This window comes from Gordonia humi, from assembly GCF_014197435.1.
GTDB lineage: Bacteria > Actinomycetota > Actinomycetes > Mycobacteriales > Mycobacteriaceae > Gordonia > Gordonia humi.
The window spans coordinates 1-113,536 of record NZ_JACIFP010000003.1 but is presented as its reverse complement, the minus strand read 5'-3'; the positions used below and the strand labels follow the sequence as shown (position 1 = coordinate 113,536).

The following is a 113,536-nucleotide window of genomic DNA, read 5'->3' as shown; positions in this document are numbered from 1 at the left end:
CCACAGCGGCTCCTGGACGCGGGGCAACCCATGGCTGAGGTCGCCAATACCGAGTCTGCTTCTCAGCAACCGACGGGCCGTCTCCAGCGCAATGCAATCGGCGTCTCTGGGATGGTCTTCATGGTGGTGGCATTCGCCGCGCCACTGACGGCCATGGCGTCGAACCTGTCACTCAGCCTCGGCTTCGGTGTCGGGATCGGGACTTTAGGCTGGTTTCTGGTGGTAGGACTGCTACTCGCGGTTTTCACCGTAGGCTACTCGGTCCTTGCCCGGACCGTCGTCAGTGCGGGTGCTTACTTCGCCTATATCGGCCACGGACTGGGCCTGAAGGCCGGTTCGGCCGCGGCGACCATAGCGTTTATATCCTACAACCTCGCGGCCGCCGCAATGGCGGCAGCGGCGGGCTACTTCGGCGATATTGCTGTGCAGGCCTACACCGGTGTTGAGCTTCCGTGGCCCGTTTACTCCGGTGTTGCATTTGTGGTGATGATGGCGGTCAGCTACATCGGCATCGCGATCGCCAGCAAGCTGACTTTGGTCGTGTCCCTCATTCAGTTTGCCCTCCTCGGAGCGCTCGCAGTCAAAGTTCTACTCGATCGTCCGAGTGCTTTCACGCTCGAAGGATTCGAACCGACTGCGATGTTCGGGCCGGGACTGTCTTTGACCATCGTCTTCATCTTCTTGTCGTTCGGCGGCTACGAAGCGGCCGCCGCGTATGGCGAGGAGTGCAGTGCCCCCGAGCGGAAGATCAAGCGAGCGACCTTCATCGCTCTGGGTGTGCTCCTGGTGGTGTTCTTGATCTCCACCTGGACGCTCGTCGCCGCGTTCGACGATGTCCAGGCCGCCGCCGCCGCAGACCCCGCCGGCCTGCTGATCAGCGCAGCCAATCAGTACCTTGGCGCGGCGGCAGCCAAGGTGATCGGGGCGACAGTAGCAATCAGCTTCTTCGCTGCCGCAGTCGCGATTCACAACATGGCTGCAAGGTACGGGTTTGCGCTCGGCCGTGCGGGAATTCTGCCTGCATCGATGGCCAAGACGCACGAGGGTTTTGGAACGCCAAATGTTGCGAGTGCCGTACAGATCGGCACCTCTGTCTCGATTCTCATCCCGTTCATCGTGCTCGAATCTGACCCTATCAGTAGTCTCTTTCCGATCGTCTCTGGGGTTACAGCGCTGACTATCGTAATATTGATGGGCGCCTGCTCGGTGAGCGTCTTGGTAGCATCATTGAAGGGCTCTGTTACCGGAGGGGTTATTGAAACCCGGATATTTCCAGTGGTATCCGCGGTGGGATTCGCATTCGTCATGGCTCTGCTCATCGTCAAGTATGAGGAGGTGACGGGCAGTGATTCTAAGTTAATCTCGGCGATGCCGTTGATCCTGGTGATCGGTGCGGTTGTCGGGGTTGTACGATCACGATACTCCACTGGGGAAATCTCGGTGAATTAGTTTGATGACCGATCTACTGCCCGAGTCGAATACTGATTCTCGATCTTCGAGTACTATTGGTGTGGTGGGGACAGTCTCGGCCAGCGCGCCCCGGCTTCTCCTAGACATGCTGGGAGAAGCCGGGGTAGACGGCGGTTCTCTGGCGCAGGAACTGGGGCTCGACCTGGCAAAAATACAGGATCCCGGCGAACGGTTACAGTCAGACCCAGTAATACATCTACTGAATCGAACTGCGGTTACATTTGGCGACAGTATTTTTGGGGCCCGAATTGGCCGCGACTACCAGCCTGGGCGACTCGGTATACTTGACTACTTGTTTCTCACATCCGGCAACCTCGATAATGCGCTCGAAACGGTAGCCAAGTACAACATCGTTGCGGCCGATTACGGAGCGTACGAGTACCAGAAGAACAGCTCCGATCGACGTGCAGCGATGATCCGCACCATGCCTGGCGAGGTGGACTACACACACGCGGAACTCTTCGTGGTGAGTTGGCAATTGACAATGGCTCGCCACGCAACCGGTCGCGACCTGCGCTCTGCTCGCATCGAACTGTCGCAGCTGGCATCAGCAACTCATCGTGATCTGCTCGAGGCCCTTGGAGTGAAGTCCATCGAGTACGGCTGTCCGGCGGCAACCTTGTCATTGAGCTGGGATGATCTTCGCCTACCGTTGCTTGGGGCCGACCCCCTGCTGGCGGCGGTGCTGCAGCGCCATGCAGACAGTCGACGACCCGCTTCGCCGGGGTGGCCGGCAAAGGTGCGCGCGTACCTGGCAGCAGGGCTGGCCGATCGCAACATGACACTCGAAGTGGCCGCGCGGGACTTGACTGTGAGCCCTCGCAGCCTGCAGGAGTATCTACACCTAGCGGGGACAAGCTGGCGAGCAGAGCTTGCGTCGGCCCGTGACGGGCTGGCAATTGAGCTCCTGCGCAGTAGCAGCCTTCCTGTATCAGCGATCGCGTACCGGGTGGGCTTTTCAGATGCCCGATCCTTCCGTCGTGCCTTTCGCCGACAGAATGGCTGTAGCCCAGACGAGTATCGTCGCGGGGTCCCTCTGCTTGACTGACACCTTCACCAACGACCAGATCAAAATCGGCTCTTCGTATTTCAGAGTGCGTTGATGCGGTCGGCGAGCTGACCGGAGTGCAGCAGGGACCGAAATATGTAGTGGTCGAGGTTCCGGAAGCCTTGCGCGATCCCGCGCAGGTGTTCCAGGCGCCCGTTGACGGCTTCAACGGGCCCGTTGGAGACGCCGACGTCGAAATAGGCGAGGATCTCGGCGCGGCGTGACCACAAGGTGCGTCCGAGCTGGGCGAGTTCCTCTAATCCGTCGGGCAGACCCTTCTGGATGCGTTTGAGCAACTTGAACATCAACTTCTTGCCCTCCCTCCGTCGCGGATGTTCGTAGGCGGCGATCACCTGCAGATACACCTGATAGGTGACCTCGACGACGGCGTGCTCATCGTGGCTGGTCAACGCCTCGAACAAGGTGATCTTCTGCTTGTCAGTCAACAACGCGGGGCGGGTCCGCAGAATCCGCCGAATCTTGTACAGCGGATCACCGGTGCGGCCGCGATGCCCGCACGTGGCCTGCTGGACCCGGGTGCGGCACCGATCGAGCTTGTCCCCGGCCAACGCCACGACGTGGAACGGGTCCATCACGATCCGCGCCGCCGGCAACTCTTCGGCGGTCGCAGTCTTGTAGCCAGTGAACCCGTCCATCGCCACGACCTTCACCCGATCACGAAACACCTGGTCACGACCGTCGAGCCACGTTTTCAACACTTGTTTGGAGCGGCCGGCGATCATGTCGAGCAGCCGGGCCGGGCCGGTCCCGTCGACCACGGGTGTGAGGTCGATCAGGACGGTGACCCAACTCGACTCGCCGTGCCCACGGACGTGTTTCCACTTGTGCTCATCGACGCCCAGGTGCCGGACGCCGTCGAGGTGGGCGCCGGTGTAGACCAGGGCGCGTGCCGCGGACAGGGCGGCCAGGTTGACGACCTTCCACGCGATCCCGAGGTTGGCGGCGACTGCCGCGACGCTCATCTTGTCGACCACGATGCGTTGCACGATCCAACGGGCACACCTGCTGGTCATCACGGCTCGAGGCTCGACGATGCCGGTGATGTCGGCACGGAAGATCGACCTCGCACAGTCCACGGTCTCGCACACGAATCGGGGGACTGCGATACGCAGCAGGACCGGATGCCCGGCCGCGGGGATGTCGGTGACGACACGTTCGGTGTGATCACGCAGGCGGCCGGCGATTCCGCAGGCCGGACAGTGTTGATCAGGATCGAGAACCCGGCACCAGATGTGGGTGCGGTCGGCCGAGTCGACGGCGGCGTCGGTGATCGTGACGCCGAGCTCGACCGTCCGGCAGATCGTGTCAGCAACATCAGAAGTAGGCTGGTGCATGGGTCCTGTGCGTTCGAGAGGGTTTGTGTGAGAACTTCCATTCTCGCACCACAGGACCCGCCTACATGTTGTGGTCACTGCTCCCGCCGACGATCACCAGCTACGCACTCTCACATCCGAAGAGCCGGAAAAATACTGCCCTCGCGCGAACTGACCCCTTGATTGCGCGTTGCGTCCTCACAGAACTAATAGACTGGATCGTACAATTGATTCATGAGCGTAGAACCTATGCAACGAAGCAGCAGCGATATTGTCTACCGGTTTCAAGATCGAGAAATGGATTTCGCTTTCCAGTACGCGCTTGGTGCCGCGAAGACCGGTGGGCTCGATGCGGGAGAGCTACACTACATCGCTTCGAATATTGAGGATGGAAGCGGCGCTTCTTGGGTGACGGAGTTTGAACGGTACGGCGATGCGCAGTACCGATTGGCTATGGAATGGGCGGCCCGTGGTCGACGTAGAAGCGCCGGGGAACTGCTGATGAAGGCCTATTACTGCTATCGGCAAGCCTGGCAGTTCTCGGGAAATACGGAAGCATTCGACGCTCTGATTGACAAGTATGAGAGTGCGTTTTCCAAATCGACGTCTATCACTGATCCTGCACTCACCTCACTCGACATACCTTTCGGAGAGTCAACCCTGCCCGGATTGTTCCTGGATAGAGGTCCGCAGGCGCCAACCGTGATCTTCATCGGCGGTCTCGACTCGTGTAAAGAAGAGATGTATCACCTGATCGGTCTGAATGCCTGGCGACGTGGTTACACCGCGGTAATCGTCGACTTGCCGGGACAAGGCAGCACACCCAATCGGGGTCTGCATCTGATGAGCGATGCCGCAGTTCCGATCGGGGCGGTCATCGACTATCTGATTGAGACTCGTGGCCAAGATCCGGCGCGGTTGGCGATTATGGGGATGAGCGCCGGCGGCTACCTGGTCAGCCGGGCCGTGATGACAGAACGGCGGTTGGCGGCGTGTATCGCCAGCACACCGATCTATGACGGTGGGGGTATTCTGCCGAGAGAGGCAATCGAGCAGCTCGCGTCAGCCGGAGCGATGCGTGACACCTTCCGCATGTACTTGTGGCGATCGGGTACGTCCACGCCGGGTGAGTTCGCAGATCTGATCGCCACCTTCCAGGCCGATCCGGCTCCGGTTCAGTGTCGTTATCTGTCGATCGCGGGGACCGGTGAGGGTCCGGCGTTCTTGGAGCAGGCCAGAACCTGGCACCAGAGGCTCTCTGTAGAGGAAAAGACACTAATCGAGCTCGATGCGTCGACGGGTGCTGACGCCCATTGCCAGGTGAACAACCCGACACGCTTGGCGCAGGAAGTCTGCGACTGGCTGGACGAGGTCTTCGATCAGCGCGAGGCTCCTGGCGACGCGTCGTCTCGCTGATCGCTTCCGGTCACCGTATTCCGCCACGCGGCGGGCCTCACCTTTCACTTGAAGGAAGCAAATCTATGTCTGACATCGTCAAAGGAATGCCCTCGGGCCATGGCGACTCGTACCAGTTGAACACCACATCGTTGATCCGCCACGCGGCACGCACGTACCCCGAGCAAGAGATCGTCTTCCGTAACCGGGATGGGTCGTGGGGGCGGTACACCTATGCCGATTGCTACACACGCGTGCAGAGGGGTGCGAACCTGCTCCGGTCGCTCGGCGTCGAAGCCGGTGATGTGGTAGGCATCCTTGACTGGAACAGTCGTCGTCACTTCGAGTCGTACTGGTCGATTCCAGGCATCGGTGCGGTGATGCTGCAGATGAACCTCCGTCTGGCCCAGGAGGATCTGAGCTATGTGACTGACCACAGCGGCGCCTCTGTGGTGCTTGTTGACGAGACGCTCCTTCCGGTCGCTGAGGCGTTGGCTACCCAGTCGAGTTCGGTTCGTGAGTGGGTTGTCATGACAGACAAACCGCTCACCGAGATCAAGACGTCGCTGCCACGGGTGCGTCACTTCGAGGATCTGCTGGCTCGCGCGGAGCCGGTCTACGACTGGCCGGTGATCGACGAGACGTCCACCTACAGTGCGTGCTACACCACCGGAACTACCGGTAACCCCAAGGGTGTCTACTACTCGCACCGAGGGATCTACTTGCACACAATGGCGCAGGCGGCGAACTTGCGGATGTGCGGCGATGACGCCGCGATGATCGTCACCCCGATGTTCCACGCTCAGGCGTGGGGGCTGCCTCAATCTGCTGTGTATTCGGCCACGAAGATCGTCTTGCCGGGTCAGTATCGCGCAGAGGATACGTCGACTCTGGTGGATGCAATGATCACTGAGGATGTGACGGTGGTTAACGGCGCCCCGGTCATCTTCCAGCCGATGCTCGACTACATCAAATCGCTTGATTCCCGCCCCGACTTCGGTCGAGCTCGCCTGCTTTCTGGATCTACAGAGCCGGCCCTGTCGCTCATGCGTGACTTCTTTGAACTCACCGGTGCCGACATCATTCATGCGTACGGTGCCACCGAGACAGGTCCGACCGCCGCGGTGAACATTGGGCTGAAGCGGTCGCTGCAGAGGAAGCTCACGCCCGGCGAGAAGTGGGACATGAAGAGAAGCCAGGGTCTTCCGCTCAACGGAATCGACGTTCGCATCGTCGACGCGGAGGGGCGGGACCTACCCCACGACGGCGTCGCGCAGGGCGAGATTCTACTGCGCGGCCCGTGGATCGCCGAGAGCTACCGCGACTTGGACGACGACACCGAGCGGTTCCTCGATGGATACTGGCGCAGCGGAGACGTTGGGACCATCTCTCCGGACGGCTACATCAAACTGACGGACCGCCTGAAGGATGTCATCAAGAGCGGTGGTGAGTGGATCTCCTCGATCGACATGGAGAATGCCATCGTCGGGCATCCTGCAGTCGTCGAGGCGGCGGTGATCGGTGTCCCACATCCGAAGTGGCAGGAGCGTCCTGTCGCGCTCGTCGTGACCGCTGACCGATCGTCTCTGCCTATCAAGGAAGTCCACGGGCTGTTGGCAGACCGGTTCGCGAAATGGCAACTGCCAGAGACAGTGCTGTATGTCGACGCACTGCCGCGTACGAGCGTCGGGAAGATCGACAAGAAGGCGCTGCGCGCGACGTACTCAGAATTTCGCGAATAGTGCTCTCCTTGCGCCGACGAGGATCTCGTCGGCGGACGGTGTCACCGTCGGTGTCGTTCGCGATCGCAGTGTTTGCGCTCACGGTCGTCATGCTCGGGACCACTCTGCCGACACCCTTGTACCCGATCTACGGTGACCATCTCGGATTCGGTGTCCTGACCACGACCGTGGTCTATGCCGTCTACGCCACGGGAGTGGCCGGTGCACTGATCCTCTTCGGTCGCTTCTCCGACATCCTGGGGCGCAAGCCACTGCTCCTGGCCGGAGCTCTGCTGTCAGTGGCAAGCGCACTGGTGTTTGTGACTGCAGGAGAACTCTGGCAGTTGATACTCGGCCGCGTGCTTTCGGGCCTGTCTGCTGGTATCTATGCCGGGGCAGCGACGGCTGCAGTGATCGAGGCCGCGCCCCTCTCGTGGCGAGGGCGGGCGGCCGCGTTAGCGACCGCTGCGAATGTTGGAGGCACCGGGATAGGTCCACTCCTGTCCGGATTTCTTGCCCAGTACGGTCCGGTGCCGTTGCGCGCGGTCTTCGTCGTGAACCTTGTTTTGCTTGCGGTTGTCATGGTGGGGATCTGGTGGATGGCTGAGCCGTTGGCGCATCCCTCAGCTGGGCATCTGGCGATTCAGCGATTGTCGGTACCGCACGAGATTCGGAGTGCTTTTGCGCGGGCATCGATTGTCGCCTTTGCAGGGTTCTCGGTTGCTGGATCGTTTGCCGGAGTCGCCCCGGCTTTCGTCTCTCAGGTGGTCGGCATTCAGAGTCCAGCGCTTGTCGGAATCCTGGTTGCCACACTATTGTTGATGTCCGCAGCTGTGCAGATCGCAGGCCGAGGCCTACCCGCGGATCGGGCCATGGTGGCGGGCTGCATAGCACTCGTGGTTGGTGTGGCCATCCTTATTGGGGGGCTCGCAACACGGTCGCTCATCCTGTTGGTGCTCGGCGCCGTCGTCAGCGGCGCAGGGCAAGGGTTGACGTTCAGCAAGGGGTTGGCGGCACTGGTGGCAGTCAGCCCCCAGCCCCGTCGAGCAGAGGTGATCTCCGCCTATTTCCTCGTGGTCTACGTTGCGATCTCCCTTCCCATTGTCGGCGTCGGGCTCGCCGCTTCACGATGGGGCCTACAGGTCGCTGGTGTCGGGTTGAACGTAGTGGTTGGGGTGCTGGCGCTCGTCGCACTGGCATTGACGGTTGCCAGCAGCTGCAGCGCCGGCCAGCACCGGTCTAACCAGGATTCGGACCCAATGCCTGGGTAAATGATGGCACAATGGTGCGTTCGAGCAGGACATCACCGACCCAAACTTGGGTATCGCATTCGAATTCGCGGACGGAACCAATCCACACCGGCTATCGTCACACTCCACCCGTCAGACACACGTAAGGCGCGACCTGGAGAAAGCACCTGCACGGCTTCGATCTTGCCGACGAGATCCGCGGAGGCGGAGAACTGTGCCCGGCCCCCTGTCGAGGGGTGCCGGGCCCAGTCGTGTTTTGGCCCTTTTCGGCGCATCGTCTGCCGTTCTGTCAGCTACTCGCCCAATATCGCCGAAGTAGGGGCTACGTAGAGATAGCCTGCGGCGTCGCGACGATCTTTCCCGTCGCAAGACGGGCGGTCATGTAGACTCCCGAAGCTTCAACGTTCAATACATCTCGAGTCGACTGAACAAGAAGCTCCGCGAAGCGGTACAGAGCGTACCAGGCTACATTCGCTCCTGGCTGCAGAGTATAAGGAGTCGGTTGGCCGATTAGATCGGCGCCCGGAACGTAGGTCGGAGTCTCTTCCCCTCCACGAGAGCATACGGAAATTTGTCTATGACCACCGGAGCTCGACCGTGGTTGGCAACCTCAATGCCGAGGACATGCTCTCCACCGAATCCTTGTGCCCGAAGATTCTCGACATCAAATCCTCTCCAGTCCTTGCCGACAGGCCCGACCACCGCACGAGAACGGTCGGCCAGTCCGTGCATCAGCGTCGCCTTAGGCCTTCCTGCAGACAACAGCCACTGAACGATTTGCCGCCCCAAGCTCATACCTGAGCGCGCCTCCGGAGTCGCAGCTGACGGCGTGCCGATAATGTACGTTATGTTAAGTAGTGCTTAATCGGAAGATATCCGAGTATCGGGTTTACTTAACGTCATGGTGCTACCCTAGCAGTCATGGGATGGACGCACAGCACCGACACCGAGACTCACGAGATGTCGTCGTGACAGCCGCCGAGCGGGTCGGCCTGTCGAGCATCTACCAGCTCGCCACGCACGCGAACAACGGACACCGGCCCAGCATCGCGGACGTGCTCACGATGGCAGCTCGCCTACGACCAACCCCGAACGAATACACCGGACCCTGACTATGGCCGAATCACTCGATCCGGAGTTCGTCGACCTGATCGACACCATCGGGCACCGACGATCAGCGATACTGGCGACCGCAGCCCAATCGGTCGCCGATGATGTGCGCCGCGACGCCGACTACCTCGACACCGCGGCCGCGCACAGTGACGACACCGGCCTGCAGGTTGTGCACCTCCTGCCGGAGATCACGTGGTCCCAGAGCAAGTTCTGGCGGCATCAACTGGCGGCGGCCGCCGACCGGATCGCGCACGACATCCAACGATGGGGTGCGCCGGTCCCCCGCTGCACCGCCGAGGAGATGACGGTGCACCTGGCATTGCGGCGCGCCGCAGTCCTCGATACCGGGCTCCCTGCGCGATGGGCTATGACCACGAGCGATCGCGGCGGTCTCCCCGACACGTGGGGAGATCTGGGCCAGTACCTGGTCCAGGACGACGACGTGCTGATGCTCTACGACGTGCCACCCGAGGCAGTGGCCGAGCTGGCGGGCGGCGTCAACCTCTCCCCCACCCAGTGGTTCACCGAATTCACCACACCATTCCCGATGCCCGACCGATAGACGCGGTCAGCCCACACCGGCCACAGACACGTAAGGATACCCGCTCGGCAGGCAGCACTCGAATTTCTGTGTCGTCGGTATCCTCACAGGTAGTCACAGCCGCCCCGGAAAACGCGATCTAACCATCGATCACAGGTCCCGCTACCGCCTACGCGACACCTTCGCGGCCGCCCCTGGCACCTCATCAGCCGCCCGCGAAACAGCCACCAACCTGCCGTCACAGCAGTCCCACCGTTGCCTGTCAGCAACCACAGATAGCCCTCAGTGGAGCAGGGAGCACCTCTACTACAGAGGTGTCGCTGTCCGGTCCGGACAAACTCTTTTCGCCCTATGACCAGCCTCTACGGCGGAATTCGCGCCCGAGAGTTTGGTAGGAGTTGACCCTAGGGGTGAAATGACGCGCAGGAGATGTTTGCTCCAAACTTGCCGGGATGTGAGGCCTACTTCAGTCCCGGCCAGGTAGTCATCGCGCAGACCACGGAGTCTGCACCGAACACGGGGGGGAATCGTCGTGCTACGACGTGTCACTACAGGATTACTGCTGCTCGCCGTCGCGGCGTTCGCGCTCGCATCGAGCCTGTTTGCCGGGCCAGCGGACGCCCGCACTCACCACACGCGTGAAGGTGTCGACATCACGCTCACCGCGTCCAAACTCAAGGCCAAGAAGATCCCCGCACTGGACTCCTCACCGCTCTCGGGTGAAGCCCTGCTGTCCTCGGACGTGCACGCCGGGATCAAGGGTATCGACGGCAAGACCGTCCGCGCGACCGTGGAAGTCGGCTACAAAATCGGCTACCCGGTCTCGGTCGCACCCTCGGGTGTGAAAGTCACCGCACACACACCGGAGTTGAAACTGACTGGCGGCCTCAACGCCAAGATCGCACCCGAGGTCACGATCTCCGGCAGCGGAGGAGGCGGCAAGCTCGGCGAGATCGGCGGCGAACTCGGCGCCGAAGCGACCGTGATCCCGGCCGCCGATCTCGAGTTCGAAGTCGGTGCCGGCAAGATCACCACCGTCACCCTCGCTGACATCGCACTCACTCAGCCCGTGGCCGACATCGTCCTGTCCGGCGTCGAACTGAACGTGTCCAACGCGCTCGGCCCGATCTCGGTGCGACCGTTCGCCAAAATCTCCGTCACCACCGACACCGGCGTCTACGTCTACTACGACCACGGCCCCACCAGCCGCATCTAAAGGACGGGGAAACGATGCGCACCACAATCCAGCAGTCGAGCCCAGAACGTAGCGTTTTATGGGGCATTCTCACAGCGATAGCAGCAATGGTCATGGTTCTCGTGCTCGCCGCGTCCCTTGCACCCTCGGCGGCCGCCGAAACGCCCGCTGAACGATGCAAACGCGAAACCAACGCCTATAATAACGCGTGGAAGGCGATCGGCAAGAAGCCGCCGGTCCCCTACAAGTGCGGTGGCAGCAACGAACAACCACCGACGCTATCGCCGACGACACCAGAGAAAGAACCCGACGCGACTACCAAACCATCCAAGACGCCGGAGGCAGACGCTCCCAAAAGTGGACCGAGCATGAACGCGCCGACTGAAAGGCGAGAACTCGAACACCCAGACACTGGCCAGCGGCCGGTGACTCCTGGAGGCCAAGGCCAACGGACGTCACCGGAGACTGTCACGATTCCCACGGCACTTCAGGGCAAAAGCGTGGTGATACACATTCCGCAGTCGTCCCCTATATCGACGAGCCGAGACAATGATCAGCAGGTCATCAAGATCACCCACAGCCCAGTCGATGGCTCTAGCGTAAAGTTCCGGACCGACCTGCCCACCGGAACGAAGTGGGTCCGCGCAGGCAAGGTTGGATTGCAACTCGTGGAGAAACAGAGCGGACGCCCGGTGGCAACGTTAGCGACCGGTTACAACTCTAGTGCCGGTTTCACTCTCAGTAGCGTTGGCCGAAGCATCGTGGCATCTTTCAGGGACCTTAAGTCGACATCGCTAGGCGAAATCGTCTCATCCCTCAAGCACCCGGCCTCAGCCAACGGATGCACAGCAGCACCTGGACCAGTGGGATCATTCGCCCATAACTGCGTCATTGTAAATGGCAACGGCAGCACGATCACCTCAGCCGCGAGCAACTACTACTATTCGCAGCCGATCGCCGCTAATGTCTGTGGCAGGAATCATGATTTCATGTGGACAGACAAGAACACCGGCGAGGTGAAGCGGAAAGTAGTATCACCGCAGCCGTGCCTGTTCGGTAGCACGGTGGCCTTGACCGGCGACTACGTTACTCTCCCTGGCACTCCGATCGAAGCCAAGCCGGGAACCAAGTTCTGCACTCGCGTGAAGAACAATCAGACTGGCGGCTCATGGAGCAACTGGGCCTGCATCGACATCCACTAACGTGCGGAATTGAGCTAAGAGATGACTAATCGAAAGAATCCTGAGCGACTACTGTCAATAGCGCAATGGATACTCTCTTTGGTATTTATCTTCGAAGCACTCTCCGTAATCCTGACCGCGATACAGTTTGGTCAGGTCATCTGGTTACATTTAGGAATCGCCATAATCTCGGGATTGGGCGTCTTCGCAATATGGAGGCACCGAACTCGAACGGCGGATTCCTGAACCAATCTAGAAGAGACCAACAGCACGACCGAGAGGGCCCGCGCAGTACCCCGATAGCCTACTACTATCGGGGTACTCGTCAGCTCGCGGCCAGCACCGAGTCGGGCCGCAGAAACAGGCACTCAGTCCGATTTTATGCCGACAATCTATCGTTATGATAATAGATAGTTAATGTCAGGACTTCCTAGCATCGCTTTTACTTAATATCATGATGCTACCCTAGCAGTCATGGGATGGACGCACAGCACCGACACCGAGACTCACGAGATGTGGATACGGCCCGAGTTCGTCGACGGGATCGGCACCAGCGCCTCGACGGTGCGTGAGGGCGTGACGATGGTCGGTGTCGGCGATCAGTCGTGGCGGCCTGCCGGCGAGGTCGTGGCGTGGCGGGTCGTGTGCGACTGCGAGCACCAGACACAGGTGATGGATCCGACACGGTCGCAGTGGGTCTCGTCCAATCAGTGGGTGCGCGTACCGTCCCCGAGTCTGGAAGATGTCGCTGCCGGGCGGATCTTCGCTGACGATGATGCGACACCAGACATCGGCGACCGCGACGAGGTCGCCGACGCGGCGAAAGCGATCTGGCGGCGCCACCATATCCGGTTGGTCGACGTCGACGAGGAGATCTCCCTCGCGCTGGCCGCTCACCGCGCGGCCGCGGTGGCGATCGATGTCGCGATCACACGCGGGCGGCGCGCAGGGCGCACATGGGAGCAGATCGGCCGGGTCGCAGGGATGAGCGCACCGGGCGCGAACTCCCGGTGGAAAGAACGGATCGAATCACCAGCGGTCGCCGATGTTGTCGACGAACTCGACGCGATGATCACCGACCTCGACGGACAGGTCATCACGGCCGCCGAGCGGGTCGGCCTGTCGAGCATCTACCAGCTCGCCACGCGCGCGAACAACGGTCACCGGCCCAGCATCGCGGACGTGCTCACGATGGCAGCTCGCCTACGACCAGCCCCGAACGAATAGACCGGACCCTGGCTATGGCCGAATCACTTGATCGCGAGTTCGTCGACCTGATCGACACCATCGGGCACCGACGATCAGCGATACTGGCGACCGCGGCCCAGTCGGTAGCCGATGATGTGCGCCGCGATGCCGACTACCTCGACACCGCGGCCGCGCACAGTGACAACACAAGCCTGCAGGTTCTGCATCTCCTGCCGGAGATCACATGGTCGCAGAGCAAGCTCTGGAGGTATCAGTTGGCCGCGGCCGCCGACCGGATCGCAGAAGACATCCGACGATGGGGCGCGCCGGTCCCCCGCTGCACCGCCGAGGAGATGACGGTGCACCTGGCATTGCGGCGCGCCGCAGTCCTCGATACCGGACTCCCTGCGCGCTGGGCTATGACCACGAGCGATCGGGGTCAACTGCCCGACACGTGGGGAGACCTGGGCCAGTATCTACTCCAGGACGACGACGTGCTGATGCTCTACGACGTGCCACCCGAGGCAGTGGCCGAGCTGGCGGGCGGCGTCAACCTCTCCCCCACCCAGTGGTTCACCGAATTCACCACACCATTCCCGATGCCCGACCGATGGATGTACCCGGCCATCAGATTGGTGGCAGACGACTGATCGGAGGCTTGCCGCCGAGCGCCGAGTGACGTCGAGTGTGGTTGTAGTGCTCGATCCACGGGCAGAGGGCCAGTGCCGTGTCACGATGCGCGCAGGCGCAGGCTCGAGGGAGACGATTGGAAGGCGCGAGTGAAAGCGTAGGAGAAGGCTGCCGGAGTGGCATAGCCGAGTCGCGCAGCGACGTTGGTCACGCTCTGGTGGCGCAGCAGCGGGATCGCTGCGAGGAGCCGGGCGCGCGAACGCCACGCGGCCGGGCTCATCCCGACCTCTTCCCGGAACCGGCGCGTGAAGGTCCGTTCGCTCATCCCGGCTTCCCGTGCCCATACGCGGTTGTCGACCGCCAGGTCGGGGTCGGCAAGATAGCGGCGGCAGAGCCCGGCCAGGGGTGCCGCCTCCGGGATCGGAACGTGCAGCGGCACCTCGCTGAGCCGGGACGTCTCCTGCAGGATCAGCTCCAGCAGCACCTCGTCGCGACTATTGAGCCCGCCGCGGGGGTCGATGTCGGACGCGGCCAGCAGCAGCTCTCGCAGGAGCGAGGCGACCTCGACGACCTGGCATGCGGCGGGCCACCAAGGAACCGCTGCGGGGTCGATGTAGAGGCTATTGGTCTCCACGTCGAACATCCGCACCTGATGCCGCGTGTCAGGAGGGACGAGCACGGCCCGCTCCCCCGGGACGGTCCATGCCCCGTGCTCTGTCTCGACGAGCATCGTCCCCGTCGCGGCGTAGAGGAACTGCGCCCTCCGGTGCTCATGCCACCCCAGCAGATAATCGGGCGGATACACGGTGGCGATCGGCAACACCGCAACGGGCAGTGCATCGACCTCGGCCAGCCTCACGTTCCGCACCCGACCAGACTACTGGCTGAAACACGATGGTTCCTGCCTCACACTCGAATGCAAGCATGACGGGAAGCCACTGGAATGGGTCAGTGACCGTTCTCGTCCTTGTTCTCATCGGTGTTCTCACGGGCCTGACCACAGTGCTGTTCGGCTTCGGAGGTGGGTTCGTCACCGTCCCCGTCATCGTCTGGGCCGACGCCGCGCTCGGCCCCGCGGCGGGCACGGTCGCTGTGGCGACATCCGCGATCGTCATGGTCATCAACGCCGCGGTCGCCACCACGGCCACGCCCCAGGTGGTCCTCGCCCGGCTCCGCGGCCGTGGAACGCTCCTCGGCCTCCTCACCGCAGGCGGTCTCCTCGGCGCCCTCGCTGCCCTGGCGGTGCCGGCAGCCGTGCCGTCATGGGGGTTCGTGATCTACGTCGCCGTCACGATCATCGACGTGCTCGCCCGACCCGGATTCCTCCGCTCCGCAGGCCTCGCACACGACGACACCTCGCCCCGGGCAATTCCGACCGCTGCCGGTGCCCCGATCGGTGCGGTCGCGTCGTTCCTCGGCGTCGGCGGCAGCGTCATGACCGTCCCGCTCCTGCGCCGCGGCGGCCTGCCCATGGGGCACGCCACGGCCCTCGCGAACCCGCTCACGCTCGCCATCAGCATCCCCGCCGCACTCGTCTTCCTCTTTGCCCAACACACGACCAACCTGGAGCGTGCCGTGTTCAGCGTGGGGATCGTCGACCTCGGCGCCGCAGCGCTCCTCCTCATCGGGGCAATCCCCGTCATCGTAACCCTGCGCCGCCGCCCGCCCCGCATCCCCGACCACGTACACGCTTGGGCCTACATCATCATGCTTATTGTCGTTCTCCTCGCAATGCTTACCTCGCTGCTTTGAAGAAGTTGAAGGAGCGGTCTCGAGAGCCTGAGCTGCCCGTCCTAGCAACTGATATGTAGATGCTTCTTGTCAAGTGGCATGGTGAGGTGCCCGCCCCGATTCGTCGGGGCGGGCACCTCGTTGCTTCGCCGGGGCCCGGGGTCGGTGAGCGTGTCGTTGGCGACGCGCGGTCTGACTGATATACGCGGGCTGGTTACCGCAGGACGGTGATTTCGGCAGGAGCGGGCCCAGCGTGTCTAGAATCGGGCGTCGCCGTGAATGGGCTGCTCATAGTTGTTTCGCGGGTCGCTCCTCGCGCTGCCACCGGTCCCGGTGAGGGCGAAGCGGTCTCAGGTGTCCTCAGCTGTCGTCAAGGACGGCCAGGGACCAGCACCAGCCAGCCAGTTCGCGGGCGATCGCCACGTTGGCGGTAGTACTGCGTTTGCGGCGGTCGATGAACGTGACCCACCTGTGGTGCAGTCGCTGGTTGCCGGCGTCGCCGCGGGCGCGGGCCGCCGCTGGCGCTCGGTCCCAACGCTCGTGCATCACTTTCCCGATGCGGTATCGCGGTCGGTGATGCCAGGCGGCTTCGACCAGGAGTCGGCGGGCGTGCCCGTTGCCGGTCTTGGTGATCGATCCTTGGCTGCGTGATGCACCGGAGGAGTGCTCGCTGGGTACCAGTCCGACGAAAGCGCCGATCGTGTTGCCGGTGAACCGGTCCCAGTCGCCGATCTCCACGGCCAAAGCGAACCCGGTCAGTGTGCTGATCCCGCGCAAACATCCGAGACGCCGCACGATCTTGGCGGCGCGTTTAGCTGTTGGGCTCAGAATTTTCCCTTCGCGATCTCCCGCAGCGCGTCCTTCTCCAGTTCGGCGTCGGCGAGCAGGCGTTTGAGCCGGCCGTTCTGCTCGCGCAGTTCCTTGAGTTCCTTGGCGGCGTCGCCGTCCATGCCGCCGTACTGGCGGCGCCAGTTGTAGAAAGTGGCCGCCGACACCTCAAGATCGGCGGCGATCTCCTCACCGGTCTTACCCTCGGCGGCCAGATCGTCGGCCCGGCGCAGCTTGCGCACGATGTCCTCAGCCGAGTGACGCTTGCGTCCTGCCATGTTCTTCATCGTCCCTTCTCTGCCCTCATCAGGGCAATCAGGACTCTAAAACAACCTGGACCGGTTCACGGGGGACACGCCAGTGGTGACCGCCTCGGTCAGCCACCGGTAGTACGGCGGACGAGAGAGCTTGAGGACCCGCCCGCGACACCGCGACGGGGATTCCGCCTGCGGCGAGCTCCTTCACGAGCGGGTAGAGCCTTTTCCCTGCAGACTCGCTTGCGACAAATACGCAGCAGCCCGTCGCAGGACTTCATTTTCCTGCTCCAACAACCGGTTCCGCTTCCGCAGCTCACGTAAATCAGCAGATTCAGTGGATGTCGTTCCCGGTGTGCGCCCCTCGTCGATAGCGGCGCGACGCAACCACTTCTGCAAAGTCATCTCATGGATCCCGAAGTCCTTCGCGATCTGCGCGAGCGTCACCCCCGACTCGCGCTCGCGGGCCACTCGGACCACATCATCTCGGAACTCCTGCGGACAGGGCTTGGGCACGATAGCCATCCTTCCAGGCCCGACCTCCCGGGCAAGCCAGATCAGATGTCCTGATCGGTGCAGCAGTCCCGAGGAGTGCCCCTCCTCGATTGCGTCGGCAGTCTTGCGCAACAGGCGCGCGACCTCGGATTCCCCGTCGACGGCGAAGGCATCGTTGTCTGAGTCGAGACGCAATGTCAGCTTCATGGGCACTTACCTACCAGCAAACTGGTTGGCCGTTGTCGAGGATGAGCTGTCGGCGCCGCGGCTGCGCTGCAAGCACCTGTTGGCGTCTTGCCTTAGCTAGTGGCATGCGGATTGCGTCGCCGTCCTTATCGAACGATCAACTCCTGAGGAGAAGATCACGAATAGACTCAGGGTAGTCGAACAGCGAGGAGTTGTCCTATGTCGCATCCCACCCCGTCCCTCTCGCGCGCTCTGGTCCTCGGCGGAGGCGGTGTCACAGGGATCGCATGGGAAGTAGGCGTCCTGGCAGGGCTCAGCTCCCAGGGAATCGACTGGAGCAAAGCCACCTCGGTAATCGGAACCTCGGCGGGATCGTTCGTCGGAACCGCCGTCGCCGGCGGCTACGACCTGGAGCGGCTCTTTGCCTCCCAACTCGAGCCGGATGAGAACGAGGTGGGAGGCAAGGCGTCCGAGACCACCATGAGCGCCTGGTGGGCAGCCCTGTCCGAGGGCGGCGACGACCCGCGCAAAGTCGGCGCGGCGATGGGACGCATCTCAAAAGCAGACCCCGAGCCCGTGCCCTCAGCCATCAGACGGCAAGTTGTCGCCTCCCGTTTGGTCACCACCGACTGGCCCGCCCACTTGAAGGTCACCGCGATCGACGCCGACACGGAGTAGTGCCCCATAGAGTGGTGTAACTCGGTGACCAGGACCGTGGCTGGCCAGCGTGTGGCTGTCGGCATGAGAGCGGTCACCGTGTGATCCTTCGAGTCAACCTTCCACAGAATCCTCGAATGGAGTCATCACGATGACCGCACCCCACATTGTCGATCCTGCCGGCCTGTTAAGCCAAGCCCTCGCCGATGCATCACCTGATCTGATGCGCGAGTTGCTGCAGACGATGATCAACGCTCTGCTATCGGCCGACGCCGACGCCGTCTGCGGCGCAGAATGGAACGCCCGCTCGGCCGAGCGCACCAACTACCGCAACGGCTACCGGCACCGATCCCTCGATACCCGCGTGGGCACCGTCGAGGTCGCCGTGCCGAAACTGCGCTCAGGATCCTACTTCCCCGAATGGCTGCTCGAGCGCCGCAAACGCGCCGAATCCGCGCTGATCACCGTGGTCGCGGACTGTTATCTGGCCGGAGTCTCGACCCGCCGGATGGACAAGTTGGTCAAGACCTTGGGTATCGATTCGTTGTCGAAGTCGCAGGTCTCACGGATGGCCGAAGACCTCGATGAGCAGGTTGCCGCGTTCCGGCATCGCCGTCTCGAGGAGGCCGGCCCGTTCACGTTCGTCACCGCCGACGCGTTGACGATCAAGGTCCGCGAGAACAAGCAGGTCGTCAAAGCCGTCGTCCTGCTCGCTACCGGCGTCAACGGTGACGGCCACCGCGAAGTCCTCGGTATGCAGGTCGCCACCAGCGAGAGCACAGCCTCCTGGAACACGTTCTTCGCCGACCTGGTCGCCCGCGGCCTGGGCGGAGTCCGCCTGGTGACCTCCGACGCCCACGCCGGCCTCATCGAAGCGATCGCAGCGAACCTGCCGGGAGCGGCGTGGCAGCGCTGCCGCACCCACTACGCCGCGAACCTGATGGCCGTGTGCCCCAAGTCCATGTGGCCAGCCGTGAAGGCGATGCTGCACAGCGTGTATGACCAGCCCACCGCCGACTCGGTGAACGCCCAGTTCGACCGGCTCCTGGAGTACACCCAAGGGCGGCTCCCTGATGTGGCCGAGCACCTCGGCGATGCTCGCGAGGACCTGTTGGCGTTCACCGCATTCCCCGACGACGTGTGGCGGCAGATCTGGTCCAACAACCCCACCGAACGCCTCAACCGCGAGATCCGACGGCGTACCGACGTCGTCGGGATCTTCCCCAACAGAGACGCCATCGCCCGCCTCATCGGCGCCGTCCTGGCCGAACAGACCGACGAATGGGCCGAAGGACGCCGATACCTCGGCCTGGAAGTCCTCAGCAGATGCCGACTCACCCTGACCACCGACACCGACACCGACTCGCAGACGGAGGTGAGTACCGACCCGTTGATGGAACTACCCGCCTGATCACCAACGAAGGATCACAAACCAGTTACACCACTACCCGGGACTTGACCCGACACGGGCGCGCTGCATCTGTTCGACGAGCACTCGGGCGTATCGCTGACCGACGCTGTCTCCGCCAGCGGTGCGGTCCCCGGAGTCTGGCCTCTCGAATACTTCCTGGGCCGTTCTTGGGTCGACGGCGGCATGGTCTCCACCACTAATGCACGCCTGGCCGCCGGCCACGACAGGATCGTCATCCTGGCACCGATGCCTGAGGGCTACGGGCAGATACCCGGCGCGGCTGCGGATGCCGAAACCTTGGCCGCGCAAGCCGACGTATGTCTCATCGCACCAGACGAACAAAGCGTCGCCGCCATCGGCCCCAACCCCTACGACCCCACGCGCCGCAAGGCCGCAGCACAAGCCGGCCGCGCCCAGGCCGATGCCGTAGTCGACAAGATCGCTACCTTGTGGGACACGCCACTCCGCCCGTAAAGGAACACCACGACATGGTCAGGCGGTTCAAACGTTCGACGCCGAGCGCTGGCTGGCCGAGCAGGGTGACATCACCGACAGCACCCTGGCCGCGGCGGGCGAGCCCGTCGCCGTCGACGCCTGACCCCCCATCCGACACTTCCGAACCGACCGGACACGATCCCAGGAGGATTCCGTGGCGAACACCATCACCATCAACGACGACTCGTTCAAGCAGGAGGTTCTCGACTACTCGGGCGCGCCTACGCGCACCGTGATCGACGACACTCCCGCGTGGCCTACGCCGAGATTCTTGGGTGACGAAACCGCCGTCACCGCGGCCGCGGTCCTCCAGCGCGCGGCGTCCTGGTTCGTCGACCGGGCGTGATCGTCGAGCGGGTGCTCTCGGACAACGGCGGCTGCTATCGGTCGACTCTGTGGGCGCAGATGTGCAGCGAGCTCGGTTTGGTTCACAGGTGTGTAGCCATCCCGGCAACGCTGCTCGGCGTGCGTGTTCTGACTGTTAGCGCCGCGCGAAGGCCCCAATTGGACCTGTAACGACCGCGCCGATGTGGCCCCGCTTGCGCCAGTGCAGATGTGGCACTGGACACATCGACAGCTGCTGCCTATTGTAAAGATGCGACTAGCGTCGCGTCTTGAGTCCGACTTGGAAGGCAGTTCGCATGCTTCGTTGCTCCCGCGCTGAGCGCGGCGGCACTGACCTACACCGTCGTGACAGCGGCCACTTCGATCCCGTTGCCGGCGGCCTCCCCGGCCAAACGTCGGACTTCTGCTCGTCCTGGTCGCCGTCACGGTCGCCGGTGCCGGCCTCGCGGTGTACTTCCGCATCGAAGGCCCCGATCTACAACCGTCTTGGGCATTCGTAGGGATCGAGACACCAACCTGTGACGCCCCTACCGAAAGGAAACGCAATGACATCCAAGGTCCGCACCGTTCTCGGCGACATGGACCCGTCGAGCATGACCGGCACGCTCCCACACGAACACATCTTCGGCGACTGTGACATGTATTGGTACCCCGGCGAGGACCCGAGAGCAAACCCCGACCGCCAGGCTACGCCGACGGTCGACAACCTGTGGCACTGGATGGAGAACCCCGTCGCAAATCGCGGCAACCTGCATCTCAGCGACGAGCAGGATGCGATCCATGAGCTTTCCGTCCTCCCGGACCTCGGAGTGAACACCGTGGTGAACCTGAGCCCCATCGACATGGGGCGCAACGTCACCGGCCTTCAAGCTGCCTCGCGCGCAACGAACGTGAACATCGTGGCCGGCTCCAGCTACTACGTCGCCGCGAGCCTGTCTGACGAGGTGAAGTCACAGGCCCAGGACGCCATCACCGAGCGCATCGTCGACGACATCACCGTTGGGATGGACGGTACTGACGTCCGGGCCGGGATCGTGGGCGAGGTCGGCCTGTCATGGCCGCTCGAGCCAGAGGAGGAGCGTGTCCTCGCCGCCAGTGTCGCAGCGCACCTCGAGACCGGGGCCGCACTGACGATCCACAACCCCTACTACGTGCCAGGGATCGATGCCCTCCGAGACATCGCCGGGCGCATCGAGAAACTGGGCGCGGACATGACCCGGGTCGTGATGGGACACTGCGACGGGTTCGCCCGGGACCCTCAGTTCTTGGACGTGGTGCCCGACCTGGGCTGCCTCGTGGAACTCGACATGTTCGCCTACCCGAGCGGCTACGAGCCGGAAGCTGACTTCACCTACCCGTCGGACGAGACTCGGGTCAACGCCATCCTCGGCATGGTCGAAGCCGGCCTGGCGCACCGCCTCCTGATCTCACACGACGTGATGTTCAAGACGACACTCCAGAAGTTCGGCGGCCACGGCTACGGATACATCCACCGCATGATCCTCCCTTGGCTGAGCCGCAAGGGAGTAAGCGACGACGCCATCGAGCAGATCACCGTGCGCAACGCGAGAGAGCTGTTGCCGTTGCGACCCGCCCGAGCAACCAACTGACAATCTACCGCGCCACGCGGGGGATAGACCCGCGTGGCAAGCACTTTCGATCCCCGGAGACTCATCACCGGGGCTGATGCACGGTTAGGTGACACGGTTAGTCACGCGGCCTGAGGGGCCTCGTGGTTGATGATTGTCTCGAATTCGATGGGGGTCAATCTGCCGAGGCGGTCTTGTCGTCTGCGGCGGTGGTAGGTGCGTTCGATCCAGTGCACGATGGCGGCCCGGAGCTCGTCTCTGGTGGCCCAGGATCGGCGGTCGAGGACGTTGTTCTGTAGCAGTGAAAAGAAGCTCTCCATGGCCGCGTTGTCCCCGGCAGCGCCGACCCTTCCCATCGACCCGAGCATGCCGTGCCGGGTGATAGCCTTCTGCATCTTCTTCGAGCGAAATTGAGATCCTCTATCGCTGTGTAGGACGCAGCCTGTGACGTCGCCCCGCCTGGCGACGGCGCTGTTCAGTGCGGCCACGGCCAGGCAGGACTTCATCCTGGAGTCGATCGAATACCCGACGATGCGGCCCGAATAGACGTCCTTGATCGCGCACAGGTACAGCTTTCCCGCCGCCGTCCAGTGCTCGGTGATGTCGGTGAGCCACAGCTCGTTCGGGCCCACGGCGGCGAAGTCTCGCTCGACGAGATCGTCGTGCACGGGTGGGCCGGCCTTGCGATGCTTGCCGCGGCCCTTCTTGCTGATGGCACTGGTCCAGCCACCGGTTGAGCAGATTCGCCAGGCGGTGCGCCGGCACATCTTCTCGCCCGCGGTCTCAGCTTCATCGGCCAGGTAGCGGTAGCCGAATTCCGGATCCTCTCGGTGCGCGTCGAACAGGGCGTTGGCCCGGTACGCCTCGGCGAGTTCGGCATCGGTGACCGGGTTCTTGAGCCATCGGTAGTAGGGCTGACGAGCGATCTTGAGTACCCGGCACGCCACCGTGACGGGGATGCCGTCAGCGGCGAGCTCGCTCACGAGCGGGTACCACCTTTTCCCGGCAGATTCGCCTGGGACAGGTAGGCAGCAGCGCGGCGCAGGACCTCGTTCTCCTGCTCCAGCAGTCGCACACGCCGCTTGGCCTCCCGGAGCTCCTGGGATGCCGCGGCGGTCGTGCCGGGCTTGATCCCGGCCTCCACGTCGGCCTTGCGAATCCACTTCTGCAACGTCATGGGATGGATACCGAAGTCGGCGGCGATCTGCTCGAGCGTCACACCGTCTTCACGATTCTGAGCGACGCGAACAACGTCGTCGCGGAACTCCTGGGGATAGGGCTTGGGCACAACAACATCCTTCCAGGCCGCCCCGGCAGGGCAAGCCAGATCAGATGTCACCAACTCGTGCACCAGCCCCACCCATGATCAACCTGGCCTCCCTTCTCGAGGACTCCGCACGAAACCACCCCGAGCGCGACGCTCTGGTTCTCGAATCAAGACACATCACCTACGAGCAGGCCAACGCTGAGGCCAACCGGGTCGCCAACCTGCTCAAGGAACGCGGGGTAGCGCGGGGAGACAAGGTCGCCCTCTGCTGCCCGAACATCCCCGAGTTCGCGATCATCTACTACGGCGCCCTGAAGACCGGTGCTGTCGTCGTCCCGCTCAACGTGATGCTCAAGGAAGACGAGCTCGCCTACCACCTCCGCGACTCCGAAGCGTGCGTGTTCTTCTGCTTCGAGGGAACCGAAGAGTTGCCCACTGGACGGGAGGGCTGGGCCGCGTTCGAAAGGACCTCTAGCACCGAGCACTTCTTCGTTGTCACTGCCCACCCCGATTCGCCGACCCCGCTGAGCGACGCAGAATCGTTCGCCTCAGCGATCGCAGACCAGCCCGGCGAGTTCGACTCGGTTGCAACCGAACCGGATGACACAGCAGTCATCCTCTACACCTCTGGCACAACGGGACGCCCCAAAGGCGCCGAACTCACCCACGCCAACACGATGATGAACGCGATCGCGTCGAACCGCCTCTTTGGGAGCTCGCCCGCGACGGACGTACACGTGGTGGCCCTGCCGCTGTTCCACACGTTCGGCGCCACGGTTCAACTACATGCCGGATTCTCGATGGCGGCGACCCTTCTGCTCGTACGGCGATTCGATCCCCGCGACGTCATCCACCTACTCGAGCACGAAGATGTCACATTCTTCGCCGGCGTGCCCACAATGTGGTGGGGGCTGCTCAACGCTCTCTCCGAAGAGGTTGATGTGGACCGGATCGCCCGAAACCTGCGGATCGGCGTCTCCGGAGGGGCTAGCCTTCCGATGGCAATCCTGGAAGAGGTCGAGCAACGACTCGGAGTGAGGATCTTGGAGGGGTATGGACTCTCCGAGACGTCGCCGGTGGTCACCTTCAGCCAGCCCGGCCAGCGCAATCCCCCGGGCTCCATCGGAAAGCCTATCTGGGGCGTCGAGGTCAAGCTGGTCGACCAAGCCTGGCGGGAGACGTCCGAGAAGGACGCTGTTGGCGAGATCGCGGTGAAGGGGCACAACGTCATGAAGGGCTACCACCGCCGCCCAGAAGCCACTGCGGAGGTGATGCGAGACGGGTGGTTCCGTACCGGCGACCTGGCACGCAGGGACAGTGATGGCTACTACTACATCGTCGACCGTTCCAAGGACCTCATCATCCGCGGCGGATACAACGTCTACCCCCGCGAGCTCGAGGAGGTCATCATCTCCCATCCCGAGGTCTCCCTGGTCGCCGTCGTGGGCGTCCCGCACGAATCCCACGGCGAGGAAGTCAAGGCCTTCGTCGTGCGCCAGCGCGACAGCACCCTGACCGAGCAAGATCTGATCTCCTGGTGCAAGGAGCGCATCGCCAACTACAAGTACCCCCGACTCGTCCAGTTCGTCGACTCACTCCCTATGACGGCGACAGGGAAGATCCTCAAGCGAGAACTGACAGCACAAGCGCCATGACACCCGCGCACGTGAGGTCGAGGAGTTCGACTTGACGTCGCACTCCTCGCGACCCGCGATAGCTGCTGAAGTCATCGGCTCCTTGCTCTTGAAGCGGAAAGAGGGGTTCACGCGGCCGGCGTCGCGGTGCTCGCCTGCTATTCCCCGGCGTTCTTCCCTCTTGCATGGGTCCTGCAATCGGGCGTGCCCGTGGCCGTCGCCTACGCGACGTGGTCCGCAATCGGACTCACCGCAACAGCTGCGCTAAGCGCCAATCTCTTCGACGAGAAGCTATCTGCCCGACAAGTCGTGGCCCTCGCAGTGATCGTAGGCGGCGTGGTGGTTCTGGAAGCGCCAGGTCCACAATAGAGCGGCAGGACTCCCCCCAATCCTGTGCGCCTCAGGCCGACGGTCGACGAGAGAAGTAGGCCGCCAAGAGCTCACGCGCCTCGCCGATCACTTCCTGGTCACCATGCGGATCATTCTCGAACGCGAACTGGCACAACCGCTCCAGTGCTTGGACAGCGACCGCGCACTGGATGTGGTCGACGTCCTGGGGTCCGTCGCTACTCGCAATCAACTCGAGCCTGAGCAGCTCCGCGATGTCCTCGATCGCCGCATCGTCCAGATGACGAACGCGCAAGGTTATGTTCTGACGGACCCACAACTCCCGTATGAGCGGCTGTGTATACACCTCGAGGTAGTAGTCCACCAGGACGTCGATAACGCCGCGCCAGCCGGCGGCCTCGCGCGACCTGAACCTCTTCTCGATGCCTGCGACGAACTGCAGAATCTGCTCGTACGCCAACTGGTCCAAGACGCGTTCAGGTGTCTCGAAGAAGGAATAAAACGAACCTCGACTCACACCTGAACGATCAAGGATGAGCATGGGTGACTCAACAACGGCCTCGAAGCCCACCTCCTCGACGAGCTCGGCGGCAGCGTCGAGAACAGCCTTGACCGTAGCGCGCGACCTCGCTTGGACCGGGACCTTGCGCAGACCTCCTGCCAGTAGATCCTGCCACGCTGCGCCAGTGGGCCGGTCATTTGGCATCGCGGATCAGACTCCTCTCCAAGACCGAGAGCGCTACCGGTGGTCCGAGCGCCGGCGCTCGGTCAGTCGATCTCGCAGCCCACGGGGTGGTTTCTGTGGGTGCATCCGGCAGCGTACTCGGCCGGGGTTCGGTAGCCCAGCGCCGAGTGCCGGTGTCGGTGGTTGTGGTCGTCTTTAAAGTCGCCGATGACCACGCGGGCCTCGAGCAGTGTGGGCCAGGCGTTGCGGTTCAAGCACTCGTCGCGCAGCCGGTTGTTGAACGACTCGATGTACCCGTTGTTCCACGGTGCGCCGGGCGGAATGTAGGAGATCCCCACCGACCCTGCACAGAACTCCCGAAGGGCCTCTGAGATGAACTCAGGGCCGTTGTCCATACGCAGCACTATCGGCGGGCCATCCCAGATCGCGAATGTCTTCTCCAACTCCTCGATCAGGCGCTCGGCGGTGATCGAGCGGTCCACGATGTTCAGCAACGACATCCGGGTGTGCTCATCGACCATCGACGCTATCTTGACCTTCTTGCCGTCCACCGTGGAATCGAACTGAAAATCCAACGCCCACAACACTTTTGGTGCATCAGCGACGGCAATCGGCACCGATGATTGGCCCGCTCGTTTCCGCCGCGGCGCGCGGCGAACCTGCAACCCTTCCTCTTTCCACAGCCGGTGCACCTTCTTCTTGTTGATCTCGATGCCATCGTCGAAGCGCAGGTGCGCCCACGCCCGGCGGAACCCGTGCCGCGGATTCTTGCGGGCATAGGTGCGCAGCTGCTCGCGCAGTGCGGCGTCGGGATCGGCCGGTGTCTGCGCCTGCGGCAGGCGTCGATACGCGGATCGGGAAAGCCCAACAACCCGGCACGCCATGCGCTCTGACATCTTCTTGACGTCTTTGAGCATGTCGATGGCGGCGCGTTTAGCTGTTGGTCTCAGAATTCTCCCTTCGCGATCTCCCGCAGCGCGTCCTTCTCCAGTTCGGCGTCGGCGAGCAGGCGTTTGAGCCGGCCGTTCTGCTCGCGCAGTTCCTTGAGTTCCTTGGCGGCGTCGCCGTCCATGCCGCCGTACTGGCGGCGCCAGTTGTAGAAAGTGGCCGCCGACACCTCAAGATCGGCAGCGATCTCCTCACCGGTCTTACCCTCGGCGGCCAGCTCGTCGGCCCGGCGCAGCTTGCGCACGATGTCCTCAGCCGAGTGACGCTTGCGTCCTGCCATGTTCTTCATCGTCCCTTCTCTGCCCTCATCAGGGCAATCAGGACTCTAAAACAACCTGGACCGGTTCACGGGGGACACGCCACCCTGCGTTCCCCCTCGCGTTACCGGAATCCGGTAACGCCGCCGGGTCAGTCTCGGGGTATGTTCGACCCAGCAGACCAGGTCCCCCACTGGACCGTTTCGACGATGCAGCGGTCGCCGCCGAACCCAAGTTGGCCGGCGCGGCGATCCACTACGCAAACCTCGGGATCCCAGTTTCTCCCTATGCACCGAGCGGAGTTCAGCCCCTCACGCCGAACCGCTTCCCCGATGCGAGTTCGAGTTTCGGGACAGCGCTGCGGCTAGTGCAGTCGGTAGCCGCGCAGGTCCTGCGCCTGCCGGCGGGCACGATCCGTACCCTCGGCTGGGCGGTGAGCGAATTCCGCGTGGTGTCACCGACAGCGATGGGGGTGAGCGCGATCAGCGGGGCGCTGGGCGACGCTCGCCGATCACGGAGGTCGTCGTGGAGGTGCCTGCGGCCTACGCCCACGGGTGCTGAGCGACTCCATCAGATCGACCGCCGCCGGCTGCGATCGGCACCGCACCTTCGGCCGCACGGAGACGACGCGGAAGTCACTCGGAGTGTCACGTCGTCCTCGGGTCGGGACCGGCCTGAGCGCGTGTCAGCGAGCGCCTTGACGTGCCGCGTCCTGAACACAGCCGTCGATCCCCGCGGTGGCCGGTCGTCAGCCCGAACCACTCCGCCAGCTCCAGATCCGACCGGTGCGCTGGGGGTGAACCAGTCCACCGACTAACCTGACGACAGGGCCAGCGCACCCCCGCCGCCTGCTCGCTCCAGGGCCAGCCCCGCGAAGGCCCATCTACGCGCCCCGGTGGATCGACGACGATTTGAAGAGCAACGACCGACCCATGCGGCGGGAGCAGTCCCGCATCCATCCGACACCGAGACGGAGCTCTATCCAGCGCGCGCTCAGGGGAGGGCAATATACTTGGTTTCGAGGTACTCCGCAATCCCCTCGCTTCCACTCTCGCGGCCTAGGCCGGATTCTTTGACGCCACCGAACGGAGCGGCGACGTCGGAAATGATGCCTCGGTTGATACCGACCATGCCCGATTCAATCGCCTTCGACACGCGCAGAGCACGATCCAAATTCTGTGTGTAGATGTAGGCGGCGAGACCGTACTCGGTGTCGTTGGCGGCGGCGACACCCTCAGTCTCCCCGTCGAAGCCGACGATTGCGGCGACGGGACCGAACACCTCTTCCTTGACGATGCGGGCGTCGGCGGTGACATTCGTCAGGACCGTGGGCAGGTAGAAGTATCCGATCTTGCCGAGCTGGGCGCCCCCGGTTTCGATGACGGCGCCCTTTTCGACCGCGTCGGCAACCAGACTGTCGACCTTGCGGAGTTGATTGTCGCTTATCAGTGGACCGACCTGAGTGCCCTCGACGTCGCCAGGACCAATCGACAGTGCCGCCATTCGCTCGGCAAGCTTGCCGCTGAACTCGGTCCGAATTGCGTTGTCGACGTAGATGCGGTTCGCTGCCGTGCAGGCCTCACCGGTATTGCGCATCTTGGCTGCTACCGCCCCATCGACTGCGGCGTCGATGTCAGCGTCGTCGAACACGACGAACGGGGCGTTTCCACCGAGTTCCATCGATGTGCGCAGCACCCGGTCTGCGGCGAGCTTGAGCAGCGTCTTCCCGACCGCCGTCGATCCGGTAAAGGTGAGCTTGCGCAGCCGCGGATCGGCCAGCATGGGTGCGGTCAACTCCGACGCCTGCGTAGTGGGAAGTACCGAGAGCACACCGTCGGGAAGGCCTGCATCGCGGAATACTTCAGCGAGAAGGAGCATAGTCAGCGGCGTCTCGGCGGCAGGCTTGACGATGACCGTGCAGCCGGCGGCGAAGGCGGGAGCGATCTTCCGGGTTCCCATGGCCAGTGGAAAGTTCCACGGGGTGATCGCCAGCGTCGGACCGACCGGCTCTTTGGTAACCAGGATCTTGCCACTTCCCGACGGCGATTCGGTGTAGCGGCCGTTGATGCGTACGGCTTCCTCTGAGAACCACCGCAAGAATTCGGCGCCATAGCTGACCTCCCCATGGCTTTCAATGAGGGGTTTGCCCATCTCCAGCGTCATCAGCAGCGCGAACTCGTCACGCCGCTCGACCACGACTTCCCATGCGCGGCGCAAGATCCGGGAACGTTCCCGGGCCGGAGTGGCGGCCCAGTCTTTCTGAGCGGCCGCTGCTCTATCGAGGGCTGCGGCGCCGTCAGTGGCGGTGGCGTCAGCTACGACGGCTAGCACATTGCCCGTTGCTGGGTTGACCACCTCAAAGGTGGTGCCAGTCGAGCCCGGGAGCTGTTGGTTGCCGATCCATACCGAGGTGGGTACAGATGCGAGCAGAACAGATCCTGTGGTCATGATCCTGTCTTTCCGGAGTAGTCGATCAGTAGTGACTGTTGAACTGGCGGACAGCCCAGAACGATGAAGGGGCCATCACACGTGTTCAGCAGCGAGGTCGATGACTTGACGTAGCGCGTCGCCCGCTTCGAGTGCGTCCATCGCCTCGTTGATTTGGGAAAGCTTGATGTGGGCACTGATTAGTCGATCAATGGGCAGTCGACCGTCCAGGTACATCTGGGCGTATCGCTGAATGTCTTCGGTCGGATCTCCCGAACCCATGTAAGAACCGATGAGTGACCGGGTGTCAACGACTAGTGAGAGCGGCGAAATTTCCATCCGGGTCGTAGGGCTGGGAAGCCCCACGGTGACCGTTCGCCCGCCTGGGCGAGTCAACTTGATGGCAGTCTCGAGAGCACGGGTGCTGCCGACGCATTCGATGACCAGGTCGTACTGGCGTTCATGCTCGGCAATCTCTGCGGGGGTGGCGACCAGCGTCGCCCCGTACGCGGGGGCAAGGTCCAGTTTGGAGGTCAACATATCGACTGCGAGCATTTCCGCGGGGCCGACGGCCTGCGCCACCAACATCGCAGCTAGCCCGACCCCACCGACTCCAACCACTGCAATTCGCTCGTTGATGGCCATGCGACCGGCGTTCAAAACTGCGCCACCACCGGTGAGTACAGCGCAGCCCAGGAGTGCACCCACCGGGGCCGGCACATCCTGAGGTATGACAACGAGCGAAGAGGTGTGAACGACGGCATGGGTTGCAAAGCCTGAGACGCCGTTCTGGTGGTGGACATCGGTGCCAGCACGGTGCAGTCGCCGACCGCCGCCGAGCAGGCTACCCGCAGCGTTTGCAGCCGTGCCGTGTTCGCATGGCTCGAAGTGTGGCGCCTGGCATGCCCTGCAGTCTCCACATCGAGGGAGAAAGATGAGGGCGACGCGATCGCCGATCTGATAGCCGTCGACAGCGGAGCCTAGTTCTTCGATCACGCCGCACGCTTCGTGACCGAGGACCATGGGAACAGAGCATTCTCGCGACCCGTTAACTCGTGACAGATCGGAATGACAGACACCTGCTGCCTCCAGCCGTACCAGCGCCTCGCCGGGCTGTGGAGAGTCGAGGTCGATGTGGTCGACCGATATTGGGCGACTCTTCGTCCAGGGAGATGGATCGCCGATTCTCTCCAAAACGGCGGCACGGGTCTTGATACTCATCAGATTCCTTCGGTGTCTTTCGTAGAGAGGCCGGTGACCGGCCGGGAGCCAGGCCGAGACATACATCTGGAGGGATCGAAGGCGCCGCGGACGAGTACCGGTTGTGGTGCGGTGGGAAGGCGGTGGGACCACGTCCCGGCGTGCTCATTCGGGTGGGCGCGGGGATGAGAACGCCGGGACGACTACGCGACAGGACTCGGCCGGCTTCTCACTGCGGCAGGCGGGTCACGGATCCGTCTTGTGAATGGTCAGTTGGCGGCTTTGATCTCGGGAAGCAGCAGGTACGGAGGGTCGGCGGGATCGAAGTGAAGGTGATTGACGGTGTCGAACACTTCGGCCGGGCGGTCGGCCGGGTCGGTGTGGGTGAAGGGGCCGACACCTTGGGTCGTATACATCGCGTCTGCGATTTCGATCTCGGAGTTCTTGTAGTCGCGTCCGAGTACGACGAGGTCCAGTCGGTATCCGGACGGAATCACGATACTCGTCGGCCAGATCTCGATATCGAGCGTAACTGGCACACCCGGCTCCAGCGGCTGCGGATCCTTATGTGTGTGGTAGGGGCGGTAGGGGGTACTGCGGTCCGGGTCGAGTGCCCGATGAGATGCTCGCAGCCAGCCCAGACCCACCGGAACCTTGGGATCATTCGACCCGATGAACGTCACCTCTTCACCCTGTGGGTCGAACAGCTGCAATACGACGAACACATCTGCGTCCACCGTCGACGATGACAGGCTCAGATGCAGCGCGGCATGACCGGTGAACTCGCGGGCGTGGTCGGCGACGGGCAGTGAGAACCGGACGCCCTCGCCCATGGCGTGGTATGCGACGGGTTCTGCGGACTTCGGTTCGTTCGTCAGGGCATTTTCGTGTGGGTCGAGATAGAACTTCGTCCACACGGTTCCGGGCAGCGGCCAGGCGTCCTCGAACCGGGACGTGAACTTCTCGCCTGGGTGCCGTACGAGCACCTCGACAGCGGGGCGATCGAGCCAGCCGTTGTCCTCCTTCTTGAGGAAGGTGCCGAAGAATTGTTTTTGCAGTGCGATACCACGATCGGTGTAGAAGGGCGAAAAGTGTGTGTCCCCATGCATTTCGAGCCACTTCTGTGTTGAGCCCGCTGCGACGAATCCTTCGACGTTCCCTCGCGTGTGCAGTCCCATTCCACCCCAGTTGCCTGCAGAGAACAGTGGGACTTCGATGCGAGAGAGATCAGGGGTCCGTTCAGCGTAGTACGCGCCATCGAGCTGCCGGGCCTTGACGTTCCCAGCCGGATCACCCCGGTTCTCCCTGAGTTCCTGTTCCGACAGCTGATCGTCGCCCGCAACCGGATAACCCGTATTGGGGTCGATGAAGCCGCGCCCACCAACGCCGTGCTGAACGCGGACCACCTGCTTGTTGAACCATCCGTCGAGGAAGTCGTTCATGATGCCGCCGTGCCGCACCTTGTCGCGATAGTAGTCGGCAAAGCCTTCCCAGACACAGATCGCGGCAAGATGCGGCGGCCGCAGAGCCGCTACATGCCACTGATTCACCGCGTAGTAGGAGATCCCGAGCAGCCCCACCTTCCCATTACTCCACGGCTGGACACCCGCCCACTCGATGCAGTCGTAGAAGTCCCTCGCCTCGATCTGCGACTGGGGGTCAAGGAACCCTGGGGACCGACCCGCTCCTCGTGAATCCACCCGGACGCACACGTAGCCGTCCGGAACCCACTTCTCAGGGTCGACCAACTCCCAGTTCTGGTAGCGGTTGGACGTATTTTCCGCAATCTCGGGGAACGCTTCGACCATGTCACGCCAGTACGAAGGGAAGCCTTCTTCGAAGTGCAAACCCTTCCCGTAGGGCCCCATGGCAAGGATGACCGGGTAGTTGCCGGACTCCTGCGGGCGGAACACATCCGCTCGCAGGACCAAACCGTCGCGCATCGGGACCTCGACGTCCCAGTCGATTGTCATGTCAGTACTCATCGTTGCTGTATCTCTTTCATTTGACGATTGGGCGCAGGCGAATCGCGAAACTCGCCAGCTCGAGCGAAGGCCCGATCAAGAAACCAGGTGCGCACTTCACGCAGCCACCATCGACCAGGCAGGCGCGCTAGCGGACCTGGACACTCTCTGCGTCATCAGCGGTCTCGTTGGCTTGCCCTGAGGAGACGACGTCCTCGAGCTTTCCGCGAGTTTCGCGAAGGAACAGGAAGCCAACGGCACAAAGGAGGCTGAAGATGCCGAGGAAGACGAAGCCCGGCGTCAATGCGTCACGGGTAGCTTCGGGCTTGACCATATTTCCGGTGCCAGCGATGAGGGCCAGGCCCACCGGCCCGATGAGCTTGCCGATCCCGTTGGCGACCTCCCCGAGCCCCATCGCCTGGCTGCGGAGATGAGTCGGGTAAATCTCAGCGGAAGCCGGCGCCAGGTTCGCGAATCCTCCGTCTGCGAACATTGCAGCGACCGCGAGTGCCAACACGAGCGCAATGGCTCCGCCCTGGGCGGACCCGCCGGCGAAGCCCGCGATGATGAGCAGGACACCGCCACCGACACCGGTGAGGATGCCCGTAGCGCGACGCCCAATCCACTGGGGAAGCACCGAAAACAAGACTCGACCGACCAACGCGCCCAGGCTGATGTAGATGAAGAATTCCGCCGCCTTCGCCGGCGAAATGTCGAGGGCATACCGCAGGAAAGTCGGGCCCCACAGATTGACACCGTAGATCGTCGTTGCAGCACACAACCATGCCAGGATCGTGAAGGTCACGTTCCGGCGATCGCGGAACAACGCGCGGTAGCCAGATTCAGCCGGCGTTCGAGCCTGCGGTCCCAGCGAAACATCAGGGGCCTCATCGAGCTGGATGGAATGCACAGGCTGGCCAGTGAACTTGGACACCACTGTTCGCGCCTTCTCGTACTCTCCCCGAGCCACCAACCACCGCGGAGACTCTGGCATTGCGAACAACGCCCAGACAACCAAGATCAGTGCCGCGAATCCCAGTGCCGCCAGTCCCCGCCAGCCCCAGCTCGGGAGAAGAGCCGCGGAGAGCGCCGACGCTGCCATGGTGCCCACCGGTATCAACCCTGTAGTGGTGAGCGGAACCAGGTAGGTCCTGTGCCGCGAAGGCGTGAACTCCACCATGAGCGTCAGGCAGAGAGTCAGCATCATCGCTGAGCCGGCGCCGACCATGAACCGAGTGAGCATGACGAACACGACGGCACCTTCGGGCGCGAACGCTGTCGCACCCGAGAAGAAGCCTGTAATGGCGACACCAGCAATGAACGGGTACTTCCGGCCGTAGCGATGGCCCGACCATCCACCCACGAAACTCCCGGCGATTGCGCCGACACCGGCAGCGAAGTAGATCATCGCCACCTGGCCGAAGTTGAGGCCCCACTCCTCTCCGATCACGGACCCGATGAAGCCGATGACATAGAAGTCGAAGAACTCGACAGCAGAGGTAACTCCGACTAGGGCGGCAAGGTTCCAATACCGCCGCGTCAATGGAGCCCTATCAAGTACATCGAGCGCGCGGTGAGACAGCGTCGACATGGCTACTTCCTCTCGTTTTGAGTGTTGCGCGCGCAAAGGGGGCACGCCACCGTGTTCTGACCGCCCCACGGGATCTCTCACCCGGTAACGGCCTTGATGCCTGACGGTCGCCGCCGCTGTTGCCGCCCCGGACGGGGTAATGCTCGGCAGTCGGCAACCGGCTGCCATCAGCGCCCTGGGGAGCCATCACATGTCGACAACGAAATCGCTGTTAGGGCCACTAATCAGCCTTAGAACGACGCCACCACCATGACGGGTGCCACAACTGATCCCCTGCGTGACCGTGCTCCCTGTCGCGTCAGTCACGATACTGAGACATCGTCTCATTTGCAATACTCTGATGAGACAGTGGCTCACTTCTGCCGGGTGCGGAACGCTCAGATCCGGAAAGCTGGTCTTCTAGCACGACCACTGGCATCAAATGCCAAAAGAGATCTCGCTGCTCCCCCAGCCTCAACACGTGCGGTGCGGCGCCGCGGCGAGGCCCGGTGGCCGGGCAAGGCCGACATCTGCTTGCACCGTCGCGAATGCCGGGTCGCCTGCCCTCAGGGCCGATAGGCGACCGCCGGGGTCTGCGCGGAGAAACTCGGGAGCCAGAAGCCGCAAGTCCGGCGCTTTGGTCACGTGAGCGCGGGATACCCAATGATCAAACGACTGTAGGAGCCATCTCCAACGCGGGCCTGCTGGTGCCCTGACGAGGTGCGCTACCGATCACGTTCGCCCACACCATGAGTGGGAAGTCAGAACGGCCATCGAGGTCCCGACACCCGAGATGGGACCTATGGGGCAAACTCTCGCCCTACGAGACGGGCTATTCGGATTCGAGTGAGCGGCTTCCTGACCGCCTGTGTTGTCCCTCAAGTTCCTGGTCGAGCTGCTCGAGACTCTTACCCCTGGTCTCCAGGCCGAAGAACACGAAGACCAACGCGCAAAGCAGGTACCACGCCGCGAAGTAGATGAACCCGGCGCCGAAACCAGCAACTTCCACCTCCGGCTTGACGAGGTTGCTTGATCCGAGGAGCAGACCCAAGCCCAGGGGGCCGATGACCTTGCCGATTCCGCCGAATCCGTACGCAAACCCCATTCCTGTTGTGCGGAGTGCGCTAGGCCACACCTCCCCAGAGTATGGACCGACTACTGCGAACCCGCCCTCACCGAAGAAGTACGTGATGATCAGCAGGAGGAAGAAGATAGAGACACCGCCCAGGTACGCCTGGTCGTACACCGTGGCCAGGACCAAGAAGGAGGCGGCCGCGAGACCAGCGAGCGCTCCCGCACGTCGGCGACCGATGGCCTCTGCGAGGAATGCGAACCAGAAACGGCCAGCGAGCGCTCCAAGAGTCACAAAGACCATGTACATGCCTGTCTCTGCAGGTGAGATTCCCAGGACCATGACCAGGAGGGTGGGCGTCCACAAGGAGAGTCCGTAGTATCCGGTTTGCATGCCAAGGTTTGTGAGAGACGAGACTGACAGGCTTCGCGGATAAGCGAGAAGACTCTTAAGACCAACCTTCTTCGTCGCGTTGTCCACCGGAACCTCGCCCGGGTCAGCCGACACGGCATCAAGAGGGACTTCGAGTGCCCACGCTATTGACCGGCGCGCTGCCTCGGGCCGTCCCTCGCGGACGAGATAGCGGGGCGATTCAGGAATCGACACACGCATGAAGAAGAGAATTCCGCCAAATGCAGCGGCAATCGCCAGGATGCCGCGCCAGCCGATCGCGTCAGATAGCAACCAGACGAGCAGCGAACCGAGCAGGAATCCCACAGGGATCGCCGACGTGACAAGCCCGGTGACCCGACCGCGCTTCGCCGCAGGCATGAACTCCTGCACTAGAGGAAGATCAACGACGTACAAACCGCCAGCACCGAAACCGACCACCACTCGCAATAACGCGAGATAGATCCACCCGACGGATGCACTGTCTGGGGTCAGCGCCAACGCCCCGGTGGCGATCGAGAACACCGCGATGGTGATCACAAACACCGGCCGGCGGCCTATGCGGTCTGCAAGGCGCCCGAAGTAGAAGGCTCCGACGATTGCGCCGATCCCGGAAGCCAACAGGATCACGGACGACTGGCCGAAGCTGAGCCCCCAGTCGCCCACAAGAAACGTGAGGATTAGCCCTATAAGAAAGTAGTCGAGGAACTCAAGGCAGACCGCCCCGGTCGAGACGAACGCAAGCCTTCGTTGACGTCCGGTCAAGCCCGGCGGACTGTCCAATTGCTGAAACATGTTCATCGAGAGTCCTCCTTGAGGAGTTGTTGAGAAGACGAAGGGCGTCGTGCGCCCTCACTCCTCCCACTTGAATGCGTCGTCCATCAGCTCGACACACGGCCCTAGCGGAAGCCTGACTGCGCAGAAACCTCCATCTTCGATGCCGGCCACCGCGCGATGCGGCAAGCAATTCGCTACAGCGGGGCGCCCAGAGCAGCGAGCCGTTGGTGTGACCACAGTCTCACCGCCGACCCGACAGGAACAATGTCAGCAGCCACACTGTCCAGCGATCTTGATTGTGCTGACAGCCATTCGATTCCATGTTCCGCGGCCAGCTTTGCTACGCCCGAGAGCACGTGGCGCCAAGCCCGATCCACATCGCCGGTGGGCTCGACCGCCGTTGGCGAACCCCGCGCATCGAAAGTGGCGAGTGCTCACGAGCAGGCGCTGTGGCCTGCTCACGCTGCATACCTGCGCACAAGAAGAGGTGGCATCCCAACCACTGCCAGCAGATCAGGCCCTCTCAACATCCGTATGTCCGTCCCCACATTCTCAACAGATCACTTGTGTTCTTGTGGACATGGCTCACACGTCGGTTGTTCGGCACTGTAGAAGGCAGATTTGACTTCATCGGCTATTCACTTTCGCCGTGGTCGCCTTCGGTCCCTGGCGTGCCACACGGGAACTTGCATAAGGCGAGGACACGTCGACCGACGAAGCAAATCTTCAGCGCCACTTAGAAAGGTCGTCAGATGACGGAACTACGGGACGATGCACAGGGGCAGCAACTGCCCACGACAGAGGAGGAGTCCATCGCACTCGTCGACGAATTGTGCCTGCGATATAGGAACTGGGGGCGATGGGGACACGATGACCAACGCGGAACCCTCAATCTCATCACCCCGGAAGCGCTGAGGTTCGCTGCCACCCTGATCCAAACCGGGAGGGTCGTTTCCTGCGGCCTTCCTTTCAACAGTGATGGTCCACAGAGCGGAGGGTTCGGAGGCCGCACCAACCCCGTGCACTCAATGCTCCAAGATGGCGGTGACATCGCACTGGGCGCTCAGGACGACATTGCCCTTCTGCGTTACACGGACGACGCCGTATCCATGCCACTGCAGTGCGGAACGCAGTGGGATGCGCTGGCGCACATCTTCTATCGGGGGAAGATGTACAACGGCCACGGCCTCGACCGTGTGACTAGCACGGGCGCCACGGTCAACAGCATCGATCAGATCGCGGACGGTGTCGTGGGTCGCGGTGTCCTACTGGACATTCCGCGTCATCGTGGCGTCGAGTGGCTCGAGCCGGGCGAGGCGATCGACGACGTCGAACTCTCCGAGTGCGCCTCGGCTCAGGGGGTGGAGATTCGTTCGGGCGACATCGTCCTCGTTCGCACGGGTCAGATCGCGCAAGTGCGATCCACAGGTTCGTGGGGGCAGTACGACTCCGGGCCGGCGCCGGGACTCGGCGTCTCGGCGGCTCACTGGTTCGCATCGAACGAGATTGCAGCCCTCGCTACAGACACCTGGGGTGCGGAGGTTCTACCCAACGACATCCCAGGCGTATTCCAGCCGCTGCACTTGATCTTGCTGGTCAATGCAGGGATGACGATCGGCGAGATCTTCGACCTCGAAGGACTGTCTGCCGCGTGCCGGGAAGAGGGGCGCTATGACTTCTTCTTCTCCGCCCCGCCTCTGCCGATCACAGGAGCGGTAGGCTCACCGATTAACCCGCTGGCGGTCTTCTAATGAGCGCATTTCAAGCTGACAGCGTTGAGATCACTGTTCTCGTCGAAAACTGGGTCGACATGCTTCTTCCCGACCTGGACTTCGGTGACGGCGGGCACTGTGTACGCGCCGGCCTCATCGAACATTTCGATCAGCGACGGATCCCACCACAGGCGGAAAACGGAATCAGTCTCCTGGTCACCGCACGACAGGGGCGCCATGCGTCAACCGCGCTGTTCGATGTCGGCCTCACAGGATCCGTTCTGATGCACAACCTTCGGGTGCTGGGAGTTGACGCCACCAGCATCGAACACGTTGTGATCAGCCACGGCCACCCCGACCACTACGGCGGACTCTACTCCTTCCTCGACGCATTCGATCGAACCATCCCTGTCGCCACTCACACGGATGCGTTCCTTCCGCGTTACGCCGTCATGGGCGACGGCCGCACATCGGCCTACTACAACCAGACCTTCACACTGGACAACGTCGAACGCCACGGCGGACGCCCGGTGTTGAGCGGCGGGGCACTGGATCTGGGCTGCGGAATGTACACAACCGGATACATTCCGCGGACGGTGCCGTTCGAAGGCCCGGTCGAACCCTCGGCGCCGCACACTCCCGGGCTCTACCAGGTCCGCGCTGACGGAAGCTACGGCCTCGACGAGGTCGTGGACGAGCAAGGACTCGTCATCGACGTCAAAGGAAAGGGCCTCGTCGTCCTCACCGGATGCGCGCACGCAGGAGTCCTCAACACGATCGATCGAGCACGCGAGATCTGCGGCCCCAAACCGGTCCATGCAGTGATGGGAGGGTTCCACCTCGGGTTCCCGACCACTCCCCGCGCGAACGTGGATCTCACACTGGACGGGATGAAGGAACGCGAAGTGGCACATATCATTCCGATGCACTGCAGCGGACTGCACACCCACGCAACGTTCCAACGCGATGCACCCGAACGCTATCTCCAGCCTGCGGTCGGCACAGTGCTGAGGTTCGGCAAATGACCCCGGAAGCGGGTCCACTCGCCGGCCTGCGAGTCGTCGCATTAGAGCAGGCCGTCGCGGCACCCCTATGCTCAAGACACCTGGCCGACCTCGGGGCCGACGTGGTCAAAATCGAACGACCAGGACGGGGAGACTTTGCGCGGGACTACGACACCTTCGTAAAAGGCATGGCCTCGCACTTCGTCTGGCTGAACTACGGCAAACGCTCAGTGGTCCTGGATCTAAAGGCCGCAGAGGGGAAGGACAAGCTCCTTCACCTGCTCGAGGATGCCGACGTCTTCTTGTCCAATCTCACTCCCGGCGCTGTCGAACGGATCGTGTCGAGCGACGAACTGGAGCGGCTGAACCCGCGTCTGGTGACGTGCCAAATCAGTGGGTACGGACCTTCCGGCCCATATCGTGACCGCAAAGCCTTCGATCTCCTCGTCCAGGGAGAAGCGGGAGTGACGGCAAACACCGGGTCTCCAGGCGCGGCCGCGAAACCTGGAGTCTCGCTTGCTGATCTGGGTGCCGGGGTCTACGCCGCGACTTCAATCCTCGCGGCGCTACGAGCTCGCGACATCAGCGGGCGAGGTGAACACGTGCATGTAGCGATGTTCGACGTGCTTGCTGAATGGATGAGTCCGTTACTCCTCGCTCATCGTGAGGGTGGTGTCGACATCGCACCGGCCGGAACTAGGCATGCGACCATCACCCCTTACGGCCCGTACGTGACGGCAGATGGTGTCACATTGAATATCGCCGTGCAGAACGACCGCCAGTGGCTGCTCCTGTGTGAGGTCCTGGAGTTGAGGACACTTGCCGAGGACGACCGACTTGCGGCGAATTCTGGCCGTCTCGCGCGCCGTAGTGACGTAGAGAGAGCTGTTGCCGACGCGGTCATAGAATGGCCTTCCTTCACTCTCGAGCAGGCACTGGACCAGGTAGGTGTGCCGTGGGGAAGGATGAACGGGACGCCCGATGTCGCCAACCATCCGCAACTTGAGGCTGGCGAACGATGGCGCCCGGTGTCCTTGCCTGGTGGGGAAACCGTCTCCGTCCTCGAGTCACCATTCCGGGTCGGCCGGTATCGGGATCAGGTGACGCCTCGGGTGCCGGGCCTTGGCGAACACACTGAGGAGGCGCTGCATGACTGGTCAGCAACAAGAAGTGGTGTCAATGGCTGAGTTTCTCGTACACATCCGTGTGCAGCGCCCAGCGGGCGTCGACGACCAAGACTGGCATGCAACCCTCGCCGACGAAGCGCGAGTCGGTGCGGACTACCGCCGCCGCGGCGTGATCACTCGTATCTGGAGACTCCCCGGAACGACATCGAACGTCGGCGTATGGGCAGCCGCGGACGCCACCGAGTTGCACGAGCTGCTGTCGGCGCTTCCCGCCTTCCCGTACATGACGATTCAGGTCGATGCCCTGGCGAGCCACTACCTGGAAGAAGAGGCGGCTTAGCCAGCCTTGGTCGCTCGTCCGGTACGGTGCGCTCACCGTCCACTCGTGAGAGCACCGTACCGGACATAGAAATATCGCTGAATTACCAGTCAGTTGGAGTGTGGATGCGTGACCTACGAACTGCAGAGACCTTCTTGTTCGTTCCAGGAGACCGACCCGATCGATTCGACCGTGCCGCCGAGTCTGGCGCCGACGTAGTCATTCTCGATCTCGAAGATGCGGTGGCGCCAGCAAACCGGTCGGCGGCCCGAGAATGCGTTCGGTCTTGGTTGAAGGCCGGTGGGCGTGCACTCGTACGCCTGAATCCGAGGGGAACAGTCGATCACGAGCCCGATCTCGACGCCCTACGCTCTGTCGTCGACCACGTCATGCTGCCCAAAGTCGAATCAGCGGCACAGGCAGAGGCCACCGCAACTGCACTGGGGGCCCACACCCGTGTGATTGCGCTGATCGAGACCGCCCGAGGGGTACATGCCGCGGACACAATTGCCGCGAGTGAAGTGGTCGTTCGCCTCGCCTTCGGGAACGTGGATCTCGCGATGGATCTCGGTGTCGAACCCGATGACTGCGAGGCCTTACTCACTGCACGGTCTTTGGTCACCCTCGCGTCGGCTTCTGCTGGGCTTTACGGCCCAATCGACGGTGTGACTACCCACTTGGACGCCCCAGGCCTAGTGCGATCCGATGCCCGGTATGCCGCAACACTCGGCTTCCGGGGAAAGCTCTGCATCCACCCACGTCAGTTGTCCTCCGCCCGAATCGGATTGCAGCCTACGGCAGCACAGGTGGAATGGGCGCGAGAAGTCCTCGAAGACGCGCCCGACGGACAGGCACGTGCGGTAGCCGGAGCCATGGTCGACCGTCCCGTCGAAGAACGCGCCCACGACATTCTGCAGCGCGCGATGGCGCACGACTGAAAAGGGAATGTGTTGGGCATTGCGCATTGTCGAATCCCGGTCACATACTCGGACAAGATGTGAATTTCTGTTCAGAGTAATGCAGGTCCACTACGTCGAGCGCCGCCGTCGAGCGCTCGACGTAGTGGTTGGTTCCCACAACTCGCTCCTCTAGGTCAGCCATACTTGCCCCGACTGAAGGCGAAGGCCCTCTATGTAACCGGGGCATCTACCGCCCGCGCCACATCAAGCAGCATCAACGCAGAGCGGACGTCAAGAATAGACTTGGGCGACTTCAAGTCGAGCCCAGCCAGCATCTCGATGCGCCGAAGACGCTGACTCACCGTGTTGGGGTGCACAACCAAACGCGTTGCGGTTGCCTGCCGGTCGAGGTTGAGGTCGAGGTAGATACGTAGAGTACGGACCAGATGGGTTCCGTTTTCGGCATCGTAGTCAATGACTGCACCGAGAAGGCGGTCGGCATACCGCCGTAGAACTACAGGTTCAGCGAACTGCAGCAGAATCCCGACAGCCCCCAAATCTTCCAAGGACAGCAAATCAGGGGCCGATTGATCTGCCGAAGCGAATGACAATGCGCCCCGCGCGACTCGATATGCATCGGGTATCCCGCTGTCTGACAGTTGAATGGCAACTACCCTGGCGATGGCGTGGGAATCCGCCAGTTCAACCGCACGGCGCAATATGCGCTCTCCTGTTGGATCCGTCATATTCTCCGGCCACAGGGCTACGACAGTATCGTGCACTGCTGCGATCAGTGGCCTGGGCCGAAGATGCGACGTCATACGAACGGCCTCAGAGGCTGCTCGTACAGCCGTCTTCTCGACCGAAAGTGAGCCTGGGCGCGGCGCAGTCGCGGAGCTGGGACCGACTCGGGCCTCGGCAACCAACATGCGATGGCGAAGGCCGAGATTATGGCCCATGAGGTTTGCCCGATCACGGATTGACCTAGAGCCAGAATCAGCGCCGGCAAGAAGCTCTGCGAGGAGCTCACCCCGCAAGGCTTGCTCAACCTCGGCCGCCGTCCGCTGTCGTAAGACTTCCAGAGCCAGAACTACCGAGGCGTGCTCGGCTGCCCGCACACCAAGTTGATCCAGTCCCTCTGCCCGGCCCAGCAGCCAGACCGTCGCCACCACATCGCCGTTCAAGAGAACATCGATGACCGCGTGCCGACCACGGGTCCGCACCAGTCGGCTTCCGTCGTTCCTCTCATCGACTCTGTCGGCTCGCACTTCAGTCTGCCAGCCGTCAACTTCAGGCCGATCCTCGCCTGTGGCGCTGAGAACTTCATCATACGGATCGAGGATGACTACATCGCAACCCAAGAGATCATGCAGCGCGATCGCGATACCGGAGACGCCGCCGGATCGGACGGCTACCCGCAGGAGCCGCTCGTGAATCTCCTCGGATCGAGCGATCAAACGATGCTGCTCTCGCAGGTCGTCGACAATGCGCGCAGATGTAAGGGCGATGGTGGCATGTTCCGCGAGGAGGGAAAGCTGTTCGACCTCGTCGGGCTGGAACTCGTGGGCGCTCGCACGATAGCTATTGAGTGTTCCGATCACCTCACCCGCCGCACGCAACGGAACCGACAGAATAGACCGGTATCCCTGTTCTCGGGCAACGTCGGTCCACATCGAATCCGGTTCGGCATCAACATCGACAATCGCGCACGGCTCACCGCTGAAGAACGCTCGACTCGCGGGCGCACCCTTCCAACGATCGACATCAAGACGAATGGTTTGACCGTCGTTCACGTGCTGGACGTATTCGGCTGGGAGTCCGCTCGCGCCCACGATTTTCAGGTACTTGCCAGCCGCGTCCGGAACCATGACTCCACAGAAGTCAAGATCGAGGAGATCGCGCGCTGTCGCGGCGATTTGATCCAGCAACATCTTGAGGTCGTGACCTGCATTGACCGCCGATGTCAAGACACCAATCGCCGAGAGCCACCGACGTAACTCGGAGGTCATGGACCATCACCTCCGAGGTGTTACCGAGTACATGCTGAGACGGGAATGAATGTTAGCAGCGACAGACGCCCTGCCACTAAGTTGCCGCACGATCTGCCATGCGGCACGGCCTAGGTTCCAGCGCGAACCCGAGAACGGGCCGGAAGGTAACCTGGACCAACGAACCTGACAGCGGGGACATGACCGCCGGCAATCGGGATGCAACTGATTTGAAGAAGGGCACCGAGATTGGGCTCCGAAGTCGAACGCCCGGTACCGAACAACGGTACGCACCGGATAACGACGTTGCTGGCGCTCATCGGCCGTACCGAAGGAGGCATCGGCCCGCGAGAGGCTTCACGCATCACAGGGATCGACCGTTCCGCCATCAGCAGGATCTTCAATCAGCTCGAACTGCTCGGATGGGTCCAGGAAGTCGGCGAGCGCGGTACCTACACCGTTGGGCCCGAGATGTTCAGCGTCGCGGCTGCTGTCCGTGAGCGCGATTCACTCGGGCGCGCCGCTCGACCACTGCTAGAGATGCTCACCGACCGCTTCGACGAAACCAGCTATCTCGCAGTCCGCCATGCGGACCACTTGATATTCGAGGACAGAGTCGACTGCACACAGCGACTCCGATACGTCGTCGAGATCAACGAGCCGTTCCCAATCATGACCGGAGCGGCGGGGCGCGCAATCTTGTCCGCTCTGCCCCGCGACGAGGCTACCCAGTTGATCGCATCTGCCCTGCCATCAGCCGTCTCATCGACCACCGCCGACTTCGAGGAGTACCAATCCGAGCTTAATCGGGATCGCAGTCTCGGATACGCATACTCAAGGGGTGGAAAATGGGTAGTCGGAGGGGCAGCGATTGCCTCGCCCGTCTTCAACGCAGCTGGCAGCTGCATCGGGGCACTAGTTATAAGTGCGCCAATCGATAGGCTTCCCCCCGACGTCGCCGTCACGCTTGGACCCTCTGTTCGGAGCGCCGCGAGGGACCTTTCGCACCGACTCGGATATGCAGGTCAGCCGTGGGGAGAACACGACGGATGAGCCCGCACTTACGGGTGGGCCTTGACCCTTGATCGTGGACACAATGTCGGTTCGGTTATGCCGCTTCCGCGAGCGTAGCGGAGAGAGCGGCTTCGTAGGCGTTCGGGCTGATGTTGCCGATCGCGGAGTGGCGCCTTCGGGTGTTGTAGCGGTTCGCCCACCGGAACACCGATCGGTATGTAGTGGCCTGGTCGCCGAACGCCGGACGGCCCTCGAGGAGTTCGCGTTTGAGCGCGGCGTTGAAGCTCTCCGCGAGTGAGTTGTCGGCACTCGACCCGACCGCACCCATGGACTGGATGACCTTCAACCGCTTGCAGAGGTTGACGTAGGCCTTCGAGGTGTAGACGCTGCCGTGGTCCGAGTGGAACACGGCGCCGGCCAGGGAACCCCGCTCACGCACCGCGGCGCGGAGAGTGTCCTCGACGAGTTCGGTGCGCATGTGGGCGGCGATCTGCCAGCCGGTAAGCTTGCGTGAGCCCAGGTCGATGCAGGTGGCGAGGTAGAGGTTCGAGCCGTCCGCGATCGGCAGGTAGGTGATGTCGCCCACGTAGCGGCGGCCGGGCTCGCCGACGGAGAAGTCGCGTTCGATGAGGTCGGGGAACCGGTGCCCGGACTGGTCCGGGATCGTCGTCTTCACACGGCGACGCAACCGGATCCCCGCGAACTGGTGCTCACCCATCACCCGCGCGACCCGCTTGTGGTTCACCCGTTCGGCCGCGGCAACGCCCTCGTTCAGGTCGGCTGTGACACGCGGTGCTCCGTAGGCGCGATCGCCGCCCTGTTCAGGGTCCTGCACTCGGCGGATCCGCGCCGCCAGGGCCTGATCCGCTGCGGCTCTGGCCTCCCGCCCGGGCGCGGCGGCCAGCCACGCGTAGAACGAGGACCTCGCGATCTCGATGACCTCACACAACCGCTTCACGCCGTAGGCGTCCTTGTGGTCCTCGACGAACTGGAAGCGGTTCACCAGTTCGTCTCCCCGGCGAAATACTTCGCCGCCTGACGGAGAATGTCCCGCTCCGTCTCAAGCTTGGTCCGCTCGGCCTTCGACGCTGCAAGCTCGGCCTCCAACCGCACGATCCGCGCGCCCTGCGACTCCGGCCGCGCCCCGGCCACCGGCGGTGTCGGACCGTCGGTCGTGGCCCCGGAGCCCAGCTTGTCGACCCACTCCTTCAACGCGCCCCGGGAGATCCCGAGGTCACCTGCGATCGCCTTGAGCGCCGCACCCGGCGTGGACTCGTACAAGTCCACCGCCCGCTGACGGAACTCGTCCGTGTAGTTCTTCCTAGCCATCCCTTGGATTCTCGCTTCCTCAGCACCGTGCTGGAATCAGCGTGTCCAAGATCAGGGGTCAAGTTCCAAGATCTGGCTCGCCCTCATCCAGCTCGCCGCGGACCTGACCGCGTGGACCCAAATACTCGCCCTGACCAGCAGCGACGCCCGCACTTGGGAACTCAAACGCTTGCGGCTACGACTCTGGGCGATCGCCGCCCGCTCAGCCCGCCACGCCGCACCCAGCACCTGCGCTACGACCGCGCCAGCCGGTGGACCCCCGTCCTGCTCGCCGGACTCCACCGCCTCGACACCTACCGATCCTCCGCCTGACCCCCAGCAACCACGTCCTGACCAGCCGACCTGAGGAACACCCCGCCGGAACCGTGAAAACCGGCCACCACCAGCGACAACGGTCACCTCGTCATACCCCGAACATAGAATCCGGGCCAGCCCAACCAATCCGAACCCTTCAGGCCGGGATCAGCACCTCATGAAATATCGAGGCTAGGCGTGCGTTCCACCGCTTCTCGGGTGCGGGTGTCTTTGCCGTCGCTGCATAGATTCACGATCGCGACGTTCAGCTGTGTTCAACTTCTTCGGGTCCGCGAGGAGGAGATCTCGCACCGGCCCATGTGGGAAGAACTCGGTGGCGGTCTTTGCACTTGGAGGGCAGCGTCAAGCGGCCATCACAGGTCAGGTGCTTCTGGGTCAGGTTGGGTGATGGCAATATCTAGGAGCGGAATGTATTGTTGCGCAGCGTGAATGTCTCTATCGTGGATAGAGCCCTGGGATGTGACCCTCGGGTATGACACTTTGATAGCCCTGATGTCGGGCAGTTCGAAGAGCTTGATGTGCGAGTGGTCTACGCCGTAGAGATCTGCGACCAGTTGCCGCGTGATTGCACCGCTGCGGACTGTCGTTGCGTACGCTTCGTCGGTCGAGAAGAACAGGTCGATGGTGATCCAGAACGGGCCTGCGTTCTTGGATCGGATCTTGGTCGCCACCTGGCGCAACGGAAGTGTGTTGGGCATCATAATTCCTCGGTGTACTTGATTGGGAACAGCTCTGTCGGTGAGCTGACCTCCACAACGTGATTGAGCATGAAACTGTAGAGCGCACCGCGTTCAAGTTCTGCGGGTGAGGACATGAACGACCAGCTCGGTAGGGAGTCAGCCCCAGGGAGGGGGTGGTGAAGCAGGCGGGGATTGGCGAGTTTCGCTACAGCAGTAGCTGTTTCTTGGTCTTGGGCTGTCGCGCAGAAGACGAGGCCGACTTCGCGGGGAGGATCGCCAGAGGGGTCACTCTTACCCAGCACTGCATTCCAGCCGTAGGGTCGCATCTGGATGTCGTACTCCTCTTCCGCGAGACCGAGGACTTCGGGTATGCGGCTGTGGAGATACTTCTCGAGCGAATCGATCCACTCGTCGATCCTGGCGAGCAGATCAGGATCTCGTAACCCGACGATGCTGAGCGTCTGCGCGCCCACGACGCCTGACCCTTCGAGCTTGACAGTGGGACTTTGAAATTCGAACTGGGAACCCTGCACGAAAACCCGACGGTCATCGAGCGCCGAGTACTCTGCTCGAGAAGTGTCGAGCGTGCCGGCGGGCTCACGAAGACGGTGTGGGTCGGTGTTCTCATAGAGCATATGGGCGGCGACAGTCTGGGGAGTGCACATAAGATCGGTGTCGACCGGCTCAACGACGAAACCTTCCTCACCGATATGGACAACAACTCCGCCGATTCCATTGCCCGTTGTGCACAAGCTCCCGCACTCGGCGATCTTGCTGGCATGCCAGGTCGGCCCAAACGGTTTGCCGCGCATCAGCGGTACCGCAGCAATGACCGCACAATCAGTGGCTCGTCCGGCAAGCACGATGTTCGCACCACCGTCGAGAGCTTCAGCGATGGGCTCGTGACCCATCAGCCCGACGATGTGGGCGCACCCGTCGACGGTCTCTTCTGTGATCTCTGCGGCCGGCGCGAGCGGATGAATCTGACCATCATGCAACCGCTGTTTGATCAGATCCTTACCCTGTTCGCTGTAGATACGCGCCACACGCCGCCCGGTAAGCTCTTCCTCCTCAATGACCTGCCGGGTTATGTCATAGAGCCATTCGACTCCGTTGTCGGTACCCGAGGTGCCACACGATCCGACAATGACGGCAATATCCGCTCGTGCAGCGCCTGTGAGGATCTCCCGCAGGTCCCGTAGAACCGCTGCGCGAGTCGTCTTCGGCTTGGACGCGCCGAGGTAGTAGGGCCCGGAGTCGGTGGACCCGCCATCAACGGCAATGACATCAACGCCGAGCGTAATGCCCCGCGAAATCGTGTCAGCGGGGAAACCCGCACCGAGCATTCCGGTAGGGACGAGAACACTCACGGGATCGGTCAGAGGGAGGTTGTGCACGAGAATGAACGCCTCTCGAATAAGGGCCAACTACCACGTTGCCGGCAGCGGCTACCCGAAGAAGATGTCTCCGGGACTCGGAATGAACAGTACAACACTCTGCTATAGCAAAGTCGGGTTAGACTGTCACAGTGGGACGATCCCGAACGCGAAGACGGCGCCGGCCGCGACGACTGAGACCGCGAGGGCCCATTTCAGGTTCTTTCGCACGATCTCCCCGATGTCGAGGCCGGTGAGTCCGGCGATTAGCAAAAGTGCGGGAACAAGCGGGCTCAACGCGTGGATAGGCCCGGCGAGAAGTGCTGCGGAAGCAGACTCGAGAGGGGTGAGGCCGTGCTGCACCCCAACCTCAGAGAGGATGGGCACCACTCCAAAGTAGTAGGCATCGGAGCTCAGGAAGAACTGTCCGGGGAGGGCAAGCAGTGCCATCACCGGGCCGAAGTGTCCATCGAGCGACGAGGGAATGATGTTGATCAGGCTGTTTGCCATCGCGTCGATCATGCCGGTGCCGGTGAGGACGCCGGTCAGTACGCCGGCTGCGAGGATCATGGTGACCACGGTCAACAGAGTCGGCGCGTGTTTCTCAAGACGCTCCTTCTGCTGAGACGGACGCGGGTAGTTGACCAGGATGGCGATCGCGAAGGCGGCCATGAACAGGACCGGCGCCGCGGCCAGTTCGGTCACGAGCGCGACCAGTAGGGCGATGGTCAGTGCGGCGTTGAACCAGATCAGGCGTGGTCGAATGGTCTGCTCGTTGCCGAGTAGTCGCGCAGGGTCCACCTCGCCATGCAGGTCACCAGCAGCAGGGGTGCCAGGCCCACCGGCCGGCACGATGTGGCGGCGATCCGACGCCGACCATTCGAGCCGTCGCCGTTCGCGCATACCGAGCACGAACGCGACCGCAATAGTGCAGGCGGCCATGACCAGCATGGCCGGAATCATCGTGATGAAGAGCTCTTGCGGGTCAAGCTTGAGTGCAACGGCGACTCTGGCGACCGGGCCGCCCCATGGAGTCAGGTTCGTCGACATAATCGCCAGCGCGAGGACGCATACCAGGTGAACGACGCGAATTCCCAGGCGCTTGTATAACGGCAGGAACGCGCCCACCACGATCAGGATCGTCGAAGTGCCTTCGCCGTCCAGCGACACGACAAGCGCCAGAACTGCAGTACCCAGGAGAATCCGTAGGGGATCTTCTCCCGTGACGGACAACACTTTTCGGATCAGCGGGTTGAACAGACCCGCATCGATCATGGTGGAGAAATACAAGATCGCGAAAGTCAATAGCGCTACGACCGGCGCAAGATCTTGGAGGCTCTCGATGACGTATCCACCGACATCCGGGCCAGCCCCCATGGCTACCGCGAAGGTAAGTGGCACAACAATAAAGGCCACCATCGGTACGACTTTCTTACCCATGACCAGGGCCATGAAGATACCGATCATGGCGAAGCCGGCTACGGCCATCGCGCCTCCTCAGGAAGTACGCCGAACCAGGGTCAGACCCGGTACACGGCGCGTAACAGTGAAACGTGAGACGGCGAGGTAACTGACCGCCGTGGTGACAGATAGCACACCACACCCACGGCCAATTATGCAATAGCAAACGCTTCCATAGTTTCATCTGTGCAGCTCAGAGCCGTACTTTCGATTTTCGTTTTGCTATAGTGGGACTTCGCCAATCGGAAGGATGACGTGGCCGGAAAACTTGCTGCTGTTCAGGCGGGATCAACACTGGCCGAACGCACGTACCAAGCTCTACGCGACAGCATCGAACTCGGCCGCCTCCTGCCAGGCGAGCGCATCACCGAGCGCGCGCTCGCCAGCAGCCTGGGCGTGAGCCCAACCCCCGTACGAGAAGCTATACGGCGCCTTGAACAGGAACGCCTCATCGAGCGCACAGGCCCGCGAACCGTGCGGGTCTCACAACCGACGACCGAGACCCTTCATGAACTCGCATACACCGAAGCATGCCTGCGGGCGATCGCCGCCCGATTCGCAACCACGAAGATCTCAGACTCGGAGGTCGACCACCTTCAGCAGGTTGTCGACCGAATGGAGAAGGCCGCAACGGCAGGAGAAACACGGGAGGTATTGCGGCTCGCAAGTGAGTTCGATCAGAAGCTGCAAGATGCAAGCGGCAACGAAATCATCACCGCGCTGGCCGCCAATGTCACCGCGTTCGGACCATCCCGACGATGGCGAGCAGTCAACGAGATCGTTCAGCACGACCAAACCACCATGATGAAGCGCCTGGACGACCACCGCGCAATTCTCGATGCGTTACGCGCCAAGGATGCAGACAGGGTCGAGCACACTGTGCGGCAACACATTATGTCCGCAGCAGACTACTTCATCACGGCAGCGGTGCCCGAATCGTAAGATTCCGGTCGGTGATCAGTCACCCGTTCGCATCCCGCAGCTAGGGCGTGTCTCCCAAATGCTGTAGCCAGTTGAGGATGGCGTTCAAAGTGACGCCGGCGCGGTAGGTGATCGCGAGTTTGTCGTAGCGGGTGGCCAGTCCCCGCCATTGCTTGGACCAGGCGAAGGAGCGCTCGACAACATTTCGGTCCTTGTAGCGTTCGGCGTCGAACGACGGTGGACGGCCACCATTGCGGCCGCGTTTCTTGCGAGAGTTGACCTGGGTGGACTTCTCCGGGATCACCACTGCGATCTGCTTGCCTCGCAGGATGGTCCGGTTGACGCCAGTCGCATAAGCCTTATCAGCCAGGACCGCGTCCGGGCGAGTCCGCGGCCGACCGGCACCGATCCGCGGAACGTAGATATCGGCGAGGACCTCGGCGAGCATCGCCCCGTCGTTACGTTGACCACCGGTCACGATGTTCACCAACGGTCGTCCCCGGCCGTCCACGGCGCGATGAATTTTCGTGGTCAACCCGCCCCGCGACCTACCGATCCCGTGACCTGCGGGTTCACCTCCGTCAAGGGCGAGGTTCTTGTGATTCGATGCTGCCCCCTGTGTCCTGATCCGGGCGCGGGGTGTTTGTCGCATGCTGATGCGCACGCGCGATCGTCGCATCCACTGACAGGTTCCAGTCGATCCGCCCAGCCGCATCAGCCTCGGCGAGCACGTGTGCCAACACACGGTCCCACGTACCGTCCTGGGCGTAGCGGCGATGCCGCTTCCACACCGTCTGCCACGGCCCGAACACCTCACGAGGCAAGTCCCGCCACGGAATACCCGTCCGGTACCGATAGGCAATGCCCTCGACCACTCGCCGATGATCACCAAACGGCCGCGCTGCTCTACCCACATTCGACGGCAACAGTGGTTCGATCCGCGCCCACTGCTCATCGGTGAAGACCTGATACCTCGAAGACGTCATCGCCACCGAAACAGCATGCCCGCCAAGCACCCCCACACTTAGGAGACACGCCCTAGAGGTCGCACAGCAACCAAGCGAGTTAGCGCTCAGCGTGGACTGGGCGCCACTCCCAGGAGGACCGGATCGGCGAGCACTAGTCCATCAAATGTCAGGATTAGCGGACACTCGTTCGATCGGGGCTGGTGCACGAGTTGGTGACATCTGATCTGGCTTGCCCTGCCGGGGCGGCCTGGAAGGATGTTGTTGTGCCCAAGCCCTATCCCCAGGAGTTCCGCGACGACGTTGTTCGCGTCGCTCAGAATCGTGAAGACGGTGTGACGCTCGAGCAGATCGCCGCCGACTTCGGTATCCATCCCATGACGTTGCAGAAGTGGATTCGCAAGGCCGACGTGGAGGCCGGGATCAAGCCCGGCACGACCGCCGCGGCATCCCAGGAGCTCCGGGAGGCCAAGCGGCGTGTGCGACTGCTGGAGCAGGAGAACGAGGTCCTGCGCCGCGCTGCTGCCTACCTGTCCCAGGCGAATCTGCCGGGAAAAGGTGGTACCCGCTCGTGAGCGAGCTCGCCGCTGACGGCATCCCCGTCACGGTGGCGTGCCGGGTACTCAAGATCGCTCGTCAGCCCTACTACCGATGGCTCAAGAACCCGGTCACCGATGCCGAACTCGCCGAGGCGTACCGGGCCAACGCCCTGTTCGACGCGCACCGAGAGGATCCGGAATTCGGCTACCGCTACCTGGCCGATGAAGCTGAGACCGCGGGCGAGAAGATGTGCCGGCGCACCGCCTGGCGAATCTGCTCAACCGGTGGCTGGACCAGTGCCATCAGCAAGAAGGGCCGCGGCAAGCATCGCAAGGCCGGCCCACCCGTGCACGACGATCTCGTCGAGCGAGACTTCGCCGCCGTGGGCCCGAACGAGCTGTGGCTCACCGACATCACCGAGCACTGGACGGCGGCGGGAAAGCTGTACCTGTGCGCGATCAAGGACGTCTATTCGGGCCGCATCGTCGGGTATTCGATCGACTCCAGGATGAAGTCCTGCCTGGCCGTGGCCGCACTGAACAGCGCCGTCGCCAGGCGGGGCGACGTCACAGGCTGCGTCCTACACAGCGATAGAGGATCTCAATTTCGCTCGAAGAAGATGCAGAAGGCTATCACCCGGCACGGCATGCTCGGGTCGATGGGAAGGGTCGGCGCTGCCGGGGACAACGCGGCCATGGAGAGCTTCTTTTCACTGCTACAGAACAACGTCCTCGACCGCCGATCCTGGGCCACCAGAGACGAGCTCCGGGCCGCCATCGTGCACTGGATCGAACGCACCTACCACCGCCGCAGACGACAAGACCGCCTCGGCAGATTGACCCCCATCGAATTCGAGACAATCATCAACCACGAGGCCCCTCAGGCCGCGTGACTAACCGTGTCACCTAACCGTGCATCAGCCCCCTTCGTTCTCTGTGGTCGAGAACTGTGACGTGATCGGGAACCACTGCGCCTGGCCGAGCTCGTCGCTGACGACCACCCTAATCGCGGTCGGGCCGCCGGGCGGTCGCACGATCGCGATGCAGTTCGACACCGGGCGCCGTCGGCGGCCGCGGTTGGACTTGCGGTCGATCACTCCCCCACCTGCTGTCTCTACATCTTCGGTCACAGATCTTCCTTTCTGCGGACAGCTTCTGGCTGTACCCACACCGGGACTTGTATCCCGGTTCGGCCGTTCGCGCTGCGTAGTTCGATGTGCACTATCGCCCTCCACTGGCCGTCTGAAGGTCGCACTGCCGTAAGTAAGTACCCGTCCACGGCCGGTTCGACGCGGATACCGGCGGCACGCACGCGCAGACTCGGATGCGTGGGCGAGGAGCTGTAGCCTGGCTGTCCGATAACAGGGTCGATCGAGCGCATGGAGATCGATACCGGCTCCGGCGGATCGTAGAGATGGATGACCCTGCTTCCGGTCTCCCACTGCAAACGAAGCGGTGGCCCGGTCTGCGACGAGATGCCACGGACCGGGCCACCACCTTGCTTCTCATTCACCTACACACTGTATCGAACACCCATTCGATTAGTCAGGTACGCGAGCGCCGCGTTAGCGCAGTTCTATACCTAAGTGGACTGAACATACCAAGGGTAGCTAGGGAAGCTAGCCACGCTTGAGGTCGTGTTTGTCGATGTATTCGAGGATCGCCGCATCGATCACTGATTGGATGCTGGCTTTCGATCCGCTGCGGTACTCGTGAACGATGATGGCTTCCCCTAGAGCACGCCTGGTACTCGGCCGCATCTTGGTGTTGAGCTGATCGCTGAACCGCTCTACCTCTCCCCCGCCGTCCGACGGGACCTCGGCAGTTGAGTACGGGCGCATCGGCTCTTGATGCCCAGGAGCGCTACGTGCGGGTTCGGCGCCAGGGCGTTCAGGAAGATCCTCTGCTGGATGCTTGGTGATGCGCGAAATTGCAGGCTTGCGTTCGACGGTCATGCTGAGACCTCCTGTCGAAGTTCCTGGAGGAGATCGTCGTACGCGACTTGAAGGCGGAGCGACTTCCCTCCTTTGTGCTTGTGTATCGGCGTTCGGGCGCTATGCGCGTCCTGGCGTGCGGCGAGGTCCGGGATGACCGTCCTGGCGACGAGATCGCCAAACTCGGAGCGAAGCTCGCCCTCACGGAACGAGTGCTCACCTGTCCCCCGCTTTCGGCTGACGACGATCTTGTCGAACGCGAGGCTCGGGTTCGGCCGTCGGCGAACTAACTCGATTGTCTCTGACAGCTTCACAACGCCGTCGACGGCGTCGATGGTCGGCTCTGTCACCGCGACAACGCCGTCGGCAGCACAGAGGACTGAGAATAGAATCTTGCCCAGCGAGGGTGGGCAGTCAAATAGAACGAGTCCGTAGCTGCTCAGGTCCACCCCTTCGAACGCGATGTCAAGGCGGAAAATCAGGTCGTTTGACCCGTCCGACTCGATATTTGCGAGCTGGGAATCAGTCGGGATCAGGTCAACGTGATCCCACTCGGTTGCCACGATAGCCTCGGCAGCTCTTCCCGTTTGGGTTGAGTTCATGAGGTCGAAAGTCGTCAACTGTCCCTCCTCGAGGCTCGCGGACAGTCCGTTGGTGCTGTTTCCCTGGGGGTCGGCATCCACGACCAGCACGTCAATACCTTGGGCTGCAGCAGCGGACGCAAGCCCTAAGGTCGTCGCGGTTTTACCGACGCCTCCCTTTTGGTTTGCAAAAGCAATCTTGCGTGGCTGCATTACCGATGCCTCCTTCTAGTTTGAATCGCTACTCAATCGAGGCTCGCTCGACGGGCTATGGCAGACACTCTAGCGTACCTAGGTACAGATGCAATAATAGGTGTGCTAGCTACGCTAGCTATATTCATTTTCCCAGGCAGCCGAGTGAGTCGGGGCACAATAGCTAGGTTAGCTAGCTAAGATAGTACAGCTAAGTTAGTGACTGCATCGGACGACAGGCTCGGCTTCAAGTCCAGAATCATCGATGATCCAGCCGTACTCGCTGCATCGTCGGCATCCTGCGATCAATGTGCGCCGAGCCTGGGCCTCAGTCTCTTGGGCGAGGATGGCGGCTGCGGGTCGGTCGTCGAGGTTGTCCTTACCGTGCCATTTGAGGATGCCGGCGAGGAGTTTGATGGGGTGGTGTGGGTCGGTGGCGATCCAGTGTCCGGTGATGCCTCGGTAGTCGCGGATGAGTTGGTTGATGTCGGCTGATACCCAGTTGTGGGCTGCTGGTGCGGTCAGCAGTGGTGCCCAGCCTTTGGCCGAGTGTCGGTGTGCCCAGCGCGGTGTTTGTGGGTCTGAGAGCCAGTGAGCGGCGAGTTTGACCGCTTGTGGATCGACTGCACGATGTTTCCGCTTCGACCCAGCCCTTTCGTCGGTGCTGTCGCGCGGAGCGCGGCGCTTTTCTTCACAGGCGGAGCCTGTGTCGTGCTCTAGTGAGTGAAATCTTTCGTGAGATAGGGCCCTAAAGGGACCCCTTCGGGGATGGGGTGTCACCGACTTGTTCGGGCGGGGATCGAGGCGTTCTTTGAGCTGGTTGACCTGTGGATTACGGGGCGGGTGCAGCGCCCACACTGACGCCCATCCGCGACCTTTGTCGCGGACGCGCCAGGAGGCCATGCGTTCGCGGTAGGTGCGTTGGCGGCCGCGCATGATTTCGGTGGCTAGGCCGAGGGCTCGCATGAGGCGGGTAGCGCGTTGGATGACGGCTTTGGATAGTCCGGTGATGGCCTGGAGGGTGGCGACCGCTGGGCGGCTGCCTCGTCCGTTGGTCCAGTCGGCGAAGTGTGCGCGGGCTGCGCAGACGGCGCGGAAGGCTTTGCGGCTGACGCCGCCGCGGCCGTGGACGTCGCAGACCAGGGGACGGACGGTCCGGTAGTGGAGTTGGTAGGCGATGTCGGCTTTCATGAGCCAGTCGATGTCGGTGGTCCAGCACGCGATGCCTTGGTGTGCGTCTGGGGGGAGTGCGAGCGTCGAGGGTCGGTGGATGCCGAGTGAGCGCAGCAGGTACGGCCCGGTGCGTATCTGCCCGCGGCGGCGGAGGAGCGGCGAGGACCCGCGGTAGAGGCGGGTGCCGCACGCACGCGCGTAGAGGGCAGCCGAGCGAGGCCCCGACACCGGCATAGGGCGGGGTAGGGGAGTGGTGGTGTCGACGTCGACCACAAGGGTCGAGCGCGCCGTCGACGACACGCCGCCACGCAAATATGTGGCTACGGTTGAAACAGCATCAGGGTGCGCGCTACCCTGAGACCAGTCCGCCAAGACTGTCCCTTCGGGGTAGCTAGTCTGGGTTGCAGCCCAGACTCGATCTAATTTTCACGAGTTCCTCCGGTTTGCCCGACCGGAGGAACTCGTATTTCTAAGCTGTTAGTTGAAAGTCGAGCTCCTCCTGCTTTTTGAGTCGGTTGGGAATCAGATCAACTTGGTCAGCCCCCTGCGCGATGAGCAGGGTAATCCAGTCTGTGAGGCTCATCCCAGCATCGGCTGCGCCTTGCCGTGCTGCAGACTTGACCGCCTCTGGAACACGGAAACTCATATGTGCTGTATGGGTCTTCACCCTCGGGTCTGCCATTATCTTCCTCCTCCAAGCAGTAGCTTGCACTACAACTTGCCCAGGATTAGTGACCGACACGCCGGTGGCAGTGTGAAGGACTCGAACTTTTGGGGAGACCCCGCGGTGCGACGGTGTTGCGGTGCGCGATGATGGCGGCCGCGATCGACGGCCGGTCGTTGATGGAGGTTCGTCAGTGGATAAGCACGATGGACGTTGCCCAGCCGTATCAGATCCTGGCCGCGCACTATCCCGAATGGGCCAGCGACCTACGCAATCTGATGGACGGGGCTGATGCACGGTTAGGTGACACGGTTAGTCACGCGGCCTGAGGGGCCTCGTGGTTGATGATTGTCTCGAATTCGATGGGGGTCAATCTGCCGAGGCGGTCTTGTCGTCTGCGGCGGTGGTAGGTGCGTTCGATCCAGTGCACGATGGCGGCCCGGAGCTCGTCTCTGGTGGCCCAGGATCGGCGGTCGAGGACGTTGTTCTGTAGCAGTGAAAAGAAGCTCTCCATGGCCGCGTTGTCCCCGGCAGCGCCGACCCTTCCCATCGACCCGAGCATGCCGTGCCGGGTGATAGCCTTCTGCATCTTCTTCGAGCGAAATTGAGATCCTCTATCGCTGTGTAGGACGCAGCCTGTGACGTCGCCCCGCCTGGCGACGGCGCTGTTCAGTGCGGCCACGGCCAGGCAGGACTTCATCCTGGAGTCGATCGAATACCCGACGATGCGGCCCGAATAGACGTCCTTGATCGCGCACAGGTACAGCTTTCCCGCCGCCGTCCAGTGCTCGGTGATGTCGGTGAGCCACAGCTCGTTCGGGCCCACGGCGGCGAAGTCTCGCTCGACGAGATCGTCGTGCACGGGTGGGCCGGCCTTGCGATGCTTGCCGCGGCCCTTCTTGCTGATGGCACTGGTCCAGCCACCGGTTGAGCAGATTCGCCAGGCGGTGCGCCGGCACATCTTCTCGCCCGCGGTCTCAGCTTCATCGGCCAGGTAGCGGTAGCCGAATTCCGGATCCTCTCGGTGCGCGTCGAACAGGGCGTTGGCCCGGTACGCCTCGGCGAGTTCGGCATCGGTGACCGGGTTCTTGAGCCATCGGTAGTAGGGCTGACGAGCGATCTTGAGTACCCGGCACGCCACCGTGACGGGGATGCCGTCAGCGGCGAGCTCGCTCACGAGCGGGTACCACCTTTTCCCGGCAGATTCGCCTGGGACAGGTAGGCAGCAGCGCGGCGCAGGACCTCGTTCTCCTGCTCCAGCAGTCGCACACGCCGCTTGGCCTCCCGGAGCTCCTGGGATGCCGCGGCGGTCGTGCCGGGCTTGATCCCGGCCTCCACGTCGGCCTTGCGAATCCACTTCTGCAACGTCATGGGATGGATACCGAAGTCGGCGGCGATCTGCTCGAGCGTCACACCGTCTTCACGATTCTGAGCGACGCGAACAACGTCGTCGCGGAACTCCTGGGGATAGGGCTTGGGCACAACAACATCCTTCCAGGCCGCCCCGGCAGGGCAAGCCAGATCAGATGTCACCAACTCGTGCACCAGCCCCGACTCGCAGTCCTCATCGGTCTCGGATGTGTTCTCCACCGCGACCACGATGCTCGACCCCCTCGCTGACCCGGCGATCCGCCGCATGGTCGACGTCCCGGCCGACCAATCCATCGACCTGGAAGCGTTCGTGCTCGACGGCGCGAACACCCTGTACCTGGCGTGTCAGTCCACTCAACCCAAGGCTGCACCGATCGTCGCGGCTATGACCAGCGAGGTCTACTCGATTCTGGATCTGGCCTCTCAACGAGAGCCGAGCCTGCGCCTTACGGTTCCCGCCCGACTGGTCCTCGACGAGGTCAACAACATCGCGCCGATACCGGACCTGCCCGGGAAAATGACCGACTCCGGCGGCCGCGGTATCAGTATCTGGGCGTTCGCACACAACCGGATCCAGAACATCAAACGGTGGGGCCAATATGCCGGTGAAGAGTTCACGATCAACGCACCGAACCGGATGATTCTGCCGGGCCTGGGCGACATCGACGAACTCGAATCGGTCTCGCGTCTGTTCGGGACCTGGATGGAGCCGCAATCAGAGCGGCCCGGTGATGTCCGCGAACGACGAGTGCTCAGTCCCCAAGAGATCCGCGAACTCCCGGAAGATCAAGCCTTGATGATCTACCGGAACACCCGTCCGGTCATCGTGCACCTGCCGACCGTGTGGGACCGACCCGAGCACGCTGCGGCGGTCACCGACTCGACCGCTCTGTTCGAGCACATCCGCGCTACCGGCAACACTGACGCTGACCTGGCGGATCTGAGGACGGCAGGACAGCTGCGATGAGCATTGACGACATCGATGTCGACCAGATGCGTGCCGACGTGTTCCGGCCGTCTCGATTCTGTTGGGACAGTCTCGACCGGGTCGCCGCGGCGCGTCTGTGGGACGAGCTCGTACGGTGGGTCGACTGGCTGCGCTACCGCTACGAGATCATCGAGAAGATCCCGCCCTGCTGGTACCGCCACCCGCGCCTGGTCGAGGAGCTGACCGCGCTGATGACCGCGCACCGAGCTGCCTACACACAGATCCACGCCGAGGGGAAGACCGGACGCCCGTACTGGCCCGACATGGCCTCCTGGCACACCCAGTACCTACGGCCGTTCCTGGCGATCGTCCGCGACTTCGGTATAGCAAGCTGCGATATCAACCAGTGCCGCAAACTCGACGCCCCGCCCTACCGCGGCCTCCCACCCGAACTCGGCGACTGGATCGACACCGACCTCGCACAACGACGCGAACCTGCACCAGCTGCGCCTGGGCCGGTCGAGGAGCCCTCGATCGCACCAGGACAGATGAATGAACTCATGATCGCGGGGAAGGCACGCCCTGCCCGAGTCGACGAGGGCGAGCCCCGCTGAATGCTTCCTCGTCGACGAGCGGTGGTGGACCTTCGATCCCGACTCCGACGAGTTCGTTCCCGCCCTACTCGATCCTGACCAGGAGGACCTACCATGACCGGCCAGATGCAGGTCAATCCAAGCATCGGAACCGATTGGACGCCGTTCTTCGACCTAGGGGCGTTGGCGGTGATCGTCGCGCTCTGCGTCATGGTGTTGATGGTGGCGCTCGTGCGGCTGCGATCTGACCGCCGCCGCTGGAACGCACTCCGGCGACGAGCCGACATACGTCGGCTGCCCGGCGGAGACCTGCATTATCTCCCCTCCGCGCAGCGCGAGCAGCGCAGTGACCTGACCTGATCGCGGCGGCGCGGTCAGTCGCGCCATCTCAGACCAGCGGTTTCCCTCTGCCGGACCCGGAAGGGTTCGGGTGCCCCAGAGGGCAGCCGCTCCCCGACGGCAGGAGGAACGGCCCCGGGCCGACGGTCACTGTTGTTCCCCGCCCGGAACAGCGACCGTATGCCCGGCACGCCTTCCTCCTGCCGTCACCACTTGTGCACTGTTGAACAAGTCCCCGAGTGGGCGCTATGATGTTGGTGCCCAGGCAGTAGCCTTCGGGAAGTGACCCGGCAGCCATCCGGACGGTTGGTGAGCCGGGTTTCGCGCATTCTGGACCAGTCGTCTACACCTCACGCACAGCTTTGATCAGTGGCTGAACGCGGCCGCGCCATTGCCGGTCCTTCGTGTAACACCAGGCAACGGCGTCGGAGATCCACAGTCCGGGTTCTTCGTGCGGGCGTCGTAGATCGTAGGACAGATTCGGTACTCCGTGATCATGCACGGCACGGTAGAGCGTTGCCCGGTCGGCGGCGGCGGCGGGATCATCACGTTCGATGATGAGTTGCGTGGCGTTGGCGGCGGCGAGGTCGGCGACGACAGCAGCCAGCGCGGCCGCGCGGGCAACGCGTGGGTCGCGATCGCGCGCCTTGTAGATCGTTACCTCAACGTCGAGTGTGCACAGCATCGAGCAGATCGCACGTCGACGAGAGTCCGACTCCTTGGTGAAGTGGATGCGACGCTGCCCCTTCATGCGCAGGTCGTTGAGCGCGCGGCGGGTCGCGGCAAGGTCTGCCGGGTTGACGACCGTGCACGCCACTAACAGTCCCTTGACTTTCGACTCGTCGACAAACCCAATCACCACGACACCTTCCAGAGCGGTTTCATTCGCACATGAGGTTACGACGCGGGTTTCCGCGCCCCGGTCAGCCGCGGGAGCATGTGAGCCGTTGACGAGCGGTGCGACTGCATGTGGCGGCCCTGGTTGGGGACTGTACGAAAAACGGTGTGTGAGGATCCGGCCTGATCCGAAAGGAGATGGCCGTGTCTGACACGACCGATGTCGTCGTTGACGAGGAGATGATGATTGATCCCGTGACCGGAGAGATCATCGATCAGAAAGAACTCGCAGAACGTCTGCTCGCGCAAGCACGAGAACAGGGCGTAAGCCTGACCGGGCCGGGCGGCCTGCTCAGCCAACTCACGAAGAACGTGCTCGAGACCGCGCTGGAAGCGGAACTGACCGAGCATCTCGGTCACGACCACGGCGGCACCCCGATCGGCGAGAACATGCGCAACGGGACCCAGACGAAGACTGTGCTGACGGAGATCGGCCCGGTCGAGATCGAGGTGCCCAGGGACCGGGACGGGTCGTTCGAGCCGGTCATCGTCCCCAAGCGTAAGTGACGGCTGGACGGTGTCGATCAGATCGTGCTGTCATTGACCGCTCGGGGGTTGACGACCGGGGAGATCGCCGCGCACTTCGACGAGGTCTATGGGCGAAGGTCTCCAAGGACACGATCAGCAGGATCACGGAGAAAGCCACGGGCGAGCTCGCCGAATGGTCTTCCCGCCTGTTGGATCTGATCTATCCGGTGATCTTTGTCGATGCGATCGTGGTGAGGGTTCGTGATGGGCAGGTCCGCAACACGGCGTTCTACGTCGTCATGGGTGTGACCGTGAACGGGGAACGCGAGATCCTGGGGATCTGGGCCGGTGAGGGGGCGGAGGGCGCGAGGTTCTGGTTGCAGGTGTTCACCGAGTTGAAGAACCGCGGTGTCGAGGACGTCCTGATCGCAGTCCGCGACGGGCTGAAGGGACTCTCCGAGGCGATCAACACCACGTGGGAGCAGACGGTTGTGCAGCAGTGCATCGTGCACCTCATTCGTAACAGCTTCCGTTACGCTGGCCGGCAGCATCGGGACGCAATCGTGAAGGCGATCAAGCCGGTTGCACGGCCCCGTCCGAGGCTGCGGCGAAAGACCGGTTCGCCGAGTGGGGCGACCGGTATCCCGCGATCGTGCAGCTCTGGCGCAACAGTTGGGCGGAGTTCGTGCCGTTCCTTGAGTACGACGTCGAGATCGAGATCCGCCGGGTGATCTCCCGCGACCAACGCGATCGAGTCGATCAACGCCCGTTACCGGCGAGCCGTCCGTGCCCGTGGACACTTCCCCAACGAGGCCGCCGCGCTGAAATGCCTGTATCTCGTGACGAGGTCGCTTGCCCCGACCGGCGGGGGGCAGGGCACGCTGGGTGATCAGGTGGAAGCCCGCACTGAACGCGTTCGCGATCACCTTCGCCGGACGGTTCGAAAGAACCACCCACTGATGAAGACTGCCGGACCTCACACACCGTTTATCGGACAGACCCCCGCGCGAGTTCGTGCCTCGGTTGGTCCCCGATGTGATGCCTCTATCGGTTCCGCAGTTCTTTCAGTCCTGAATTGGGTGTGCGGTGTTGGTGGTGGTGATCTCACGGAGCAGAGCCACGATCTGAGTGCATGCGGGGGACTCCGATCGCCCGAGAATCTGCGCGATACCGACGTGGCGCACAACGGCGGGCGTGCCTAGTGGGGTTGAGTGGATGCCCGGAGCCATCATCAGTGGGGTGACAAGTCCGGGGACGGCGGCGACGCCGATGCCGGCGGAGACGAAACCGGCGATGACGGGGATGCTACTCGCTTCAGCAGTTATATCCGCCGATGCGCCGATTTCGGTCAGTGCCGCGTCGGTTAGTGTCCGGATGCTGCTGTTGCCGTCGAACATAACTAGTGATTCGCGAGCGAGCTCGGCCCAGGTCACCTGCTTTTGTGTGGTGAACGGGTGGTCGCTGCAATGTATGACGGCGAATCTGTCTTCGAGTAGCTCGGTGTAGAGCACGGAGTCGGGAAGGTTGCTGGATGTGGTGATGGCGATGTCAACATCGCCATTCAGGAGCCCTGCTAGAGCCACCTGGGCGAGGGAATCCATGATCTCGATTCGGATTCCCGGATACCGTTCATTGGCCTCCCGCACGAGCAGAGGAAGGAGAACGGCCGCGGCGGATGGGATCGCGGCGATCCGCACGGTTCCGCCCATCCCGTCGCGAAACAGCTCGAACTCCCGCATCGCAGACCGGTGACCCTCTAGGACGCGGCGTCCGAGTCTGATTAGTTCCGCACCCGAGGGGGTCGGAGTGACCGACCGTGTTGTGCGTTCGAATAGTCGGACGCCGAGTCGGTGCTCGGTGCGATTGACTGCTCGGCTGAGGCTGCTCTGAGACATGTGACACATGATGGCGGCGTCGGTGAAGCTGCGACACGCAGCCACTGCCGCCACTAACTCCAAGTCTCGCAGGCTGACTCGTGACTCCAAACTATTCATGAGTCACTGATATTAATCGATGCATTTCTTGCGCAGTGGATGCATTTATATCTTCCTAGAATGTTGTCTAGCCCTCGAACCTGAGTGATGCGGTTCACTAATCGTGAGCTGCGCTGGATGACTCACTGGTCTCGGGTCAAGGAGTATGAAGAGAAGGCGAGGAACCTGAGGTGTCAAGATTTGAGCCGCTGAGTGGCGTGCGTGTCATTGATTTCACCAGAGTGTTGTCAGGACCTTACGCGACGATGACTCTCGCTGAACTCGGAGCCGACGTCATCAAGGTGGAGATGCCTGCTGTTGGCGACGAGACCCGAGCCTGGGGGCCGGCGTCGGTGAACGGATCGAGCGCCTACTTCGCCGCGGTGAACCGGGGAAAACGAAGTGTGACGCTGGACTTGGGGTCGAGTGAGGGGCGGCTGGCCGCACGGCAACTGGTATCGACAGCCGACGTTCTGGTCGAGAACTTCCGGCCAGGTGTCGCTGACCGCCTGGGCATCGGTGCCGACGAGATGATGGCCGCGTTCCCTGGTCTGATCTACGGATCTATCACCGGCTTCGGTACATCTGGCCCGCTAGCTGACGCCGCCGGCACCGAAGTCATCGTTGAGGCGGAGTCCGGCTTGATGGACGTCACCGGTATGCCCGGCGCGGCCCCGGTCCGGTTCGGCGTCGCGATGGTCGACATCGCAACCGGTCTGGCCCTGTCGACCGGCGTGTGCGCGGCCCTGGCCGAGCGCGCCCGTACCGGGGTGGGACGCCGGGTGGACACATCACTCTTTGCCACGGCGGTCAGTTCCCTCGGCACTCTCATCGCGGGCTCGGCCGCCGACGGAACGACGCCCGATCGGTGGGGCAGTGGCCATCCGACGATCGTGCCCTACCGGGCCTTCGAAGTAGTGGACGGCTTCGTTGTGCTCGGGGCCACCAATGACGCGATGTTCACCCGGCTCGTCGGAGGTCTCGGCATCGACCCGGCCGAGATCGACGCCGCCTGGTCGACGAATGCCGGCCGAATCAACGCTCGCACCGACGTCGAGACCGTGATTCACCGGTCTATCAGCCATCGCTGCGCCGGCGACGTGGTGACCGTGTTGCGCGATCACGGGGTACTCGTCGCCGAGGTGGCCTCGGCAGCCGACACTGCCAGTGGCGAACAGGCGCTGGCCTTGTCGCTCTTCGAACACCACGACGGCATTCCGTTCAGCCGATCCCCGCTGTCGGGCAGTGACACCCGGCCGCTCTGGCGTGCTCCCCAGCTCGGCGAACATACGGCTGAGGTGTTCGCTGAACTGAACCGAGGGGCCGACTGCGCGAGTGCAGCGGCTCAGAACCGAAAGGGGTGACTCAGATGTCGAGGACTCTGGGACGTGCGGCCGTCATGGTCGAACATGGCGCGGACTTCGTCGTGCGCGAGTTCGACCTACCGTCCGCCGAACCGGGCGGACTGATCGTCGAGATCGAGGCCGCCACTGTGTGCGGCTCGGACGTGCACGCCTGGCAAGGACATCTCGCGCTGCCGGTCGAGCCGCCGATGATTCTAGGCCATGAGATGGCGGGCCGAGTGGTCGAGATCGGCGCGGGTGCCGAGGTGGACAGTGTCGGCCAGTCGGTCGCAGTCGGCGACCGCGTTGTCTGGTCCCATATCTCCTGTGGCCACTGCTATGAATGCACCGTGCTCGGCGACGAGCTCCTCTGCGCCGACCGGTATATCGCCTACCTGACCAGTTGCGCCGCACCTCCGCATTTCACCGGAACGTTTGCCGATCACGCGATAGTACGTCCGGCGGCGGGTCGGATCCGAGTTCCCGACGGCGTGCAGTCGGACTGGGCGGCCGCAGGCAGTTGCGCACTGCGCACCGTGGTCCGCTCGCTCCAGGTAGCCGGACCGATCGGCCACGATGACACCGTGGTCGTGCAAGGAGCTGGACCACTCGGGCTCTTCGCAACCGCGATGCTCTCGCTGCGCGATCCACGGAAGCTGGTCGTCGTCGGCGGTCCCGCCGACCGTCTTGAGCTCGCCCGCGAATGGGGCGCCACCCACACCGTCGTCGTCGATCCGGCCGAACCGCCGAAGGCCCGCGTCGACGCGGTCAGGTCGATCACTGAGCGCGGCGCCTCGATCGCCTTCGAACTGGCCGGAGTCCCAGGAGTGGTTGCCGAAGGCGTCCAGATGATGGCGCGCGGCGGCCGGTATGTGGTGATGGGGACCCTCGGCGGCGCGGCCCAACCGGTGGATGTCGCCACCATCGTTACCCGTGGAGTCACCCTCGTCGGGTCGATGAGCGGCCGTATCGGCGACTATGACACCGCGCTGAGGTTCCTTGACCGCTATCAGAACCGTTTCGATTGGGACCGTCTCCTCGGCCGGAGCTATCGACTCGACCAGGTTGCGGATGCGATGGCGGCGATGCGACGGATGGACGAGATCAAGCCGGTCATCCGGCCGTAGTCGGCACATCCATGACGCCCCACGGCTACCCCAGACGCACAGACAGGAAACTTAAGGAGAACTCATGACTGACCATTCCGTATCGGCCTTCCTCGCCGGCCTTGCAGGAGCATTGGCCGACCACAGTGTGCCGTTGCCCGGCGAGTTCGGATTGGAGATCGGCGGCCGCACCGTCGAACCGAGGGAATGGTCTACCGACCTGGACCCGGCCACCGGGGCTCCGCTCGCTCGAGTCGGCACCGCTGCCACAGAGGAGATCGACCAAGCGGTTCACACCGCGCGCGCGTCGGCTCCCACATGGGCGGCACTCGCCCCGGCGGAACGGGGCCGCCGGTTGCGTAGACTCGCCGACCTCGTCCGCGAACACGCTGATGTCCTCGCTCGGCTCGAGACGCGCGACACCGGCAAACCGATCACCCAGGGGCGATCCGATATCGCCGCAGCGGCACGATATTTCGAGTTCTATGGCGGCGCGGTCGAGGGTTTCCTCGGCGACAGCATCCCCCTCGGCGACGGTTCGCTCGCCGTGGTCGAGCGCGTGCCCCACGGGGTCACCGGGCACATCGTGCCGTGGAACTACCCCGCCCAGATCACGGCAAGGTCGGTGGCCGCGTCGCTCGCTGTCGGAAACGCAGCCGTTGTGAAGCCCGCCGACGAGGCACCGTTGGTTGCTCTGTGTTATGCACGTCTGGCTACCGTCGCGGGGATCCCCGACGGTGTGTTTAACGTCGTTCCCGGCGGCGCGAACGCAGGAGCGGCACTGACCGGGCACACCGAGGTGGACCACGTGTCGTTCACCGGATCGGTCCGCACCGGTCGAGCGGTGGCCCGCGCGTGTGCCGATCGTGGTCGACCGGTACTGCTAGAGCTGGGCGGAAAGTCCGCACACATTGTGTTCGACGACGCCGATCTGGATCGGGCTGTGCCGGTGATCGCACGCGCCCTGCTACTTCACGCCGGCCAGACCTGTACCGCGGGAACCCGGGTCATCGTCGACCAGCGAGCACACGACGACGTGGTCGCCGCCCTTCGCCCGTACTTCGAATCGGCAAGTCTGGGTCTAGGACTGACTGATCCAGAGGTCGGCCCGGTCATCTCGGCGTCTCAGGCAGCGCGCGTTCGCGATCTCGCGGCTATGGCCGAAGCAGAGGGTGCGGTCAGTGCGGCAACAGTCGCAGATGTGCCCGCCGCAGGCTCTTTCGTCGCCCCGATGCTCTTCGATAACGTCTCGCGGACGTCGACGCTGTTTCACGAGGAGGTGTTCGGACCTGTTCTCGCGATCACCTCTGTCGATGGCGAACAGGAGGCCGTCGAAGCCGCTCTCGACTCCCGTTACGGGCTCACCGCAGCGGTGTGGAGCCGTGACGTGGACCGTGCGCTACGAGTGGCGAGGAGCCTCGACGTGGGCCAGACATTCGTGAACGGGTACGCGCCGGGCGGCGGGGTGGAGTTGCCGTTCGGCGGGACACGCGACAGCGGATACGGACGTGAGAAGGGTATCGAGGCGTTCACCGAGTACACCCGCAGTCGTACCCTGTTCATCGACATCGCGAAGCGGTGACCGTGATGACCGGACGCATCGACGAGACGGCCGACCAGGGCGTGCACGACGCCGATTCACGCCTCGCCGAGGTCTGGGGCGACGTCGTCGATCGCCGCAACGTCGCCTTCGCAGTCGTGCTCGGGATCATCATCTCCGTGCCGGCGTTTCTGGGGAGTCAGGCGATCCTGACCGCGGTGATGGAGAACACGTCGCTGGCACGCACGTACGCGATGCTCATCGGGCTCGGTGCCTGCCTGTGCGTCGGAGTGGTGTGCGCACGACTGTTTCCGCCAGTGCGGATCTTCCGCGAGGAAACGATCGGGACCACTGAACAGGAGGCGGCCATCGCCGCCCTTCGCTCAGCCCCGAACGGTCTCGGCTCGGTGGACGAACTGAAACCGGACGAGTGCGCTGAGCTCGAGGCGATGGGCCTGTATGACCTGTTCGCCGAGGCTGAAGCCACGCAGAAGCGAGAACCGGCGGACAACGGCACCGAGGGCGAGGCGGAACGGTGATCGCCGACATCATTAGCGCGCTCGTTCCCGCGATCCTCGCCGGACTCGCTGGGGCCGTGATCTTCGCGCTACTCGGGCTGATCTCAGGAACTGACGAGACTGCGACACTCGCTCCGCTGACATTAGCGGTTGTTCTCCTCGGGGTACCGCCATCAGGTGTTCTCGCATTCTTCATCGCCGGCGCGTGCGCTAAACATATGACCCACGCGGTGCCGACGACCTTGCTCGGAATACCCGGCGACACCATGGCGATCGCCCTGATGGAAGAAGCCGCCCATCTGCGGGCGCTCGGCGTACCGCACGTCGCCCTACGCAAGATGATCTCCGCCGCATTTCTCGCCGCGCTACTCGCGGTTCCGATCGCAGTACTCTGTGCTGCTCTCCTGGCCAAAGTTTCCGATCCGCTACGCGAGGCGATACCCTACGTCTTCCCCGCTGTTGCCGTGGGCATCGCGTATCTCTCGCGTGGCCGATGGGCGTCGGTCCTGGCATTGGTGCCGCTGACCGCGATGATTGTCGGCCTCAACTCATTTGTCGATCAGCAGATCGACAAGACGCTGTCGATCAGTTTCTTCGTCGGACTCGCAGTCGGGCCGATGGTCGTCGACTTGGTCGGCCTCATCTCGCCATTGACTCGGAGTAAACTCCCGACCAGGTCTCGTCCGGTGTTCACCATCGCCCCCGAGCCCACGTCGGCGATCGGCGGCCGGTCACTCGCACGGCTGAATCCATTCCGATCGCTGACCCGCAGCGAGGCCGGTCTCACCGCGTCGTCGGCGGCAGTCACCAGCCTGACGTTCTTCGTCAGCCCGCTCGCGATGGCTGTTCTCGTCGGTGAGATCGTCAGCGCGCGCGCCAAACAAGCCTATGTTCGGCTGTCGCGGACTATCGCGGTCCGGAATGGAGTAACCGACTCGACCTATCTTGCGGAGACACTGATTCCGTTGGTGGCCATCGACCTTCCGCTGAGCCCGATCGCTGCCGGAGCGGCAGCGCCGCTTTTCAATGCGCCCCCGGTGTACACCGTCGGCGGCGATGGCGTCGACCTCCACAATCTGCACAGTCTGCTCACCGCCCCCGAGTTCCTGGTGTTCGCGATGATCGGCGTACTCGCGGCGGGTGCCATCGCCTTCCCGCTCACGATGCGGTACGCGCGACCCGCCGCAGTATGGGTCGCTCGCCACCTCAGCCATGAAGCAGTCATCGGCGCATTCGTAGGCCTCGTCCTCGTCGTCTCCCTCTACGAAGGCGGAGCATACGGCATTCTGGTCCTACTGAGCGTCGGACTGATCGGCGGACTGCTCAACAAGACAATAGGAATGCACGCAGGTGTGCAGTGCATGGCCTACTACATCGCGGTCCTCTCCGTTCCGGCATTCCTCGGATGAACGGCCGCATCGGAGGCGAGAACATACGCGACAGGAAACGAAGTGATCAACTCGACGTCAGAAATGCCCAAACATGTTCGGATCTACGAGGTCGGCCCAAGGGACGGTTTACAAGCAGAGAACGAGTTAGTGCCGACTGAAGTCAAGGTCGAGTTCTGTCGACGTCTGCAATCGGCAGGGGTCGATACTGTCGAGGTGTCGAGCTTTGTCTCACCGAGCTGGATTCCGCAGCTCGCAGACGCGGAGGAGGTGATCGCCCGCCTCGACCGGGATCCGGGTTGGTGGGGCTGGTGCACGAGTTGGTGACATCTGATCTGGCTTGCCCTGCCGGGGCGGCCTGGAAGGATGTTGTTGTGCCCAAGCCCTATCCCCAGGAGTTCCGCGACGACGTTGTTCGCGTCGCTCAGAATCGTGAAGACGGTGTGACGCTCGAGCAGATCGCCGCCGACTTCGGTATCCATCCCATGACGTTGCAGAAGTGGATTCGCAAGGCCGACGTGGAGGCCGGGATCAAGCCCGGCACGACCGCCGCGGCATCCCAGGAGCTCCGGGAGGCCAAGCGGCGTGTGCGACTGCTGGAGCAGGAGAACGAGGTCCTGCGCCGCGCTGCTGCCTACCTGTCCCAGGCGAATCTGCCGGGAAAAGGTGGTACCCGCTCGTGAGCGAGCTCGCCGCTGACGGCATCCCCGTCACGGTGGCGTGCCGGGTACTCAAGATCGCTCGTCAGCCCTACTACCGATGGCTCAAGAACCCGGTCACCGATGCCGAACTCGCCGAGGCGTACCGGGCCAACGCCCTGTTCGACGCGCACCGAGAGGATCCGGAATTCGGCTACCGCTACCTGGCCGATGAAGCTGAGACCGCGGGCGAGAAGATGTGCCGGCGCACCGCCTGGCGAATCTGCTCAACCGGTGGCTGGACCAGTGCCATCAGCAAGAAGGGCCGCGGCAAGCATCGCAAGGCCGGCCCACCCGTGCACGACGATCTCGTCGAGCGAGACTTCGCCGCCGTGGGCCCGAACGAGCTGTGGCTCACCGACATCACCGAGCACTGGACGGCGGCGGGAAAGCTGTACCTGTGCGCGATCAAGGACGTCTATTCGGGCCGCATCGTCGGGTATTCGATCGACTCCAGGATGAAGTCCTGCCTGGCCGTGGCCGCACTGAACAGCGCCGTCGCCAGGCGGGGCGACGTCACAGGCTGCGTCCTACACAGCGATAGAGGATCTCAATTTCGCTCGAAGAAGATGCAGAAGGCTATCACCCGGCACGGCATGCTCGGGTCGATGGGAAGGGTCGGCGCTGCCGGGGACAACGCGGCCATGGAGAGCTTCTTTTCACTGCTACAGAACAACGTCCTCGACCGCCGATCCTGGGCCACCAGAGACGAGCTCCGGGCCGCCATCGTGCACTGGATCGAACGCACCTACCACCGCCGCAGACGACAAGACCGCCTCGGCAGATTGACCCCCATCGAATTCGAGACAATCATCAACCACGAGGCCCCTCAGGCCGCGTGACTAACCGTGTCACCTAACCGTGCATCAGCCCCGGTCGGTGATGCGCTCGGTCGCATTGGTTCCCAACGCGCGCGGGCTGGACCGGGCACTGGCCTCCGGTATCGGCGAGATCGCCGTGTTTGCCTCGGCTACACAGACGTTCGCTGAAAAGAACCTAAACGCCGACCGCGACACGGCACTGCGGCGGGCATCCACCATCGCGCGATCGGCGAGCGCAGTCGGGCTTGCAGTACGCGGTTACGTCTCGATGGCATTCGGCGATCCGTGGGAAGGCGACGTCGATCCTGAACAAGTTGCGGACTGCGCCATGAGTCTGCTTGAGAGCGGATGCGATTCGATATCGATCGCCGACACCATCGGTGTCGGAACCCCCGGCGACGTAGATGCCGTCGTGGACGCGATCCTTGACGCTGGTGGCAACGCCGATCAACTCGCCATGCACTTGCACGATACCTACGGTCAGGGCTTGGCCAACGTACACACATCGCTACAGGCCGGAATCGCCGAGTTCGACACGTCCGCGGGCGGGATCGGCCGCTGCCCGTACGCGCGAGGAGCCACTGGAAACCTCGCGACCGAAGACCTGGTGTGGATGCTCGACGGGATGGGGATCGAGACCGGGATCGACGTCCACGCGCTCGCGGCAACCAGCCGCTGGCTCTGCAACCGCACCGGCATCGCGAACGCGTCCTCCGTCGCAAAAGCATTGCTTACTCGCACGGAGTAAGCCACCCAACAGTAGGCATAGCACGTGCCTCGAGCACCAGTGATGTGTCCCGAGTTTGGCGGAGTCGTCTTGCTTGTTATCAGGCCACAGTTGGGGGTGGATTAGTGTAGCAATTCGAACTCTATCGGAGTTCGCATCCCTAAGGCGGAGTGCCGTCGTTGTCCTTCAATTGCTCGTAGTACGTCCGGACGGCCCGCTCGCGGGTCTCCTGATCGAACTTGCGTGGTGCTGCCATGATCGCATTCTCCTGGTGCGTTCACGGTCTCCACCAGACCCAGGACGGTTCACGTGATCACATGTGGCGGCCTTGGTTGTGGTGCATGTCCGGTGGTGGCAGGTGTTGTTCTTGGGCTCGGCGTTCTTGTTCGACGAGGTGTTGTTGGCGTTGGTGTTCGAGCTGGGTGAGTCGGTCGATGTGTTCTTGGCGGCGGACGCGTTCGAGGCGGTCGGCGGCGAGTGTGTGTGCCCGGGTTTGGGCTGGGCTCGCGGTGGCCGGGAGCGCGGGGAGTGCTTCGTCGCCGCGCCCGTATTCGGCGTGGTAGTCCAGGAGTGCGGTGCGGGCGGCGTCCCATGCGTTGGCGCCGTCGACGCTTGCCGGTCGGGTACCGAGTTGCTGGGTGAGCCAGTGCGGCGGGTTGCGGTCGAGATCGGTTCGTGCGGCGGCGATGAGTGCGCGGTAGCGTTCGTGCGCCGTGGTGGCGGCCTCGATGAGCGTCGGGTCGTCACCGGGCAACGCGGTAGGCGCAAGTCGCGGCTGTGAGGTTCCGGCGAGTCCGCGCAGCCGTGCGGTCACCTCCGCGTCGGCGCGGGTTGTTCCGGCTGCGGCGAGTAGATGCTCGGGGGCCATACCGGTTGTCGCGTGCGCGGCCGCGAGCGCGGTCGACAGATCGTCTCGATGATCGGAGGCACCCCACCGGGTGGTGTGTTCGACGCCGACTGTGGGCGCAAGCGCCGCTAGGCGATGGTCAGCGAGTGCGGTGTTCGCGGAGTCGAGGTGGACGCGGGCGGCGTCGATGGGGTCTGCCGCGAGGTCGTCGGCCATACGCCAGTAGAGCGCGGACGCAGGTGTCTCGGTCGGCAGCATGTGGTCGGTGGCGGCGCGTTCGAGGATGGGTTCGACGTCGATTCCACGCTGGTCGGCGGTGTCGAGGTGCCGGGCGAGTTCGGGCCAGTACAGGTCATCGAGGAGATGCGGGTCGATCCGGCGTGCGGTCTCCTCCCACCGACCGGTGTCGGTGTCGCGGGAGTTGCCGAGGCGATCGGCGAGGGCGTCCTGCGCGCGCCGCGATGCGGTGCCGAGCTGAGTATCACCGAGCGGCCGGTGATCGCTGTCCGCGATGTTGTGGGCGGCGCGGAACACGGCGACGTCGGCGACCAGCTCGCGGTCGATACCAGCGGTGCGTGCCTGCCACGGCAGTCTGTGATCGGCGGCTTCGTCGCGAACCGAACGAGCGAGGTCGCCGACCAGTTCCGCGCGCCGCGCGAGGTAGTCCCCGTACTGCGGATGCTCGGCGAGGGCCGCCGGGATCTCGGGCAGCCACGGCAACGGCCCACCCGTCTCGGTGCCAGTGGTGGGGTCCAGTCGCCAGGAGATCACCGCCGCGGCGTCGGTAGCAGTGGACAGTTCGCGGCGGCCGATCGCGGTGTGCAGCTGCTCGGCCGCGTGGGTAGCGGGGTCGACGCCGTCGGGTGCCGACAGGGCGATCGCGGCCAGTTGCTTGCGCAGGGCCGGCCATCCCTCGTGCTCGGTCAGGCCAAGATGCAGGGTGTCGGCGGCGTGGTCGATCGCGGTCATGACACCGGTACCGAGGTGGGTTTCGGCGATCGCGGCGACGGCGGTCGCGTAACTGTCGGCGGCGTGCGCCAGATGCGTCGCAGCACGGCTATCGGTGCGCGCGATCGTGGACGCGGAAGTCTGACGTCCGTCGCGGTCGATGATCTGTCGGAGCATGTCGACGGCGGTCGGCGGGCGCTGTGCCCGGTCGAAAATGATCTTGTGCGGGTCGGCCTCGCTCGTACCCAGGTACAGGTGGTTGGCGTCGACACCGCGGGTCATCGCGACGTACAGCATCTGCCGGTCGAGGCTGTCCGCGCCGACGATGTGGCAGGTTCCCTGCTGCTTCCCGCGTGATCCGACGGTCATGCCTTGCGCGGAGTGGATAGTGCCGGCGTAGCCGAGTTCGCAGTGCTCGGCGACGTAGTCGGCGGGCAAAATGATGCGCGCGTTCGAGCGTTCATGCCGGACGGTCAGGGTGCCATCTGTACCGACTTTCTCGATCGTCCACCGGTAGCCGTTGCGCACGAAATCAGTCGAGGACAAGCGGAGGCGGCGATCGTTGCGGCGGGTGCGGATGGTGTCACCGACACTCGCGGCGAGACCGTCAGCGAGAGTCAGTTCGCGGGTACGTCCGGCGAGTTTGTCGCGCAAGGTCGGCGGGGTATCGGCCAGCCGGTCGGCGCGGGCACGCTGGTTCAGGGCGCGGACGGTGTCACCGGTGGGGGCCAACAGCACCGAGGCGTGCCCGGCTTGTATGTCTGTGCGCCACGCGGTGTAGGCGGCCTCGGCTGCAACGGTGTCGGCGGTGACGTGCACGCGTTGGTGGTCGATGTAGTAGCCGATCGCCTCATCGTTGCCCTCCCGCAACGCCAAGGACGCTTTGCCTTCGGTGGGGTCGGCGAACCGCATCACCTCGTGCAGGGTGAGGGTGTCGCCGAGTTCGGCGACATCGCGCAGGACACCTCCGGCCGCAACGGAGGCGAGCTGCTGGTCATCTCCTACGGCTTTGATGTCGGCACCGGCTGCGAGTGCGTGGTGCACGACGGGGTCGAGGGTGCAGGTCGATGCCATGCCGACTTCGTCGATGAGGATGACCGTTCCCGGGCCGATGGTGGTGAACCATTCCGGTGCGGATTCGAGGATGCGGGCGCGCTCGTTCTCGTCGTCTCCGGCGGCATCGAGTGCGCGCACGATGTGCGCGTACTTGTCGAGAGTGTCGGTCTGGCGGCCGATATCGGCGGCGAGTACTTGTGCGGCGTCGGCGGTCGGTGCCAACCCGATGACGGTGCCCCCGGCCGAGGTCCAGGCGTTCGAGAACGCCGACATCGCCGATGTTTTCCCGGTGCCGGCCGGGGCCAACGCGAGGTGGAAGCGGACCCCTTTGGTGGCGAACTGGCGGACGAGTTCGGCCTGTCCGGCGTTGAGCGCGAACGTGTTCGCTTCCTGTTCCAGCAACGCGATGTCGACGTGCACACCATCGATCCGCTGCCCGTGGTGATCGCTCGCGGCATCGACGATGCGCCGTTCTGCGGCCAGCACGGCCGGGCTGGTGTAGTCATCGAGGCCACGTTCGGTGAATACCGATGCGCCGTCGGCATCGCGCAACATGGCGGGTTCACCGAGGTCTGATCGGGTGCGGCTGTTGGTCAGCTGCACGCTGTGTTCATCAAGCGCTGCGGTGGTGATGTGGTCGGCTACCGCGGTAATCATGGCCGGGTCGATACCGAGGATGCGGGCTTGGCGCATGGCTTCGGCGCGGACGTGGCTGGCCTTCCATACCGAGCGGGTAGCGCTGATCGTGTCGATGGCGATCTGTCCGTAGGCGCGAGCTTCGGCGTCGACCAGTCCCGCCACATGCGGACCGTAGGCGCGGATATGGTCGAGCGCCCGGCGGCGAATCTCGTCATTGTTGGCGCACAGCCGTGCGGCCTCGACCGGGTTCATCGTCAGTGTCAGGTGCCCGCGCAGGCGACGCATCTGGGTGGCCAACTCGGGCGAGATCTCGTCTGTGGTGCGGCCCAACCCTGCCGAGATCATCGCGTGCAGTGCGGCGGGGCTGCCGAGTTGATCGAGTGCCTGCGCGTGCCAGGTGGCGCGCTGATCGGCCAGCGAGCGGGGTTCGTGTTTGGCTTCGCGGGTGTCGAGGTTGGCCTGCTGACGTAGCGCAATGTGCTCGACGGCGGTCGGCTCACGGCCGTGTTCGGACTGGAACGTGCCGATCAGCTGCGCGGTGCGGTCCTCGATCGCGCGGGTACGCGCGGACCATCGGTTCATCAGATCTGGTGAGACGCCGACAAGCTCGCGGACCGGTCGCTTACCCCGCACACCGGGGTCGCGGTCGGCGAAACGGGCCTGCGGGAACGCGGCGATAATCTCCGCTTCCAGACGAGTGTTGTACTCCTCAGAGGCCGCGACCGCGAGACGGTGCAGCGGCTTTCCGTCGAGTGCGCCCCACCGCCAGATCTTGTCGTCGCCTTGGTAATGCACCTTGTTCGAGATCGGAACGTGTGTGTGCAGGTCGGGGTCTCCGGCGCGGGAATCGCGGTGCGTGAACGCGGCCGCGATGAGTCCTTGGGCCTGCACGCGCGCGGCGCCGTTGGAACCAGTACGGGTGTAGGCGACTTCGCGTTCTAGAGATGCGAGGGTCTTTTCCACGGCGGCTTGGTGGGCGGCTTCGATCCGCTGCGCGACCTCCCGAGGAGCCACTGCCCACAGGGTCGAGACGGACTTGACGGGGGAGAAGGTGAGGTCATATCCGGCGACGGCGGTCGTCTTCTTGCGTGATTGGCGGGCGATCCATCCGGATAGTTCGCGTTCATCGATCGCGGTGCGACCGAACTCTTTCGCGAACATCTCGTGGGCGACCTGGGTGCGGATGTGGGCGCGGGTGTCCGGGTCGATCGCGTCGCTACGCCGGTTCCCGGCCTGTTCGTTGTGGGCGGCGAACGCCTGGGCGACGGCCTTGGTGAACTCGGGTGCGCCCTCATAGATCTTGAACGGGGTGCCGAGTTTCGTCGCGGCGAGCGCGTACTGCGCGGAGTGCCCGTGCTCGATCAGCTGCTGCTCGATCGCATCGGCGTTGGGGTGGCGGCCTTCGCCCCACAGGGCCTTCATGTGCTCGCTGGTGACCAGGTCACCGCGATGAATGTCGTCGAACGCGGCCAGTCCTTCGCCGAGCCAGCGGCCCGGTGCTTCGCCCTCGGCGGAGTAGTAGGACTCCAACGTGTTCTGACCTAGTTCGGTCGAATCCTGTGCTGCGACTTGGCGGGTCAGGTATTCGTAGCCGTCACCGGCGGAGAGCTTGTGCAAGCTCATCATCGCCGATCACCACCTCACCGAAATCTCGCCCTGGCCGCCCGCGGCGGTGTGTCTACCGCGGGGCCGGGATACCCCGACGATAGCAGGCGTTATCGTTTCGTGACCTTAATGCAAGAGGTGTGTGGCTGCATTTGGGTTTCGATCTGTGATCGGTACTGCTGTGACCTGCGGATACGTGTGGTCTCGATGCTGGTGTGTCTGTGGGTCAGTTCTGTGGTGATGGGGGCTGATGCACGGTTAGGTGACACGGTTAGTCACGCGGCCTGAGGGGCCTCGTGGTTGATGATTGTCTCGAATTCGATGGGGGTCAATCTGCCGAGGCGGTCTTGTCGTCTGCGGCGGTGGTAGGTGCGTTCGATCCAGTGCACGATGGCGGCCCGGAGCTCGTCTCTGGTGGCCCAGGATCGGCGGTCGAGGACGTTGTTCTGTAGCAGTGAAAAGAAGCTCTCCATGGCCGCGTTGTCCCCGGCAGCGCCGACCCTTCCCATCGACCCGAGCATGCCGTGCCGGGTGATAGCCTTCTGCATCTTCTTCGAGCGAAATTGAGATCCTCTATCGCTGTGTAGGACGCAGCCTGTGACGTCGCCCCGCCTGGCGACGGCGCTGTTCAGTGCGGCCACGGCCAGGCAGGACTTCATCCTGGAGTCGATCGAATACCCGACGATGCGGCCCGAATAGACGTCCTTGATCGCGCACAGGTACAGCTTTCCCGCCGCCGTCCAGTGCTCGGTGATGTCGGTGAGCCACAGCTCGTTCGGGCCCACGGCGGCGAAGTCTCGCTCGACGAGATCGTCGTGCACGGGTGGGCCGGCCTTGCGATGCTTGCCGCGGCCCTTCTTGCTGATGGCACTGGTCCAGCCACCGGTTGAGCAGATTCGCCAGGCGGTGCGCCGGCACATCTTCTCGCCCGCGGTCTCAGCTTCATCGGCCAGGTAGCGGTAGCCGAATTCCGGATCCTCTCGGTGCGCGTCGAACAGGGCGTTGGCCCGGTACGCCTCGGCGAGTTCGGCATCGGTGACCGGGTTCTTGAGCCATCGGTAGTAGGGCTGACGAGCGATCTTGAGTACCCGGCACGCCACCGTGACGGGGATGCCGTCAGCGGCGAGCTCGCTCACGAGCGGGTACCACCTTTTCCCGGCAGATTCGCCTGGGACAGGTAGGCAGCAGCGCGGCGCAGGACCTCGTTCTCCTGCTCCAGCAGTCGCACACGCCGCTTGGCCTCCCGGAGCTCCTGGGATGCCGCGGCGGTCGTGCCGGGCTTGATCCCGGCCTCCACGTCGGCCTTGCGAATCCACTTCTGCAACGTCATGGGATGGATACCGAAGTCGGCGGCGATCTGCTCGAGCGTCACACCGTCTTCACGATTCTGAGCGACGCGAACAACGTCGTCGCGGAACTCCTGGGGATAGGGCTTGGGCACAACAACATCCTTCCAGGCCGCCCCGGCAGGGCAAGCCAGATCAGATGTCACCAACTCGTGCACCAGCCCCCGTGACGAACTCCTATGTCAGCAGCTCTCGAAACCCGCTCTGTCAAAACCGTTTTGAAATGCCGATAACGTAGGAGAGTTTGCCAAACGTAGGCGATCATCGCTTTTTGGGTGCTGCGGCACGTCACCCCGCGCCTATGGTCGATCCGCCAGCAGTGAGACCACCGTCGATAGCGATATTGGATCCGGTCATGAATGACGACGCGGGGGACAGCAACCATGCCGCGATCTCCGCGATCTCCTCGGGTTGGCCGAGTCTGCCGAGGGGAGTGGAATCCACTCGCCGTTGTCTGCCCGTGGTGGTGGCGTTGGCGAGGAGCATGGGGGTTTCCGTGTAGCCCGGGCAGATCGAATTGACCCGCACATCGCGCGGGGCCGCCTCGAGGGCGGCGGCCTTGGTCAGGCCGACGGCGGCATGCTTTGACGCGACGTACGGCGCTCCCTGCGGCATACCGATGAGACCCGCGGCCGACGCGGTGTTCACGATCGACGTGCCGGCCTGACGCATGACTCGCAACTCGTGCTTGAGGCACAGGAACAATCCGGTGGTATTCACCTCGATCATCGCGCGAAAGTCGGTGGCCTCGATGTCGGTGAGCGGCGTTCCGAAGGCATAGTCACCGGCTGCCGCGATACCCGCGTTGTTGAAAGCCCCGTGGAGGGCCCCGAACTCCGCGACGGCGTCGAGGATCATCTGCTGTACTTGCGCCTCGTCGCTGATGTCCACCTTGAGTGCCACTGCGGTGCCACCCGCGGCGACGATGTCGGAGGCCACCGCGCTGGCACCACGAAAATCTTTGTCGGCCAAGGCGACACCCGCGCCTGCGGCAGCGACCCGGAGGGCCACCGCTCGCCCGATACCGGAACCAGCCCCGGTGATGAGATAGCAACGTCCGGTGTGGTCGTCACTCGTAGAACTGTTCCTCTGCATCTCGGTCATCAGACAAGCCAACCATCCATGATGACCTTGGGGGCCTGGGTGTTCCGTTGGGCGATACCGTTATTGATCTGCTACCAGCCGGGTACATGAAGGCCCAGATCGAGACGACGCTGCGCATCGACGGCCTTGGTTCGCAACAGATTCCCGATTTCGGCGAGGTCGGTGCTCTGCATACGAAAGATCGGCATGCACACCGACAATCCTGCGCGCGGGCGGCCTCGTGCGTCGAGTACCGCCGCACCCACCCCACCCACGTCGGCTCGAAAAGTGCCCTTGTTAATCGCGTACCCTCGCTCGCGGACCCGAACCAGTTCGGCGAGGACCGCGTCTGGGTCCACCACCGAATGCTCGGTGTATCTGCGCAGTGGCGTCGACACCACCCATTTGCGGGCGGCCTCGGGCAACAGGGCGAGTTGGGCCAGACCCGGCGACACGCAATGGGCGGGAGAACGACCCCCCAGTGTGCTCACCGAATGCACCGGCTTCGGGGAGACCAGTTGCTCGACGTAGACGATGTGCCGACCACGCAAGACGGTGAGGTGGATCGTCTCGCCGGTCGCATCTTGCAGTTCCTGCAGGATCGGGTAGAGCTGGCGACGCAGATCGGTACCGTTCTGGACCCCGGGGGACAGACTCAGAGCACTCGGCCCCAACCGGTACCGCAGCTCCTCGTCCTTCTCCGCCCATCCGCGCTCGACCAGTGTCTTGGCGAGTCGAAAAGCTGTTGCCTTCCCAGTGCCCAAGCGGTTTGCGAGCTGAGTGACGGTCAAGCCGTTGTTCTCCGCCAGCAACTCGATCACCGATAGCGCCCGATCGACCGACGACAGTGTTCGGGAGCCCGGGCTATCAGCGGTGTTCTCCATACCGGCACACCTCTCTAGTGAATCTGTTTCGCATAAAGGAACCATAGTTGAACACTGGGGAAAGTGGGCCGTAATGTCACGCCAAGCCACACAGTGTGGTGGGGCTCACTCAGGAGGCGGCCTTGGAAACAGAACACACCGCGGAGTATCGCAAGCGAGTACGCGCGGCGGGCATAGCATCACTGACCGGTTGGGCGATGGACTTATACGATCTGACGATCATCCTCTACGTCGCCACCACGATCGGTCCGCAACTGGTGCCCTCGGGCAACGACATGCTGCAGTTGTCATTCGTGTACGTGTCGTTTGCCGTCACGTTGATCCTGCGGCCATTGGGATCGGCGGTTTTCGGCGGTTACGCCGACCGCAACGGTCGGAAGCGGGCAATGCTCTATGCGGTTCTCGGTGTCGGCGTCTCGACGGCGTTGATGGGCGCGATCCCGACTTACGCCGTCGCGGGAGTGCTCGCCCCGCTGCTGTTTCTGATTCTGCGTATGGCACAGGGTGTATTCGTCGGCGGCGTTGTTGCGTCCACCCACACGCTTGGCACCGAGACCGTATCCCCAGAGCATCGCGGACTGATGTCCGGGCTGGTGGCCGGTGGCGGGGCAGGGGCCGGTGCCGTGGTGGCGTCGGCGGTCTACTTCCTGGTCACCTCACTGGTACCCGACGATGATTTCAGCCTCTACGGGTGGCGGATCATGTTCTTCACCGGCTTGGTCACGGCCGCCTTCAGCTTCTTCGTGTATCGGCACACCGAGGAATCACCGCTGTGGCAAGGTGCCGTGCAGGTTTCCGGGGCCGCAGCGAAGTCCTCGCCTCTCGCCGAGATCTTCGGTCGCGCCAATCGCGGACGCACATTCGTGAACATCGCGATCGCCGCCGGTGGTGCCACCACCTATTATCTGACGGTCGGCTTCTTCCCCACCTTCTACGGCAAGGGCTTGGGGATCGAATCATCCACGGCAGCAATCATCTTGGTCATCGCCAACATCGGTGTCATCGCCGGGGGGCTACTCGGCGGTGTACTCAGCGACCGGTACGGACGTCGCTCGGTCATCCTGGGAATAGGAATTCCTGGTGTGGTTATTCTGCCGACGCTCTATCTGTGGATGTCGAATCTCGGTGCCGACCAGGTTATTTCGGTGGCGGTGGCATCAACGGCGATTGCAATTGTGATGATGGCGGCCTCGGCACCTATCTTGATCTTTCTCAACGAGCGATTCCCGACATCGATCCGTGCCACCGGCACCGGATTGTGTTGGAATATCGGTTTCGCCATCGGAGGGGTGACGCCGGCGATCGTCACCGCCATCACCCCTGGTATGGATGTGGTGACCATCCGTCTCGCCATTGGTATCTCGGTCGCGGCCATCGTCATGGTTCTGGGCGCCTTCATCGCCGGTGAGACGAAGCATCTCGGGTTGGGCGAGAATGCCGGCACCACGTCGACCACCCACCACACCGACGAGCAACACTTTCACTCGCAAATCGAATCCGCACATAGGCCCCGGATTGCACCGGAAGTCCAGCACACAGAGAAGGCGACCTAATCATGCCGATCATCAACGTCAAACACGCATCCCCCCTGTCTGCTGAACAGATCGACCAGCTGATCGCATCGATCACGGAGGTGTATGTGTCGATCACCAATGCCACGGCCTCGTCTGTCCAGGTCTTGATCGACCAGACACCTGCCGAACGCTGGGGAATCGGCGGACAGAGCCTGGCCAACCGAAACAAGTGAATGCCCCACGTCATCGCGTGCCACCCACGCTCGCAACGAAGGAAATCATGACCGCACAACCGACCGTATCGGTCGCTGCAGACCGTCGTTCGACGGTGGTGTTGCTGCACAGCCTCGGAACCGACAGTCGCCTCTGGCGCCACCAGGTGGCACACCTGGAGCACAACCACCACGTCGTCGCACCCGACAGCAACGGACACGGCCGCACCCCACTCACCGGAACGGTCACCGTCGGCGGCTGGGTCGACGATCTGCACCGGCTCGTGAGCACGTGTGGTCCGGTACATCTGGTCGGACTGTCGATGGGCGGCATCCAAGCGCTCGCCTATGCGGCGACACATCCGGGCAATGTCAGCAGTGTGATTGCCGCGAACACCTTTGCCCGCCTGCCCCGGGAGGCTGCCGCGGACAGGGTGCAGTCGGCGTCCACCGCGATAGAGGCCACCGGGATGGCGGCGTACGCAACCAGGTACCTCGAGGAGACGCTCACCCGCCGAGTCGACGATGCCGACTACACGAATCTGGTCTCGGCGATCGGCAGTATGTCCGCCGCCGCCTACCTGGCTTCGGCCAAGGCGACATTCTTCGCCGACGTGACCGCCGACCTGGCCGCCATCACCAGCCCGACGTTAGTGGTGATCGGAGACTCCGACCTGAAGGTACCGATGGAACGAACCCAGACAATCCTCGACAACGTCGCCGGGTCGACCCTGGCATCCATCCCCGCGGCCGGCCACCTGTCGTGTGTCGAGAATCCTTCGTCGTTCAACGACGTGGTCACCGAGTTCATCGCACGAGTCGACGACACCTCCCGAGAGCCGGTAGGGCGATGACCACATCTGTTGTCACCGGTGGTGCCAGCGGTATCGGCGCAGCAGTGGCCGCAGCGCTGATCGCCGAAGGACACCGAGTCATCATCGTCGACATCGCCGCACCTCCCGAACGGCACGGTGCTGCGCAGTACATTCGTGCCGATCTGGGCAGCCCCGAAGGCATCGACTCAATCGTCGCCGAACTCGGCGGACACCCGGTGGACAACCTCGTCCATTGCGCCGCGAGGGGGCAGTGGTCGTCCTTCCGGCAGACCGAACGAGCCGAGTGGGAACAGATCCTGCGCACCAATCTCGAGGGAACGATCGCGCTGGCCCAGGCTGTTGTCCCGCTCATGCCGCGAGGAGGCCGGATCGTGCTGTTCGCCTCCGGGACGGTCTTCAAAGGGTCGCGCAATCTCTTCGCCTACGTCGCGTCCAAGGCCGGCGTCATCGGATTCGCGCGCTGCCTCGCCGAGGAACTGGGTGAGGACGAGATCACTGTCAACGTCATCAGCCCAGGGATCACCGCCACACCGATGATCGCGCGGATGGCGCACACCGAGGAGGCGAACATCGCCACCCGAGCGCTCAAGAGGCGTGCCCACCCCGACGACATAGTCGGTCCGGTGCTGTTCCTGCTGTCCGACCAAGCAGCCTTCGTCACCGGGCAGACGCTGTGTGTCGACGGCGGCTCGGTCAAGAACTGAACAACAACTCAGCTCGGCCCTGGGTTCCGGGTGCGAGCACAGCGAAGAAAGAGATGACACATGAGGAACGCCTACGAGCAGAAGTCAGTCACCGCCGGCGGATTCACCACCACCTACCTGGAAGCCGGCACGTCAGGTTCCGAGACGGTCGTCCTGGTACATGACGGCGGTTTCGGGAGTACCGCCGAATTGTGCTGGGGGGAGATGATCGCCCCGCTCGCCGAGCGGTTCCACGTACTGGCACCGGATCTGCTCGGTTGGGGCGGCACCGATAAAGTCGTGTTCCTCGACCGCCCACCGTATCTGCCTCGGGTGGCTCACCTTGCCGCCTTCTGTGCCGAACTCGGGGTGTCGCGAGCGCACTTCGTGGGTGCCTCATTCGGTGGTTCCGTGGTTCTGCGCGCCGTGGCCGACCCGGCGCAACCGTGGCCGGTGAGCAAGGCCATCAGCATCTCGGGTACCGGCGGGCCGTACCGTCTGCCCGAAGGTGTGGCCGCGTTGGCCGACTACACGCCCAGCCTCGAGGACGCCGAGAAGATGACTGGCCTGACGGTTCGTAGCACCGCCGGGATGGACGCTCATGTCCGAGCCCGCTACGAGAACAGCTTGATCCCGGGACACTGGGAGGCGATGACCGCCCCCAGACTCAGCAATCCATCGGTGACCAGAACGCCGGCAGCCGACCCCTTCCTGGACAATCTGGCAGCGGTCACCACCCCGCTGCTGTTGATCGAGGGACGTGACGACGTGTTGCTCGAAAGTGGTTGGGCGAGAAAGCTGGCCGACCTGTCCCCGGCGATCACCGCGCTCGAGGTCGACGGTGCACACGAACCGAATATCGAGTCGCCGGTCGAGACCGCCCAGATCGTGATCGACTATCTGACCAAGGACCCGGCATGACCTACACGGCTTCACCGATCGCTGCGGCCGACACTGCAGAGCAGTACAACAGTTTCGTGCCGATCGTCGAGGACGACGACTTCCTGCGCGCGGCGCTCGAGCACGCCGAATTACCGGCTCTACTGGCAGCATTGGCACACGTCAACGCCGACCCCTCGATCTTGGAAGAGTCGGTCAAGCCCCCACTCCCACCGATGGACGCTGTGATCGCGGCGCAGGGCGGCTTGACTCCTCGGGCTCAGGAACGGGCCCGCGAGCTGGCTTTCGATGGACTGAGACAACTCCGTGACCGTGGATCGATACCCGCCGCGCAACCGACGGAGGAGTTGCTCGCCGACATCGTGCGCTTCATCACCAAAGATGCCGGTGATGAACAGCTTCCGCTGTTGCGCCATGAACTCGGGATCCCCAAGGATTACGGTGCGCCCCGATGGACCAAAGACGACGTGGCCCCCGACCGGGACTTCACCGTCGCGGTGATAGGTGCGGGGATCTCCGGCATGGCGGCAGCGCACCGACTGAGCCAGGCCTCGGTGAGCTACGTGGTATTCGACAAGAATGCCGAGGTCGGTGGAACATGGTGGGAGAACGTCTATCCCGGATGCCGTCTGGACACCCCGAACTTTGCCTACAGCTATTCGTTCGCGCAGAAACCGGATTGGCCCCAGGCATTCTCGACGCAACCGGAAATCGAGGGCTACCTGCAGGACGTGTCGGCCGCGTTCGGTTTGCGTCCGAATATTCGCTTCAACACCGAGGTCACCGCGCTGGCCTTCGACTCCGACGAGCAGATCTGGACAGTGACCGTCCGAGATGCGCATGGGGCCGAGCAACAGCTGAAGTTCCACGCGGTGATCACCGCCGTCGGCCAGCTCAACCTTCCCAACATTCCCGACATACCGGGACGGGACAGCTTCGGCGGGACAGCTTTTCATTCCTCCCGTTGGGACCAGAATGTCGAGCTGGCCGGACGGCGGGTCGCCGTCATCGGCACCGGCGCCAGCGCCTACCAGATCGTGCCCTCGATCGCAGATCAGGTCGACCATCTGTCGGTCTTCCAGCGGCACGCGCCCTGGATGCTGCCGACACCCGGATACCACAACGACATTCCGGAGGGGATGCAGTGGTTGCTACGGCACGTCCCGTATTACGGGCGCTGGTACCGGTTCTGGCAGTTCTGGCTCGCCAACGAGGGACGTCTGCCCTTCGTCGACGTCGATCCCGACTGGACCGACCCTGCCACCACGTCGGCCAACAACGCGCACCTGCGCGCGCAGTTGATCGAGCATCTGCGCGCACAGCTCGACGGCGACCCCGACCTGCTGGAGAAAATGACCCCGACCTATCCGCCGGGTGTCAAGCGAATGACCCGCGACAACGGGGTCTGGGCGGCGGCGTTGAAGAAACCTCACGTGGACCTGATCACTGACGGGATCGCCTCGATCGAGCCCACCGGGATCCGCACCGCCGACGGGCGGCTCCACGAAGTGGACGTGATCGTCTACGCCACCGGCTTCCGGGCGTCGGACTACCTGGAACCCATGACGATCACCGGTGCGCAGGGACAAGACCTGCATCAGATGTGGGACGGTGATGCCCGCGGATATCTCGGTATCACGGTCCCTCACTTCCCGAATCTGTTCATGCTGATGGGGCCCAACACCGGTGTAGTCGTCAATGGCAGTTCACTTTTCATGGCCGAGTGCTCGGCGGAGTACACCGTCGAGTGCATCGGCGAGCTGTTGCGATCGGGACGGGCATCGATGTCGCCGCATACAGATGCCGTGGACGAGTTCTGTGACTGGGTGGACGAGGGTAACCGGCGCCGAGCGTGGGGCGTAGCCACAATTGAAACGTGGTACCAGAACCGACATGGCCGAGCGTCGCAGGTGTGGCCCTACTCCTTGCATGAGTTCTACGATTTGACCCGGAAGCCGGACCTGACCGCATTCGACTTCCACGATCTACCCATGCGGGAGAACCGATGAATACTGCGGTGGCGGCGGCACGAGCGGGCCTCGACACCGACGCCACATCGATTCAGGTCGTCGGTGTCGAGGTGGTCGCCGAGGGAGTGGTCGCGGTGACCCTCGCCGATCCGACAGGTCGGCGGCTGCCCCCGTGGACGCCGGGCTCACACATCGACGTGATACTGCCGAACGGGCTGGTGCGTCAGTACTCCCTGTGCGGTGATCGCTGGGATGCGTACACCTATCGGATCGCTGTCCTGCGCGAAACCGCCGGTTCCGGCGGGTCAGAGTGGATTCACACTCAACTCGCCGAGGGGCAGATATTGGGTTTCGGGGGGCCGCGTAACCACTTCCATCTGGTCCCGGCCGAGCGGTATCTGTTCATCGCCGGTGGCATCGGTATCACGCCGCTGCTGCCGATGATCCAACAGGCTGATCGACTGAAGATTCCCTGGAAGCTGCTCTACGGTGGGCGTTGGCGTCGGTCGATGGCCTTTGCAGACGAACTCACCGACGCACGGGGTCACGTGGACCTGGTTCCCGAGAACGAGTTCGGCCGGCCCGACATTGCCGACTGGGTTGGGGATATAGAGAAGGGGACACGTGTCTACTGTTGCGGCCCAGCCGGTTTGCTGGACGCAGCGGAGCGCGCCTCGGCGAATTGGCTGCCGCACACATTGCACACCGAGCGGTTTGTCAACGGCGCGGGCCGCCGCGCCGATGATCGTCCTTTCGTGGTCCATCTGCAGCGCAGTGGACTCGACCTCCCGGTGGCACCGGGCACCAGCATTCTCGATGCCATGGCTCAAGCGGGAGTCGGGGTGCTCTCGTCGTGTCGACAGGGCACCTGCGGGACATGCGAGGTCGCCGTACTCGCCGGCCGGCCAGATCACCGCGACAGCATGTTAAGCGAGACCGACAGGGATGCCGGGGACTGCATTCTTGTGTGCGTTTCGCGGGCCCACACCTCAACCCTGACCCTCGATGCCTGATAATCTCGTTCTTTGGAGTACCACATGACGACTCCCGTACTCACTCCTCCCGTCGTCGACGACGATCCGTACGCCGAGGAGCATCTGATCGATCGCCTGCCCGTGCAACAGCGGGTGCGTGAGGCCGGCCCGGTGGTCTACCTCAGCGCTTTGGACGTCTACGCCACCGGCCGCTACGACGTCATCCGGGAGGTGCTGGCCGACTGGCAACACTTCCATGTCGGAGCAGGCGTAGGATTGGCCAACTTCCACGTCGAAAAGCCCTGGAGACCACCGGCTCTACCTACCGAGGCCGACCCGCCCGTGCACGACGCACCCCGCCGTGTGCTGACCGAAGTGCTCAGCACACGGGTGCTGCGACGCCTGCGGTCCGAATGGCTCGCGGAAGCCGAACAGAGCGTCGACCAGGTGCTGGCCCGCGGCGGAGTCATCGACGCCATGAACGAGTTGGCCGCGCCGTTCCCGCTCAAGGTCTTTCCCGATGCAGTCGGATTGCCGCCTGAGCGACGCCGCGACCTACTCGCCTACGGTGATCTCGTGTTCAACGCTTTCGGTCCGCAGAACGCGCTCTTCGAGAAGAGCGCAACGCGGCTGACGCAACTGTCGGCGTGGGTCACCACATTGTGCCGACGCGAGAATCTCGCACCCGGAGGATTCGGCGCGAGCATCTGGGAGGCCGCTGACCGAGGTGAAATCACCTTGGAACAAGCCCCTTTGGTGGTTCGCTCGCTCGTCTCCGCGGGCATCGACACCACAGTGCACGGAATCGCAGCCATTCTGCACGCCTTCGCAACCCACCCAGAGCAGTGGCAGCTTCTACGTAAAGACCCGGGTCTTGCGCGGCGTGCATTCGATGAAGCTGTGCGATGGGCCTCACCCTTGCAGATCGTCTTCCACACCACCGGCGATGATCCCGTCGAGTTCCTCGGCACCACAATCGGCCCCCACCAGAAGATGATGCTCCTGATCGGAGCGGGCAACCGTGACCCACGGCGATGGGATGCACCAAACAACTTCGACCTGGGCCGCGATCCCTCCGGCCACGTCGGCTTCGGCATGGGCCTCCACCAGTGTGTCGGTCAACACGTCGCACGACTGGAGGCCGAAGTCCTGCTCACCGCCCTGGCTGACCGGGTCGAACACCTGGAGTTGGCCGGCACACCGGAACGGGGATACAACAACTCACTACAAACATGGAACACGCTTCCAGTGCGGCTCGTCCCTGCATGATGCCCGCCGGGGCACGCATTACCAGGGACAACACCAGGCCACACAGCAGCGCACACGAGCGGTCTCGCTGTTTCCTGGGGCCTTACGCTTCCAAGGGTGCGCGATGTGGGTCTCGTTCTGCGAGGTAGTTGGCGTACCAGTCCCACGCAACCTCGTTATGGCGGCGCTTGTCGACGTGAGCGTTGGCCGACCACGCAACGAGGTCGGCCGTCTGCACGAGCCGAGAAATCCCCGAGTTGAATCGCCCCGGGTTTGCTGGAGGCTCGGTTAGTTGGTTGAAGCGCCCTGGGTTTAGTTCCGTGGTTAGACGGTCGCGGGCGCGGTCGTCGTGGGGTGAGTGTACGACGCTTCGACCTCGGCGGGTGTCCGATAGTTGAGCGCTTCGTGCAGGCGCGTGTTGTTCCACCAGCTGACCCAGCCCAGCGTCGCAATCTCGACCGCGGTCACCGTTGGCCAGATCCGCTCACGGTGGATGAGTTCGGCCTTGTAGAGGCCGTTGACAGTCTCTGCCAGAGCATTGTCGTAGCTGTCGCCGACGGTCCCGACCGAGGCGCGCACGCCGGCGGTGATGAGCGCATCGGAGTACGCCAGCGATACGTATTGACTGCCGTGGTCGCTGTGGTGGATCAGACCGCCGCCAGTCTTGTGCACTTTCGTGGTGATCAGTGCTTGCTCGAGGGCCTGCATCGGCAGAGACTGCGTGTGCAGAGTCGCCGCGACGGCCCAGCCTACGATCTTGCGGGTGCATACATCAGTGATGAACGCCGTGTAGCAGAAACCCGTCGGGATGCGAACATAGACATCCCACGCCAGTCAGATGTCAAGTAGGCAGTGGTGGTGGTTGGTGTTCGGGGTTACGCGGCGGCGGGTGTGGCAGCTCGCGGCCACGCGGCAGTGTCGTCCCAGGATTGATCGTGCTGCAGGCACCACCACAGGCGCCCGAGGAGCTTGTTGGCCAAGGCTCGCAGTGCGGCGTTGTGGTGGTCTCCGACAGCACGGCGATGGTCGTAGTACTCGCGGGCCGGCGCTGACCATGTCAGCGCTGCGAACGCCCACCAGTGGCAGGCATCGGCCAGACGCCTGTTGCGGACTTTGCGGGCCTTGACGTAGTGCGAGCGGCCTGACGCGATCGTCACCGGCGCTGTTCCTGCGAAAGATCGCAGTCCCGTTGGTGAGCTGAAGCGCTTTGGGTCATCGCCGATTTCGGCGAGAATACGCGCACCGAGAACACCTCCGAGGCCGGGGACCGAGTCGATGATGTCCGCTTGAGGATGCTCGGCGAATGCGGTGACGAGTTCACGCTCGAGCACTGCGACGGCATCGAGCATCGCCACGATGATCGCGACCAGACTGGCTACGGTATGACCTAAGGCCACCTCCACAGCATCCGGCTGCCGCAGCCCGGGGGCGTGCAGATCGCTATGGATCTGGGTTACCAGGGCGGGGTCGTTGCGTCGGCCAACCCTTTTGAGCGCGTTGCTGATCCGCGGGCGAGTCAGCTTCGCCGCATCCGTGGGGGTGGGCGCTATTGAAAGAACCTCCATCGCCGCTCGGTGCTTGAGCTTCGGAAATGCTTGCAACGCTTGAGGATAGAACTCCAGTAGCACCGAACGCAGCCGACTGATCGTCTGATTCTGCGCCCAGATCGCTTCCTGATGCTGACGCGCCAGCGCCTTGATCGCCTGCTGCTGCTCGCTGTTGGCTGGCAGCCGACGATGCTGGTGACGGTCAGTGCGCACGATGTCGGCGAGCACCGCGGCATCACGCGAATCGGACTTGTTGCCCGCCTGTCCGTGGCGTTCGCGGTACCGCGCGACGGCCCGCGGATTGATCGGATACACGGTGAAACCCGCGCCAGCCAACGCCACAACCAGAAGATTCTTATCGGTCTCGATCGCGATCGGCACGTCGTCCGCAGTGCCGCCATGGTCAGCGACCATCGCCAGGAGTTCGGCAAAACCGTTGGGGTCATGAGTGATTCGCCGACGTTCAATGATGAAGCCGGAGTCGTCCATCAACGCTATGTCGTGATGGTCCTCGGCCCAGTCGATACCGCACGTGATCATCGAGCACATCCTTTCCGATGCCATCCGCCAGTAGGTCCGGCGAATCGATGAGCTCGGAGAGCGGGCGGCGACCTAATGGCGGCACTCTCGGTGCGGCATCTCACAAGCCGAACACGCACCTCCGCGGCGGACTGATGGGGTCACCGTCTACGTTCAGACCTCGGCACGCATCCGTGAACTCAACTGTCAGTAATCACCCACCAGCAGCTCGGTTCAACCATGCACCGGAATCGGTAAAATCTCAGTGACCACCCACCAGCCGCCATGTCGTCCCGCCCAGATGTGCGGACCCGACACTCCCATTAGGTGATGTCGGCGACCCACAAGCGGTTCGGACCGGCCGCGGCGAACTCGCGCTTGACCAGATCCGGGCGGCCATCGGGCGACTCAGCTCGGGTGGTAGTCATAGGCGTGCGGCCCCGACGAACTCCGTGCAGGCCAGCGGTTTTCATTAGCCTGGCGGTCTGATCTCGACCGATGTCCCAGCCGGCTCGGCGCATCGCGTGATGCATCTTGCGGTATCCGTACACGCTGTAGTTCTCGGCGTGAATCCGCTGCATGTCCTCGATCAGCATTCGATCACGCACCGCTCGAGTGCTGGCCGGACGGGATTTCGCGGCTCGATAGCCACGGGAGGTGAGAAACCCACAATCTGCCGTCTGGAGTACCCGGCAGATGGCCTCGACCCCGAACTGATCGCGGTACGTGTCGATGAACGCGATCATTTCGTCGTGGGGCGGTCGAGTTCCGCGGCGAAAAACGCCGACGCCGCTTTCAAGATCTCGTTCGCTCGGCGTGATTCGGCCAGTTCGCGGCGAAGTCGGCGATTCTCCTGCTCGAGCGACTCCTGCGGGTCGGCGTGTGCGTCGGTCGGACCGTAACGGTTGCACCAGATCCGCAGGGTTTCCACACCGACCCCCAGCTGCGGCGCCACAGCGCGGATCGACTCTGCTCGCGGGCCCCCTTCCAGGGCCTGACGGTCGTAGACCATCCGTACCGCGCGGTCGCGGGTCTCCGCACTGAACTTCTTAGGCATGTTTCCGATTCTCCTTCATCAGACTCGGAACTAAACCCAGGGCGCTTCAGGTTCCAGCGTTTGCGGGGACCGGGTTCTCACGGTAGCTGGTGACGGTGTGGGTCGACCAGTAGGCGCTCTCGTACTGCATGTCAGCAAGCGCGATGAGCCGGTAACCCGCTCACCTTCACATCCTGGGGCCGCCCCGTCTGCGACTGTCAGTGTCGCGGCGGGGCGGCCTCGTCGTGCGTGAGGCTGGCGGTGCAGCGCGCTTGCGCACGATGTCCTCAGCCGAGTGACGCTTGCGTCCTGCCATGTTATTCATCGTCCCTTCTCTGCCCTCATCAGGGCAATCAGGACTCTAAAACAACCTGGACCGGTTCACGGGGGACACGCCAGGGGTGATGTTGCCGATCGCGGAGTGGCGCCTTCGGGTGTTGTAGCGGTTCGCCCACCGGAACACCGATCGGTATGTAGTGGCCTGGTCGCCGAACGCCGGACGGCCCTCGAGGAGTTCGCGTTTGAGCGCGGCGTTGAAGCTCTCCGCGAGTGAGTTGTCGGCACTCGACCCGACCGCACCCATGGACTGGATGACCTTCAACCGCTTGCAGAGGTTGACGTAGGCCTTCGAGGTGTAGACGCTGCCGTGGTCCGAGTGGAACACGGCGCCGGCCAGGGAACCCCGCTCACGCACCGCGGCGCGGAGAGTGTCCTCGACGAGTTCGGTGCGCATGTGGGCGGCGATCTGCCAGCCGGTAAGCTTGCGTGAGCCCAGGTCGATGCAGGTGGCGAGGTAGAGGTTCGAGCCGTCCGCGATCGGCAGGTAGGTGATGTCGCCCACGTAGCGGCGGCCGGGCTCGCCGACGGAGAAGTCGCGTTCGATGAGGTCGGGGAACCGGTGCCCGGACTGGTCCGGGATCGTCGTCTTCACACGGCGACGCAACCGGATCCCCGCGAACTGGTGCTCACCCATCACCCGCGCGACCCGCTTGTGGTTCACCCGTTCGGCCGCGGCAACGCCCTCGTTCAGGTCGGCTGTGACACGCGGTGCTCCGTAGGCGCGATCGCCGCCCTGTTCAGGGTCCTGCACTCGGCGGATCCGCGCCGCCAGGGCCTGATCCGCTGCGGCTCTGGCCTCCCGCCCGGGCGCGGCGGCCAGCCACGCGTAGAACGAGGACCTCGCGATCTCGATGACCTCACACAACCGCTTCACGCCGTAGGCGTCCTTGTGGTCCTCGACGAACTGGAAGCGGTTCACCAGTTCGTCTCCCCGGCGAAATACTTCGCCGCCTGACGGAGAATGTCCCGCTCCGTCTCAAGCTTGGTCCGCTCGGCCTTCGACGCTGCGAGCTCGTCCGCATCACCATCACGCAGTTCCAGGGCCGGGGCTGGAGTATTCGCCATAACCAATTCTCTCAACCCGACAACAATAAACTAATTAACGACACGCAACACTAGCGCCACGCTGCAGCATCAACAGAGATCGCCCAGCGATTGATCGCGACAAATACAGGCCACAATTCTTCGGCGCGATTTGTTAATCGATAACATTCACCGCGGGCATGGGGTTTGGCGACTAAACCCGCCCCCTCCAGTTCTCGCAACCTCTGCGAGAGAATCCGGTCGGTAATTCTAGGAATGTTCGAAGATATCTCATTGAAGCGCAACGGCTTAGCCATGAGTGCACGCAGAATCGCTAGAGCCCACCTACGGCTGAGTAGATCTGCGGCAGCGCCGAAGTATGGACACCACGGGAGCGTCAAGACCTGTTTGTCGGAAATCTCGTTAGATTCGTACGCTTCTCCAGTGACGCTCTGCGGAAGGTTGTTCACATCCGCCTAAGCACTCTGAAGAAGTATATCTGCACAGAACAAGGGGACGAACGGGTTAAGTCGCCCGGGGAACGCTTCGGTCATTGCTCTAAAGATTCCTTCTCTCGTGTTCTCCGTCGCAAGGACGCGCTCGGCGACCCCTAAATAGTCGCGGGTCTCAGCAAGAAGCTTCCCAGCCTCGTCCGACCGACTATAGTCCCTGTGTCCAGCAATAATTATTTCAGGCTCGAGACTCTCGACAAGGTCGATCGCGCTCCGCCAAGCTGCAAACCCTCCCCCCGGTGCCTCAGCAAACATTTGGTGAACGTTGTTGTACACAACGTCACCTGCTACAACTAAATTCAATGGTGCTACGTGCAACACTGTCGTATCGTCGCCGTCCGAGTGCCCCACGCTATGTATACTGAATTCGTAGTCCCCAACCCGCACAATGTTTCGTTCCGGAGTCAGCACCTCGAAACCAAAGGTTTCAGCTGGCGGAATCGGCTCTTGAAACAGCACCGCCCACTGATCACGGAAGCTCTCCCCGTTCGCGCGTTGACTCTCAATATCGGCTTTCACCTCGGGAGCTGAAATAATCTGCACCCCCGGGAAGTGTCCTGCAATATATCCTGCGGATATCCAATGATCAAAGTGTCCGTGCGAGAGATAAATGTACCGTAGCGTCACCTCTTTGCCTAATATCCATTCGACAAGCTTATCTGGCTCTTCGGATGTGAGAGTGCGTAGCTGGTGATCGTCGGCGGGAGCAGTGACCACAACATGTAGGCGGGTCCTGTGGTGCGAGAATGGAAGTTCTCACACAAACCCTCTCGAACGCACAGGACCCATGCACCAGCCTACTTCTGATGTTGCTGACACGATCTGCCGGACGGTCGAGCTCGGCGTCACGATCACCGACGCCGCCGTCGACTCGGCCGACCGCACCCACATCTGGTGCCGGGTTCTCGATCCTGATCAACACTGTCCGGCCTGCGGAATCGCCGGCCGCCTGCGTGATCACACCGAACGTGTCGTCACCGACATCCCCGCGGCCGGGCATCCGGTCCTGCTGCGTATCGCAGTCCCCCGATTCGTGTGCGAGACCGTGGACTGTGCGAGGTCGATCTTCCGTGCCGACATCACCGGCATCGTCGAGCCTCGAGCCGTGATGACCAGCAGGTGTGCCCGTTGGATCGTGCAACGCATCGTGGTCGACAAGATGAGCGTCGCGGCAGTCGCCGCCAACCTCGGGATCGCGTGGAAGGTCGTCAACCTGGCCGCCCTGTCCGCGGCACGCGCCCTGGTCTACACCGGCGCCCACCTCGACGGCGTCCGGCACCTGGGCGTCGATGAGCACAAGTGGAAACACGTCCGTGGGCACGGCGAGTCGAGTTGGGTCACCGTCCTGATCGACCTCACACCCGTGGTCGACGGGACCGGCCCGGCCCGGCTGCTCGACATGATCGCCGGCCGCTCCAAACAAGTGTTGAAAACGTGGCTCGACGGTCGTGACCAGGTGTTTCGTGATCGGGTGAAGGTCGTGGCGATGGACGGGTTCACTGGCTACAAGACTGCGACCGCCGAAGAGTTGCCGGCGGCGCGGATCGTGATGGACCCGTTCCACGTCGTGGCGTTGGCCGGGGACAAGCTCGATCGGTGCCGCACCCGGGTCCAGCAGGCCACGTGCGGGCATCGCGGCCGCACCGGTGATCCGCTGTACAAGATTCGGCGGATTCTGCGGACCCGCCCCGCGTTGTTGACTGACAAGCAGAAGATCACCTTGTTCGAGGCGTTGACCAGCCACGATGAGCACGCCGTCGTCGAGGTCACCTATCAGGTGTATCTGCAGGTGATCGCCGCCTACGAACATCCGCGACGGAGGGAGGGCAAGAAGTTGATGTTCAAGTTGCTCAAACGCATCCAGAAGGGTCTGCCCGACGGATTAGAGGAACTCGCCCAGCTCGGACGCACCTTGTGGTCACGCCGCGCCGAGATCCTCGCCTATTTCGACGTCGGCGTCTCCAACGGGCCCGTTGAAGCCGTCAACGGGCGCCTGGAACACCTGCGCGGGATCGCGCAAGGCTTCCGGAACCTCGACCACTACATATTTCGGTCCCTGCTGCACTCCGGTCAGCTCGCCGACCGCATCAACGCACTCTGAAATACGAAGAGCCATACCGGCTCTTCGGATGTGAGAGTGCGTAGCTGGTGATCGTCGGCGGGAGCAGTGACCACAACATGTAGGCGGGTCCTGTGGTGCGAGAATGGAAGTTCTCACACAAACCCTCTCGAACGCACAGGACCCATGCACCAGCCTACTTCTGATGTTGCTGACACGATCTGCCGGACGGTCGAGCTCGGCGTCACGATCACCGACGCCGCCGTCGACTCGGCCGACCGCACCCACATCTGGTGCCGGGTTCTCGATCCTGATCAACACTGTCCGGCCTGCGGAATCGCCGGCCGCCTGCGTGATCACACCGAACGTGTCGTCACCGACATCCCCGCGGCCGGGCATCCGGTCCTGCTGCGTATCGCAGTCCCCCGATTCGTGTGCGAGACCGTGGACTGTGCGAGGTCGATCTTCCGTGCCGACATCACCGGCATCGTCGAGCCTCGAGCCGTGATGACCAGCAGGTGTGCCCGTTGGATCGTGCAACGCATCGTGGTCGACAAGATGAGCGTCGCGGCAGTCGCCGCCAACCTCGGGATCGCGTGGAAGGTCGTCAACCTGGCCGCCCTGTCCGCGGCACGCGCCCTGGTCTACACCGGCGCCCACCTCGACGGCGTCCGGCACCTGGGCGTCGATGAGCACAAGTGGAAACACGTCCGTGGGCACGGCGAGTCGAGTTGGGTCACCGTCCTGATCGACCTCACACCCGTGGTCGACGGGACCGGCCCGGCCCGGCTGCTCGACATGATCGCCGGCCGCTCCAAACAAGTGTTGAAAACGTGGCTCGACGGTCGTGACCAGGTGTTTCGTGATCGGGTGAAGGTCGTGGCGATGGACGGGTTCACTGGCTACAAGACTGCGACCGCCGAAGAGTTGCCGGCGGCGCGGATCGTGATGGACCCGTTCCACGTCGTGGCGTTGGCCGGGGACAAGCTCGATCGGTGCCGCACCCGGGTCCAGCAGGCCACGTGCGGGCATCGCGGCCGCACCGGTGATCCGCTGTACAAGATTCGGCGGATTCTGCGGACCCGCCCCGCGTTGTTGACTGACAAGCAGAAGATCACCTTGTTCGAGGCGTTGACCAGCCACGATGAGCACGCCGTCGTCGAGGTCACCTATCAGGTGTATCTGCAGGTGATCGCCGCCTACGAACATCCGCGACGGAGGGAGGGCAAGAAGTTGATGTTCAAGTTGCTCAAACGCATCCAGAAGGGTCTGCCCGACGGATTAGAGGAACTCGCCCAGCTCGGACGCACCTTGTGGTCACGCCGCGCCGAGATCCTCGCCTATTTCGACGTCGGCGTCTCCAACGGGCCCGTTGAAGCCGTCAACGGGCGCCTGGAACACCTGCGCGGGATCGCGCAAGGCTTCCGGAACCTCGACCACTACATATTTCGGTCCCTGCTGCACTCCGGTCAGCTCGCCGACCGCATCAACGCACTCTGAAATACGAAGAGCCATACCGGCTCTTCGGATGTGAGAGTGCGTAGCTGGTGATCGTCGGCGGGAGCAGTGACCACAACATGTAGGCGGGTCCTGTGGTGCGAGAATGGAAGTTCTCACACAAACCCTCTCGAACGCACAGGACCCATGCACCAGCCTACTTCTGATGTTGCTGACACGATCTGCCGGACGGTCGAGCTCGGCGTCACGATCACCGACGCCGCCGTCGACTCGGCCGACCGCACCCACATCTGGTGCCGGGTTCTCGATCCTGATCAACACTGTCCGGCCTGCGGAATCGCCGGCCGCCTGCGTGATCACACCGAACGTGTCGTCACCGACATCCCCGCGGCCGGGCATCCGGTCCTGCTGCGTATCGCAGTCCCCCGATTCGTGTGCGAGACCGTGGACTGTGCGAGGTCGATCTTCCGTGCCGACATCACCGGCATCGTCGAGCCTCGAGCCGTGATGACCAGCAGGTGTGCCCGTTGGATCGTGCAACGCATCGTGGTCGACAAGATGAGCGTCGCGGCAGTCGCCGCCAACCTCGGGATCGCGTGGAAGGTCGTCAACCTGGCCGCCCTGTCCGCGGCACGCGCCCTGGTCTACACCGGCGCCCACCTCGACGGCGTCCGGCACCTGGGCGTCGATGAGCACAAGTGGAAACACGTCCGTGGGCACGGCGAGTCGAGTTGGGTCACCGTCCTGATCGACCTCACACCCGTGGTCGACGGGACCGGCCCGGCCCGGCTGCTCGACATGATCGCCGGCCGCTCCAAACAAGTGTTGAAAACGTGGCTCGACGGTCGTGACCAGGTGTTTCGTGATCGGGTGAAGGTCGTGGCGATGGACGGGTTCACTGGCTACAAGACTGCGACCGCCGAAGAGTTGCCGGCGGCGCGGATCGTGATGGACCCGTTCCACGTCGTGGCGTTGGCCGGGGACAAGCTCGATCGGTGCCGCACCCGGGTCCAGCAGGCCACGTGCGGGCATCGCGGCCGCACCGGTGATCCGCTGTACAAGATTCGGCGGATTCTGCGGACCCGCCCCGCGTTGTTGACTGACAAGCAGAAGATCACCTTGTTCGAGGCGTTGACCAGCCACGATGAGCACGCCGTCGTCGAGGTCACCTATCAGGTGTATCTGCAGGTGATCGCCGCCTACGAACATCCGCGACGGAGGGAGGGCAAGAAGTTGATGTTCAAGTTGCTCAAACGCATCCAGAAGGGTCTGCCCGACGGATTAGAGGAACTCGCCCAGCTCGGACGCACCTTGTGGTCACGCCGCGCCGAGATCCTCGCCTATTTCGACGTCGGCGTCTCCAACGGGCCCGTTGAAGCCGTCAACGGGCGCCTGGAACACCTGCGCGGGATCGCGCAAGGCTTCCGGAACCTCGACCACTACATATTTCGGTCCCTGCTGCACTCCGGTCAGCTCGCCGACCGCATCAACGCACTCTGAAATACGAAGAGCCGCCATACCGAACGCGGTGGTGTCTTGGCCGGACTGGCGAGGCGAGCCTGCCCACCCGTACACGTCTTGCAGAATGAATTGGTGGATGCGCTGTAGATGCGCGAAGTCGAAATCACCGGTCACCAGATTCGGGTGGCGCTCAAGTTGGTCAACGCGAATGTAGGCCGCGTGGCGTTCGTACTCGGCGAGCTCTGCCGGATCAGTAAAGCCGCGGAGGTTGGGTAGAACCTCCGCGGCTTTGCCTGGGTCATTCATCGGGTGCGTCGGGCAACGATCTCCGCATACATCCGATCTGCTTCTTGTTCTGCTGTGCTCTGTCCGCGCGCGACGCGGCGGGCCGCGGCGAGGTCTGCACCGGTCGGAGGCATACCGGCCATCACGTGGCCGGCGGTCGCTGCCGCAGTGGCGAGCTCGTCTGCCTCACGACTGGTCGTGATCGGTGATGCCATCACGTGTCCTTCCTCCTGGGTTACTCATATTCTACCTGCTAGATCGCGTATACGGGTCATCGATGACGTGCGGCCGCAGCCGCAATAACCTGCGCACGATATTCGTCCTCGGTCAGCTCACCGAGGGTGTGACGCACCAGGAGCTCAACATCGCTGCGGGTCGGTGTCCAGCCCTCAAGGATCCCGTTCGCAAAAGACTGGGATACCGCGCGCCGCTCGGCCGGGTTCAAGCGGTCGAGCAGGTCAGCGTGCTGCTGTTCAAACGTGAGGCTCATCAGAGCGATCCCTTCTCGTCACACCTGATCACGGGCGTGGCCTAGAGGTCGAAGAGTGCGTGTTGGCGTTGGTGCAGGTCGGCGACTCGGCGGTCGCTCGCGGCGGCGAGGAGGCGTGCGGTGTCTTCGGTGACGCCGAGCGTCTGCGCGACGAGAGACCAGCTACGACCCTCGTCGCGCAGCCGCGCGGCATCATCTTCGTCCTGCAACTGGGCAGCTGGTGTGGACACCGAATCCTCCCGTGTCCGGGGGTCATGTGCAGGGGTGCCCTGGATAGTCTCAGTCGAGGTTCCGGGAAGGTCGGGTAGTTCCCTGGCATGCAGATACACGTTGTCTCCGTGTCCGTCGGTGGTGGACAGGGTTGTTCGCGCGAACAGCGTCGCATCCGGCGCGGCGGCGGCAACCTTCTGGTATTCGAGTCCTCGGGCATGCCATCGGTCGATGCAGTCATCGCAGTTGCGGTGGGCCAGATAGTCGACGTTGATCCACACCGGGGTGTCGTCGTGGCGGATACACACCATGAGCGCTCGCGGTTCGGTGGGATGGCGGCGGGTCAAAAGGCGACCGCCCTCGTCGACGTACAGCTCGACCAAGGGCGACCGGTCGGTGACACTGGCGCACCCGGCGAGCAGGTAGGGGACTCGGAGTCCGCTGCGGTGGGTGGTGACGTGCTCGAGGTGGGTGGCGCGCATCGACGTGTGGTCCTCTCGTTACAGCCGGGCCAGGGCATCGGCGATGGCCAGGCGCCGGCGTTCGGCGTCTTGTTGGTGGTTGGTGAGGGTGCGCCAGTGTCCGGCGAGGTCGTCGGTGTCTGCCTCGGCCAGGGCGTGCTGCATCGTTGATAGGAGTGCGGTGTAGCCGCGGCGGTAGTAGGCGTCGACGATCGCGCGGGCGAGGTAGGGGACGTCGGCGCCGCCGGGTAGTGGACCGTGGCCGGTGGGTGCGGCGATGGCTAGGAGAGTCGGGCGTAGGCGTCGGTCGGTCATGCCGATGCGAGCGGCGAGGATGGCCGGGGTGACGGGGCTGCCTTCGTCGACGAGTTCGATCACGGTGGTGAACACGGTGGTGTGCGGTGCGTACAGGAAGAATGAGTGTAGGTGTGCCAGGGGGATGCGGGACTCGGCTGCCGTGCCGGCTGCGCGGTGCTGGTGATCACCGACGAGGGCGGCGATCGCTGCCGCGGTGTCCGGTGCCCAGACCAGGGACGTCAGGAACTCGAGCTCGCCGCGGATCTGCGCGTCGATGTCGTCGGTGGTGTCGTGGTCGTCGATGGTGTCGGCGGGGACGGTGTCGGGAAGGTCGACCGAGGCATCGTCGATACCTGTCGGGGTGTCATCGCCTGTGGTGCTGGCCGATTCGACCATCGGTGTCTGCTCGGTGCCGAACATGGCAGAACCTTTCTCTATGAGGCGACGCAGGGCGACGCTGCCACGGCGAGCTGCCGGATGCGTTCGGGGCGGAAGCCGGACCAGTGGGTGTCCTCGTCGACGACGACAACAGGGGCTTGCAGGTATCCCAAGCTCATGACGTAGTCGCGGGCATTCTCGTCGGCGGTGATATCGATCACTGTGTAGTCAATTTCGGCTTTGTCGAGTGCTTTATAGGTGGCGTTGCACTGGACGCATGCAGGCTTGGTGTAAACGGTGATGGTGGGAGTCTGTGCGCTCATTGCTTCGTATCCTGCCAGTGAGAGTCAAGCGATTCGTAGTGTGTCTTCTATTGTATTCGAATAAGGGGGTACAGGCAATAGGTGAACCGATATTATATGCCCGTTATGCGTACCCTTTTCCTGATATATGCCGCCGTCACGGGTGGCGGTTACTGTCAAATGAGTGGAGAGAAAGAATTGCCGCGAAATAAGGGAGCGAAGCGACCGCGTGGTGATTGTTTATCGGAGCGGTTTGACAGTAACCGGCAGCCGCTTGTGCCAATTCGGCGATCAGGGAATGGGCGGTGTAGTCCCGCCTATTCGTGTGAGGGTGAGTACCGGCGGTAGCCGGTTCGGCGCCTGAGCGTATGCGAGGGCACGGGGAGGCGCGGCCGTTGCGGCGGCGACGCGGTTGTGGTCGCGTGCGTTGACCGGGTCGGTGGACACGACGTTCACACGAGCGGACAGGATCGCCGGTCGTATCGGCTTGTAGTGGTGGGAGTACCGGCTGTGCCGGTTCGGACGCTGCGCGTGCCGGATGGCGCGCGTGAGCGACGATGCCGGTTGGCGGCCGGAGGTCGCAGGCATCGGTTAATCGTAGCGCTGGGTTCGGCAGGGCTGGTCTTGGCGCAAGGCTCGCGCGCAGTGCCCCTTGTTGACCACTCGGTTGGGATCTCAATGCGGGTGCGCAAGGATGGGCCAGCTGGTGGATGCGGGGCGACTCTTCTGCTTGGTGGCGTGCCTGGCGGTCGCTAGTCGGCCTGAAAGAATCTGGTGATGAGGTCTGCTGTGGCGCCCCAGTCTCCGTGACGAAGAAAATGACTCAAGTCGACCTTTACGAAGACCGCTTCTGCGGCGAAATAGGTTGTGTCGCCGACAGTACCGTTGGCTTCGATGAAGAGCGCGCGGTCGGTTTCGTCGACGAGGGAGGCGGTGATGTGCACGGGGGTGTGCAGTGGGACCGGGCGTCGATACTCCACGGTGAGGGTTCGGGTGACTGCGGGTGTCTCGGCGATCCACAGGGTGAAACCCATGATGTCATCGCATGCCGCTGAGATGGCTCCGCCGTGGGCGAGTCCCGGGGCTCCTGAGTGGCGCTCGTCGAATTGCAGGTCGGCGTAGACGTGGTCGCCGTGCAGGTGTACCTCGAGGTGCAGGCCATTGGGGTTGTCTTCGCCGCATCCCATGCACCATGGTGCGTGTGCTGGTAGTGGTTTGTCGCCCCTCATAAGTGACCTTTCTGAGCCTTCAATCGGTACCGCCACTGGCAGTTTCGCTCTGTTACCGACGGTATTGTTGTGCAGTCAGGGGTTCGTGATTTTGGCTATATAGGGAGTGGCCAGGTGGAAACCATCGATTCCGACGATGTTGACCCGAGGCGGGTTCGGTCGCGTCAGCGTTTGTTGGATGCTGCGGTGACCTTGCTGAACAGTGGCGGGGTCGAAGCCGTTACCGTGGAGGCGGTCACTCGACTGTCTCGTGTTGCTCGCACCACCTTGTATCGTCACTTCGAGAGCTCCACAGATCTGGTGGCGGCTGCCTTCGAGCGATTGTTGCCTCAGGCCGAGACCCCCGAGACGACGACGTCGATCCGTGATGACCTGCTGAAGCTGATGCAGCGGCAGGCTGAGCTTATTGAGCAGGCACCGCTGCAGTTGACGACGCTGGCATGGTTGGCAATGCTTCCCGAGCAGCCCCGGCAATCCGGGCAATCCGACGGGGATCAGAACGCGCTCGCGCCACTGCGTCGTCGAGTCGTCGAGCAGTATCGAGAACCATTCGATCGAGTTTTGACGAGTGACGTGGCCACGGCGGAGCTCGGCGACCTCGATTTGACCATGGCAGTCACTCAACTGGCGGGCCCCCTTGTCTTTGCCAAGCTCACGGGCATTCGGTCGATGACCGTTGGCGATCTCGAACAGCTTGTCGACGATTTCCTCATGGCCCACCGGCGACACCAAACCTCCTGACCTCCTTCCCCATCTACGGTACTGCTAGTACCGTAACGATACCGTCGGTTTCGTAGACGGGCTGGGTCGAGGGTGAGGTGCTGCGTATGGTGGTCCAACGTCCAAGTGGTGGGCGCTTGGCGGCGCGCCGGTTGGCGGAACGCAGCGAGTACAGCACGACATTGGGGCGGTTGGCACGGTTCACCTTGGCGCACAGATTCCTCGTCATCGGGGCGTGGGTGGCTGTGGGTATCGTCTTGGCGATACTGTTTCCCCAGCTGGAGACGGTGGTGCGGCAGCAGTCTGTTGATCCGATCCCTGCTGGGGTTCCATCGTTTCAAGCACTCGATCAGATGGGTGGTGCGTTCGGTGAGAAGGGCGCCAAGACCACTGTTTTCGTGACCATGGAGAACCCGAACGGGTTCACCGACGTGGCGCGGGAACGCTACGACATGCTCGTTCTGCAGTTGCGCGAAAATTTCGACGATGTGCAGTCAGTGCGGGATTTGCTCTCCGATCCGACGACGGCCGGCCAGGCCTTGAGTGAGGACGGGCAAGCCTGGTACTTGCCTGTCGGGGTCACCGGAACTTTGGGAGGGCCAACGGCCACGCATGCTGTGGAGACCGTGCGCCAAACCGCGCAGCGCGTGTTTGACGGTACGGACACCACTGTCCATGTCACCGGGCCGACGGCCACTTTCAGTGACCAGATCGTCAGTGCTGAAAGCGATTTAGTCGTGATCACTGTGGCGACGGTGGCGCTTATCGCGATCATTCTGTTGATCGTTTACCGATCGCTGTTCACCGCGCTGGTGCCGTTGTTGGTGATCGGTGTCAGCCTCGGCGTGGGCCGCGGGGTCTTGTCCGCACTCGGCGAACTCGGTATGCCGGTATCGCAGTTCACCGTCGCGTTCATGACCGTCATCCTGCTCGGAGCCGGGGTCGACTACTCAGTCTTTTTCATCAGTCGCTATCACGAACGGCTACGCCAGGACGCTACCACTGAGGTTGCGCTCGTGGACGCGACAGCAACTATCGGACGGGTCATCCTGGCTTCAGCTGCCACGGTGGCGCTGGCCTTTTTGGCGATGGTGTTTGGTCAGCTGAGCGTGTTCTCCACCTTGGGTCCGGCATGCGCGATCGCCATCCTCATCGGATTCCTCGCCACGGTCACCCTGCTACCACCGGTGTTGCTGTGGGCGGCGCGATTCGGCTGGGGCGCACCCAGACGAGATCTGACCCGAAAGTACTGGAATCGCGTCGCCGTGCTCGTCGTGCGGCGTCCTGTGCCTCTGCTGGCACTAACCCTGGTCGGGCTAATCGTGCTTAGCGTCTTCGCGATGGGCATCCAGATCACCTTCGACGATCGTGAGGGGCAGCCCGCGACAACCGACAGCAACGAAGGCTACGCGTTGCTCGACCGTCATTTCCCTCAAGACGTCACTATCACTGAGTTCCTCGTTGTAGATGCACCGATCGATCTCCGTACTGCCAGCGGGCTGGCCGATCTTGAGCAAATGGCCTCACGTGTATCCCAGATCCCCGGAGTGACTCGAGTCATCGGTGTTACCCGTCCCACCGGGGACAAGCTCGAGCAAGCCGAGCTGTCCTGGCAGAACGGTCAGATCGGGGACCGGCTGGCGGGTGCGGTCGACGATGGCCAGAACCGCCGAGGTGACCTCGAACAGCTCCGTACCGGCGCATTCCAACTCGCCGACGGGCTTACTCAGCTCGACACCCAGGTACGCACCAACTTGGCCCCCCTGGCCGGCATCCTCGATCAGGCAAGCACAGCAGGGCAGCAAATTCAGCAGTACCAGCCGATACTCCGCCAACTCGCCGCATCTGCACCAGCGCTCGATCGCGCTTCTCAGAATGCCCCACAGCTGGCCGCGCTCACCCGCCAAACATCTGCAGCCCTGGCAACAGTGACCTCGATCCTGCCCATCCTCGATAATGCGCCCTGGTGCACCCAAGTCCCGCAGTGCGCAGCTCTGCGCGCGCAGACCCGCAATCTCGACGCCCTACTGAGCAACGGGACCCTCGACCAGATCGCCACGCTGTCAACACAACTCGCGCAGCTGGATACACCGATCTCAACAGTCACCGACCAACTCACTTCCACCGTCAACTCACTGGGCTCCACGCTGGGAAGCATCAGCAGCCAAGACCTTCCCGGCAAGCTCACCCAACTGCAAACAGGTATCAGTCAACTCGCGGCGGGATCACGCCAACTCGCCGCCGGTGTATCCGCGCTGATCGACAGCAACCTTCAACAACTCGCCGGGATGGCCGCGCTAGCCACACAACTACAAACCTCCGCCCGCGAGACCGCCGGAACAAACTCAGCAACCGGCTTCTACCTCCCACCTCAGGCCAACGCAGACCGCCGTTTCGTCGACGTCGCTCGCCAGTTCGTCTCGCCCGACGGCCATACCGTGCGCTACGCAATACAAACCAGCTTCGACCCCTACAGCACCGAGGCCATGCAACTGGCCGACACAATCACCGATGTCGCACTCGCCGCCAGACCGAACACAACCCTGCAGGACTCCAACATCGCGATAGCCGGGTTCCCCGCCATCAACGCCGATCTGCAACGTCTACTCACCGAAGACTTCCGACTCCTAGCGTTGGCCACCCTCACCATCGTCGGCCTGATCCTGATACTCCTACTCCGAGCACTCATCGCGCCGCTATACCTTCTGGGCACCGTCATACTCAACTACACCGCGGCACTGGGTATCGGTGTCCTGATCTTTCAACACATCCTCAAAACCGATATCGCCTGGCCCGTACCACTACTGGCCTTCATAGTCCTCGTCGCGGTCGGCGCCGACTACAACATGCTTCTTATCTCTCGCCTACGCGAAGAATCCCAAAACAACATCCGCATCGGCGTCCTGAGAACCGTCACCAACACCGGATCAGTCATCACCTCGGCCGGCCTCATCTTCGCTGCCAGCATGTTCGGACTCATGGCCGGATCCATCTCGATCATGACCCAGGTCGGACTCATCATCGGCATCGGCCTGCTGCTCGACACCTTCATCGTCCGCACCATCGTTGTGCCGACCATCGCCACACTTGTCGGCAGAGCAAGCTGGTGGCCGAGTACCCGAACCGACACGCATCCAGTGTCCCGCTAGTACGCACGCACGTGCCGAGATCTGACCGGCCCCGCCAGTCATCCAGCCATCGCGCCCACCTCATCGACTGACACCCGCTCGACGGTCGGCCGCGGCAACCACACCCTACCGTCGCGGATCAGTGCCCAGACCACGTCAACCAGACGTCTAGCGAGAGCGATGAGAGCGTGGACGTGGGAACGCTTCTCGCGTCGTTTGCGCTGGTAGAACTCGCGGGACGGGCCGTCGCGTTGCGAGCTGTTGAGTGCGGCCATGTAGAACACCTTGCGAAGTCCTCTGTGGTAACGCTGGGGTCTACGCAAGGCTCCCCGGCGGTTACCGGAGTCGTGCGGTACCGGAGCAAGACCGGCGTAGGCGGCGAGTCTGGCGGGCGAGCCGAACGAAGTGAGGTCGCCGCCGGTGATCGCGACGAGCTCAGCGCCGCTTCGGGTGCCGATGCCTGGCACGGATTCGAGAATCCGTGCGTGACGGTGGCGGCGGAACACCTCGGTGATCTGCTTATCCAGGTCGGCGATCTGACGGGTCAGCATGACCAACGAGGTAGCCGCGTGTTGCACCAGTAGGGCTGTGGTCGCCTCGCCAGGCAGGGTGACGGTCTGCGCGGCCGCCGCGGCACGGGCTTTGTCGATCATCTTCGGGATCGTGGGTCGGCGGACGCCGTGACTGCGCAGGTGGTCGTAGATCTCGTCGTCAGAGACCGCAGCGATCGCAGATGGCGTGGCGAAGCGGGTGAGGAACGTTAGACCGGTCAGTGTCGAGTAGTCGAAACACCGTTCTAGTGCAGGGAAGATGCGGGTCAGCAGGCCGCGCAGGCGGTTGATGCCTCGCGTACGTTCAGCGACGAGGTCGTTGCGATGTCCGGTCAGCAGGTCGAGTTCGATCGCGACGTCGTCGGGCGCCGAGACGGTGGCGAGATCGCCACGTAGGCGGGCTGTCTGGGCGATCACGACCGCATCGCGGGCATCGGTCTTGCCCTCACCCGCGAACGCACCGGTCATGCTGTGCACGACCCGGCCGGGCACGTAGCGGATCTGCTGGCGCCGCGCAGCCAGCACACCCCTCAGCAGCGCCGATTCCGGTGCGGTCATGTCGATCGCCCACACCACGAATTTCATGTCGGCGACCCGGTCCATGAGCGCTTCGATCGCCGGTTGATCGTTGGGAAGCCGCCGAGACCACAGCACCGTTCCCGCCTCATCGACCGCGGCGGCGTGATGCGCATGCCGACCGACATCAATTCCTACCCAGATCTTTTCGTCCATACTGTCCTTCCGTGTGCGGTTGGCTCGTCAGGGTGGTTTCGCCGGCACACCTTTACACAGCGACAAGTTCGCGAACACATCTCAATCAGCGGCCGAAACGACCCGTCACGGTCCGGGGTGACCTTCCACGCCAAGCCACCAGCGACAACAGGTGATTGTCGAGCCACGCCCCGAACCGCGGACGAACGTCCGAGGCGACCGCCCCGGACGTACTCCAACGTAAAGGTGATTGTGCGGGAGCAGCGTTTGTGCGGTAGGGCTTGGTGCCGCGGTAGCTCTGATTCTGTATGTCCTGGTTCACCTGTAAGCTGCCGATATATGACTACTCTTGACAGGCTGATTTATATGGATGACTCAGGTCATCCACCTTCCGGTCTTGCCGTCTATGGGTGGGTCGAGTTTCGCCCAGATAGGTGGACGTCTGTTCTATCTTCGTGGCTGAGTTTGCGGAAGATGTTGTGGCGAGAATTCACTATTCCAGTGTCTACCGAGCTTCATGCAACGGAATATGTTAATGGTCGCGGACGTATCTCTAAGAGAATTCCAGATCGCCATGTCCATAACGGCACGCCGTATTTGAAGGACTTTGGTAGGGAGGTCGCAGAGCATTGTCTGGAGACCCTTCGGTGCACGGAAGGTTTGAGGGCGGGGAGCGTGTGGATGGTCGGTGAACCTCGGGAGTTGCACGAGTCGAAGCGCCGCCTTTACGCGTCTTTGGTATCGCGGATCGAGCGAGAGTTGAGCGCCACTCATTCTCTGGGACTCGTGGTGATGGATGGCGATGGTAGTGATACCTCGTATCGCGGGGTTCATCGTCAGTTGAAGTTGGATTCGCGGCGGATCATTGAGGACGCGATTCATCTGGATTCGTCTGGTTCCCAGCTGGTGCAGATGGCTGACTTGGTGGCCTACAGCGCGTATATGGCGGTAGCCAAACCACCTATGCACGAGTTCGCGTGGCGCTGGTACGAGAGGTTTCTGTCCGAGCGTGATCCGTTGAGGGCACCGCAGAGGTTGTTGTGAACTTCGCTTAGATACAGCGAGACCCCCTTATCCACGTGTGGTGGGGGGGTCTGCATTTGAAATTGTAGCACGGTCTCAACTCGGAGTGTTGTTACTGGTCACGGCGTCGTTCGCGGCGATGTGGAATGTCGTTGCGCGGTTGCTGGCCGGTAGGTAAGGGGCGCTCGGAGCGTTAGCGGAGAGCGGCCCTCACCTACATGGAGGTGTTTGTGCGACCGTGGGTCGGTCCGTGTCGCGGGTACCCGCGGCGTAGTGTGCGGCGGTTGCCGGAGCGGTAGCGGAGGTGGTCGTCGTGCGCTGAGGATGAGGTGCGGCCCGGAGGGTCGCTCCGTTGTCGACCGGAGGTCGAGAGTGTGTCGGCCCTCGATGGGCCGACACACACAGTTCGCCGGCAAGATGGCCGGGTGAGGGTGTGTGCCTCGCCCGGCCATCTGTTGGTTAGGGCGTGTCTCCTAAGTGTGGGGGTGCTTGGCGGGCATGCTGTTTCGGTGGCGATGACGTCTTCGAGGTATCAGGTCTTCACCGATGAGCAGTGGGCGCGGATCGAACCACTGTTGCCGTCGAATGTGGGTAGAGCAGCGCGGCCGTTTGGTGATCATCGGCGAGTGGTCGAGGGCATTGCCTATCGGTACCGGACGGGTATTCCGTGGCGGGACTTGCCTCGTGAGGTGTTCGGGCCGTGGCAGACGGTGTGGAAGCGGCATCGCCGCTACGCCCAGGACGGTACGTGGGACCGTGTGTTGGCACACGTGCTCGCCGAGGCTGATGCGGCTGGGCGGATCGACTGGAACCTGTCAGTGGATGCGACGATCGCGCGTGCGCATCAGCATGCGACAAACACCCCGCGCCCGGATCAGGACACAGGGGGCAGCATCGAATCACAAGAACCTCGCCCTTGACGGAGGTGAACCCGCAGGTCACGGGATCGGTAGGTCGCGGGGCGGGTTGACCACGAAAATTCATCGCGCCGTGGACGGCCGGGGACGACCGTTGGTGAACATCGTGACCGGTGGTCAACGTAACGACGGGGCGATGCTCGCCGAGGTCCTCGCCGATATCTACGTTCCGCGGATCGGTGCCGGTCGGCCGCGGACTCGCCCGGACGCGGTCCTGGCTGATAAGGCTTATGCGACTGGCGTCAACCGGACCATCCTGCGAGGCAAGCAGATCGCAGTGGTGATCCCGGAGAAGTCCACCCAGGTCAACTCTCGCAAGAAACGCGGCCGCAATGGTGGCCGTCCACCGTCGTTCGACGCCGAACGCTACAAGGACCGAAATGTTGTCGAGCGCTCCTTCGCCTGGTCCAAGCAATGGCGGGGACTGGCCACCCGCTACGACAAACTCGCGATCACCTACCGCGCCGGCGTCACTTTGAACGCCATCCTCAACTGGCTACAGCATTTGGGAGACACGCCCTAGTCGAGGTCGATGGTGTCGGGGTCGAGGGTTCCGGTCATGGCCTTCTCGATGTCGGTGAGGGTGTACCCGGTGACTTCGTCGAGAAAGTCGAGGTATGCGGTCCTACCTCGGCGTGAGTAGGTCTCGCGCCAGGAGTCTTTCGCGATGGTCGATTCGTATGCTCCGAGGACGACGGCGAGGCCGATGAGCTGTGCCCGGTCAGCGGTCGCGGCGGCGAGAATTTCGGGGACCTGCTCTTTCTTGTCGATGCCGAGCATGTCTGCGGTGATCTTCTCGGCGTCGCCATCTTGGCGGAATGTGCCGAACATGGTGTGTCGGCTCCACATGGTTTCGGCGATGAACTGGGCGATCGCGGTCTTGTGGTCCTTGGGGAGTGTCTTGCGGGTGAGCCAGCTCGTGATGTGGGCCAGGCGTACTTCTCGGGCTGTGGTGGCTTTCTTGTTGAGGGCTTTGACGCGGCGCATGGTGGCGCGCTTGTCCTGGGCTTCGGCTTCGGCGCGTGCAGCTGCTCGGGCGGCTTCGGCGTCGAGGTCGATGTCATCGCCCGGGTTGTGGTCGGGGTGCAGCCGCTTCCACTCGTGTTCGTACATGAGGCCGATCTGTGTGGCGTCGCGGACGCGCCACTCGATCGTGGCATCGACGTGGGTGTCGCCGACCTCGTTTCCGTCGGTGTCGTAGCAGGCGTTGTGCTCCTCGACCACGATGTAGGCCAGGCGGTGGGCGGCGGGTACGTCGTCGAGGGTTGCCGGGGTTCCGGCCTCGGTGACATAGCGGGTCAGACTCGGCGCGCGGCCCCACGGGTCGGTGCTCGTCCATTCGATCCCGTCGTCGAGGGGCGCGGCGACCTCGGCGACGGCCTCGCGCTGAGCGGTGGTGTCCTCTAACCATTGGGCGGTGTGGGCGAATCCGCCTTCGCCGTCTTCTTCGAGAGCGTCCAGCAGTCGGTCGACGGCTTCGCTGTCGTGGTCCCACTTGGCGAGGATCGCGGCCTGGTCCAAGGTCAGGTCGGGGTGGGTGTCGAGCTGGTCGAGAGCGTTCCGGCTTGTCACTGCGGTCAGGGTGTGGTCGATGTCCGCTTTCTTGCTGCGGATCTTCGTCGCGGACAGTCCGGCTAGGGACAGTTGTTCGATCGCGCGTGCGCGTTCGCTGCGGCGTAGTTCGGTGCGGTGTTCGTTGGTGATGAACTGGGTGCTGATGCGCTCGATGTCGGCTTCGTCGGCGGTGAGGGCGTCGTCGCGGCCCATGATGTAGACCGGGATCGTGGCCAGGTTCGCCTCGCGTGCTGCCAGGGTCCGGCGCTGGCCGTCGATGACGGTCACCGTGCCGTCGGTGTCGAGGTAGGCCAGGACCGGTACCAGGACGCCGTCGCGGACCGAGTCGACGAAATCGGTGTCGAGGCTGGGGGGTTCGCGGATGTTGTCGGCGATGACAACAGTGGTCGGGTCGACGGTGCGGGTTTCGATGATGCTGGTCATGGTGTGCCTTTCGGATCGTTTACCGTGGTGGGTGGTCGTCCGGTCCGGGTCCTGCGGACCGGACGACCGTTTCTCTAGAGGGGGAGCGGGTTAGAACAGATCGCCGTCGGCGCGCCATTCATCGATGGCGTCGAGGGCGGCATCGTGGGCGGTGGTGCCCGATTCCCAGGCGTCTCGCCACGCGAGGTCGGGCATATCGCGGTGGCCCAGGCCGATACGACGGGCCAGGCGACGATCGACATCGACGAGCCAGAGCGCGAACTGCGGGTCGCCCCCGGCCTGCTCAACCAGCTCGGGGTACTGGGCGATGAGTCGGTCGATGACCTCGGTGGGGTACATGATTGCTGCGGTCACGGTGGTGTCCTTTCGGGTTAGAGGGTGGTGACCCAATCGGCGTCACCGATCTGGGGTTCGCGGCAGGCCGCGCAGTCCCACTCGACGGTGTCGGGAACGGGGTTCGTGCCGGTGTGCACGAGCATCCCGGCGGCGTCGACGAACGTCTCGACGAGCCGGGAAATCTGGGGGTCGAACGCAAAGCCGCCCATGTCGGCGTTGACGATCGCGGCGGCGCATCCGTCGCATAGCGGGTAGTTGTCCGTTGCGGTGTTCGCGAGCTGGGTCATGGCGTGGCCTCCGAATGTTGTCAGGTGCGGTTTGTGTTGATACCGGAGTTCTTTTCGCTGAGGAGAGAGGCCGCAAGGGATGAGCGGGAAGAATGTCCGCGATATAAGGGAGCGCAGCGACCGCGTGGACATTGTTTCCGAGCCGTAGGCCGAGGAGCGCAGCGACGAGTCACGCCCTTGCGGGCGACCGACGAGGTGAAAATAATGGAGGGGTCAACACAAACGACCAGGTATTGATGGTCGTTCATCAGTACCGGCGGAGCCGGTTCCATTCAGTTCGATGCGGTCCCGGCCGGAGGCTGTGCCCGACCCGCCCGGGACGGCGTAGCCGTACCGCCGGCACCGGCCGCGGGCAGCAGAAGGCCCCACACACCCGGTCTCACTTGACGTTCTGCAGGAGTCGCGTCATGCGCTCCGCCGCGTCGCGCATGACGTCTCCGTACGACTTCGAGTCACCGCCGGGCCAATAGCGCGACAGGAAGAGCCGTGATCGGCAGTGAGTCGAGACGACACCGTGTGCGGTCCGGTTGTTGACGACAAGTTGCTTGGCACTCTCATGGTCCGAGTGCTAGAGTTGAGTGTGCAACGATCAAGTTAACGCCTTGGTTGGTGACAGCCAGGGCACTGGTTTCTGGAGGTGTCTGCTGTGCTTCGTTTCGATCCATTCTCGCAGTTGGATGCGTTGACCTCGAGCTACCTGGAAGGGGAGCGCCGTCGTGGTCCGGCGTTCATGCCGATGGATCTGTGCAAGGTCGACGATCATTACCTACTGACCGCTGATCTGCCGGGGGTTGATCCGGGCTCGATTGATCTCGATGTGGATCGCGGCGTGTTGACGGTGTCTGCCCAGCGGTCGGTCCGGTCGGCTGAATCGGTGCAATGGATGACCACCGAGCGATTCTCCGGGTCGCTGCGTCGGCAGATCGCACTCGGTGATGGCGTCGATGCGGGCAAGATCAGTGCCAGCTATGACAACGGCGTGCTTAGTGTGACAATCCCGCTCGCTGAAGCGGCCAAACCCCGCAAGATCTCGGTCGAGCACGATAGCCAGCCACGCGAACTGACCGCCGCCGAATAGAGCACTCGAGGTAGGTTCGATCAGCAGGACGCCCGACTCTTTACCAGAAGGAGTCGGGCGTTCTACTTGTTTCGCCAGGGCAGGAGTTCAGAACGAAGAAGCAAATCAGGTGCAGGGGTGCCGGGGTATTACGGTCGCTCAGCGCGGTCTGATACGCCGAGAACTGCATCGACCATGTCGACGCACTCGCTGAGACGTCGCGAGTACGAGGTCATACCCGTCTCAGTGGCGTCATATCGCCCGTCGTCGGTGACGCGATACATGAAATGCTCCGAGAGCTCCATAGGCGGCGCTGTCGAACTGTTCCTCGCGGCGGGCACTGGACAGGGCGATCGCGGCGTGGCTGGCAAGGTTGAGGGCGAGTGCGACCGAGTCGCGGGTGAACGCTCCTGTTGTCTCTGCGTAGAGGTTGAGCGCTCCCAGCTCTTGGTCGGTGGCGTAGAGCTCGATGGCCAGACTCGACCGGACAGGCGTGTGGTGACGCACCGCGGTGAGAAACGTCGGCCATCGTTCGTCGCGGGTCATGTCCTCGACCAGGACTGTGGTGTTGTCCCAGATCGCGTTGAAGCATGGTCTCTCGCCGTGTTCGTGTTGCAGTCGGTCGACGGTTTCGGGAAGGGGCCGGTGGCGGCGGTGGATTCGAGTTCGACGCGGCGACCTGTGCGTGGTTGCCGCGGGCGAGGGTGATCCCGGCGTGCGCAACACCAGGGATGAGTTCTGTGGCCGACCTAGTGACCTCTCCGAGCACTTCAGCAGGCATCGCCGTCCGTCGGGGCGCTCCATGCAGGGCTCGCGCCAGCCGGGCTATTTCACCGCGGGGGACTGCCACTGCGCAGATGGTCCCCTACGGTGCAGATTCGGTCCTTAGTGAAAGTGACCGATCCCCCTAGGCTTTCCGTTGTGATGAATACCTCAGTGATCAGCGCAAGTGAAGGCC

At 63.1% G+C, this 113,536-nt stretch carries 96 protein-coding genes, 12 pseudogenes and 1 other annotated feature; of the genes and pseudogenes, 56 read left to right on the top strand and 52 right to left on the bottom strand.

Annotated elements, in window-relative coordinates:
* Together BKA16_RS23625 and BKA16_RS23620 are read left to right on the top strand one after the other, a co-directional pair.
* Positions 1-1,449: APC family permease (locus BKA16_RS23625; protein ID WP_221247672.1), on the top strand; the 1,449-nt coding region annotated here is incomplete at its 5' end.
* 106 nt (positions 1,450-1,555) lie between these two features.
* Positions 1,556-2,518 carry an AraC family transcriptional regulator gene (locus BKA16_RS23620; protein WP_183373418.1) on the top strand — a complete coding sequence of 321 codons (963 nt, stop codon included), beginning with the start codon at positions 1,556-1,558 and terminating at the stop codon, positions 2,516-2,518.
* Between the two features lie 41 nt (positions 2,519-2,559).
* Here the strand turns inward: BKA16_RS23620 and BKA16_RS23615 are convergent, their stop codons facing one another.
* Complete coding sequence (locus BKA16_RS23615) at positions 2,560-3,873, bottom strand: ISL3 family transposase (RefSeq protein ID WP_183373294.1); 1,314 nt, start codon at positions 3,871-3,873, stop codon at positions 2,560-2,562.
* 213 nt (positions 3,874-4,086) lie between these two features.
* Between BKA16_RS23615 and BKA16_RS23610 the strand changes: the two genes are divergently transcribed.
* From BKA16_RS23610 to BKA16_RS23575, 8 genes are all read left to right on the top strand, one after another.
* Entirely contained in the window at positions 4,087-5,268 is a 1,182-nt protein-coding gene (locus BKA16_RS23610; protein WP_183373417.1) for an alpha/beta hydrolase family protein, read from the top strand.
* A gap of 65 nt (positions 5,269-5,333) precedes the next feature.
* Positions 5,334-6,989 carry a long-chain-fatty-acid--CoA ligase gene (locus BKA16_RS23605; protein WP_183373416.1) on the top strand — a complete coding sequence of 552 codons (1,656 nt, stop codon included), beginning with the start codon at positions 5,334-5,336 and terminating at the stop codon, positions 6,987-6,989.
* 50 nt (positions 6,990-7,039) lie between these two features.
* Complete coding sequence (locus BKA16_RS23600) at positions 7,040-8,239, top strand: MFS transporter (protein ID WP_343067647.1); 1,200 nt, start codon at positions 7,040-7,042, stop codon at positions 8,237-8,239.
* Between the two features lie 1,093 nt (positions 8,240-9,332).
* Positions 9,333-9,893, top strand: a complete 561-nt coding sequence (locus tag BKA16_RS23595; protein WP_183373414.1) for a hypothetical protein — start codon at positions 9,333-9,335, stop codon at positions 9,891-9,893.
* Positions 9,894-10,404: 511 nt separating this feature from the next.
* Positions 10,405-11,088 carry an MspA family porin gene (locus BKA16_RS23590; protein ID WP_183373413.1) on the top strand — a complete coding sequence of 228 codons (684 nt, stop codon included), beginning with the start codon at positions 10,405-10,407 and terminating at the stop codon, positions 11,086-11,088.
* Between the two features lie 14 nt (positions 11,089-11,102).
* Positions 11,103-12,269: a hypothetical protein gene (locus BKA16_RS23585; RefSeq protein ID WP_183373412.1), complete on the top strand. Its 1,167-nt coding sequence runs from the start codon at positions 11,103-11,105 to the stop codon at positions 12,267-12,269.
* Positions 12,270-12,722: 453 nt separating this feature from the next.
* On the top strand, positions 12,723-13,475 hold the full coding sequence (locus BKA16_RS23580; RefSeq protein ID WP_183373411.1) for a hypothetical protein: 753 nt from the start codon (positions 12,723-12,725) through the stop codon (positions 13,473-13,475).
* Between the two features lie 14 nt (positions 13,476-13,489).
* Positions 13,490-14,086, top strand: coding sequence for a hypothetical protein (locus BKA16_RS23575; protein WP_183373410.1), 597 nt, complete (start codon positions 13,490-13,492; stop codon positions 14,084-14,086).
* Here BKA16_RS23575 and BKA16_RS23570 read toward each other — a convergent pair.
* Positions 14,064-14,177: pseudogene (locus BKA16_RS23570) on the bottom strand (integrase core domain-containing protein); the annotation flags it as partial. The gene BKA16_RS23575 and the pseudogene BKA16_RS23570 overlap by 23 nt on opposite strands.
* Positions 14,167-14,934, bottom strand: a complete 768-nt coding sequence (locus BKA16_RS23565) for a helix-turn-helix domain-containing protein (RefSeq protein WP_183373409.1) — start codon at positions 14,932-14,934, stop codon at positions 14,167-14,169. The pseudogene BKA16_RS23570 and the gene BKA16_RS23565, both read right to left, overlap by 11 nt.
* Before the next feature lie 56 nt (positions 14,935-14,990).
* Between BKA16_RS23565 and BKA16_RS23560 the strand changes: the two genes are divergently transcribed.
* Positions 14,991-15,818: a sulfite exporter TauE/SafE family protein gene (locus BKA16_RS23560; protein WP_183373408.1), complete on the top strand. Its 828-nt coding sequence runs from the start codon at positions 14,991-14,993 to the stop codon at positions 15,816-15,818.
* Between the two features lie 339 nt (positions 15,819-16,157).
* Here BKA16_RS23560 and BKA16_RS23555 read toward each other — a convergent pair.
* The 3 genes and pseudogenes from BKA16_RS23555 to BKA16_RS24025 all read right to left on the bottom strand — a co-directional run.
* A pseudogene (locus BKA16_RS23555) lies at positions 16,158-16,595 on the bottom strand (transposase); the annotation flags it as partial.
* Between the two features lie 26 nt (positions 16,596-16,621).
* Positions 16,622-16,912: a transposase gene (locus BKA16_RS23550; RefSeq protein ID WP_183373407.1), complete on the bottom strand. Its 291-nt coding sequence runs from the start codon at positions 16,910-16,912 to the stop codon at positions 16,622-16,624.
* Positions 16,913-16,987: 75 nt separating this feature from the next.
* Positions 16,988-17,404, bottom strand: a pseudogene (locus BKA16_RS24025) (helix-turn-helix domain-containing protein); the annotation flags it as partial.
* 375 nt (positions 17,405-17,779) lie between these two features.
* Here BKA16_RS24025 and BKA16_RS23540 point away from each other — a divergent pair.
* From BKA16_RS23540 to BKA16_RS23520, 5 genes and pseudogenes are all read left to right on the top strand, one after another.
* Positions 17,780-18,238, top strand: coding sequence for a patatin-like phospholipase family protein (locus BKA16_RS23540; protein ID WP_183373405.1), 459 nt, complete (start codon positions 17,780-17,782; stop codon positions 18,236-18,238).
* Positions 18,239-18,368: 130 nt separating this feature from the next.
* Entirely contained in the window at positions 18,369-19,628 is a 1,260-nt protein-coding gene (locus BKA16_RS23535) for an IS256 family transposase (RefSeq protein ID WP_183369212.1), read from the top strand.
* Between the two features lie 63 nt (positions 19,629-19,691).
* Positions 19,692-20,102 (top strand): patatin-like phospholipase family protein, encoded by a 411-nt coding sequence (locus tag BKA16_RS23530; RefSeq protein ID WP_343067648.1) that lies wholly within the window; start codon positions 19,692-19,694, stop codon positions 20,100-20,102.
* A 264-nt stretch (positions 20,103-20,366) separates the two neighbouring features.
* Positions 20,367-20,558, top strand: a pseudogene (locus BKA16_RS23525) (IS481 family transposase); the annotation flags it as partial.
* A gap of 455 nt (positions 20,559-21,013) precedes the next feature.
* Entirely contained in the window at positions 21,014-22,078 is a 1,065-nt protein-coding gene (locus BKA16_RS23520; RefSeq protein WP_183373403.1) for a phosphotriesterase family protein, read from the top strand.
* Between the two features lie 101 nt (positions 22,079-22,179).
* Here the strand turns inward: BKA16_RS23520 and BKA16_RS23515 are convergent.
* Positions 22,180-23,345 (bottom strand): IS3 family transposase gene (locus BKA16_RS23515; RefSeq protein WP_183369779.1). Its coding sequence is split into 2 segments (ribosomal slippage): positions 22,180-23,058 and positions 23,061-23,345, totalling 1,164 coding nucleotides; the frame shifts between segments, so codons are not numbered across the junction.
* 74 nt (positions 23,346-23,419) lie between these two features.
* On the opposite strand from BKA16_RS23515, the gene BKA16_RS23510 reads away from it, so the two are divergent.
* Together BKA16_RS23510 and BKA16_RS24390 are read left to right on the top strand one after the other, a co-directional pair.
* Complete coding sequence (locus BKA16_RS23510) at positions 23,420-24,979, top strand: long-chain-fatty-acid--CoA ligase (RefSeq protein ID WP_183373402.1); 1,560 nt, start codon at positions 23,420-23,422, stop codon at positions 24,977-24,979.
* Between the two features lie 126 nt (positions 24,980-25,105).
* Positions 25,106-25,327, top strand: a complete 222-nt coding sequence (locus BKA16_RS24390) for a DMT family transporter (protein WP_183373401.1) — start codon at positions 25,106-25,108, stop codon at positions 25,325-25,327.
* Between the two features lie 31 nt (positions 25,328-25,358).
* Here the strand turns inward: BKA16_RS24390 and BKA16_RS23500 are convergent, their stop codons facing one another.
* The 7 genes from BKA16_RS23500 to BKA16_RS23470 form a co-directional block, all read right to left on the bottom strand.
* Complete coding sequence (locus tag BKA16_RS23500; protein WP_183373400.1) at positions 25,359-26,012, bottom strand: TetR/AcrR family transcriptional regulator; 654 nt, start codon at positions 26,010-26,012, stop codon at positions 25,359-25,361.
* Positions 26,013-26,074: 62 nt separating this feature from the next.
* Positions 26,075-27,219 (bottom strand): IS3 family transposase gene (locus BKA16_RS23495; RefSeq protein ID WP_425489512.1). Its coding sequence is split into 2 segments (ribosomal slippage): positions 26,075-26,952 and positions 26,952-27,219, totalling 1,146 coding nucleotides; the frame shifts between segments, so codons are not numbered across the junction.
* Between the two features lie 970 nt (positions 27,220-28,189).
* Positions 28,190-29,644: an NAD-dependent succinate-semialdehyde dehydrogenase gene (locus BKA16_RS23490; RefSeq protein WP_183373398.1), complete on the bottom strand. Its 1,455-nt coding sequence runs from the start codon at positions 29,642-29,644 to the stop codon at positions 28,190-28,192.
* Positions 29,645-29,719: 75 nt separating this feature from the next.
* Positions 29,720-30,838 carry an alcohol dehydrogenase catalytic domain-containing protein gene (locus BKA16_RS23485; protein ID WP_183373428.1) on the bottom strand — a complete coding sequence of 373 codons (1,119 nt, stop codon included), beginning with the start codon at positions 30,836-30,838 and terminating at the stop codon, positions 29,720-29,722.
* A 254-nt stretch (positions 30,839-31,092) separates the two neighbouring features.
* Positions 31,093-32,796 (bottom strand): CocE/NonD family hydrolase, encoded by a 1,704-nt coding sequence (locus BKA16_RS23480; RefSeq protein ID WP_221247670.1) that lies wholly within the window; start codon positions 32,794-32,796, stop codon positions 31,093-31,095.
* Positions 32,797-32,935: 139 nt separating this feature from the next.
* The gene (locus BKA16_RS23475) at positions 32,936-34,378 is read right to left on the bottom strand and encodes an MFS transporter (RefSeq protein WP_183373396.1); all 1,443 of its coding nucleotides are present in this window, start codon (positions 34,376-34,378) and stop codon (positions 32,936-32,938) included.
* An 811-nt stretch (positions 34,379-35,189) separates the two neighbouring features.
* Entirely contained in the window at positions 35,190-36,620 is a 1,431-nt protein-coding gene (locus tag BKA16_RS23470) for an MFS transporter (RefSeq protein WP_221247669.1), read from the bottom strand.
* A 728-nt stretch (positions 36,621-37,348) separates the two neighbouring features.
* Between BKA16_RS23470 and BKA16_RS23465 the strand changes: the two genes are divergently transcribed.
* The 6 genes and pseudogenes from BKA16_RS23465 to BKA16_RS24230 all read left to right on the top strand — a co-directional run bounded on the left by BKA16_RS23465 (position 37,349) and on the right by BKA16_RS24230 (position 41,696).
* Entirely contained in the window at positions 37,349-38,347 is a 999-nt protein-coding gene (locus BKA16_RS23465; RefSeq protein WP_183373395.1) for a cyclase family protein, read from the top strand.
* The gene (locus tag BKA16_RS23460) at positions 38,347-39,333 is read left to right on the top strand and encodes an MBL fold metallo-hydrolase (protein WP_183373394.1); all 987 of its coding nucleotides are present in this window, start codon (positions 38,347-38,349) and stop codon (positions 39,331-39,333) included. The genes BKA16_RS23465 and BKA16_RS23460 overlap by 1 nt, the downstream gene beginning before the upstream one ends.
* A complete protein-coding gene (locus BKA16_RS23455) occupies positions 39,330-40,499 on the top strand; it encodes a CaiB/BaiF CoA transferase family protein (RefSeq protein ID WP_183373393.1) in 1,170 nt (389 codons plus the stop codon). Before BKA16_RS23460 ends, BKA16_RS23455 begins: the two co-directional genes overlap by 4 nt.
* Positions 40,492-40,779, top strand: coding sequence for a muconolactone Delta-isomerase (locus BKA16_RS23450; RefSeq protein ID WP_183373392.1), 288 nt, complete (start codon positions 40,492-40,494; stop codon positions 40,777-40,779). The genes BKA16_RS23455 and BKA16_RS23450 overlap by 8 nt, the downstream gene beginning before the upstream one ends.
* A gap of 104 nt (positions 40,780-40,883) precedes the next feature.
* A pseudogene (locus BKA16_RS23445) lies at positions 40,884-41,504 on the top strand (HpcH/HpaI aldolase/citrate lyase family protein); the annotation flags it as partial.
* Positions 41,505-41,564: 60 nt separating this feature from the next.
* Positions 41,565-41,696 carry a hypothetical protein gene (locus BKA16_RS24230; protein ID WP_343067649.1) on the top strand — a complete coding sequence of 44 codons (132 nt, stop codon included), beginning with the start codon at positions 41,565-41,567 and terminating at the stop codon, positions 41,694-41,696.
* Positions 41,697-41,887: 191 nt separating this feature from the next.
* Here BKA16_RS24230 and BKA16_RS23440 read toward each other — a convergent pair whose 3' ends face one another.
* Positions 41,888-43,666 carry a helix-turn-helix domain-containing protein gene (locus BKA16_RS23440; protein WP_183373390.1) on the bottom strand — a complete coding sequence of 593 codons (1,779 nt, stop codon included), beginning with the start codon at positions 43,664-43,666 and terminating at the stop codon, positions 41,888-41,890.
* Between the two features lie 228 nt (positions 43,667-43,894).
* On the opposite strand from BKA16_RS23440, the gene BKA16_RS23435 reads away from it, so the two are divergent.
* Positions 43,895-44,698 carry an IclR family transcriptional regulator gene (locus BKA16_RS23435; RefSeq protein ID WP_183373389.1) on the top strand — a complete coding sequence of 268 codons (804 nt, stop codon included), beginning with the start codon at positions 43,895-43,897 and terminating at the stop codon, positions 44,696-44,698.
* A gap of 55 nt (positions 44,699-44,753) precedes the next feature.
* Here BKA16_RS23435 and BKA16_RS23430 read toward each other — a convergent pair.
* Positions 44,754-45,988, bottom strand: a protein-coding gene (locus BKA16_RS23430; RefSeq protein WP_183373388.1) for an IS3 family transposase whose coding sequence is annotated in 2 segments (ribosomal slippage) — positions 44,754-45,679 and positions 45,679-45,988 — 1,236 coding nt in all. Because the reading frame shifts where the segments join, the coding sequence is not laid out codon by codon here.
* 58 nt (positions 45,989-46,046) lie between these two features.
* Between BKA16_RS23430 and BKA16_RS24020 the strand changes: the two are divergent.
* Positions 46,047-46,300: pseudogene (locus tag BKA16_RS24020) on the top strand (IS1380 family transposase); the annotation flags it as partial.
* Between the two features lie 356 nt (positions 46,301-46,656).
* On the opposite strand, the gene BKA16_RS23420 reads toward BKA16_RS24020, so the two are convergent.
* The 3 genes from BKA16_RS23420 to BKA16_RS23410 all read right to left on the bottom strand — a co-directional run bounded on the left by BKA16_RS23420 (position 46,657) and on the right by BKA16_RS23410 (position 49,847).
* The gene (locus BKA16_RS23420) at positions 46,657-47,001 is read right to left on the bottom strand and encodes a DUF4387 domain-containing protein (protein ID WP_183373387.1); all 345 of its coding nucleotides are present in this window, start codon (positions 46,999-47,001) and stop codon (positions 46,657-46,659) included.
* A complete protein-coding gene (locus BKA16_RS23415) occupies positions 47,001-48,353 on the bottom strand; it encodes an acyclic terpene utilization AtuA family protein (protein WP_221247668.1) in 1,353 nt (450 codons plus the stop codon). The genes BKA16_RS23420 and BKA16_RS23415 overlap by 1 nt, the downstream gene beginning before the upstream one ends.
* A gap of 153 nt (positions 48,354-48,506) precedes the next feature.
* Entirely contained in the window at positions 48,507-49,847 is a 1,341-nt protein-coding gene (locus BKA16_RS23410) for a CitMHS family transporter (RefSeq protein ID WP_183373386.1), read from the bottom strand.
* Positions 49,848-50,075: 228 nt separating this feature from the next.
* On the opposite strand from BKA16_RS23410, the gene BKA16_RS23405 reads away from it, so the two are divergent.
* The gene (locus tag BKA16_RS23405; protein ID WP_183373385.1) at positions 50,076-50,762 is read left to right on the top strand and encodes a GntR family transcriptional regulator; all 687 of its coding nucleotides are present in this window, start codon (positions 50,076-50,078) and stop codon (positions 50,760-50,762) included.
* A 40-nt stretch (positions 50,763-50,802) separates the two neighbouring features.
* On the opposite strand, the pseudogene BKA16_RS23400 reads toward BKA16_RS23405, so the two are convergent.
* A pseudogene (locus BKA16_RS23400) lies at positions 50,803-51,727 on the bottom strand (IS5 family transposase).
* A gap of 245 nt (positions 51,728-51,972) precedes the next feature.
* Between BKA16_RS23400 and BKA16_RS23395 the strand changes: the two are divergent.
* A protein-coding gene (locus BKA16_RS23395) for an IS3 family transposase (protein WP_183369779.1) occupies positions 51,973-53,138 on the top strand; the annotation gives its coding sequence in 2 pieces (ribosomal slippage) (positions 51,973-52,257 and positions 52,260-53,138; 1,164 coding nt in all).
* A 24-nt stretch (positions 53,139-53,162) separates the two neighbouring features.
* On the opposite strand, the gene BKA16_RS23390 is transcribed toward BKA16_RS23395, so the two are convergent.
* The 6 genes from BKA16_RS23390 to BKA16_RS23365 all read right to left on the bottom strand — a co-directional run bounded on the left by BKA16_RS23390 (position 53,163) and on the right by BKA16_RS23365 (position 58,271).
* The gene (locus BKA16_RS23390; protein WP_183373384.1) at positions 53,163-53,375 is read right to left on the bottom strand and encodes a hypothetical protein; all 213 of its coding nucleotides are present in this window, start codon (positions 53,373-53,375) and stop codon (positions 53,163-53,165) included.
* Positions 53,376-53,864: 489 nt separating this feature from the next.
* Entirely contained in the window at positions 53,865-54,200 is a 336-nt protein-coding gene (locus BKA16_RS23385; RefSeq protein WP_183373383.1) for a hypothetical protein, read from the bottom strand.
* The gene (locus tag BKA16_RS23380) at positions 54,197-54,973 is read right to left on the bottom strand and encodes a ParA family protein (RefSeq protein ID WP_183373382.1); all 777 of its coding nucleotides are present in this window, start codon (positions 54,971-54,973) and stop codon (positions 54,197-54,199) included. Before BKA16_RS23380 ends, BKA16_RS23385 begins: the two co-directional genes overlap by 4 nt.
* A gap of 195 nt (positions 54,974-55,168) precedes the next feature.
* On the bottom strand, positions 55,169-56,143 hold the full coding sequence (locus tag BKA16_RS23375) for a helix-turn-helix domain-containing protein (RefSeq protein ID WP_183373381.1): 975 nt from the start codon (positions 56,141-56,143) through the stop codon (positions 55,169-55,171).
* A 451-nt stretch (positions 56,144-56,594) separates the two neighbouring features.
* Positions 56,595-56,807 (bottom strand): hypothetical protein, encoded by a 213-nt coding sequence (locus tag BKA16_RS23370; protein ID WP_183373380.1) that lies wholly within the window; start codon positions 56,805-56,807, stop codon positions 56,595-56,597.
* Between the two features lie 298 nt (positions 56,808-57,105).
* A protein-coding gene (locus BKA16_RS23365) for an IS3 family transposase (protein ID WP_183369779.1) occupies positions 57,106-58,271 on the bottom strand; the annotation gives its coding sequence in 2 pieces (ribosomal slippage) (positions 57,106-57,984 and positions 57,987-58,271; 1,164 coding nt in all).
* Between BKA16_RS23365 and BKA16_RS23360 the strand changes: the two genes are divergently transcribed.
* The 3 genes from BKA16_RS23360 to BKA16_RS23350 all read left to right on the top strand — a co-directional run bounded on the left by BKA16_RS23360 (position 58,264) and on the right by BKA16_RS23350 (position 60,041).
* Positions 58,264-59,127: a type IV secretory system conjugative DNA transfer family protein gene (locus BKA16_RS23360; RefSeq protein ID WP_281378513.1), complete on the top strand. Its 864-nt coding sequence runs from the start codon at positions 58,264-58,266 to the stop codon at positions 59,125-59,127. The genes BKA16_RS23365 and BKA16_RS23360 overlap by 8 nt on opposite strands.
* Positions 59,124-59,702 (top strand): hypothetical protein, encoded by a 579-nt coding sequence (locus BKA16_RS23355; RefSeq protein WP_183373378.1) that lies wholly within the window; start codon positions 59,124-59,126, stop codon positions 59,700-59,702. The genes BKA16_RS23360 and BKA16_RS23355 overlap by 4 nt, the downstream gene beginning before the upstream one ends.
* 93 nt (positions 59,703-59,795) lie before the next feature.
* On the top strand, positions 59,796-60,041 hold the full coding sequence (locus BKA16_RS23350; RefSeq protein ID WP_183373377.1) for a hypothetical protein: 246 nt from the start codon (positions 59,796-59,798) through the stop codon (positions 60,039-60,041).
* A gap of 322 nt (positions 60,042-60,363) precedes the next feature.
* Here the strand turns inward: BKA16_RS23350 and BKA16_RS23345 are convergent, their stop codons facing one another.
* Complete coding sequence (locus BKA16_RS23345; RefSeq protein WP_343067644.1) at positions 60,364-60,879, bottom strand: hypothetical protein; 516 nt, start codon at positions 60,877-60,879, stop codon at positions 60,364-60,366.
* A gap of 218 nt (positions 60,880-61,097) precedes the next feature.
* Between BKA16_RS23345 and BKA16_RS23340 the strand changes: the two are divergent.
* Positions 61,098-62,345 (top strand): annotated as a pseudogene (locus tag BKA16_RS23340) (IS256 family transposase).
* Positions 62,346-62,449: 104 nt separating this feature from the next.
* Here BKA16_RS23340 and BKA16_RS23335 read toward each other — a convergent pair.
* Together BKA16_RS23335 and BKA16_RS24385 are read right to left on the bottom strand one after the other, a co-directional pair.
* A complete protein-coding gene (locus tag BKA16_RS23335; RefSeq protein ID WP_246372635.1) occupies positions 62,450-63,124 on the bottom strand; it encodes a LysR substrate-binding domain-containing protein in 675 nt (224 codons plus the stop codon).
* 63 nt (positions 63,125-63,187) lie between these two features.
* Positions 63,188-63,379: pseudogene (locus tag BKA16_RS24385) on the bottom strand (helix-turn-helix domain-containing protein); the annotation flags it as partial.
* Between the two features lie 170 nt (positions 63,380-63,549).
* Here BKA16_RS24385 and BKA16_RS23330 point away from each other — a divergent pair.
* The 8 genes from BKA16_RS23330 to BKA16_RS23295 all read left to right on the top strand — a co-directional run bounded on the left by BKA16_RS23330 (position 63,550) and on the right by BKA16_RS23295 (position 71,520).
* Positions 63,550-64,722: a CaiB/BaiF CoA transferase family protein gene (locus BKA16_RS23330; protein ID WP_343067643.1), complete on the top strand. Its 1,173-nt coding sequence runs from the start codon at positions 63,550-63,552 to the stop codon at positions 64,720-64,722.
* Between the two features lie 5 nt (positions 64,723-64,727).
* Positions 64,728-65,828 (top strand): zinc-binding dehydrogenase, encoded by a 1,101-nt coding sequence (locus tag BKA16_RS23325; protein WP_183373374.1) that lies wholly within the window; start codon positions 64,728-64,730, stop codon positions 65,826-65,828.
* A 64-nt stretch (positions 65,829-65,892) separates the two neighbouring features.
* Complete coding sequence (locus tag BKA16_RS23320; RefSeq protein ID WP_183373373.1) at positions 65,893-67,389, top strand: aldehyde dehydrogenase family protein; 1,497 nt, start codon at positions 65,893-65,895, stop codon at positions 67,387-67,389.
* A 5-nt stretch (positions 67,390-67,394) separates the two neighbouring features.
* Positions 67,395-67,886, top strand: a complete 492-nt coding sequence (locus tag BKA16_RS23315; RefSeq protein WP_183373372.1) for a hypothetical protein — start codon at positions 67,395-67,397, stop codon at positions 67,884-67,886.
* Positions 67,883-69,274, top strand: coding sequence for a tripartite tricarboxylate transporter permease (locus tag BKA16_RS23310; RefSeq protein ID WP_343067642.1), 1,392 nt, complete (start codon positions 67,883-67,885; stop codon positions 69,272-69,274). The genes BKA16_RS23315 and BKA16_RS23310 overlap by 4 nt, the downstream gene beginning before the upstream one ends.
* A gap of 42 nt (positions 69,275-69,316) precedes the next feature.
* The gene (locus tag BKA16_RS23305) at positions 69,317-69,580 is read left to right on the top strand and encodes a beta/alpha barrel domain-containing protein (RefSeq protein ID WP_343067641.1); all 264 of its coding nucleotides are present in this window, start codon (positions 69,317-69,319) and stop codon (positions 69,578-69,580) included.
* Between the two features lie 47 nt (positions 69,581-69,627).
* Positions 69,628-70,793 (top strand): IS3 family transposase gene (locus BKA16_RS23300; protein ID WP_183369779.1). Its coding sequence is split into 2 segments (ribosomal slippage): positions 69,628-69,912 and positions 69,915-70,793, totalling 1,164 coding nucleotides; the frame shifts between segments, so codons are not numbered across the junction.
* A 40-nt stretch (positions 70,794-70,833) separates the two neighbouring features.
* Positions 70,834-71,520 (top strand): hydroxymethylglutaryl-CoA lyase, encoded by a 687-nt coding sequence (locus BKA16_RS23295; protein WP_183373421.1) that lies wholly within the window; start codon positions 70,834-70,836, stop codon positions 71,518-71,520.
* A gap of 292 nt (positions 71,521-71,812) precedes the next feature.
* On the opposite strand, the gene mobF is transcribed toward BKA16_RS23295, so the two are convergent.
* The 4 genes from mobF to BKA16_RS23275 form a co-directional block, all read right to left on the bottom strand.
* Complete coding sequence (gene mobF, locus BKA16_RS23290; RefSeq protein WP_183373371.1) at positions 71,813-76,615, bottom strand: MobF family relaxase; 4,803 nt, start codon at positions 76,613-76,615, stop codon at positions 71,813-71,815.
* Positions 76,616-76,869: 254 nt separating this feature from the next.
* Positions 76,870-78,035 (bottom strand): IS3 family transposase gene (locus BKA16_RS23285; protein ID WP_183369779.1). Its coding sequence is split into 2 segments (ribosomal slippage): positions 76,870-77,748 and positions 77,751-78,035, totalling 1,164 coding nucleotides; the frame shifts between segments, so codons are not numbered across the junction.
* A gap of 193 nt (positions 78,036-78,228) precedes the next feature.
* A complete protein-coding gene (locus BKA16_RS23280; protein WP_183373370.1) occupies positions 78,229-79,044 on the bottom strand; it encodes an SDR family NAD(P)-dependent oxidoreductase in 816 nt (271 codons plus the stop codon).
* A gap of 71 nt (positions 79,045-79,115) precedes the next feature.
* The gene (locus BKA16_RS23275) at positions 79,116-79,907 is read right to left on the bottom strand and encodes an IclR family transcriptional regulator (protein ID WP_183373369.1); all 792 of its coding nucleotides are present in this window, start codon (positions 79,905-79,907) and stop codon (positions 79,116-79,118) included.
* Between the two features lie 122 nt (positions 79,908-80,029).
* Between BKA16_RS23275 and BKA16_RS23270 the strand changes: the two genes are divergently transcribed.
* The 8 genes from BKA16_RS23270 to BKA16_RS23235 are packed head-to-tail and all read left to right on the top strand — an operon-like array spanning position 80,030 to position 88,265.
* Positions 80,030-81,460: an MFS transporter gene (locus BKA16_RS23270; RefSeq protein ID WP_183373368.1), complete on the top strand. Its 1,431-nt coding sequence runs from the start codon at positions 80,030-80,032 to the stop codon at positions 81,458-81,460.
* Positions 81,461-81,462: 2 nt separating this feature from the next.
* Positions 81,463-81,654: a tautomerase family protein gene (locus BKA16_RS23265; protein ID WP_183373367.1), complete on the top strand. Its 192-nt coding sequence runs from the start codon at positions 81,463-81,465 to the stop codon at positions 81,652-81,654.
* Between the two features lie 47 nt (positions 81,655-81,701).
* Entirely contained in the window at positions 81,702-82,487 is a 786-nt protein-coding gene (locus BKA16_RS23260) for an alpha/beta fold hydrolase (RefSeq protein WP_183373366.1), read from the top strand.
* Positions 82,484-83,173 carry an SDR family NAD(P)-dependent oxidoreductase gene (locus tag BKA16_RS23255; RefSeq protein WP_183373365.1) on the top strand — a complete coding sequence of 230 codons (690 nt, stop codon included), beginning with the start codon at positions 82,484-82,486 and terminating at the stop codon, positions 83,171-83,173. Before BKA16_RS23260 ends, BKA16_RS23255 begins: the two co-directional genes overlap by 4 nt.
* Before the next feature lie 60 nt (positions 83,174-83,233).
* Positions 83,234-84,073 (top strand): alpha/beta fold hydrolase, encoded by an 840-nt coding sequence (locus BKA16_RS23250; protein WP_183373364.1) that lies wholly within the window; start codon positions 83,234-83,236, stop codon positions 84,071-84,073.
* Positions 84,070-86,061 (top strand): flavin-containing monooxygenase, encoded by a 1,992-nt coding sequence (locus tag BKA16_RS23245; protein WP_183373363.1) that lies wholly within the window; start codon positions 84,070-84,072, stop codon positions 86,059-86,061. The genes BKA16_RS23250 and BKA16_RS23245 overlap by 4 nt, the downstream gene beginning before the upstream one ends.
* The gene (locus BKA16_RS23240; RefSeq protein WP_183373362.1) at positions 86,058-87,035 is read left to right on the top strand and encodes a PDR/VanB family oxidoreductase; all 978 of its coding nucleotides are present in this window, start codon (positions 86,058-86,060) and stop codon (positions 87,033-87,035) included. The genes BKA16_RS23245 and BKA16_RS23240 overlap by 4 nt, the downstream gene beginning before the upstream one ends.
* Positions 87,036-87,059: 24 nt before the next feature.
* Positions 87,060-88,265 carry a cytochrome P450 gene (locus tag BKA16_RS23235; RefSeq protein ID WP_183373420.1) on the top strand — a complete coding sequence of 402 codons (1,206 nt, stop codon included), beginning with the start codon at positions 87,060-87,062 and terminating at the stop codon, positions 88,263-88,265.
* A gap of 303 nt (positions 88,266-88,568) precedes the next feature.
* Here BKA16_RS23235 and BKA16_RS23230 read toward each other — a convergent pair.
* From BKA16_RS23230 to BKA16_RS23195, 7 genes and pseudogenes are all read right to left on the bottom strand, one after another.
* A pseudogene (locus BKA16_RS23230) lies at positions 88,569-89,063 on the bottom strand (transposase); the annotation flags it as partial.
* A 56-nt stretch (positions 89,064-89,119) separates the two neighbouring features.
* A complete protein-coding gene (locus BKA16_RS23225; RefSeq protein ID WP_183370773.1) occupies positions 89,120-90,331 on the bottom strand; it encodes an IS110 family RNA-guided transposase in 1,212 nt (403 codons plus the stop codon).
* A 302-nt stretch (positions 90,332-90,633) separates the two neighbouring features.
* The gene (locus tag BKA16_RS23220) at positions 90,634-91,056 is read right to left on the bottom strand and encodes an IS3 family transposase (protein WP_183373283.1); all 423 of its coding nucleotides are present in this window, start codon (positions 91,054-91,056) and stop codon (positions 90,634-90,636) included.
* Positions 90,984-91,095, bottom strand: a sequence feature (AL1L pseudoknot). (Overlaps the previous gene by 73 nt.)
* Positions 91,053-91,367, bottom strand: coding sequence for a transposase (locus BKA16_RS23215; protein WP_183373282.1), 315 nt, complete (start codon positions 91,365-91,367; stop codon positions 91,053-91,055). (Overlaps the previous feature by 43 nt.) The genes BKA16_RS23220 and BKA16_RS23215 overlap by 4 nt, the downstream gene beginning before the upstream one ends.
* Positions 91,368-91,707: 340 nt before the next feature.
* Positions 91,708-92,744, bottom strand: a pseudogene (locus tag BKA16_RS23210) (IS3 family transposase); the annotation flags it as partial.
* Between the two features lie 56 nt (positions 92,745-92,800).
* The gene (locus BKA16_RS24380) at positions 92,801-93,178 is read right to left on the bottom strand and encodes a winged helix-turn-helix transcriptional regulator (RefSeq protein ID WP_183373359.1); all 378 of its coding nucleotides are present in this window, start codon (positions 93,176-93,178) and stop codon (positions 92,801-92,803) included.
* 6 nt (positions 93,179-93,184) lie between these two features.
* The gene (locus BKA16_RS23195; RefSeq protein WP_183373358.1) at positions 93,185-93,937 is read right to left on the bottom strand and encodes an MBL fold metallo-hydrolase; all 753 of its coding nucleotides are present in this window, start codon (positions 93,935-93,937) and stop codon (positions 93,185-93,187) included.
* A gap of 70 nt (positions 93,938-94,007) precedes the next feature.
* Here BKA16_RS23195 and BKA16_RS23190 point away from each other — a divergent pair, with 70 nt between their 5' ends.
* The 3 genes from BKA16_RS23190 (at position 94,008) to BKA16_RS23180 (ending at position 98,237) form a co-directional block, all read left to right on the top strand.
* A complete protein-coding gene (locus tag BKA16_RS23190) occupies positions 94,008-95,321 on the top strand; it encodes an ISL3 family transposase (protein WP_183373294.1) in 1,314 nt (437 codons plus the stop codon).
* A gap of 144 nt (positions 95,322-95,465) precedes the next feature.
* Positions 95,466-96,779 (top strand): ISL3 family transposase, encoded by a 1,314-nt coding sequence (locus BKA16_RS23185; protein WP_183373294.1) that lies wholly within the window; start codon positions 95,466-95,468, stop codon positions 96,777-96,779.
* A gap of 144 nt (positions 96,780-96,923) precedes the next feature.
* Positions 96,924-98,237, top strand: coding sequence for an ISL3 family transposase (locus BKA16_RS23180; RefSeq protein WP_183373294.1), 1,314 nt, complete (start codon positions 96,924-96,926; stop codon positions 98,235-98,237).
* A 263-nt stretch (positions 98,238-98,500) separates the two neighbouring features.
* Here the strand turns inward: BKA16_RS23180 and BKA16_RS23175 are convergent, their stop codons facing one another.
* The 7 genes from BKA16_RS23175 to BKA16_RS23145 all read right to left on the bottom strand — a co-directional run bounded on the left by BKA16_RS23175 (position 98,501) and on the right by BKA16_RS23145 (position 101,850).
* Positions 98,501-98,698 (bottom strand): hypothetical protein, encoded by a 198-nt coding sequence (locus BKA16_RS23175; protein ID WP_183373357.1) that lies wholly within the window; start codon positions 98,696-98,698, stop codon positions 98,501-98,503.
* A gap of 56 nt (positions 98,699-98,754) precedes the next feature.
* Positions 98,755-98,973: an antitoxin VbhA family protein gene (locus BKA16_RS23170; protein WP_183373356.1), complete on the bottom strand. Its 219-nt coding sequence runs from the start codon at positions 98,971-98,973 to the stop codon at positions 98,755-98,757.
* A 41-nt stretch (positions 98,974-99,014) separates the two neighbouring features.
* Positions 99,015-99,566 carry a hypothetical protein gene (locus BKA16_RS23165; RefSeq protein WP_183373355.1) on the bottom strand — a complete coding sequence of 184 codons (552 nt, stop codon included), beginning with the start codon at positions 99,564-99,566 and terminating at the stop codon, positions 99,015-99,017.
* Positions 99,567-99,683: 117 nt separating this feature from the next.
* A complete protein-coding gene (locus BKA16_RS23160; protein WP_183373354.1) occupies positions 99,684-100,361 on the bottom strand; it encodes a hypothetical protein in 678 nt (225 codons plus the stop codon).
* A gap of 14 nt (positions 100,362-100,375) precedes the next feature.
* The gene (gene nrdH, locus BKA16_RS23155; protein ID WP_183373353.1) at positions 100,376-100,642 is read right to left on the bottom strand and encodes a glutaredoxin-like protein NrdH; all 267 of its coding nucleotides are present in this window, start codon (positions 100,640-100,642) and stop codon (positions 100,376-100,378) included.
* Between the two features lie 270 nt (positions 100,643-100,912).
* Positions 100,913-101,209: a hypothetical protein gene (locus BKA16_RS23150; RefSeq protein ID WP_183373352.1), complete on the bottom strand. Its 297-nt coding sequence runs from the start codon at positions 101,207-101,209 to the stop codon at positions 100,913-100,915.
* Positions 101,210-101,373: 164 nt separating this feature from the next.
* Positions 101,374-101,850: a PaaI family thioesterase gene (locus tag BKA16_RS23145; protein WP_006896186.1), complete on the bottom strand. Its 477-nt coding sequence runs from the start codon at positions 101,848-101,850 to the stop codon at positions 101,374-101,376.
* Positions 101,851-101,964: 114 nt separating this feature from the next.
* Between BKA16_RS23145 and BKA16_RS23140 the strand changes: the two genes are divergently transcribed.
* Complete coding sequence (locus BKA16_RS23140; protein WP_006896187.1) at positions 101,965-102,591, top strand: TetR/AcrR family transcriptional regulator; 627 nt, start codon at positions 101,965-101,967, stop codon at positions 102,589-102,591.
* A gap of 86 nt (positions 102,592-102,677) precedes the next feature.
* A complete protein-coding gene (locus tag BKA16_RS23135; RefSeq protein WP_006896188.1) occupies positions 102,678-105,719 on the top strand; it encodes an MMPL/RND family transporter in 3,042 nt (1,013 codons plus the stop codon).
* A gap of 38 nt (positions 105,720-105,757) precedes the next feature.
* Here the strand turns inward: BKA16_RS23135 and BKA16_RS23130 are convergent, their stop codons facing one another.
* The gene (locus BKA16_RS23130) at positions 105,758-106,981 is read right to left on the bottom strand and encodes an IS110 family RNA-guided transposase (protein ID WP_006896189.1); all 1,224 of its coding nucleotides are present in this window, start codon (positions 106,979-106,981) and stop codon (positions 105,758-105,760) included.
* On the opposite strand from BKA16_RS23130, the gene BKA16_RS24225 reads away from it, so the two are divergent.
* Together BKA16_RS24225 and BKA16_RS23120 are read left to right on the top strand one after the other, a co-directional pair.
* The gene (locus BKA16_RS24225) at positions 106,934-108,004 is read left to right on the top strand and encodes a DUF3800 domain-containing protein (RefSeq protein WP_343067640.1); all 1,071 of its coding nucleotides are present in this window, start codon (positions 106,934-106,936) and stop codon (positions 108,002-108,004) included. The two genes, BKA16_RS23130 and BKA16_RS24225, sit on opposite strands and share 48 nt — an antisense overlap.
* 494 nt (positions 108,005-108,498) lie before the next feature.
* Positions 108,499-109,423, top strand: a pseudogene (locus BKA16_RS23120) (IS5 family transposase).
* Here BKA16_RS23120 and BKA16_RS23115 read toward each other — a convergent pair.
* The 3 genes from BKA16_RS23115 to BKA16_RS23105 form a co-directional block, all read right to left on the bottom strand.
* Positions 109,420-110,898, bottom strand: a complete 1,479-nt coding sequence (locus BKA16_RS23115) for a ParB/RepB/Spo0J family partition protein (RefSeq protein WP_183373350.1) — start codon at positions 110,896-110,898, stop codon at positions 109,420-109,422. The pseudogene BKA16_RS23120 and the gene BKA16_RS23115 sit on opposite strands and share 4 nt — an antisense overlap.
* A gap of 90 nt (positions 110,899-110,988) precedes the next feature.
* Positions 110,989-111,252, bottom strand: a complete 264-nt coding sequence (locus tag BKA16_RS23110; RefSeq protein ID WP_183373349.1) for a hypothetical protein — start codon at positions 111,250-111,252, stop codon at positions 110,989-110,991.
* Positions 111,253-111,269: 17 nt separating this feature from the next.
* Positions 111,270-111,521, bottom strand: a complete 252-nt coding sequence (locus BKA16_RS23105; RefSeq protein WP_183373348.1) for a hypothetical protein — start codon at positions 111,519-111,521, stop codon at positions 111,270-111,272.
* A gap of 646 nt (positions 111,522-112,167) precedes the next feature.
* Here BKA16_RS23105 and BKA16_RS23100 point away from each other — a divergent pair.
* Complete coding sequence (locus BKA16_RS23100; RefSeq protein WP_183373347.1) at positions 112,168-112,599, top strand: Hsp20 family protein; 432 nt, start codon at positions 112,168-112,170, stop codon at positions 112,597-112,599.
* A gap of 231 nt (positions 112,600-112,830) precedes the next feature.
* On the opposite strand, the gene BKA16_RS23095 is transcribed toward BKA16_RS23100, so the two are convergent.
* Positions 112,831-113,382, bottom strand: coding sequence for a GAF domain-containing protein (locus BKA16_RS23095; protein ID WP_246372631.1), 552 nt, complete (start codon positions 113,380-113,382; stop codon positions 112,831-112,833).
* Between the last annotated feature and the right edge of the window lie 154 nt (positions 113,383-113,536).

Coding starts and splice junctions, on each gene's coding strand:
- BKA16_RS23470 (WP_221247669.1), bottom strand. CDS start 36,620: ATGAACATGTTTCAGCAATTGGACAGTCCGCCGGGCTTGACCGGACGT.
- mobF (WP_183373371.1), bottom strand. CDS start 76,615: ATGATGAGCTTGCACAAGCTCTCCGCCGGTGACGGCTACGAATACCTG.
- BKA16_RS23315 (WP_183373372.1), top strand. CDS start 67,395: ATGACCGGACGCATCGACGAGACGGCCGACCAGGGCGTGCACGACGCC.
- BKA16_RS23170 (WP_183373356.1), bottom strand. CDS start 98,973: ATGAGCCTCACGTTTGAACAGCAGCACGCTGACCTGCTCGACCGCTTG.
- BKA16_RS23250 (WP_183373364.1), top strand. CDS start 83,234: ATGAGGAACGCCTACGAGCAGAAGTCAGTCACCGCCGGCGGATTCACC.
- BKA16_RS23265 (WP_183373367.1), top strand. CDS start 81,463: ATGCCGATCATCAACGTCAAACACGCATCCCCCCTGTCTGCTGAACAG.
- BKA16_RS23320 (WP_183373373.1), top strand. CDS start 65,893: ATGACTGACCATTCCGTATCGGCCTTCCTCGCCGGCCTTGCAGGAGCA.
- BKA16_RS23460 (WP_183373394.1), top strand. CDS start 38,347: ATGAGCGCATTTCAAGCTGACAGCGTTGAGATCACTGTTCTCGTCGAA.
- BKA16_RS23500 (WP_183373400.1), bottom strand. CDS start 26,012: ATGCCAAATGACCGGCCCACTGGCGCAGCGTGGCAGGATCTACTGGCA.
- BKA16_RS23510 (WP_183373402.1), top strand. CDS start 23,420: ATGATCAACCTGGCCTCCCTTCTCGAGGACTCCGCACGAAACCACCCC.
- BKA16_RS23605 (WP_183373416.1), top strand. CDS start 5,334: ATGTCTGACATCGTCAAAGGAATGCCCTCGGGCCATGGCGACTCGTAC.
- BKA16_RS23440 (WP_183373390.1), bottom strand. CDS start 43,666: ATGACCTCCGAGTTACGTCGGTGGCTCTCGGCGATTGGTGTCTTGACA.
- BKA16_RS23275 (WP_183373369.1), bottom strand. CDS start 79,907: ATGGAGAACACCGCTGATAGCCCGGGCTCCCGAACACTGTCGTCGGTC.
- BKA16_RS23295 (WP_183373421.1), top strand. CDS start 70,834: ATGCGCTCGGTCGCATTGGTTCCCAACGCGCGCGGGCTGGACCGGGCA.
- BKA16_RS23575 (WP_183373410.1), top strand. CDS start 13,490: ATGGCCGAATCACTTGATCGCGAGTTCGTCGACCTGATCGACACCATC.
- BKA16_RS23535 (WP_183369212.1), top strand. CDS start 18,369: ATGACCGCACCCCACATTGTCGATCCTGCCGGCCTGTTAAGCCAAGCC.
- BKA16_RS23145 (WP_006896186.1), bottom strand. CDS start 101,850: ATGAGGGGCGACAAACCACTACCAGCACACGCACCATGGTGCATGGGA.
- BKA16_RS23550 (WP_183373407.1), bottom strand. CDS start 16,912: ATGAAGAACATGGCAGGACGCAAGCGTCACTCGGCTGAGGACATCGTG.
- BKA16_RS23190 (WP_183373294.1), top strand. CDS start 94,008: ATGCACCAGCCTACTTCTGATGTTGCTGACACGATCTGCCGGACGGTC.
- BKA16_RS23175 (WP_183373357.1), bottom strand. CDS start 98,698: ATGGCATCACCGATCACGACCAGTCGTGAGGCAGACGAGCTCGCCACT.
- BKA16_RS23450 (WP_183373392.1), top strand. CDS start 40,492: ATGGCTGAGTTTCTCGTACACATCCGTGTGCAGCGCCCAGCGGGCGTC.
- BKA16_RS23475 (WP_183373396.1), bottom strand. CDS start 34,378: ATGTCGACGCTGTCTCACCGCGCGCTCGATGTACTTGATAGGGCTCCA.
- BKA16_RS23135 (WP_006896188.1), top strand. CDS start 102,678: ATGGTGGTCCAACGTCCAAGTGGTGGGCGCTTGGCGGCGCGCCGGTTG.
- BKA16_RS23350 (WP_183373377.1), top strand. CDS start 59,796: ATGACCGGCCAGATGCAGGTCAATCCAAGCATCGGAACCGATTGGACG.
- nrdH (WP_183373353.1), bottom strand. CDS start 100,642: ATGAGCGCACAGACTCCCACCATCACCGTTTACACCAAGCCTGCATGC.
- BKA16_RS23580 (WP_183373411.1), top strand. CDS start 12,723: ATGGGATGGACGCACAGCACCGACACCGAGACTCACGAGATGTGGATA.
- BKA16_RS23610 (WP_183373417.1), top strand. CDS start 4,087: ATGAGCGTAGAACCTATGCAACGAAGCAGCAGCGATATTGTCTACCGG.
- BKA16_RS23355 (WP_183373378.1), top strand. CDS start 59,124: ATGAGCATTGACGACATCGATGTCGACCAGATGCGTGCCGACGTGTTC.
- BKA16_RS24225 (WP_343067640.1), top strand. CDS start 106,934: ATGCGCATGCCGACCGACATCAATTCCTACCCAGATCTTTTCGTCCAT.
- BKA16_RS23465 (WP_183373395.1), top strand. CDS start 37,349: ATGACGGAACTACGGGACGATGCACAGGGGCAGCAACTGCCCACGACA.
- BKA16_RS23455 (WP_183373393.1), top strand. CDS start 39,330: ATGACCCCGGAAGCGGGTCCACTCGCCGGCCTGCGAGTCGTCGCATTA.
- BKA16_RS23380 (WP_183373382.1), bottom strand. CDS start 54,973: ATGCAGCCACGCAAGATTGCTTTTGCAAACCAAAAGGGAGGCGTCGGT.
- BKA16_RS23385 (WP_183373383.1), bottom strand. CDS start 54,200: ATGACCGTCGAACGCAAGCCTGCAATTTCGCGCATCACCAAGCATCCA.
- BKA16_RS23585 (WP_183373412.1), top strand. CDS start 11,103: ATGCGCACCACAATCCAGCAGTCGAGCCCAGAACGTAGCGTTTTATGG.
- BKA16_RS23595 (WP_183373414.1), top strand. CDS start 9,333: ATGGCCGAATCACTCGATCCGGAGTTCGTCGACCTGATCGACACCATC.
- BKA16_RS23095 (WP_246372631.1), bottom strand. CDS start 113,382: ATGGAGCGCCCCGACGGACGGCGATGCCTGCTGAAGTGCTCGGAGAGG.
- BKA16_RS23130 (WP_006896189.1), bottom strand. CDS start 106,981: ATGGACGAAAAGATCTGGGTAGGAATTGATGTCGGTCGGCATGCGCAT.
- BKA16_RS23375 (WP_183373381.1), bottom strand. CDS start 56,143: ATGAAAGCCGACATCGCCTACCAACTCCACTACCGGACCGTCCGTCCC.
- BKA16_RS23105 (WP_183373348.1), bottom strand. CDS start 111,521: ATGACCCAGCTCGCGAACACCGCAACGGACAACTACCCGCTATGCGAC.
- BKA16_RS23160 (WP_183373354.1), bottom strand. CDS start 100,361: ATGTTCGGCACCGAGCAGACACCGATGGTCGAATCGGCCAGCACCACA.
- BKA16_RS23220 (WP_183373283.1), bottom strand. CDS start 91,056: ATGATCGCGTTCATCGACACGTACCGCGATCAGTTCGGGGTCGAGGCC.
- BKA16_RS23215 (WP_183373282.1), bottom strand. CDS start 91,367: ATGCCTAAGAAGTTCAGTGCGGAGACCCGCGACCGCGCGGTACGGATG.
- BKA16_RS23180 (WP_183373294.1), top strand. CDS start 96,924: ATGCACCAGCCTACTTCTGATGTTGCTGACACGATCTGCCGGACGGTC.
- BKA16_RS23335 (WP_246372635.1), bottom strand. CDS start 63,124: ATGCGGGAGTTCGAGCTGTTTCGCGACGGGATGGGCGGAACCGTGCGG.
- BKA16_RS23255 (WP_183373365.1), top strand. CDS start 82,484: ATGACCACATCTGTTGTCACCGGTGGTGCCAGCGGTATCGGCGCAGCA.
- BKA16_RS23235 (WP_183373420.1), top strand. CDS start 87,060: ATGACGACTCCCGTACTCACTCCTCCCGTCGTCGACGACGATCCGTAC.
- BKA16_RS23150 (WP_183373352.1), bottom strand. CDS start 101,209: ATGCCTGCGACCTCCGGCCGCCAACCGGCATCGTCGCTCACGCGCGCC.
- BKA16_RS23280 (WP_183373370.1), bottom strand. CDS start 79,044: ATGACCGAGATGCAGAGGAACAGTTCTACGAGTGACGACCACACCGGA.
- BKA16_RS23490 (WP_183373398.1), bottom strand. CDS start 29,644: ATGACCACAGGATCTGTTCTGCTCGCATCTGTACCCACCTCGGTATGG.
- BKA16_RS23370 (WP_183373380.1), bottom strand. CDS start 56,807: ATGGCAGACCCGAGGGTGAAGACCCATACAGCACATATGAGTTTCCGT.
- BKA16_RS23620 (WP_183373418.1), top strand. CDS start 1,556: ATGCTGGGAGAAGCCGGGGTAGACGGCGGTTCTCTGGCGCAGGAACTG.
- BKA16_RS23185 (WP_183373294.1), top strand. CDS start 95,466: ATGCACCAGCCTACTTCTGATGTTGCTGACACGATCTGCCGGACGGTC.
- BKA16_RS23480 (WP_221247670.1), bottom strand. CDS start 32,796: ATGACAATCGACTGGGACGTCGAGGTCCCGATGCGCGACGGTTTGGTC.
- BKA16_RS23225 (WP_183370773.1), bottom strand. CDS start 90,331: ATGATCACGTGCGGTATCGACTGGGCCGAGGACCATCACGACATAGCG.
- BKA16_RS23520 (WP_183373403.1), top strand. CDS start 21,014: ATGACATCCAAGGTCCGCACCGTTCTCGGCGACATGGACCCGTCGAGC.
- BKA16_RS23240 (WP_183373362.1), top strand. CDS start 86,058: ATGAATACTGCGGTGGCGGCGGCACGAGCGGGCCTCGACACCGACGCC.
- BKA16_RS23115 (WP_183373350.1), bottom strand. CDS start 110,898: ATGACCAGCATCATCGAAACCCGCACCGTCGACCCGACCACTGTTGTC.
- BKA16_RS23410 (WP_183373386.1), bottom strand. CDS start 49,847: ATGGCCGTAGCCGGCTTCGCCATGATCGGTATCTTCATGGCCCTGGTC.
- BKA16_RS23245 (WP_183373363.1), top strand. CDS start 84,070: ATGACCTACACGGCTTCACCGATCGCTGCGGCCGACACTGCAGAGCAG.
- BKA16_RS23540 (WP_183373405.1), top strand. CDS start 17,780: ATGTCGCATCCCACCCCGTCCCTCTCGCGCGCTCTGGTCCTCGGCGGA.
- BKA16_RS23260 (WP_183373366.1), top strand. CDS start 81,702: ATGACCGCACAACCGACCGTATCGGTCGCTGCAGACCGTCGTTCGACG.
- BKA16_RS23560 (WP_183373408.1), top strand. CDS start 14,991: ATGACGGGAAGCCACTGGAATGGGTCAGTGACCGTTCTCGTCCTTGTT.
- BKA16_RS23325 (WP_183373374.1), top strand. CDS start 64,728: ATGTCGAGGACTCTGGGACGTGCGGCCGTCATGGTCGAACATGGCGCG.
- BKA16_RS23420 (WP_183373387.1), bottom strand. CDS start 47,001: ATGCCCAACACACTTCCGTTGCGCCAGGTGGCGACCAAGATCCGATCC.
- BKA16_RS23615 (WP_183373294.1), bottom strand. CDS start 3,873: ATGCACCAGCCTACTTCTGATGTTGCTGACACGATCTGCCGGACGGTC.